At 65.0% G+C, this 107,192-nt stretch carries 105 protein-coding genes and 1 tRNA gene; 52 read left to right on the top strand and 54 right to left on the bottom strand.

Annotated features, from left to right (window positions below):
• Window positions 1–66: 66 nt before the first annotated feature.
• The 6 genes from QCM77_RS21155 to QCM77_RS21130 all read left to right on the top strand — a co-directional run bounded on the left by QCM77_RS21155 (window position 67) and on the right by QCM77_RS21130 (window position 5,093).
• A complete protein-coding gene (locus tag QCM77_RS21155; RefSeq protein ID WP_279684745.1) occupies window positions 67–1,038 on the top strand; it encodes an ABC transporter permease in 972 nt (323 codons plus the stop codon).
• On the top strand, window positions 1,035–1,874 hold the full coding sequence (locus tag QCM77_RS21150; protein WP_279684736.1) for an ABC transporter permease: 840 nt from the start codon (window positions 1,035–1,037) through the stop codon (window positions 1,872–1,874). Before QCM77_RS21155 ends, QCM77_RS21150 begins: the two co-directional genes overlap by 4 nt.
• Before the next feature lie 2 nt (window positions 1,875–1,876).
• Complete coding sequence (locus QCM77_RS21145) at window positions 1,877–3,496, top strand: ABC transporter ATP-binding protein (RefSeq protein WP_279684734.1); 1,620 nt, start codon at window positions 1,877–1,879, stop codon at window positions 3,494–3,496.
• Between the two features lie 188 nt (window positions 3,497–3,684).
• Window positions 3,685–3,849, top strand: coding sequence for a hypothetical protein (locus QCM77_RS21140; protein WP_279684732.1), 165 nt, complete (start codon window positions 3,685–3,687; stop codon window positions 3,847–3,849).
• A complete protein-coding gene (locus QCM77_RS21135) occupies window positions 3,846–4,055 on the top strand; it encodes a hypothetical protein (protein ID WP_279661140.1) in 210 nt (69 codons plus the stop codon). Before QCM77_RS21140 ends, QCM77_RS21135 begins: the two co-directional genes overlap by 4 nt.
• A gap of 102 nt (window positions 4,056–4,157) precedes the next feature.
• The gene (locus tag QCM77_RS21130) at window positions 4,158–5,093 is read left to right on the top strand and encodes an AEC family transporter (RefSeq protein WP_279684730.1); all 936 of its coding nucleotides are present in this window, start codon (window positions 4,158–4,160) and stop codon (window positions 5,091–5,093) included.
• Between the two features lie 34 nt (window positions 5,094–5,127).
• Here the strand turns inward: QCM77_RS21130 and QCM77_RS21125 are convergent, their stop codons facing one another.
• The gene (locus QCM77_RS21125) at window positions 5,128–5,421 is read right to left on the bottom strand and encodes a hypothetical protein (protein ID WP_279661138.1); all 294 of its coding nucleotides are present in this window, start codon (window positions 5,419–5,421) and stop codon (window positions 5,128–5,130) included.
• Between the two features lie 125 nt (window positions 5,422–5,546).
• Entirely contained in the window at window positions 5,547–5,894 is a 348-nt protein-coding gene (locus QCM77_RS21120) for a hypothetical protein (RefSeq protein WP_279661137.1), read from the bottom strand.
• A 136-nt stretch (window positions 5,895–6,030) separates the two neighbouring features.
• Between QCM77_RS21120 and QCM77_RS21115 the strand changes: the two genes are divergently transcribed.
• From QCM77_RS21115 to QCM77_RS21085, 7 genes are all read left to right on the top strand, one after another.
• Window positions 6,031–6,351: a hypothetical protein gene (locus QCM77_RS21115; RefSeq protein ID WP_279684728.1), complete on the top strand. Its 321-nt coding sequence runs from the start codon at window positions 6,031–6,033 to the stop codon at window positions 6,349–6,351.
• Between the two features lie 223 nt (window positions 6,352–6,574).
• Entirely contained in the window at window positions 6,575–7,300 is a 726-nt protein-coding gene (locus tag QCM77_RS21110) for an outer membrane protein (RefSeq protein ID WP_279661135.1), read from the top strand.
• A gap of 164 nt (window positions 7,301–7,464) precedes the next feature.
• Window positions 7,465–9,618 (top strand): methyl-accepting chemotaxis protein, encoded by a 2,154-nt coding sequence (locus QCM77_RS21105; RefSeq protein WP_279684726.1) that lies wholly within the window; start codon window positions 7,465–7,467, stop codon window positions 9,616–9,618.
• A gap of 95 nt (window positions 9,619–9,713) precedes the next feature.
• Window positions 9,714–10,775: an MBL fold metallo-hydrolase gene (locus QCM77_RS21100; RefSeq protein ID WP_279684725.1), complete on the top strand. Its 1,062-nt coding sequence runs from the start codon at window positions 9,714–9,716 to the stop codon at window positions 10,773–10,775.
• A gap of 16 nt (window positions 10,776–10,791) precedes the next feature.
• Window positions 10,792–11,409, top strand: coding sequence for a HEAT repeat domain-containing protein (locus QCM77_RS21095; RefSeq protein ID WP_279684723.1), 618 nt, complete (start codon window positions 10,792–10,794; stop codon window positions 11,407–11,409).
• Window positions 11,410–11,639: 230 nt separating this feature from the next.
• Window positions 11,640–12,869, top strand: a complete 1,230-nt coding sequence (hemA, locus tag QCM77_RS21090) for a 5-aminolevulinate synthase (protein ID WP_279661132.1) — start codon at window positions 11,640–11,642, stop codon at window positions 12,867–12,869.
• 263 nt (window positions 12,870–13,132) lie between these two features.
• Complete coding sequence (locus tag QCM77_RS21085) at window positions 13,133–16,642, top strand: PAS domain-containing hybrid sensor histidine kinase/response regulator (RefSeq protein WP_279684722.1); 3,510 nt, start codon at window positions 13,133–13,135, stop codon at window positions 16,640–16,642.
• A 14-nt stretch (window positions 16,643–16,656) separates the two neighbouring features.
• On the opposite strand, the gene QCM77_RS21080 is transcribed toward QCM77_RS21085, so the two are convergent.
• The 3 genes from QCM77_RS21080 to QCM77_RS21070 form a co-directional block, all read right to left on the bottom strand.
• Window positions 16,657–17,160 (bottom strand): cytochrome P460 family protein, encoded by a 504-nt coding sequence (locus QCM77_RS21080; RefSeq protein WP_279684744.1) that lies wholly within the window; start codon window positions 17,158–17,160, stop codon window positions 16,657–16,659.
• Window positions 17,161–17,281: 121 nt separating this feature from the next.
• Complete coding sequence (locus tag QCM77_RS21075; RefSeq protein ID WP_279684720.1) at window positions 17,282–18,313, bottom strand: alpha/beta fold hydrolase; 1,032 nt, start codon at window positions 18,311–18,313, stop codon at window positions 17,282–17,284.
• Between the two features lie 38 nt (window positions 18,314–18,351).
• Window positions 18,352–18,771: an organic hydroperoxide resistance protein gene (locus tag QCM77_RS21070; RefSeq protein ID WP_279684743.1), complete on the bottom strand. Its 420-nt coding sequence runs from the start codon at window positions 18,769–18,771 to the stop codon at window positions 18,352–18,354.
• A 191-nt stretch (window positions 18,772–18,962) separates the two neighbouring features.
• Here QCM77_RS21070 and QCM77_RS21065 point away from each other — a divergent pair, with 191 nt between their 5' ends.
• Window positions 18,963–21,803 (top strand): ATP-binding protein, encoded by a 2,841-nt coding sequence (locus QCM77_RS21065; protein WP_279684718.1) that lies wholly within the window; start codon window positions 18,963–18,965, stop codon window positions 21,801–21,803.
• 830 nt (window positions 21,804–22,633) lie between these two features.
• Here QCM77_RS21065 and QCM77_RS21060 read toward each other — a convergent pair.
• Window positions 22,634–23,305: a response regulator gene (locus tag QCM77_RS21060; protein ID WP_279684716.1), complete on the bottom strand. Its 672-nt coding sequence runs from the start codon at window positions 23,303–23,305 to the stop codon at window positions 22,634–22,636.
• Window positions 23,306–23,646: 341 nt separating this feature from the next.
• On the opposite strand from QCM77_RS21060, the gene QCM77_RS21055 reads away from it, so the two are divergent.
• Window positions 23,647–25,272 carry an MFS transporter gene (locus QCM77_RS21055; RefSeq protein ID WP_279684714.1) on the top strand — a complete coding sequence of 542 codons (1,626 nt, stop codon included), beginning with the start codon at window positions 23,647–23,649 and terminating at the stop codon, window positions 25,270–25,272.
• Window positions 25,273–25,334: 62 nt separating this feature from the next.
• Here the strand turns inward: QCM77_RS21055 and QCM77_RS21050 are convergent, their stop codons facing one another.
• Together QCM77_RS21050 and QCM77_RS21045 are read right to left on the bottom strand one after the other, a co-directional pair.
• Window positions 25,335–25,808: a secondary thiamine-phosphate synthase enzyme YjbQ gene (locus QCM77_RS21050; RefSeq protein ID WP_279661125.1), complete on the bottom strand. Its 474-nt coding sequence runs from the start codon at window positions 25,806–25,808 to the stop codon at window positions 25,335–25,337.
• A gap of 39 nt (window positions 25,809–25,847) precedes the next feature.
• Window positions 25,848–26,369: a hypothetical protein gene (locus tag QCM77_RS21045; RefSeq protein ID WP_279684712.1), complete on the bottom strand. Its 522-nt coding sequence runs from the start codon at window positions 26,367–26,369 to the stop codon at window positions 25,848–25,850.
• A gap of 375 nt (window positions 26,370–26,744) precedes the next feature.
• Between QCM77_RS21045 and QCM77_RS21040 the strand changes: the two genes are divergently transcribed.
• From QCM77_RS21040 to QCM77_RS21020, 5 genes are all read left to right on the top strand, one after another.
• Window positions 26,745–27,119, top strand: coding sequence for an AtpZ/AtpI family protein (locus QCM77_RS21040; RefSeq protein ID WP_018459992.1), 375 nt, complete (start codon window positions 26,745–26,747; stop codon window positions 27,117–27,119).
• Between the two features lie 111 nt (window positions 27,120–27,230).
• Entirely contained in the window at window positions 27,231–27,980 is a 750-nt protein-coding gene (locus tag QCM77_RS21035) for a F0F1 ATP synthase subunit A (RefSeq protein WP_279661123.1), read from the top strand.
• A gap of 53 nt (window positions 27,981–28,033) precedes the next feature.
• On the top strand, window positions 28,034–28,264 hold the full coding sequence (locus tag QCM77_RS21030; protein WP_007599451.1) for a F0F1 ATP synthase subunit C: 231 nt from the start codon (window positions 28,034–28,036) through the stop codon (window positions 28,262–28,264).
• 59 nt (window positions 28,265–28,323) lie between these two features.
• Window positions 28,324–28,890, top strand: a complete 567-nt coding sequence (locus tag QCM77_RS21025; protein ID WP_279661122.1) for a F0F1 ATP synthase subunit B — start codon at window positions 28,324–28,326, stop codon at window positions 28,888–28,890.
• A gap of 5 nt (window positions 28,891–28,895) precedes the next feature.
• A complete protein-coding gene (locus QCM77_RS21020; RefSeq protein ID WP_279661121.1) occupies window positions 28,896–29,381 on the top strand; it encodes a F0F1 ATP synthase subunit B family protein in 486 nt (161 codons plus the stop codon).
• A gap of 180 nt (window positions 29,382–29,561) precedes the next feature.
• On the opposite strand, the gene QCM77_RS21015 is transcribed toward QCM77_RS21020, so the two are convergent.
• The 5 genes from QCM77_RS21015 to QCM77_RS20995 form a co-directional block, all read right to left on the bottom strand.
• Window positions 29,562–30,215 (bottom strand): hypothetical protein, encoded by a 654-nt coding sequence (locus QCM77_RS21015; protein WP_279661120.1) that lies wholly within the window; start codon window positions 30,213–30,215, stop codon window positions 29,562–29,564.
• 122 nt (window positions 30,216–30,337) lie between these two features.
• Window positions 30,338–30,925, bottom strand: coding sequence for a GNAT family N-acetyltransferase (locus QCM77_RS21010; protein ID WP_211395570.1), 588 nt, complete (start codon window positions 30,923–30,925; stop codon window positions 30,338–30,340).
• A 39-nt stretch (window positions 30,926–30,964) separates the two neighbouring features.
• Window positions 30,965–32,254 (bottom strand): M16 family metallopeptidase, encoded by a 1,290-nt coding sequence (locus tag QCM77_RS21005; RefSeq protein ID WP_279684709.1) that lies wholly within the window; start codon window positions 32,252–32,254, stop codon window positions 30,965–30,967.
• Window positions 32,251–33,669 carry a threonine synthase gene (gene thrC, locus QCM77_RS21000; protein ID WP_279684707.1) on the bottom strand — a complete coding sequence of 473 codons (1,419 nt, stop codon included), beginning with the start codon at window positions 33,667–33,669 and terminating at the stop codon, window positions 32,251–32,253. Before thrC ends, QCM77_RS21005 begins: the two co-directional genes overlap by 4 nt.
• Before the next feature lie 589 nt (window positions 33,670–34,258).
• On the bottom strand, window positions 34,259–34,903 hold the full coding sequence (locus QCM77_RS20995; RefSeq protein WP_279661116.1) for a response regulator transcription factor: 645 nt from the start codon (window positions 34,901–34,903) through the stop codon (window positions 34,259–34,261).
• Between the two features lie 85 nt (window positions 34,904–34,988).
• Between QCM77_RS20995 and QCM77_RS20990 the strand changes: the two genes are divergently transcribed.
• Window positions 34,989–36,329 carry a histidine kinase gene (locus QCM77_RS20990; RefSeq protein WP_279684705.1) on the top strand — a complete coding sequence of 447 codons (1,341 nt, stop codon included), beginning with the start codon at window positions 34,989–34,991 and terminating at the stop codon, window positions 36,327–36,329.
• On the opposite strand, the gene QCM77_RS20985 is transcribed toward QCM77_RS20990, so the two are convergent.
• From QCM77_RS20985 to coxB, 9 genes are all read right to left on the bottom strand, one after another.
• Window positions 36,326–36,691: a nuclear transport factor 2 family protein gene (locus QCM77_RS20985; RefSeq protein ID WP_279684703.1), complete on the bottom strand. Its 366-nt coding sequence runs from the start codon at window positions 36,689–36,691 to the stop codon at window positions 36,326–36,328. The genes QCM77_RS20990 and QCM77_RS20985 overlap by 4 nt on opposite strands.
• Window positions 36,692–36,796: 105 nt before the next feature.
• Window positions 36,797–37,558, bottom strand: a complete 762-nt coding sequence (locus QCM77_RS20980; protein ID WP_279661113.1) for an SURF1 family protein — start codon at window positions 37,556–37,558, stop codon at window positions 36,797–36,799.
• Window positions 37,555–37,956: a DUF983 domain-containing protein gene (locus tag QCM77_RS20975; RefSeq protein ID WP_279661112.1), complete on the bottom strand. Its 402-nt coding sequence runs from the start codon at window positions 37,954–37,956 to the stop codon at window positions 37,555–37,557. Before QCM77_RS20975 ends, QCM77_RS20980 begins: the two co-directional genes overlap by 4 nt.
• 197 nt (window positions 37,957–38,153) lie before the next feature.
• Window positions 38,154–39,050 carry a cytochrome c oxidase subunit 3 gene (locus QCM77_RS20970; protein WP_279684701.1) on the bottom strand — a complete coding sequence of 299 codons (897 nt, stop codon included), beginning with the start codon at window positions 39,048–39,050 and terminating at the stop codon, window positions 38,154–38,156.
• 76 nt (window positions 39,051–39,126) lie between these two features.
• Entirely contained in the window at window positions 39,127–39,777 is a 651-nt protein-coding gene (locus tag QCM77_RS20965; protein WP_279661110.1) for a cytochrome c oxidase assembly protein, read from the bottom strand.
• A 5-nt stretch (window positions 39,778–39,782) separates the two neighbouring features.
• Complete coding sequence (locus QCM77_RS20960) at window positions 39,783–39,959, bottom strand: cytochrome c oxidase system small membrane protein (protein ID WP_279661109.1); 177 nt, start codon at window positions 39,957–39,959, stop codon at window positions 39,783–39,785.
• Window positions 39,956–40,900: a heme o synthase gene (locus QCM77_RS20955; RefSeq protein ID WP_279684699.1), complete on the bottom strand. Its 945-nt coding sequence runs from the start codon at window positions 40,898–40,900 to the stop codon at window positions 39,956–39,958. Before QCM77_RS20955 ends, QCM77_RS20960 begins: the two co-directional genes overlap by 4 nt.
• A gap of 60 nt (window positions 40,901–40,960) precedes the next feature.
• Complete coding sequence (ctaD, locus tag QCM77_RS20950) at window positions 40,961–42,586, bottom strand: cytochrome c oxidase subunit I (protein ID WP_279661107.1); 1,626 nt, start codon at window positions 42,584–42,586, stop codon at window positions 40,961–40,963.
• 88 nt (window positions 42,587–42,674) lie between these two features.
• Window positions 42,675–43,514: a cytochrome c oxidase subunit II gene (gene coxB / locus QCM77_RS20945; protein ID WP_279661106.1), complete on the bottom strand. Its 840-nt coding sequence runs from the start codon at window positions 43,512–43,514 to the stop codon at window positions 42,675–42,677.
• Between the two features lie 444 nt (window positions 43,515–43,958).
• Between coxB and QCM77_RS20940 the strand changes: the two genes are divergently transcribed.
• From QCM77_RS20940 to QCM77_RS20910, 7 genes are all read left to right on the top strand, one after another.
• Window positions 43,959–44,516 carry an invasion associated locus B family protein gene (locus QCM77_RS20940; protein WP_279661105.1) on the top strand — a complete coding sequence of 186 codons (558 nt, stop codon included), beginning with the start codon at window positions 43,959–43,961 and terminating at the stop codon, window positions 44,514–44,516.
• 98 nt (window positions 44,517–44,614) lie between these two features.
• Window positions 44,615–45,001, top strand: coding sequence for a type II toxin-antitoxin system RelE/ParE family toxin (locus QCM77_RS20935; RefSeq protein ID WP_279661104.1), 387 nt, complete (start codon window positions 44,615–44,617; stop codon window positions 44,999–45,001).
• Window positions 44,976–45,326, top strand: coding sequence for a type II toxin-antitoxin system RelB family anti-toxin transcriptional regulator (gene relB, locus QCM77_RS20930; protein WP_279684697.1), 351 nt, complete (start codon window positions 44,976–44,978; stop codon window positions 45,324–45,326). Before QCM77_RS20935 ends, relB begins: the two co-directional genes overlap by 26 nt.
• Before the next feature lie 150 nt (window positions 45,327–45,476).
• Entirely contained in the window at window positions 45,477–46,904 is a 1,428-nt protein-coding gene (tldD, locus tag QCM77_RS20925) for a metalloprotease TldD (protein ID WP_279661102.1), read from the top strand.
• Entirely contained in the window at window positions 46,901–47,677 is a 777-nt protein-coding gene (lepB, locus tag QCM77_RS20920) for a signal peptidase I (RefSeq protein ID WP_279684696.1), read from the top strand. The genes tldD and lepB overlap by 4 nt, the downstream gene beginning before the upstream one ends.
• A 128-nt stretch (window positions 47,678–47,805) precedes the next feature.
• Window positions 47,806–48,147: an MmcQ/YjbR family DNA-binding protein gene (locus QCM77_RS20915; RefSeq protein WP_279684694.1), complete on the top strand. Its 342-nt coding sequence runs from the start codon at window positions 47,806–47,808 to the stop codon at window positions 48,145–48,147.
• A gap of 13 nt (window positions 48,148–48,160) precedes the next feature.
• Entirely contained in the window at window positions 48,161–48,763 is a 603-nt protein-coding gene (locus tag QCM77_RS20910; protein WP_279684692.1) for a nucleotidyltransferase family protein, read from the top strand.
• Window positions 48,764–48,835: 72 nt separating this feature from the next.
• Here the strand turns inward: QCM77_RS20910 and QCM77_RS20905 are convergent, their stop codons facing one another.
• The 3 genes from QCM77_RS20905 to QCM77_RS20895 all read right to left on the bottom strand — a co-directional run bounded on the left by QCM77_RS20905 (window position 48,836) and on the right by QCM77_RS20895 (window position 51,483).
• Window positions 48,836–49,408, bottom strand: a complete 573-nt coding sequence (locus QCM77_RS20905) for a PAN domain-containing protein (RefSeq protein WP_279661098.1) — start codon at window positions 49,406–49,408, stop codon at window positions 48,836–48,838.
• Between the two features lie 110 nt (window positions 49,409–49,518).
• Window positions 49,519–50,889: a glutamate--cysteine ligase gene (locus QCM77_RS20900; protein WP_279684690.1), complete on the bottom strand. Its 1,371-nt coding sequence runs from the start codon at window positions 50,887–50,889 to the stop codon at window positions 49,519–49,521.
• Between the two features lie 99 nt (window positions 50,890–50,988).
• The gene (locus QCM77_RS20895; RefSeq protein ID WP_279684688.1) at window positions 50,989–51,483 is read right to left on the bottom strand and encodes a MarR family winged helix-turn-helix transcriptional regulator; all 495 of its coding nucleotides are present in this window, start codon (window positions 51,481–51,483) and stop codon (window positions 50,989–50,991) included.
• A 126-nt stretch (window positions 51,484–51,609) separates the two neighbouring features.
• Between QCM77_RS20895 and gstA the strand changes: the two genes are divergently transcribed.
• Both gstA and QCM77_RS20885 read left to right on the top strand, forming a co-directional pair.
• Window positions 51,610–52,224 (top strand): glutathione transferase GstA, encoded by a 615-nt coding sequence (gstA, locus tag QCM77_RS20890; RefSeq protein ID WP_279684687.1) that lies wholly within the window; start codon window positions 51,610–51,612, stop codon window positions 52,222–52,224.
• 223 nt (window positions 52,225–52,447) lie between these two features.
• A complete protein-coding gene (locus QCM77_RS20885) occupies window positions 52,448–52,756 on the top strand; it encodes a hypothetical protein (protein WP_279684685.1) in 309 nt (102 codons plus the stop codon).
• Window positions 52,757–53,390: 634 nt separating this feature from the next.
• On the opposite strand, the gene QCM77_RS20880 is transcribed toward QCM77_RS20885, so the two are convergent.
• The 4 genes from QCM77_RS20880 to QCM77_RS20865 all read right to left on the bottom strand — a co-directional run bounded on the left by QCM77_RS20880 (window position 53,391) and on the right by QCM77_RS20865 (window position 59,118).
• Complete coding sequence (locus QCM77_RS20880; RefSeq protein WP_279684683.1) at window positions 53,391–55,604, bottom strand: FAD-dependent oxidoreductase; 2,214 nt, start codon at window positions 55,602–55,604, stop codon at window positions 53,391–53,393.
• An 18-nt stretch (window positions 55,605–55,622) separates the two neighbouring features.
• Window positions 55,623–56,831, bottom strand: a complete 1,209-nt coding sequence (locus QCM77_RS20875; RefSeq protein ID WP_279684682.1) for an acetyl-CoA C-acetyltransferase — start codon at window positions 56,829–56,831, stop codon at window positions 55,623–55,625.
• A gap of 69 nt (window positions 56,832–56,900) precedes the next feature.
• Complete coding sequence (locus QCM77_RS20870) at window positions 56,901–58,691, bottom strand: acyl-CoA dehydrogenase C-terminal domain-containing protein (RefSeq protein ID WP_279684681.1); 1,791 nt, start codon at window positions 58,689–58,691, stop codon at window positions 56,901–56,903.
• A gap of 43 nt (window positions 58,692–58,734) precedes the next feature.
• On the bottom strand, window positions 58,735–59,118 hold the full coding sequence (locus tag QCM77_RS20865; protein ID WP_279684680.1) for a nuclear transport factor 2 family protein: 384 nt from the start codon (window positions 59,116–59,118) through the stop codon (window positions 58,735–58,737).
• Window positions 59,119–59,325: 207 nt separating this feature from the next.
• On the opposite strand from QCM77_RS20865, the gene QCM77_RS20860 reads away from it, so the two are divergent.
• The 4 genes from QCM77_RS20860 (at window position 59,326) to QCM77_RS20845 (ending at window position 65,696) form a co-directional block, all read left to right on the top strand.
• A complete protein-coding gene (locus QCM77_RS20860) occupies window positions 59,326–59,916 on the top strand; it encodes a PadR family transcriptional regulator (protein WP_279684679.1) in 591 nt (196 codons plus the stop codon).
• 375 nt (window positions 59,917–60,291) lie between these two features.
• Window positions 60,292–63,732, top strand: coding sequence for a hypothetical protein (locus QCM77_RS20855; RefSeq protein WP_279684678.1), 3,441 nt, complete (start codon window positions 60,292–60,294; stop codon window positions 63,730–63,732).
• Window positions 63,733–64,011: 279 nt separating this feature from the next.
• Window positions 64,012–64,929 carry a sulfite exporter TauE/SafE family protein gene (locus QCM77_RS20850; protein ID WP_279668542.1) on the top strand — a complete coding sequence of 306 codons (918 nt, stop codon included), beginning with the start codon at window positions 64,012–64,014 and terminating at the stop codon, window positions 64,927–64,929.
• Window positions 64,926–65,696, top strand: coding sequence for a TIGR02186 family protein (locus QCM77_RS20845; protein ID WP_279684676.1), 771 nt, complete (start codon window positions 64,926–64,928; stop codon window positions 65,694–65,696). Before QCM77_RS20850 ends, QCM77_RS20845 begins: the two co-directional genes overlap by 4 nt.
• A 168-nt stretch (window positions 65,697–65,864) precedes the next feature.
• On the opposite strand, the gene QCM77_RS20840 is transcribed toward QCM77_RS20845, so the two are convergent.
• Both QCM77_RS20840 and QCM77_RS20835 read right to left on the bottom strand, forming a co-directional pair.
• Window positions 65,865–66,638 (bottom strand): MBL fold metallo-hydrolase, encoded by a 774-nt coding sequence (locus QCM77_RS20840; protein WP_279684674.1) that lies wholly within the window; start codon window positions 66,636–66,638, stop codon window positions 65,865–65,867.
• Between the two features lie 11 nt (window positions 66,639–66,649).
• Window positions 66,650–67,564, bottom strand: a complete 915-nt coding sequence (locus QCM77_RS20835; protein ID WP_279684672.1) for a DMT family transporter — start codon at window positions 67,562–67,564, stop codon at window positions 66,650–66,652.
• 95 nt (window positions 67,565–67,659) lie between these two features.
• Here QCM77_RS20835 and QCM77_RS20830 point away from each other — a divergent pair, with 95 nt between their 5' ends.
• Complete coding sequence (locus QCM77_RS20830) at window positions 67,660–68,523, top strand: LysR family transcriptional regulator (RefSeq protein ID WP_279684670.1); 864 nt, start codon at window positions 67,660–67,662, stop codon at window positions 68,521–68,523.
• Here QCM77_RS20830 and pdeM read toward each other — a convergent pair.
• The 4 genes from pdeM to QCM77_RS20810 all read right to left on the bottom strand — a co-directional run bounded on the left by pdeM (window position 68,520) and on the right by QCM77_RS20810 (window position 74,297).
• A complete protein-coding gene (gene pdeM / locus QCM77_RS20825; RefSeq protein WP_279684668.1) occupies window positions 68,520–69,191 on the bottom strand; it encodes a ligase-associated DNA damage response endonuclease PdeM in 672 nt (223 codons plus the stop codon). The two genes, QCM77_RS20830 and pdeM, sit on opposite strands and share 4 nt — an antisense overlap.
• A gap of 53 nt (window positions 69,192–69,244) precedes the next feature.
• Window positions 69,245–71,824 (bottom strand): ligase-associated DNA damage response DEXH box helicase, encoded by a 2,580-nt coding sequence (locus QCM77_RS20820; RefSeq protein ID WP_279684666.1) that lies wholly within the window; start codon window positions 71,822–71,824, stop codon window positions 69,245–69,247.
• Window positions 71,825–72,026: 202 nt separating this feature from the next.
• Entirely contained in the window at window positions 72,027–73,256 is a 1,230-nt protein-coding gene (locus tag QCM77_RS20815; protein WP_279668535.1) for an ABC transporter substrate-binding protein, read from the bottom strand.
• Between the two features lie 114 nt (window positions 73,257–73,370).
• A complete protein-coding gene (locus QCM77_RS20810; RefSeq protein ID WP_279684664.1) occupies window positions 73,371–74,297 on the bottom strand; it encodes a methyltransferase domain-containing protein in 927 nt (308 codons plus the stop codon).
• A 67-nt stretch (window positions 74,298–74,364) separates the two neighbouring features.
• Between QCM77_RS20810 and QCM77_RS20805 the strand changes: the two genes are divergently transcribed.
• The 5 genes from QCM77_RS20805 to QCM77_RS20785 all read left to right on the top strand — a co-directional run bounded on the left by QCM77_RS20805 (window position 74,365) and on the right by QCM77_RS20785 (window position 79,740).
• The gene (locus QCM77_RS20805; RefSeq protein WP_279684741.1) at window positions 74,365–75,402 is read left to right on the top strand and encodes a ligase-associated DNA damage response exonuclease; all 1,038 of its coding nucleotides are present in this window, start codon (window positions 74,365–74,367) and stop codon (window positions 75,400–75,402) included.
• The gene (locus QCM77_RS20800) at window positions 75,399–77,060 is read left to right on the top strand and encodes an ATP-dependent DNA ligase (protein ID WP_279684663.1); all 1,662 of its coding nucleotides are present in this window, start codon (window positions 75,399–75,401) and stop codon (window positions 77,058–77,060) included. The genes QCM77_RS20805 and QCM77_RS20800 overlap by 4 nt, the downstream gene beginning before the upstream one ends.
• A gap of 288 nt (window positions 77,061–77,348) precedes the next feature.
• The gene (locus QCM77_RS20795) at window positions 77,349–77,651 is read left to right on the top strand and encodes a DUF6460 domain-containing protein (protein WP_279684662.1); all 303 of its coding nucleotides are present in this window, start codon (window positions 77,349–77,351) and stop codon (window positions 77,649–77,651) included.
• Between the two features lie 21 nt (window positions 77,652–77,672).
• Window positions 77,673–78,407: an MBL fold metallo-hydrolase gene (locus QCM77_RS20790; RefSeq protein ID WP_279668531.1), complete on the top strand. Its 735-nt coding sequence runs from the start codon at window positions 77,673–77,675 to the stop codon at window positions 78,405–78,407.
• A 1-nt stretch (window position 78,408) separates the two neighbouring features.
• Window positions 78,409–79,740: an MATE family efflux transporter gene (locus QCM77_RS20785; RefSeq protein WP_279668530.1), complete on the top strand. Its 1,332-nt coding sequence runs from the start codon at window positions 78,409–78,411 to the stop codon at window positions 79,738–79,740.
• Between the two features lie 98 nt (window positions 79,741–79,838).
• On the opposite strand, the gene QCM77_RS20780 is transcribed toward QCM77_RS20785, so the two are convergent.
• On the bottom strand, window positions 79,839–80,936 hold the full coding sequence (locus QCM77_RS20780; RefSeq protein ID WP_279668529.1) for a quinone-dependent dihydroorotate dehydrogenase: 1,098 nt from the start codon (window positions 80,934–80,936) through the stop codon (window positions 79,839–79,841).
• Window positions 80,933–81,277: a DUF952 domain-containing protein gene (locus tag QCM77_RS20775; RefSeq protein WP_279684661.1), complete on the bottom strand. Its 345-nt coding sequence runs from the start codon at window positions 81,275–81,277 to the stop codon at window positions 80,933–80,935. Before QCM77_RS20775 ends, QCM77_RS20780 begins: the two co-directional genes overlap by 4 nt.
• A 291-nt stretch (window positions 81,278–81,568) precedes the next feature.
• On the opposite strand from QCM77_RS20775, the gene QCM77_RS20770 reads away from it, so the two are divergent.
• The gene (locus QCM77_RS20770; protein WP_279668527.1) at window positions 81,569–82,222 is read left to right on the top strand and encodes a S24 family peptidase; all 654 of its coding nucleotides are present in this window, start codon (window positions 81,569–81,571) and stop codon (window positions 82,220–82,222) included.
• Window positions 82,223–82,349: 127 nt separating this feature from the next.
• Here QCM77_RS20770 and QCM77_RS20765 read toward each other — a convergent pair whose 3' ends face one another.
• The 5 genes from QCM77_RS20765 to QCM77_RS20745 form a co-directional block, all read right to left on the bottom strand.
• The gene (locus tag QCM77_RS20765) at window positions 82,350–83,993 is read right to left on the bottom strand and encodes a lysine--tRNA ligase (protein WP_279684660.1); all 1,644 of its coding nucleotides are present in this window, start codon (window positions 83,991–83,993) and stop codon (window positions 82,350–82,352) included.
• A 231-nt stretch (window positions 83,994–84,224) separates the two neighbouring features.
• Window positions 84,225–85,160, bottom strand: a complete 936-nt coding sequence (locus tag QCM77_RS20760) for an ABC transporter substrate-binding protein (RefSeq protein ID WP_279684659.1) — start codon at window positions 85,158–85,160, stop codon at window positions 84,225–84,227.
• 253 nt (window positions 85,161–85,413) lie between these two features.
• Window positions 85,414–86,004, bottom strand: coding sequence for an SCO family protein (locus tag QCM77_RS20755; protein WP_279668524.1), 591 nt, complete (start codon window positions 86,002–86,004; stop codon window positions 85,414–85,416).
• Window positions 86,005–86,028: 24 nt separating this feature from the next.
• A complete protein-coding gene (locus QCM77_RS20750) occupies window positions 86,029–86,223 on the bottom strand; it encodes a hypothetical protein (protein ID WP_279684658.1) in 195 nt (64 codons plus the stop codon).
• A gap of 107 nt (window positions 86,224–86,330) precedes the next feature.
• A complete protein-coding gene (locus QCM77_RS20745) occupies window positions 86,331–86,852 on the bottom strand; it encodes a Clp protease/crotonase-like domain-containing protein (RefSeq protein WP_279668522.1) in 522 nt (173 codons plus the stop codon).
• 266 nt (window positions 86,853–87,118) lie between these two features.
• Between QCM77_RS20745 and QCM77_RS20740 the strand changes: the two genes are divergently transcribed.
• The 6 genes from QCM77_RS20740 to QCM77_RS20715 all read left to right on the top strand — a co-directional run bounded on the left by QCM77_RS20740 (window position 87,119) and on the right by QCM77_RS20715 (window position 92,548).
• A complete protein-coding gene (locus tag QCM77_RS20740) occupies window positions 87,119–88,777 on the top strand; it encodes an FAD-binding dehydrogenase (RefSeq protein ID WP_279684657.1) in 1,659 nt (552 codons plus the stop codon).
• A gap of 3 nt (window positions 88,778–88,780) precedes the next feature.
• Window positions 88,781–89,698: a CE1 family esterase gene (locus tag QCM77_RS20735; RefSeq protein ID WP_279684656.1), complete on the top strand. Its 918-nt coding sequence runs from the start codon at window positions 88,781–88,783 to the stop codon at window positions 89,696–89,698.
• A gap of 133 nt (window positions 89,699–89,831) precedes the next feature.
• Window positions 89,832–90,182, top strand: coding sequence for a RidA family protein (locus QCM77_RS20730; protein WP_279668519.1), 351 nt, complete (start codon window positions 89,832–89,834; stop codon window positions 90,180–90,182).
• Between the two features lie 110 nt (window positions 90,183–90,292).
• The gene (locus QCM77_RS20725; protein ID WP_279684655.1) at window positions 90,293–90,658 is read left to right on the top strand and encodes a nuclear transport factor 2 family protein; all 366 of its coding nucleotides are present in this window, start codon (window positions 90,293–90,295) and stop codon (window positions 90,656–90,658) included.
• Between the two features lie 143 nt (window positions 90,659–90,801).
• Window positions 90,802–91,680, top strand: coding sequence for a hypothetical protein (locus QCM77_RS20720; protein ID WP_279684654.1), 879 nt, complete (start codon window positions 90,802–90,804; stop codon window positions 91,678–91,680).
• Between the two features lie 16 nt (window positions 91,681–91,696).
• Complete coding sequence (locus QCM77_RS20715; RefSeq protein ID WP_279684653.1) at window positions 91,697–92,548, top strand: HEPN domain-containing protein; 852 nt, start codon at window positions 91,697–91,699, stop codon at window positions 92,546–92,548.
• 139 nt (window positions 92,549–92,687) lie between these two features.
• Here the strand turns inward: QCM77_RS20715 and QCM77_RS20710 are convergent, their stop codons facing one another.
• The 11 genes from QCM77_RS20710 to QCM77_RS20660 all read right to left on the bottom strand — a co-directional run bounded on the left by QCM77_RS20710 (window position 92,688) and on the right by QCM77_RS20660 (window position 102,951).
• Window positions 92,688–93,536: an amidohydrolase family protein gene (locus QCM77_RS20710; protein ID WP_279684652.1), complete on the bottom strand. Its 849-nt coding sequence runs from the start codon at window positions 93,534–93,536 to the stop codon at window positions 92,688–92,690.
• 3 nt (window positions 93,537–93,539) lie between these two features.
• Complete coding sequence (locus QCM77_RS20705) at window positions 93,540–94,517, bottom strand: aldo/keto reductase (protein WP_279684651.1); 978 nt, start codon at window positions 94,515–94,517, stop codon at window positions 93,540–93,542.
• Between the two features lie 150 nt (window positions 94,518–94,667).
• Window positions 94,668–95,600 carry a sugar-binding protein gene (locus tag QCM77_RS20700; RefSeq protein WP_279684650.1) on the bottom strand — a complete coding sequence of 311 codons (933 nt, stop codon included), beginning with the start codon at window positions 95,598–95,600 and terminating at the stop codon, window positions 94,668–94,670.
• 94 nt (window positions 95,601–95,694) lie between these two features.
• The gene (locus QCM77_RS20695) at window positions 95,695–96,777 is read right to left on the bottom strand and encodes an ABC transporter permease (RefSeq protein WP_279684649.1); all 1,083 of its coding nucleotides are present in this window, start codon (window positions 96,775–96,777) and stop codon (window positions 95,695–95,697) included.
• A complete protein-coding gene (locus QCM77_RS20690; RefSeq protein ID WP_279684648.1) occupies window positions 96,777–97,535 on the bottom strand; it encodes an ATP-binding cassette domain-containing protein in 759 nt (252 codons plus the stop codon). The genes QCM77_RS20695 and QCM77_RS20690 overlap by 1 nt, the downstream gene beginning before the upstream one ends.
• A 12-nt stretch (window positions 97,536–97,547) precedes the next feature.
• A complete protein-coding gene (xylA, locus tag QCM77_RS20685; protein ID WP_279684647.1) occupies window positions 97,548–98,870 on the bottom strand; it encodes a xylose isomerase in 1,323 nt (440 codons plus the stop codon).
• The gene (gene xylB / locus QCM77_RS20680) at window positions 98,871–100,325 is read right to left on the bottom strand and encodes a xylulokinase (protein ID WP_279684646.1); all 1,455 of its coding nucleotides are present in this window, start codon (window positions 100,323–100,325) and stop codon (window positions 98,871–98,873) included.
• Window positions 100,326–100,408: 83 nt separating this feature from the next.
• A complete protein-coding gene (locus tag QCM77_RS20675) occupies window positions 100,409–101,452 on the bottom strand; it encodes a LacI family DNA-binding transcriptional regulator (protein ID WP_279684645.1) in 1,044 nt (347 codons plus the stop codon).
• A gap of 89 nt (window positions 101,453–101,541) precedes the next feature.
• Complete coding sequence (locus tag QCM77_RS20670) at window positions 101,542–102,006, bottom strand: GNAT family N-acetyltransferase (RefSeq protein ID WP_279684739.1); 465 nt, start codon at window positions 102,004–102,006, stop codon at window positions 101,542–101,544.
• Window positions 102,007–102,058: 52 nt separating this feature from the next.
• The gene (locus tag QCM77_RS20665; RefSeq protein WP_279667068.1) at window positions 102,059–102,640 is read right to left on the bottom strand and encodes a helix-turn-helix domain-containing protein; all 582 of its coding nucleotides are present in this window, start codon (window positions 102,638–102,640) and stop codon (window positions 102,059–102,061) included.
• 237 nt (window positions 102,641–102,877) lie between these two features.
• A tRNA-Gly gene (locus QCM77_RS20660) sits at window positions 102,878–102,951 on the bottom strand.
• 172 nt (window positions 102,952–103,123) lie between these two features.
• On the opposite strand from QCM77_RS20660, the gene QCM77_RS20655 reads away from it, so the two are divergent.
• From QCM77_RS20655 to QCM77_RS20635, 5 genes are all read left to right on the top strand, one after another.
• Window positions 103,124–103,702 (top strand): methylated-DNA--[protein]-cysteine S-methyltransferase, encoded by a 579-nt coding sequence (locus QCM77_RS20655; protein WP_279684643.1) that lies wholly within the window; start codon window positions 103,124–103,126, stop codon window positions 103,700–103,702.
• Between the two features lie 94 nt (window positions 103,703–103,796).
• Window positions 103,797–104,636 (top strand): helix-turn-helix transcriptional regulator, encoded by an 840-nt coding sequence (locus QCM77_RS20650; protein WP_279684642.1) that lies wholly within the window; start codon window positions 103,797–103,799, stop codon window positions 104,634–104,636.
• 56 nt (window positions 104,637–104,692) lie between these two features.
• Window positions 104,693–105,052: a VOC family protein gene (locus tag QCM77_RS20645; RefSeq protein WP_279684641.1), complete on the top strand. Its 360-nt coding sequence runs from the start codon at window positions 104,693–104,695 to the stop codon at window positions 105,050–105,052.
• A 193-nt stretch (window positions 105,053–105,245) separates the two neighbouring features.
• Window positions 105,246–105,632 carry an SRPBCC family protein gene (locus QCM77_RS20640; RefSeq protein WP_279684738.1) on the top strand — a complete coding sequence of 129 codons (387 nt, stop codon included), beginning with the start codon at window positions 105,246–105,248 and terminating at the stop codon, window positions 105,630–105,632.
• 170 nt (window positions 105,633–105,802) lie between these two features.
• Window positions 105,803–106,276: a hypothetical protein gene (locus tag QCM77_RS20635; RefSeq protein ID WP_279684640.1), complete on the top strand. Its 474-nt coding sequence runs from the start codon at window positions 105,803–105,805 to the stop codon at window positions 106,274–106,276.
• An 84-nt stretch (window positions 106,277–106,360) separates the two neighbouring features.
• Here the strand turns inward: QCM77_RS20635 and QCM77_RS20630 are convergent, their stop codons facing one another.
• On the bottom strand, window positions 106,361–106,921 hold the full coding sequence (locus QCM77_RS20630; protein WP_279667057.1) for a hypothetical protein: 561 nt from the start codon (window positions 106,919–106,921) through the stop codon (window positions 106,361–106,363).
• Between the last annotated feature and the right edge of the window lie 271 nt (window positions 106,922–107,192).

Below are 107,192 nucleotides of genomic sequence, written 5' to 3'. Positions count from 1 at the left end.
GCCAGCGGGAGAGGGAGCGCACCGCCGCTGCGGCTACGACCACCCCGATCTCATCGCTATTTGACAATGCTCTCCTTCATCGCTCAACGTGTCCTAAAGGGCGTGATCGTCCTGCTCGCGATCGTCGTCCTCAATTTCTTCCTGATCCGGCTTGCGCCCGGTGATCCCGCGGTCGTGATGGCGGGCGAGGCCGGGGCCAGCGACCAGATCTTCGTCCAGCAGCTCAGGGAGAAGTTCGGCCTCGACAAGCCGCTGCCCGAGCAGCTCTTCGTCTACGTCAAGGGCGTCGTGACGCTCGACCTCGGCTTCTCCTTCCGCCAGCAGGCACCGGTGTCGAAGCTGATCCTGGAACGGCTGCCGGCGACGCTGTTGCTGACGCTGACGGCGTTCGCGATCTCGCTGATGCTCGGCATCCTGTTCGGCACCTTCGCGGCCCGCTTCGCGGGGACCTGGCTCGACACCGCAATCACGATCTTCGCGCTGATCTTCTACGCCATGCCGATTTTCTGGGTGGCGCTGATGGGTATCCTGTTGTTCTCGGTCGCGGTCGATTGGCTGCCGAGCTTCGGCTACGAGACGGTCGGCGCCAACCTCACCGGCCTTGCCCATGTGGTCGACGTCGCAAGGCACCTGATCATGCCGGCGATGACGCTCGGCCTGTTCTTCATGGCGACCTACACCCGCATGACGCGCGCCTCGATGCTGGAGGTGAAGCGGCTCGACTTCGTCAAGACCGCGCGCGCGAAGGGCCTTTCCGACGCCGTGATCCAGCGCCGCCACGTGCTCCGCAACGCGCTGCTGCCCGTCGTGACGCTCGCCGGCGTCCACTCCGGCACGCTGATCGGCGGCGCCGTCATCACCGAGACCGTATTCGCCTGGCCAGGCATCGGACGCCTGATGTACGACGCCCTGCTGCAGCGCGACTACAATCTGCTGCTCGGTGTCTTCGTGATCTGCTCCGCCATGGTCCTGACCTTCAACCTCATCACCGACCTGGTCTATCGCCTGGTCGACCCGCGCATCGAATTCACCTCATGAAACAGTTCTGGAAATCGATGCTGAGGAGCCCGAGCGGCGTCATCGGGCTCATCATCCTGCTGCTTGCCATCTCGGTCGCGGTGTTCGGTCCGCTGCTGTTCCCGAACTCGCCCTGGCGCATGGTGCAGCGGCCGTTCCTGCCGCCGTTCACGCTCGCGACCGTGCCGCTCGGCACCGACGCGCTCGGCCGCGACGTGTTCGCCGGCATGATCTTTGGCGCACGCGTCTCGCTGCTCGTCGGCTTGGTCTCCACACTGGTGGCGCTGGTCGTCGGCGTGCCGATCGGCGCCATGGCCGGCTATTTCGGCGGCAAGGTCGACGACGCCTTGATGCGCTTCACCGAGTTTTTCCAGACCATCCCGAGCTTTGCGCTCGCGATCGTGCTGGTCGCGATCCTGCAGCCCTCGATCTATTCGATCGTCGCCTCGATCGCAGTGGTGAGCTGGCCGCCGGTGGCCCGTCTCGTCCGCGGCGAGGTGCTGTCGCTGCGCACGCGGGAGTACGTCCAGGCCGCCGTTGTCACCGGCCAGAGCAACACCTGGATCATCCTGCGCGAGATTTTGCCGAACGCGCTGTCGCCGGTGATCGTGCTGGCCTCGCTGATGGTGGCGACCGCGATCCTGCTGGAGTCCTCGCTGGCCTTCCTCGGCCTCGGCGATCCCAATCTGATCTCGTGGGGCTATATGGTCGGCGCCGGCCGCACCGTGATCCGCCAGGCCTGGTGGATCACCGTGTTCCCCGGTGTCGCCATCCTGATCTCGGTGCTCGGCTTGAACCTGATCGGCGAAGGCCTCAACGACGCGCTCAATCCGCGCCTGTCGCGCGAGGGGCGCTGACCATGACCGCCCCCGCCACCGTCTCCGTCAAGAACCTGCGGATCGCGCTGCCCAAGAGCGCCGAGCGTCCGTACGCTGTCGACGGCATCTCGCTGGACCTGAGGGCCGGCAAGATCGTCTGCGTCGTCGGCGAATCCGGTTCCGGCAAATCGATGTGCGCGCACGCGCTGATGGGCCTGCTGCCTGATACGGTCGACGTCACGTCCGGCGAGATCATGTTCGAGGGCCGCGACCTGCTCAAGCTCGACGATGATGGCTGGCGCGATTTGCGCGGCCGCCGGCTCGCGATGATCTTTCAGGAGCCGATGACCGCGCTCAATCCGCTGATGCGGATCGGCGACCAGATGGCGGAGATGTTCGAGGCGCACGGCCTGCTCACGCCGAGGGCGCGGCGCGCCAAGGCGCTGTCGCTGGCGCGCGAGGTCGGCCTGCCCGACCCCGAGCGCATCGTGCGGGCCTATCCGCACCAGCTCTCCGGCGGCCAGCGCCAGCGCGCCATGATCGCGATGGCGCTGGCGCTCGAGCCGGCGGTGCTGGTCGCCGACGAGCCGACCACCGCGCTCGACGTCACCACGCAGGCGCAGATCCTCAAGCTGATCCGCAACCTCCAGCGCAACCGCAACATGGCGGTGATGTTCATCACCCATGATTTCGGCGTGGTCGCCGACATCGCCGACCAGGTCGTGGTTCTCCGCCACGGCAAGGTCGTGGAGGAAGGTCCCGTTGCAACCGTCTTCAACGAGCCGCAGCACGACTACACCAAGGCGCTGCTCGCCGCCGTGCCGACCATGGATCCGCCGGCACGCACGCTGCTCGACGATCAGGCCAAGGCGGTCGAGGTGATCGGGCTGGACAAGACTTACGTCACCTCGGGCGGCTGGTTTCGCGAGGACCGCCGCGTCGATGCCGCGCGCGAGGTCAATTTCAACATCCTCAAGGGCGAGACGCTCGGCCTGGTCGGCGAGTCCGGCTCCGGCAAATCGTCGGTGGCACGCCTCGTGATGCGGCTGATCGAAGCCGACCGCGGCACGGTGCGGATCGGGGAGACCGATCTCACCTCGCTCACCGGCAAGGCGCTGCGCGCCGAGCGCCATCGCATCCAGATGATCTTTCAGGATCCGTTCGCTTCGCTCAATCCGCGCCGCAAGGTCGGTCACATCATCGCCGACGGCCCGATCGCGGCGGGCACCGATCCGAAAGTGGCATTCGACCGCGCCCGCGATCTCCTCAAGATGGTCGGCCTCGATACCGGCGCGCTCGAGCGCTATCCGCATGAATTCTCCGGCGGCCAGCGCCAGCGCATCGGCATTGCGCGCGCGCTCGCGCTCGAGCCAGAAATCATCGTCGCGGACGAAGCCGTCTCCGCGCTCGACGTCTCCGTGCAGGCCCAGGTCCTGAGGCTGCTCGAAGACCTCAAGGCGCGCCTTGGCCTGTCGATGCTGTTCATCACCCACGATCTGCGCGTTGCAGCCCAGATCTGCGACCGCATCGCGGTGATGCAGCGCGGCGCCATCGTCGAGCTGAAGCCGACCGCGCAACTCTTCGCCGCGCCCGAGCATGACTATACGCGCGAGCTGCTGGCGGCGGTGCCGGGACGCAAGGAGCGCGCTCCGGCGGCGTGAGACGAGCGGTATTTGGTTCCGACTGGACGCCGATTTTCCGGCCGGCTCGCCCTGGGAACAGGGCAGTCACGCGCTTGTTATTGCTCCCTCACCGTTGCTCCCGCTTCAAAGCGGCAAGCCGCGTCCTACATGCATGACATGACGAACATCATTCAATGGTGACGTACCGACCAATGTTTGGAGCGAATATGGGCGAAGTCATTCAGTTTGTCTCGAAATCCGAGCGCGAGCGTGAGCGCCTCATTCGAGAAGCGCGCGCAATCTATGACAGCATCTTCCCGCCGGCTGATCCGGTCAGCGAACGGGAGGCCGGAGCCAGTGTTCGCCGCGGCGACGGGGGCAATTTCGCGTGATCAAGATCATCGCCGTGCTCTGTAACCTCGCCTCCCCGGCCAGTTGCCACGAGCAGATCGTCACCACGTCGGACTTTGCCGAGGTCTCGATGCAATCGTGCCTGATGGGTGCGCCGCAGCTCGCCCAATGGATGAACCAGCATCCGGCCGAGCGCCTCGCCGGATGGCGCTGCGTGATCGGCCAACAGGGCCGCAGGGGCGCCTGAGATCGCAAGGACCGGATCGAACGTCGCGATCCGGTTGAGCCGTGACGACGGCGCATCTCCAAGCTAGGATGGCATCGCGCTGCCTGGCCAAGGGGAAGCCGGATGGAGGTCGCCAGCCTCATTCTTCCCGTGTTCGCGATCATCGTCACCGGCTGGCTCGCCGGAGCGCTCGGCTATCTCTCCCGCTCGCTTGCCGATGCCCTGGTGCATTTCGCCTACAACGTCGCGATGCCGGCGCTGCTGGTCGTCACGATCGCGCAGGAGCCGGCACGCAATCTGCTGGAATGGCGTTTCCTGCTCGCCTTCGGCGGCGGCTCCCTGATCTGCTTTGCGCTGGTGTTCCTGGCGGTGCGCGCGGGTGGCAGGCACGATCTCGCCAGCAGCACCATCCATGGCATGGCCGCGGCGATGACCAATACCGGCTTCGTGGCGCTGCCGATCCTGCACGCGATCTACGGCCAGCCCGCCGTCTTGCCCGCGGCGGTGGCGACGGTGTTCGTGGCCGGCGTGATGTTTCCGCTCACGGTCATTCTGCTGGAAAGAGATGCGCGCGGGGCTGCGCATTCGGCCGGACTGGTGAAGCAGATCCTGCTCAATCCGATGGTCCTGTCGACGCTCATCGGTCTCGGATGGGCGATCACGGGCTTGCCGTTTCCAGCGCCGGCCGTTGTCTATCTGAACATGATTGCCGCTGCGCTCACGCCCTGCGCACTGTTTGCCATCGGGCTTGGCCTATCGGTCGAGGGCCTGCGATCGAACCTGAAGGCATCGTTCGCGCTCGCGGCCGTGAAGCTGGTGGTGATGCCAGTGATCGTCTACGGACTCTGTGTGGTCCTGAGCCTCAACCCACTCTATACGGTCGCCGCCGTCATCTGCGCGGCGGTGCCGACGGCGAAGACCGTGTATGTGCTGGCGCACGAACACAAGGTCGAGGAAAAGCTGGTCGCTGCCACGGTCTCGGTGACGACGATGCTGTCGGTCGCGACATTGCTGGTCGCGCTCTATCTTCTCTCTGGCCTCGCGACCGGCACACGGTGACCGGTATTGGTTCGCCACCCTGCGCAGTCGCGCACTATCTGACCGGCGGGTTTGTGTTGTTCCAGGTCGGGACCGAGTTGGTCACGCCGACCGAAGGCCAATTGTAGGTTCCGACCGAAGGCGCAGTGACCGTCCCGACGGTCTGTCCAGAGCTGCCGTAAGCGCTCGACTGCGTGGCCATCGACCCTCCAGCGCTGCCATAGCTCGGGGCCACGACGCCGGAGCTGTAGTATCTGGCGGACCTGTGCTTCTTCGCCTCGACAACGGAGGGGGCCGTAGCCAGCCCGATCGTGATAAGTGCGGCAATCGCGAATTTGACGCTTGTCATGGCTGATCCCTTCGTCGCCGTGGACCCCGTTGTGCCAACTGTTCATTCATCGGGAAATTTCCATAGCACTCCCGTTCATAACTCCGTGTGCGCGCAAAGGTGCCGGAGCGCGCTCGAGCGGCTGATCAGCGCCGCCGCGGGCGGCAGGCCTTGCGGTTGTGCCGCTCTTTCACCGTCGCGACCGAATGCATTAGCTCCTTGAAGGCCGCGACCGCCTTGTCATCGCCGAGTGCGCCGTCGCCGAGCGCTTCCAGATGCTCGATCACCACGAGCAGCGCATCCGAGATCTGGCCGATCTGCTTGCCGTAACTGCCGACATCTGACAGCAGGTCCTTCTCGACCTCCGGCGCCGAGGATTGCCCGACTGTGATGTTGATGAGACCAAACTGGCCGCCGGTGGGACTGAAGAATGACGTGATCGGGTTGATGGACTGCACGACGTCACCCGACAGGGGCAGCTTGAACACGGGCATGCGGTTGTCCTTCCTTCACTGAGCCCGGCGAGCGCGAGACTAGCACGCCGCATCGCGCACTGCGCGCATCGCCTTCGGCTGGACCCGAATCAGCGTTAGTGCATTGCCTTCAGTCACCTCCCTGGACGCAAGCAGCATGACCGGTCCCGAACTGAAGCAACTCCGCAACGACCTCTCCGAGGCGCTTGAGCGCAAGCTCACCGCGGCCGACATGGCCCGGCTTTGCGGATTGCCGGAGAAGGGCGGCGCCGACACCATCCGGCGCTGGGAAGTGAGCGGCCCGACACCGTCGGCGACCAAGGTGCTGCGCGTGCTCGCGATGGCGAGCGAGCGCTATCCGATCCTGGAGAAGTTCGACGTCTTCGATCGTCATGACGTGCGCGAGGAAGACCGGCCCGCAAAGCGCGCTGAATTCCGCGAACAGATGCGCGATGAGGCGCGGCGCCGTCTTGGTTAACGCAAAACGTATGCAGATTACTCGCAGCCTGCAAAGTTAAGCCTTCCTTCAGCATTTCTTAAGCTGCCATTAAGCACGAAAATCATTTGCAGCCCAATAAGTTAGGTTCGCTGCCCCTGTGCCATGCATGTGACAGCATTTTCGTCAAAAGCGAGCTATCTGCAAAACCAACGACGGCGCGGAAAGCGCGCCTGCCGGGGACCAAAGTGTTGGAGTTTGGACTATGAAGAAGATTCTGTTTGCGACCGTTGCGCTGCTCGTGGTGGGCGCTGCTGCGCCGGCGGTCGGTGCCGATCTCGGTAACCGCAACTACTACAAGGCGCCCGCGCCCGCCTATGCCGCGCCGATCTACAACTGGACCGGTTTCTACATCGGTGGCCATGTCGGCGGGGCGTTCTCCAGCGACAACAATTTCAGCGGTCTCTCCACCGGCAACAACGGCAACGGCCGTTTCCTCGGCGGCGTACAGGTCGGCGCGGACTGGCAGTTCAACCCGAACTTCGTGGTCGGCGTCGAAGGCCAGTATTCCTGGCTCTCCGGCAGCGTCGGCGCGGTGTTCCCGGGCGGCATCGCCTACACCAACGACCAGCGCGGCCTCGGCTCGATCACCGGCCGCGTCGGCTACACCTGGGGTCCGGGCCTGCTCTATGTGAAGGGCGGCTACGCCTACTCCGACAACAACGAGAAGGTCACGGTTGGCGGCGTGCCGGCTGCCTTCGTCATCACGGGCGATCACCGCAACGGCTACACCGTCGGCGCCGGCCTCGAATACATGTTCGCCCCGAACTGGTCGGCCAAGGCCGAGTACCAGTACTACAATTTCGGCGACGCGCACTTCACCGGGGGGCCGCTGGCGGGCACCGGCAACTTCACCACCGACGACCACACCATCAAGGCGGGCGTCAACTACCGCTTCAACTGGGCCAACTCCGCGGTCGCGCGCTACTGATCGCCTCAAAAATCTCTTTCGCCATCAAGGGCCGGCATCTTTGCCGGCCCTTTCCTTTTCGCTGTGCGGAACTGAGGCAACCGATTGAGCAACTTGCGATTTTTTAACCCGCCCCAAGGATACTCCGCGGCGAAAATATAAAAATCACGCGTGGGGGAATTTCGATGGCGATCCGTCTGGGCCTTGGCCGTTTGCTTGGTCGTATCCGGCCTCGTTTCAAAATGCCGACATGGGGCGTGCGCGGCAGCCTGTTCACGGCCTTCGCAGTGATCGCGGGCATGGGCCTCGTGATCGCAGCCGGCGCCGGCTTCGTCTTCAACCATCTCGGCAGCACCATGATGGACCTGAGCGGCCGCGACATTCCGCGCCTCTCCGCGAGCCTTCAACTCGCATCGCAAAGCGCAACGCTCGCGGCGCAGGGGCCGGGCCTCCTGGCATCGCCGTCCGACGAGGCGCTGAACGAACGCACCAAGAAGGTGCAGGAGATCCAGCAGCTCGCCATGGCCAAGCTTGGCGAGATCATCGAGCTCGGCGCCGACAAGCAGATCGCGACCGCGCTGCGCGACACCGCCAAGAGCATCGACGAGGCGACCCAGAGCCTGGTGTCGGCCGCGCGCGAGCGGCTCGAGACCGGCGCGCTGCATGACAAGCAGTATGAAGCGCTGCGCAAGGTGCAGCTCAGCTTCGTCGGTGCGGCCGGTCCTGCCATGCTGGATGCGCAAACGCGCCTGAACGCGATCCTCGGCGCGGCGGAAGTTTCCGCCGATGATGCCACCGAAGCCGCCCGCACCGTCTCCCAGGTCGCGACCATCTCCGCCAACGGCAATTTGATGGCCGCCGACATGATGGCGGCGCTGTCGGCCAACAACAGCGACACGCTTGAGGCGATCGAGAAGGAGTTCAAGGCGACGCGCGACCGCGTCAAGTCGAACCTCGAGGACCTGCCGAACATGGCCTCGATGCAAGCGGTGCGCGACACCGTGCAAAAACTGTTCGCCTTCGGTGAGGGCAAGACCGGCGTGTTCAAGATCCGCCAGAAAGAGCTCGACGCCATCGACTACGGCCAGACCATTCTGGACGAGACCCGCAAGCTCAATGTCGGCCTCGGCATCAGCGTACAGCAGCTCGTCGAGGGCGTGCAGAAGGAGACCAACGCGTCGACCTTCCAGGCGCGACAGGAGATCTCGCTGGCGACGACTGCGATGCTGGCGCTCGGCGCGCTGATGCTGGTCGGCTCGGCGCTGTTCGTCTGGCTCTATGTCGGCCGCAACATCCTGCGCCGGATCACCGGACTTCAGCGCGCCATGCAGCTGCTCTCGGCCGGCGATCTCGACACCGAGATCACGCGCGCCAAGCACAATGACGAGATCGGCACGATGACCGCGACGCTGACCGTGTTCCGCGACAGCATGATCGAAGCCCGGGTGCTCGCCGGCGAGCAGGATAAGGATCGGCTCGCCAAGGCCGAGCGTGCCGCACGCATGGAGGCGAAGATCGCCGAATTCGAAGACACGGTGCGCTCCGCGCTCGACAACCTCGCGCAGTCGGCCAATTCGATGCAGACGACCGCGCAGAGCATGTCGAACACCGCCGACCAGTCCAACGCGCTGGTGAACGCGGTCGCCTCCGCTGCGGAGGAAACTTCGGTCAACGTACAGACCGTGTCATCAGGCACCGAACAGCTGTCGTCCTCGATCCAGGAGATCAGCAAGCAGGTGATCACCTCCGCCGAGATCGCCAGGAAGGCGGTCGACGAAGCCGGTGCGACGGACGCCACGGTGCAGAGCCTTGCCGACAGCGCGAGCCGCATCAACGTCGTGGTCGATTTGATCCAGACCATCGCCTCGCAGACCAATCTGCTCGCCCTCAACGCCACCATCGAGGCGGCGCGCGCGGGCGAGGCCGGCCGCGGCTTCGCGGTGGTCGCCTCCGAGGTGAAGAGCCTCGCGAGCCAGACCGCGAAGGCGACGGAGGAGATCCGCACCCAGATCGCCAGCATGCAACAGGTCACCACCTCGGCGGTCGGCGCCATCCAGGGCATCGGCCGGATCATCGGCGAGATCAACGACGTCACCACGACGATCGCCGTAGCGGTCGAGGAACAAGGCGCGGCGACCCGCGAGATCGCCCGCAACATCCAGCATGCAGCCGGCGGCACCAGCGAGGTCTCCAGCAACATCGTCGGCGTCTCCACGGCTTCGGCGGAAGCCGGCGCTGCGGCGAACGAAGTGCTCGGCGCCTCCGACGCACTCCGCCGCGAAGCCGACATGCTGCGCGGAGAGATCGACGCGTTCCTCAACAATATGCGGGCGGCGTAGGCCGCCTTTCCGTAGCCCGGAATGACCGCTATGCGGGCCACGCCAGCGTCCTTTTTCGGCTGGCGCGCCGCAGCCAGTGGGTTTAAGCCGGTGGCATGAACGCAAAAACCGACACCGTGCAGTCCTCCGCCGAAGCCCTGCGCTATCCCTGGGAACAGCATCCCGGCCCCGAAGAGGTCGTCGAGGTGAAGCCGGGCGTATTGTGGGCGCGGCTGAAGCTGCCGTTCCGCCTCAACCATGTGAACATCTATCTGCTCGCCGACGGCGACGGCTATGCCATCGTGGACACCGGCTTCGGCAACGAGGAGACGATCGAGGCCTGGACGAAGCTGTTCGACGGACCGCTGAAGGGCGTCAACATCACGCGCCTGATCGTGACCCATTCCCATCCCGATCATGTCGGTCTGGCCGGGTGGATCGTCGAACGTTTCAATTGCCCGCTGGTGATGTCGCAGGTCGAATATCTGCAATCGGTCTATCACCAGAACCGCGGCACGGAGGAGCGCCAGGAAGCGCAACGGCTGTTCTTCCGCCGCCACGGCATGGACGAGTCGCTCACCGAAAAACTGCTCGGCCGCGGCCAGGACTATCTCAAGCGCGTCTCGGTGCTGCCGCCGTCCTACCGCCGCATCTCGCATGGCGAGGACGTCGTGATCGGCACGCGGCGCTTCAAGGTGATTACCGGCGGCGGTCACGCGCTCGACCAGGTGATGCTGTATTGCGCCGACGACAAGCTGTTCCTCTCGGCCGACCAGGTGCTGAGCAAGATCTCGCCGAATGTCAGCGTCTGGGCGGTCGAACCCGACCAGAACTCGCTCGGCGAATATCTGGCCTCGCTCGCCAGCCTCACCACGACGCTGCCCTATGACGTGCTGGTGCTGCCCGGCCATGGCGTGCCGTTCTATGGGCTGAAGACCCGCATCAAGCAGCTCGCCGATCACCACGAGGAGCGCTGCCGCCTGATCGCGGAAGCCTGCCGCGAGGTGCCGCAGACCTCGCGCGCATTAGTGCCTGTCGTGTTCAACAAGCACGTGCTGGACGAACACCAGATGGGTTTTGCCGCCGGCGAGCTGGTCGCCCACGTCAACTACATGATCGTCGAGGGACGGCTGACGGCGGAGATGAAGGACGGCGTGCTGCAGTTCAAGACGACTTGAGCGCCTGGAGCCTCCAGTGACCTATGAGGCCATCCGCCGCCTGATCTCACGTGACGATGACGAAGTCATAAACGAGCTTCGAGCACTGTCGACGGCAAGCGACGCCTTCGTGCGGCGGACCGCGATCGAGGTCATTGGGCAGCACAGGCGAGGGCACGAACTCCGCGCGACCATTGTCGCGGCCCTTTCCGACACGTCGGATTACGTCAGGCGCACCACCTGCGGCATCGTCGAACAATGGAAGCTCGCCGAAGCGCATGATTTGGTGCTGCTGCTCTTGAAGGAGCCGGAAGCACCGACGCGCGAATGCGCACTTCGCACTCTGGCGGCAATCTGGAACAATGCAGATTTCCAAACGGTCTTCGGTCTCTACAAGCGCGACCCGGAGATTGCAGTTCGGAGGGAAGCTGCGTGGACCTTGCGGCAGGGCGCCGCCGCAAACGATTGGCAGCTGCTTTTCGATGCTTTCTGCGAAGACGAACTTCCCCGGCACCGATCCTGGGCCTGCGAACTCGCGGAGACCTTCGGCGGTCCGGATGTCCTGCCCACGCTGGTGTCGCTGACGAAGGACGTCGATGGACACGTTCGCAAATCCGCGGCTTGCGCCTACCAGGCGATCAGAGTTCGCAGCTAGCCGCTCGCCCGCTTCGTATTCGCGATCATGTGCATGGCGACGGCCGGCGGATGTTGCAGAGCAACATTGCATCTCGCGCGAACTTGATCGGGATCAAGTTTCAAATCGCACGATAGGGCATTTTGCCCAGATGTCCCGCAGGTCCAAATGTGGGATAGCGCATAGACATTGGAGCTGGAATAGCTCTAAGAAGATGCGGCCCTTTGGTCAGTTCCGTTGCAGGTTTGACGATGGATTACAGCCAGTTTTTCAATTCCGCCCTTGATCGTCTCCACACCGAGCGACGCTACCGCGTGTTCGCCGATCTCGAGCGCATCGCCGGCCGGTTCCCGCATGCGCTCTGGCACTCGCCCAAGGGCAAGCGCGACGTCGTGATCTGGTGCTCCAACGATTATCTCGGCATGGGCCAGCACCCGAAGGTGGTCGGCGCGATGGTCGAAACCGCGACCCGCGTCGGCACCGGCGCCGGCGGCACCCGCAACATCGCCGGCACGCATCATCCGCTGGTGCAGCTCGAGGCCGAGCTCGCCGATCTCCACGGCAAGGACGCCTCGCTGCTCTTCACGTCCGGCTACGTCTCGAACCAGACCGGCATTGCGACCATCGCAAAGCTCATTCCGAACTGCCTGATCCTGTCGGACGAGCTCAACCACAATTCGATGATCGAGGGCATCCGCCAGTCCGGCTGCGAGCGGGTCGTGTTCCGCCACAACGACCTCGCCGATCTCGAGGAGAAGTTGAAGGCTGCGGGCCCGAGCCGGCCCAAGCTGATCGCCTGCGAGAGCCTTTATTCGATGGACGGCGACATCGCCCCGCTCGCCAAGATCTGCGACCTCGCCGAGAAGTACGGCGCGATGACCTATGTCGACGAGGTCCACGCCGTCGGCATGTACGGTCCGCGCGGCGGCGGCATCGCCGAGCGCGACGGCGTGATGCATCGCATCGACATTCTCGAAGGCACGCTCGCCAAGGCGTTCGGCTGCCTCGGCGGCTACATCGCCGCCAACGGCCAGATCATCGACGCCGTACGCTCCTATGCGCCGGGCTTCATCTTCACCACCGCGCTGCCGCCGGCGATCTGCTCGGCCGCGACCGCTGCGATCAAGCATCTGAAGACTTCGAGCTGGGAGCGCGAGCGCCACCAGGACCGCGCCGCCCGGGTCAAGGCGATCCTCAATTCCGCCGGCCTGCCGGTGATGTCGAACGACACCCACATCGTGCCGCTGTTCATCGGCGATGCCGAGAAGTGCAAGCAGGCCTCCGACCTCTTGCTCGAACAGCACGGCATCTACATCCAGCCGATCAATTATCCCACGGTGGCCAAGGGCACCGAACGCCTGCGCATCACGCCCTCGCCCTATCACGACGACGGCCTGATCGATCAGCTCGCCGAAGCCCTGCTGCAGGTGTGGGACCGCCTGGGTCTGCCGCTCCGCGAGAAGTCGCTGGCGGCGGAGTAACTCCGGTCGTCCTGGCGAAGCCAGGACCCATTACCCCGACTGTGAATTGTTGCGGCTCGCTGGGGCCATTGGGTGCCTATTACCATGCCCTGTGGTTATGGGTCCTGGCTTTCGCCAGGACGACGTTGGGATTCGCACCTTAACGACAAAGCCAGTTCCCGCATCCACAAAGCATTTCGCTGTCGCCTGCCACCGTCCAACGCGCTAGATTTACGGGGAAAATGAGCGGGCGCTGCCAGCGCCCAGGGAGAAGCACGCTCGCCATGCTGCACGACTGGGGCGTGATCGCCGCCGCTTTCGGCTATATCGGCTTTCTGTTCCTGGTGGCGAGCCATGGCGACCGCCGCTCGCCGGCCGGGCGTGGCCGCGCCTCCGGGCTGATCTATCCGCTGTCGCTGGCGATCTACTGCACCTCCTGGACCTTCTTCGGCTCGGTCGGCTTTGCCACCCGAACTTCCACCGACTTCCTCGCGATCTATGTCGGCCCGATCCTGATGATCGGGCTCGGAGCCGGCGTACTCCGCCGCGTGATCCAGCTCGCGAAGGCCCACAACATCACCTCGATCGCCGACTTCATCGGCGCGCGCTACGGCAAGAGCCAGGCGGTGGCGGCGACCGTCGCGCTGATCGCGATCATCGGCTCGGTGCCCTACATCGCGCTCCAGCTCAAGGCGGTCGCCTCCTCGCTCGCAACCATCCTGAGCGAAGACCAGGCCTTCTCCCACATCCCGATCGTCGGCGACATGGCGCTGATGGTGACGCTGGCGATGGCGGCCTTCGCCGTGCTGTTCGGGACGCGGCAGACCGACGCCACCGAGCATCAGCACGGCCTGATGCTGGCGGTCGCGACCGAATCCATCATCAAGCTGGTCGCCTTCCTCACCGCGGGCATCTTCGTCACCTTCTGGATGTTCTCGCCGCACGAACTGATCGAGCGCGCGATGAAGACGCCGGAGGCAGTGCGCGCCATCAACTATTCGCCGTCGATCGGCAACTTCCTGACCATGACGCTGCTGTCGCTGTGCGCGATCATGCTGCTGCCGCGCCAGTTCCACGTCAGCGTGGTGGAGAATTCCTCGGACGCCGAGGTCGGCCGCGCGCGCTGGCTGTTTCCGCTCTACCTCGTCGCCATCAATCTGTTCGTGATCCCGATCGCGCTCGCCGGCCTCGTCAGCTTCCCGTTCGGCACCGCCGAACCGGATATGTACGTGCTGGCGCTGCCGATGGAGGGCGGCGCGGAGTTGCTCAGCGTCGCCATCTTCGTCGGCGGCCTGTCGGCGGCGACCGCGATGGTGATCGTAGAATGCGTCGCGCTTTCCATCATGGTCTCGAACGACCTCGTGGTGCCCCTGGTGCTGCAACGACGGCCCGAGGGGCGCACCGGCGGCGCCGATTTCAGCGACTTTCTGCTGCGCTCGCGCCGGCTCGCGATCTTCGCCATCATGGTGATGGCCTATTTCTACTACCGCGCACTCGGCAATACCCAGCTCGCGGCGATCGGCCTGCTCTCCTTTGCCGCCATCGCCCAGCTTGCACCTAGCTTCTTCGGCGGGCTGCTGTGGCGGCGCGCGACCGCGCGCGGCGCCATCGGCGGCATGCTGGTCGGCTTCGCGGTGTGGCTCTACACGCTGTTCATCCCGAGCTTCATGGATTCCTCGACTTCGGGCATCCTGCTGCTCCAGCACGGACCGTTCGGGATCGAGGCGCTGCGGCCGCAGGCGCTGTTCGGCGCCGACCTGCCGCCGCTGATGCACGGCGTCATCTGGTCGCTGTCGCTCAACATCCTCACCTATGTGCTGCTGTCGCTGGCGCGCCGGCCGTCTTCGATCGAGCTGGTGCAGGCCGACCTGTTCGTCCCCAACACGCTCGCGCCGATCTCGCCGAACTTCCGCCGCTGGCGCACCACCGTCACGGTGCAGGACATCCAGACCACGGTGGCGCAATATCTCGGGCCGGATCGCGCGCGGCATTCGTTCGAGGCATTCACCGCGCGGCGCAATGTACGGCTGGAGTCCGGGGCACCCGCTGATTTCGAGCTGTTGCAGCACGCCGAGCACCTGATCGCCTCCTCGATCGGTGCGGCCTCCTCGCGTCTCGTGATGTCGCTGCTGCTGCGCAAACGGACGGTATCGGCGAAGGCTGCGCTCAAGCTGCTCGACGATTCCCATGCGGCGCTGCATTTCAACCGCGAGATCCTCCAGACCGCGCTCAACCATGTGCGCCAGGGCATCGCGGTGTTCGATGCCGATCTGCAACTGATCTGCTCCAACCGGCAGTTCGGCGATCTCCTCAACGTTCCCCCGCATTTCATCCAGTTCGGCACGCCGTTGCGTGAGATCCTGGAATTCATGGGCGTGAGCGAGCCGGACGATCCGGTCGAGCGCGAGGCCATGCTGGAGCGCCGGCTCGCGGCTTACACCACCGACAGCGAGCCTTATCTCGAGCGCCTGCCCGACCGCCACATGGTGATCGAGATTTTGACAAACCGCATGCCCGGCGGCGGCTTCGTCATCACCTTCACCGACGTCACGCCCACGTTCGAGGCGGCCGAAGCGCTGGAGCGCGCCAATGCGACGCTGGAAAAGCGGGTGCGCGACCGCACCGAGGAGCTGACCCGGCTGAATTCCGAGCTGGCGCAGGCGAAGAGCGCGGCCGAAGACGCCAGCATCTCCAAGACGCGCTTCCTCGCCGCCGCCAGCCACGACATCCTCCAGCCGCTGAACGCAGCGCGGCTCTATGTCACGAGCCTGGTCGAGCGCCAGCACAGCGGCGAGGAGACGCGGCTGGTCGAGAACATCGACGAATCGCTCCAGGCGATCGAGGAGATCCTCGGTGCGCTGCTCGACATCTCCCGGCTCGACGCCGGCGCGATGACGACCTCGATCTCGAGCTTCAAGATGGCCGATCTGATGCGCTCGCTGGAGATCGAGTTTGCGCCGATCGCACGCGCCAAGAACCTGGAGCTCGTCTTCGTGCCCTGCTCGCTGCCGGTCGAATCGGACCGCTTGCTGCTGCGGCGCCTGCTTCAGAACCTGATCTCCAACGCGATCAAATATACCCCGCGCGGCCGCGTGCTGGTCGGCTGCCGCCGCCGCGGCGCCTCGCTCAAGATCTGCGTCTACGACACCGGCGTCGGCATCCCGCCGGTCAAGCGCGGCGAGATCTTCAAGGAATTTCACCGCCTCGAGCAGGGTGCGCGGATCGCCCGCGGCCTCGGCCTTGGCCTGTCGATCGTCGAACGGCTGGCGCGCGTGCTCAACCACGGCATCGCCATCGACTCCAATGTCAGCGGCGGCTCGGTGTTTTCGGTGACGGTGCCGACGGCGAAGGCGATCACCCACACCGCCGCCGTGACCAGCGCGACGCCGCTGGCACGCACGCCGATCTCGGGCGCCCTCATCGTCTGCATCGAGAACGATGCGGCGATCCTCGACGGCATGCGCACGCTGCTCAAGGCGTGGGACGCCGAGGTGATCGCGGTCGCCGATCCCGAAGGCGCGATCGCCGCGATCGAATCTGCCGGCGGACGCGTCACCGGCCTGCTGGTCGACTATCACCTCGACCGCGGCAACGGCATCGCCGCGATCCGCGACATCCGCCGCCGCTTCGGCGACGGCATCCCCGCGATCCTGATCACCGCCGACCGCAGCCCCGCCGTGCAGATGGCTGCGCGCGACGAAAAGGTCGCGGTGCTCAACAAGCCCGTGAAGCCGGCTTCGCTGCGTGCCCTGCTCGGCCAATGGCGCACCCAGCAGATGGTGGCGGCGGAGTGAGACGCTCGCGCGGCTCAAGGTGCGAGCCGCGTGAAGACGTAATCGCGGCTGCTGACGCGGGCTTCGTGGCACGCGAAGCAGGTGCGGTGCTGAGCCTCGTCGACCGGCTTGCCGTCGATGAAGCGGCCAAAGCCCCAGCCGCCGGTCGAGGCATATTTCCTGGAGTCCTTGACCATCACCTGGACGGTGGTGGGCTCACCGGGAATCGTCGCGGACGAAAATTCGGGCAACTGTTTCCGCTTCCAGGCGCGCTTGACCAGAATAGTGCCGTCCGGGAACGGAAGCTTGCCGCCTTGATAAGCATCGATCGCGGTCCTGTTGCCGACGACGGCACGCAGCTCGTCCAAGGGCGCCGCCTCCTCGGCCGGCGCGATCAGCTCCCACTGCTTGTAGCCGGGCGGGACCGTGACGCCGAAGATCGGCGAGGCAGCCGCCGTGTCCTGCGCAAAAGCGATCGTGACCAGATACGGCACGCAGGTCAGGACAACGACGAGGAGGAGCACGGCCAGCACGATCATCGTCGTAGAGGATGGAAGTTTGGAATTTTCAGATTTCATTGTCGTCATGACGCTTCATTGAACTGCGATCGCATGTCAGGCCTCGGCCCGGCCTTGCCGGTCCGAGGTGCTGCCAAAATCCTCAGGCGCCGCCGTCGGCGTCGATGACGGCCTTGGCAAAGGCTTGCGGTGCTTCCTGAGGCAGATTGTGGCCGACGCCGCCGGTGATCAGGCGATAATCGTACCGGCCGGAGAACTTCTTGGCATAGGCGCTTGGATCGGGATGCGGCGCGCCATTGGCGTCGCCTTCCATCGTGATCGTCGGGACGCTGATCATCGGAGCTGCCGCGAGCTTCTTTTCGAGCTCCTCGTATTTCGCTTCGCCCTGGGCGAGCCCGAGCCGCCAGCGGTAATTGTGGATCGTGATCGCGACGTGATCCTTATTGTCCAGCGCCGCCGCGCTGCGGTCGAAGGTGGCATCGTCGAACTTCCACTGCGGCGAAGCGAGCTTCCAGATCAGCTTGGCGAAATCATGCGTGTACTTCTCGTATCCGGCGCGGCCGCGCTCGGTCGCGAAATAGAACTGGTACCACCATTGCAGCTCGGCCGACGGCGGCAGCGGCGCATTGCCCGCGGCCTGGCTGGAGATCAGATAGCCGCTGACCGACACCAGCGCGCGGCAGCGCTCCGGCCACAGCGCGGCGATGATGTCGGCGGTGCGCGCGCCCCAGTCGAAGCCGGCGACGACCGCCTTCTTGATGTCGAGCTTGTCCATCAGCGCGATGATGTCGGTGGCCATGGCTGCCGGCTCGCCGTTGCGCGGCGTCTCGCCGGAGAGGAAGTGCGTCGAGCCGTAGCCCCGGAGATAAGGGATGATGACGCGATAGCCGGCCTTGGCCAGGATCGGCGCGACATCGACGAAGGCGTGAATGTCGTAGGGCCAGCCGTGCAGCAGGATCGCGACGGGACCGTTCGCAGGACCGGCCTCCGCGTAGCCGACGTTGAGGACGCCGGCATCGATCTGCTTGATCGCGCCGAACGACGCATTCGTCGCGGAGGAGCGCGGCGCTTCCGATTCGGCGCGGGCGAGGCCGATCACACCAAGGCCGGCGGCGACGGTTCCCGCGGCGACGCCGAAAAACTGACGCCGGTGCTGGTCGATGATCTGTTTCATGGTGCTGCTACCTTGTTGTTGTTGGTGGTGGTGGTGCGTCAGATCAGCGCGACCGTGACGTCGATGTTGCCGCGGACGGCTTTGGAATAGGGGCAAGTCCGGTGCGCCTCATCGATGAGGCCGCGCGCGATTTCGCGATCAAGGCCGGGCAGGCTGACATCGAGGCGTGCCCTGAGCGAATAAGCGCCCTCGTCGAGGACGAGGTCGATCTCCGCATCGATCGCGCATTTCATGGGAAGCTCGATCTTCCGCTTGCGGGCCGCGATCTCCATCGCGCCTTCGAAGCAGGCCGACCAGCCGGCCGCGAACAATTGCTCGGGATTGGTGCCGATGCCCGTGCCGCCCGGCGGCGACAGCTTGACGTCCAGGCGGCCGTCGGAACTGCGCGACATGCCGTCCTGCCGCCCGCCGCCGGTGTGAGTCCGGGCCGTGTAGAGCAATTTTGCCGCTTGCGTCATGAAGGTCTCCTTGCCGTCGCGCAACTGACTAGCAGCGGCTGCCGCGAGACGCCCGTTTGGACTTGTGAGAAATTGTGAGGTCTCGGCTCGCACGCCCCACAAGGCCTGCATCCGCGGTCTGATCGCGATGCGGCCTTGCCGGATCGCGATCATCTGGCTATCCGGTCCTTCGAAAGGATCAGGATTCCACCATGACCGAGCCGGCCGGCACCGCAACGGGAACCCTGTCGTTTGGGCCATTCACCGTGACGCCGCATGAAAGACTCGTGATGCGGGATGGCGTCACGCTGCCGCTCGGCGCGAAAGCCTTCGACACGCTGATCGCGCTGATGTCGCGGCCGAACGAGGTCGTCGGCAAATGGGATCTGATGGCGCTGGTGTGGCCCGGCCTGACCGTCGAAGAGGCCAATCTGCGCTTTCACGTCGCAGCGCTTCGCAAAGTCCTTGGCGACGGCAAGGACGGTGCCCGCTACATCACCACACTCTCCGGCCGCGGCTATTGCTTCGTCGCGCCGATCTCGCAGATGGAACTCCCGGCACAGCGGCGCCCCGCACCGCGAACGGAATTGCCGCCCGTCAAACTGCCGAACCGGCTGCAACGGATGGTCGGGCGCGACGATGCGATCGCCGCTGTCTCGGACAGGCTCATCGGCTCGCGCTTCGTCACGATCGCCGGCCCGGGCGGTGTCGGCAAGACCGCCGTTGCGATCGCGATCGCTCACGACCTGCTCGAGACATTCTCCGACGCCGCACATTTCGTCGATCTTGCCGCGCTGAGCGATCCCGATCTCGTGATCACCTCGATCCTGCTGATGCTGGGCTTGCCGGCCCAGACCGACGATCCCCTGCCCGCGCTGCTCGCGTATCTCGAGAACAAGCGGATGCTGCTGATCCTCGACAATTGCGAGCACGTCATCGCCGCAGCGGCGCCGCTGGCCACAGAGATTTTCCACGCTGCGCCGCATGTCCATATCCTCGCCACCAGCCGCGAAGCCCTGCGTGTCGAGGGCGAGCAGGTCTATCGGTTGGCGCCGCTTGCCGTTCCGCCTGACAATCCCGGGCTGACGGCGGCCGCGGCCCAGACCTATCCCGCGCTTCAGCTCTTCCTCGAACGTGCCGCGGCCGGCGGCGCGCAGATCGCGCTCGACGATGCCAATGCCGCGATCGTCGCCGGGATCTGCCGCAAGCTCGACGGCATGGCGCTGGCGATCGAACTCGCCGCCGGCCGGGTCGACGCCTATGGCCTGGAGCAGACCGCAACGCTGCTCGACGAGCGTCTCAATTTGCTGTGGCAGGGCCAGCGCACGGCGCCGCCGCGGCAGAAGACCTTGCAGGCGACGCTGGACTGGAGCTACTCGCTCCTGTCCGACATCGAGCGCCTCGTGCTGCGCCGGCTCGCGGTCTTCGCCGGTCACTTCACCATCGACGCCGCACTCGGGATCGTGCCGGACGAACGCGTCGACCGCTCCCGCCTGTTTGACGCCATCGACGGCCTCGTCGCCAAGTCGATGGTCGCGCCGCGGCCGATCGGCGCCATGATGCGCTACCGTCTGCTCGACACGACGCGCAGCTATCTGCTCGATATCGAGCCTGATGACACGGCGCTCGCCGCCCGCCACGCGACCTATTACCGGCGATGGCTGGAGCAGGCCGGCACGACATGGGCCACGGTGCCGAGCGCCGACGAGCGCGCGATCCATTTCTCCGCGCTTCACAACGTACGCGCCGCACTGAACTGGTGCTTCGGGGTGAACGGCGATGCCGGCATCGGCATTGCACTCGTTGCTGCGGCAGCTCCCATCTTTCTCGCCATGTCGCTGCTGATCGAATGCCGGCGCTGGTCCGAACGGGCGCTGCTTGCGATTGATCAATCCTCGCGCGGCAGCGCCGAGGAAATGCACATCCAGGCCGCGCTCGGACTGACCTTGATGTTCACGCGCGGCGGCTCCGAAGCGGCGCGTGCCGCCTTGAGCCGGAGCCTTGCGATCGCCGAGGCGCGCGGCGACGCGCCGAACCAGCTCCAGCTGCTTGGCCGCATGCATATCTTCCACGAGCGGATGGGACAGTTCGACGCCGCGCTCGGCTATGCGCAGCAAAGCCTCAGGGTCGCCGGGACGCTCGGCGATGCCGCCTCCCTCGCCCTCGCCCGTTCGCTCCTCGGTGTCTCCTTGCATCTTGCCGGCGAGCATCGCGACGCCGTGACGATGCTGGAGCCCGCCTGGCAGGGGCCGGGCACCAAACGAATCAGTACCGTCCACGGTTTCGATCATCGCAACCGGGCCGGCATCTCGCTCGCGCGAGAGTTTTGGTTGCAGGGCCGCCCCGCCGATGCGCTGCAACTGGCCCGGCAGACGGTCATCGAGGCCGCGCAGATGGACCATCCGACCACGCTCTGCATTGCATTGATCTGGGCAGTCTCGATCGATCTCTGGAGTGGGGACCTCGATGGCGCGGAAGAGAACATCGACCGCTTCATCGCGCATGCCGAATCGCGCTCGATGGGCCCCTACCTCGCGGTCGGTCGCGGCGTCAAAGGCGAGCTGGCGATCCGGCGAGGCGACGCTGCTGATGGCGTCGAGACGATCGGGGCCTGTCTGCGCGAGCTCCACGATGCCGGCTACGAACTGCTCACCACGACGTTCAACATCGCGCTTGTGAACGGTCTTCTGGCGCTCGAGCAAGTCGAGCAAGGCGCGCGCCTGATCGACGATGCGATCCGCCTCGTCGAGCAGAGCGGCGATCATCTGTACATGCCCGAGCTGCTGCGCATGAAAGGCAGGGTTCTCCTGGCCCGGCCGCAGCCCGAGGCTGATCAAGCAGAAGCCCACTTCGTGCAATCACTGGAATTGAGTCGGCGCAAAGGCGCCAAAGCCTGGGAGCTGCGGGCCGCGATCGATCTCGCCGGGTTCCTTGCCGAACGCGGCCGGCGCGAGGAAGCGAAACGATTGCTGCAATCTGCGCACGAAGGCTTCGCCAAGGGCTCGGAGACAGCGGATATCAGAATAGCCAACGCGTTGTTGCAAACATTATAGGGCGGACTCGGTGCCTCATTGCAAAGAGGCGCTGCACTACGTCCGGGCGAAAGCCGTAGGATGGGTAGAGCGAAAGCGAAACCCATCACGTCTCATCCACGCGGAAGCATGATGGGTTTCGCAAGGGCTCTACCCATCCTACGGCATCGCAGACACACCTTTTCGTCCTCGCGGTCGATTTCGCCCGAGCTTTGCTTGGTCATTCCACCCTCAAATCCAAGAGGGCACAGGGAAGGCCGGGTGCCGGCTGGCACCCGCGGTCCGCTGCGCGAAAGGTAGCGCAAAAGAACCGCACAGCAGCATACAGGTGTAGCCAATCACTCGGCCTTCCCTGCGCAGTGGTTGGACGGCTTATGCCGTGCTCTCCCGGGAGCCGAGTTCGTTCTGGCCTCCCTCGCCTTCGCAGAAGTCACCGACATCGCGCCGGTTGACGCGAATGCCGCATCCGCAAAGGCTTGACCGTAGCAACGACGGCCAGGACCACACGGTTTTGCCGTACGCACGGTTCGCTGTTCACCACCGGTTTCGACGACGTTGTGCACGTTGCCGTCGACCTGATGATGAGACGAACCTGGCAGCGCCGCTCGTCGGCACGAAGCCTCAGGGCTCACGGAGAGCAATCCGCCCTGCCCTTGGCCTCTCGCACCCGAACGCTGCCGCGTCCACCGCAAGCCCGGCTCGCGAACGTGACGACCACAAGATCGCCCCTCAAGGATGAGCCGGGATGGGCGACACATACGCCATTTCCGAATTTCGGTAAAGCGGAATATATTTGCGTGGGCGGATTGACAGGGGGGCGACACAGCAAGGCCCCGCAGCTCGCTGCAGGCTCACCCCGTCGGGGTGCCCTGCCTCCACTGCCCGCCGGCGATCTTCGCGGCGGCGATCACGGCTTGCGTCCGGCTTTCGACGCCGAGCTTTTGCAGGATGGCCGAGACATGCGCCTTGATGGTGGCCTCGGAGACGCCGAGCTCATAGGCGATCTGCTTGTTGAGCAAACCCTCCGACAGCATCATCAGAACCCGGACCTGCTGCGGCGTCAGCGTCACCAGCCGGTCGCGCAGGCGCGTCATGTCCGGGTCGGCGGCGGCCGACAGATCGGTGTCGGCGGGGACCCAGACGTCGCCCTCCATCACCTTGAGGATGGCATCGCGTAGCGTCTCGACGCCGAACCGCTTCGGGATGAAGCCTGAGGCGCCGAAGTCGAGCGAGCGGCGGATCGTGGCGCTGTCGTCGGAAGCCGAGACGATCACCACCGGGATCGCCGGATATTGTGCGCGCAGATAGATCAGGCCAGAAAAGCCGGAGATCCCGGGCATCGAGAGGTCGAGCAGGATCAGGTCGACGTCGGAGGTCTGTTCCAAAAGCTTGGTCAGATCCTCGAACGATCCGGCCTCGTCGATCCTGGCCGAGGTCAGGACTCCCGCCACCGCCTGCCGCAGCGCGTCGCGGAACAACGGATGGTCATCGGCAATGACGAGATGGGTGGAGGGAGCGTTCATCGTTCTCTTGCTGGCAATCGCACCGGGCCAGTAAGCCGGCGAGGGGCCTTGGTCAATTCTTTCCCGACCAGCCGTGGCATGCAAGTGGACATTATCCCTTTGCGGGAACGGGGTTAATCCACAGGCAGGCACTATGTTGCCGGATCGAAGGCCCGGGCGTCAGCTGCGCGTCAGTGCGCAAGGCCGAAAGTCGTATTGGGGCGGGTTTCACGCCGATGTTACCTTGCGGGCAAGACCCGGGTTGATCCGGCATGACCGGACATCCAGGCGCGAGGAAACGATTTTTCGGGGAGCGACTCAACATGTCGACAATGGCTGTGTCTCAAGCAGGCGCGGGAGGGATGACGAAGGACGAACGGTTCGTCATTCTCGCCTCCTCGCTCGGTACCGTCTTCGAGTGGTACGACTTTTACCTCTACGGTTCGCTGGCCAGCATCATCGGCGCGCAGTTCTTCTCGGCCTATCCGCCGGCGACCCGCGATATCTTCGCGCTGCTGGCGTTTGCCGCGGGCTTCCTGGTCCGTCCGTTCGGTGCGATCGTGTTCGGCCGCGTCGGCGACATCGTCGGCCGCAAATACACCTTCCTCGTCACCATCCTGATCATGGGTCTGTCGACCTTCATCGTCGGCCTGCTGCCCAACGCGGCCACGATCGGCATCGCGGCCCCGATCATCCTGATCGCGCTGCGCCTCGCCCAGGGCCTGGCGCTCGGCGGTGAATATGGCGGTGCGGCGACCTACGTCGCGGAGCACGCGCCGAACGGCAAGCGCGGCTACTACACCTCCTTCATCCAGACCACGGCGACGCTCGGCCTGTTCCTGTCGCTGCTGGTGATCCTGTTCACGCGCTCCGCCCTCGGCGAACCCGAGTTCGCTGCCTGGGGCTGGCGCATTCCGTTCCTGGTCTCGGTGCTGCTGCTGGGCGTCTCGGTCTGGATCCGGTTGCGGTTGAATGAATCGCCGATCTTCCAGAAAATGAAGGATGAAGGAAAGAGCTCCAAGGCCCCGCTGACGGAAGCCTTCGGCAACTGGCAGAACGGCAAGCTCGTGCTGCTGGCGCTGCTCGGCGGCGTGATGGGCCAGGGCGTGGTCTGGTACACCGGCCAGTTCTACGCGCTGTTCTTCCTGCAATCGATCCTCAAGGTCGACGGCTACACCGCCAACCTGCTGATCGCCTGGTCGCTGCTGCTCGGCACCGGCTTCTTCATCGTGTTCGGCATGCTTTCCGACAGGATCGGCCGCAAGCCGATCATCCTCGGCGGCTGCCTGATCGCGGCGCTGACCTTCTTCCCGATCTTCAAGATGATCACCACCAACGCCAACCCGGCGCTGGAAAAGGCGATCGAGTCGGTCAAGGTCGACGTGGTGGCGGATCCCGCAGGTTGCGGCGACCTGTTCAACCCGGTCGGCACCCGCGTCTTCACCTCGCCTTGCGACACCGCACGTGCCTACCTGTCGCAGTCGTCAGTCAAGTACTCGACCACATCAGGTGCGGCAGGCTCCGGCGTGAAGGTGACGGTCAACGGCAAGGAAGTTGCCTACGCCAACGCCAAGGACGGCAATCCGGCGGTCCTCGCCGCCGTGCAGGGAGCCGGGTATCCGAAGGCGGGCGACGCCGGCATCGTGAAGATGGCGCATCCGTTCGACATCTTCCGTCCGCAGGTGGCCGCGGTCGTCGGACTGCTGTTCGTCCTGGTGATCTTCGTCACCATGGTCTACGGCCCGATCGCCGCGATGCTGGTTGAACTGTTCCCGACCCGCATCCGCTACACCTCGATGTCGCTGCCCTACCACATCGGCAACGGCTGGTTCGGCGGCCTCCTGCCCGCGACCGCCTTCGCCATCGTGGCCTCCACAGGCGATATCTATGCGGGCCTCTGGTATCCGGTCATCTTCGCATCGATTACCGTGGTGATCGGCTTGTTCTTCCTGCCCGAGACCAAGGACGTCGACATCAAGACGACCTGATCGACAGCATCGATCGACACACGAACCGGCCGCGGTCTTTCGCGGCCGGTTTTGTTTTGTCCCTACTGGTTGCTGCCGATGAATTGCAGCACGATTTCGCGCCGATGCGGGCGCTTGCGGTGCTCGATCAGATAGATCGCCTGCCAGGTGCCGAGCGCGAGCTTGCCGTTCAGGACCGGCACCTGGAGCGACGCCCCCGTCAGCATGGTCTTGACATGCGCCGGCATGTCGTCAGGTCCCTCGGTCTCATGCGTCCATCCGGCATCCTCCGGCGCGAGCCGGGACAACGCGGTGGTGAGATCGACGAGCACCGAGGGATCGGCGTTCTCCTGGATCGTCAGCGACGCCGAGGTGTGACGGACGAACAGTGTCAACGCGCCGTCGCGCGCGCCTGCCTCGGCGACGAACTTCGCAGCTTCGCCGGTGAGATCGGTGAAGCCGGGGCCCGGCGTCTGCACAGTCAGCAGCGACGATGCGATGGTGGTGGCCTGCACCGACGATGGCGCCGAGCGGGTTACGGATTTGCCTGATGTCATCAAATATCTCTCGTAGCGTCGTCCTGGCCTGGTGCGCACTCAAATCTTCCCCGACACGTCCTTCTGCACGCGATGGGCCATGTCGATCAGCCGGCGCCAGGCCTTTTCCAGGAACGACATCACGCGATCGACGTCCTGATCGCTCGGCAGCGGAATCTCGATCCTGCGGTCACCCTCGGCGACCTTCGGCTCCGCCTTCTTCATCGGATCCGATTTCGGCAGCGCCTCGTCGATCTTGCCTGATACGGTCGGCCCGGCCGCGAGCTGCCCCTTCAGCTTCTCGACCTCGGCCTGGAGCCTGCCGATCTCGGAATCGAGCGCGGAGCGCTCGTCGGGCACCGCGTAGCAGGCCCAGCCGGCGCCGTTCTTGGTGCAGGTCGACACCGTGCCGGTGCGGGTGTCGAGCCGCAGCACACCCTCGGGGATGGGCGTCATGCTGTAGCGGCCGTTTTCGCTGTCGGGCGCGGATTGCGCGGCAACGAGGCTGCCGCTGATGGTCATCATTGCGGCGAACGCCGCCGCCGCAAGCCATGATGTTGTGGAAGAATTCGCTGGTCTCATCACGCTCTCCGCCGCGATGCGCAGGTGACACTCTTAACGCTGGCACTCTCGCAAATTCTACACCCCGGCGAGGCGATCCGCCGCCCAAAACGCGCCCCTGACATCAACGACCGCGGCGCCCCCTTTGATCCCGGCCGCTGGGTGAAATGGCGACTGCATCCGCCGATCATGCGGACAGCTGCTGCGGTGCGGCGTCACGCTGTGTGCAGCGCCGCCGCACGCGCCAATATTGTCAAATAAATCAGATACATAATAGGAATGGACACAATCGTGACTTGGCTTGACTTGATTATGGGCCATCAGTATGGTCCGCGCGGCTTTTGAGGGTGGCGGGCGTAATTTCCATTCAACCGCGGCGTTTCGGGTCTTCGTTGCATGACACAGGGCACGGGACACGGCGAGAATGGAGATCGCGATAGATCGCCCGAGGAAGCTGCGCTTTCCGAACGGCTCGGAAATCTTGATCAGCGGTTGTCCGAATTTCGCGGCCGCCACGTCAAGACCGAGCAACCCGCAGGTGACGGTGAAGACAGAGCGGCCAGAGCCTCGGCGATGGCGCTTGGTTTCCGGTTATCCTCCGAGTTGGTCGCCGGGGTCGTCGTCGGAGCGGGGATTGGCTGGGGTTTCGACCGCTTGCTGTCGACGTCGCCTTTCGGATTTATCGTATTCCTGCTGCTGGGCTTCGTGGCCGGCGTGGTGAATGTGGTGAGAACGGCAGGCGCGGGTCAAAACAGGCGCGGTGGTTCTTAAGCGATCCACACAGGAGAGGAATGATCGTGCCGGCTTTGCCGGTACGGGCCGGCCCGACCGGCAGACCGAGACCCGCCGGCATCGCCCGGCAGACCAAGAGATGCCGCGCTGATGAAAATCGACCCGATCCACCAGTTCAACATCGAGCCTCTCTTCACCCTGGGCCATATCGGCAACCACACGATCGCCTTCACCAATTCGTCGCTCTACATGCTGGTGGCGGTCGCGATCATCTCGATCCTGATGCTTGCCAGCGGCACGCAGCTGGTTCCCGGGCGCCTCCAGTCGGTCGCCGAGATCTCCTACGAATTCGTGGCGTCGACCATCCGCTCGACCGCCGGCGCGGAAGGCATGAAGTTCTTCCCGCTGATCTTCTCGCTGTTCATGTTCATCTGCGTCTCGAACCTGGTCGGCATCATCCCCTACACCTTCACGATCTCGAGCCATCTGATCGTCACCGCGGCGCTCGCGCTCTTGGTGTTCTTCACGGTCCTGATCTACGGCATCTACAAGAACGGCCTGAAATTCTTCAAGATTTTCGTTCCCCACGGCGTCCCCATTTACATCCTGCCGCTGGTCATGTTCATCGAGATCCTGTCGTTCTTCCTGCGCCCGGTCTCGCACAGCGTCCGTCTGTTCGCCAACATGCTGGCCGGCCACATCGCGCTGAAGGTATTCGCGGGCTTCGTCGCCATGCTCGGCTTCTCGCTCGGCGCCCTCGGCTGGGTCGGCGGCGTGCTGCCGCTGGCGCTGACGGTCGCGCTGACCTCGCTCGAGCTCCTGGTCGCGTTCCTCCAGGCCTACGTGTTCGCGATCCTGACCTGCATCTACCTCAACGACGCCATTCATCCGGGACACTGAGCGGTCCGGGGAATTTCCACCCACAACCCAATCTTTCTTCCAAGGAGTCTAAAATGGATCCGGCAGCAGCAAAACTTATCGGCGCGGGCATCGCATGCATCGGCATGGGCGGCGCGGGCGTCGGCGTCGGCGTGATCTTCGGCAACTACCTCGCCGCAGCCGTTCGCAACCCCTCGGCTGCTCAGGGCCAGTTCGGCAATTTGATCTTCGGCTTCGCCGTGACCGAAGCGCTCGGCATCTTCTCGCTGCTGATCGCGCTGCTGCTGCTGTTCGTTCCGCTCTGAGGACGTGCTTCGCGCCGCTTCAACCGAAGCGGCGCGCATGACAGCAACAGGAGTACTCCATGGCTGAAAGTCATGGCGGCGCAAAAGGTCCGGCGGCGGGCGCTCATACCGAGGCTGACGGTGGTCACCACGGTGGCGGCTTTCCGCCGTTCGAGAGCAGCAGCTTCGCTTCACAGCTGGTGTCGCTCGCGATCTTCTTCGTCCTGCTTTACGTGATCGTGTCCAAGCTCGCGCTGCCGCGTATCGGCGGTGCGATCGAGGCGCGTCAGAACAAGATCGAGGGCGACCTCGCCGAAGCGCAGAAGCTGAAGGACCAGTCCGACGCTGCGCTGAAGGCCTATGAAGGCGAGCTCGCTTCGGCGCGCGCGCGGGCACAGGCGATCGGCAACGAAACCCGTGACAAGCTGAATGCGCAGGCGGAAGCCGAGCGCAAGACGCTGGAAGAGCAGCTGGCGGCCAAGCTCGCCGGGGCGGAGAAGACCATCGCCTCGACCCGCACCGCCGCCATGAGCAACGTCCGCGGCATCGCGGCCGATGCGGCAGGCCAGATCGTGCAGCAGCTCACCGGCGTCGTTCCCGACGCTGTGTCGGTCAATGCTGCGGTCGATGCGTCCTTGAAGGGTTAGTCGATATGTTCTTCGAACCTGAATTTTGGGTCGCCGTCGCCTTCGTGCTCCTGATGGTCGTGTTTGCCTATCTCGGGATTCACAAGACCGTGCTGACGACGCTCGATCATCGCGCCGCCCGCATCAGGGCCGAGCTCGACGACGCGACGCGCCTCAAGCAGGAGGCGGCCAAGGTGCTCGCCGACTACAAGGCGCGCAGTGCCATGGCCGAGCGCGAGGCTGCCGACATCATCGCCAACGCCAAGTCCGAAGCCGAGCGCATCGCGACCGAGGCCAAGGCCAAGATGGAAGACTTCGTCGCCCGCCGCACCAAGACCGCGGAGGGCAAGATCGCGCTCGCCGAGGCCCAGGCGGTGGCCGATGTCCGCGCAGCAGCCGCGGAAGCCGCCGTCCAGGCCGCCTCCACGATCCTGTCGCAGTCGGTCAGGGGCCAGGTCGCCGACGATCTGCTCGCCAAGGGCATCACCGAGGTTCGGCAGAAGCTGAACTGAGGGATATCGCTTTCACCAATCAAAAGCCGGCGCGATGAGCGCCGGCTTTTTTGTTTCTATGGATGTCATCGCACGCGAAGGCGGGCGATCCAGTATTCCAGAGACAGTCCTGATCAATCGAGAAGCCGCGGCGTACTGGATGCCCCGCCTTCGCGGGGCATGACGACTATCTTTTCGTGGCTACTTCTTCTTCGCCCGTGCCTTCGGCTCGGGCGAGAGCGCCTGCGGATCGAAGCCGACATAGAAGATGTAGGTATCAGCGGCCTTGGCCGAAGGCATCGGATAGGCCAGATCCTCGGCGACGAACGTGAAGGGCACGCTGCCGCCCTCCGACATCTCGACCGTGGTCCGGTAGGCCTTCGAGGCAATCACCTTCTCGCCGACGCCGCCCTGCACCACGGCGACGCGCAAGGGCACCTCGACAGTCGCAGGCGCGCCGGCGGGACCGGCGATGACGCGGCCCTGGATGCCGATCCGGGCCGTGATATCGGCACCGTTCCGGATGCATTCGCGCGCCATCTTGGTGATCGTAGCCTGGAAGCGGATCTCATTGCCGACGGCCGGCTTGCCGGTGGCGCCGACCGCATAGGTCGACGCCCCCGCACGCACCGTAACCTGCGGGCAATCGACGTCGTCATCCGCCGGCTGACCGGGCGCCGGTGCCGGCTTGGGCTGTGCCGGCTCGTCGGACTTGCCGCCGAACAGGCCCTTGAAGCGATCAGTCAGCGACTGCGCCGCGACCGGCGAGACGGAGACGAGCGCAACCGACAACGCCAGCGCGACCGCTGTCCCCCGCCGCAACGCATTCCGCGATGACCGAAGCTCCTGCACCATCAACGCCCATACTCCATGACCACATCCCGGCCGATCGCCGGCCGGCTTGCGCCGTTATATCGTCAAAACCGGCGAACCCAAGGCGGCAAACAAGGAGACTTTGGCCACATCGATGAACGGGCTCAGCCGCGGAAATCCTCGTGCAACAGGCCGAACAGCAAATGGTCCTGCCAGATCCCGTTGATGCAGAGATAGCGGCGCGCCAGCCCTTCGCGGGAGAAACCGCACTTCTCCAGCACCCGGATCGACGGCGCATTGGTCGGGATGCAGGCGGCCTCGACCCGGTGCAGATTGAGCTCGCCGAACAGCGTCGGCAGCAGCACCCGCAGCGCGGCCGTCATGTAGCCGCGCTGGGCGTTGGGCTTGCCGACCCAGTAGCCGATGGTGCCGGCCTGAACGATGCCGCGCCGGACATTGGCGAGCGTGATGCCGCCGACCATGGCGCCGTCGAGCTCGCGGAAGATCAGAAAGGGATAGGAGCGGTCCGCGGCGATGTCCTCGGAATAGCGGCGCAGGCGGCGACGGAAGCCGGAGCGGGTGAGGTCGTCCGACGGCCAGATCGGCTCCCAGGGCGTCAGGTAATCGCGGCTGGACTCGCGCAAGTGCGCCCACTGCAAGAAGTCCGACATCTGCGGCGCGCGTAGCAACAGGCCGTTGCCGCGCGGCGCGAGCGCGGCGGGTCCACTGGATGGCAGGCGAAAGAGGGCCATGGTGATGCTTCCCGGGGCAGATCAGCCCGTGCGCGGCTCCTAATGCAGCCGCGCCTTGGCGCGTGCCCGGGTCAATCCTTCCGCAAAAGACACCGCCGTGTCCAGACCCCTGCCACTGCCTAATGCGACAACCGCAGGGCGGCTCCGCGAAAGCAGCGCACGCGCCGCATTACGGGTCGATTCGACGCTGACGGCGTCGATCCGGGCCACCAGCTCCTCGGCCGTCTGGGGCCGGCCATAGGCCAGCACATGCCGGGCGAGCTGCTCGGCGCGGGACGAGCAGCTCTCCAGCGCCATCAGCAGGCCGGCCTTCATCTGCGCCTTGGCCCGCGCGATCTCGACCTCGGTCAGCGTCTCCACCGAATCATTCATGATGTCGACCACGACCTCCATCATCTCGGGCGCATCGGCCGGATCGGTGCCGGTGTAGAGGCCGAAGAAGCCGGTGTCGGTATAGGGCGCGTGGAATGTGTAGATCGAGTAACAGAGGCCGCGCTTCTCGCGCACCTCCTGGAACAGCCGCGACGACATCCCGCCGCCGAGGATGTTGGTGAAGACCTGGAGCGAGAACAGCGACAAATCGGTCTGCGGCACGCCTTCCAGCGCCAGCGTCAGATGCGCCTGCTCGAGCTCGCGATGCACCACCTTGGTGCCGCCCTTGCCGAACTGCGCGGATTGCGGCTTGGGACCCGGCGTCCCCTCAAAACTGGCAAAGCGCTGCTCGACCTCGGCGACCACCTGCTTGTGATCGACCGCGCCGGCCGCCGCCACCACCATGTCGGGCCCGCGGTAATGCGTCGACAGATAGTCGCGCAGCGAGTCGCGGCTGAAGGCACGCAACGTCTTCGCAGTGCCGAGCAGCGAACGGCCCATCGGCTGGTCGGGATAGCAGAGCTCGTTGAGATGCTCGAACACGACGTCGTCGGGCGTGTCCTGCGCGGCGCCGATCTCCTGCACGATGACGTTCTTCTCGCGCTCGAGCTCGTCGGGCTCGAAAGCGGGATTGGCCAGGATGTCGGCGAGCACGTCGAGCGCGAGTGGCACGTCGGCCTTCAGCACCCGCGCGTAGTAGGACGTGGTTTCGGTCGAGGTGCCGGCATTGAGGTCGCCGCCGACCGCCTCGATCTCCTCCACGATCTCGCGCGAGGAGCGCTTCGTCGTGCCCTTGAACGCCATGTGTTCCAGGAGGTGCGAGATGCCGTGCTCGTTGGGCTTCTCGTCGCGCCCGCCGACGCCGGCCCAGACGCCGAGCGCCGCCGTCTCAAGATGAGGCATCTTGTCGGTGACGACGGTCAGGCCGGACGCAAGCTTGGAAATCTCGACGCTCATCCGGCAACTCCCTGTTTTGCGGCGCGGCTGACCGACAGCACGAACCGCTCGACCTCGGCCTGGTCGTTCTTCATCACCTTCATGTGTTCGGATTTGGTCATCAGGCCGTCGAGCCAGGCCGGCAATTGCGGCCGCTGGCCGCAGGCAGCTTCGACAGCGTCGGGGAATTTCGCCGGATGGGCGGTGGACAACACGATGCTCGGAACCGTCGTGTCGGTGATGTCGCGGTCGGCGACAGCGAGCGCGACCGCGGTGTGGGGATCGACGAGCTCGCCTGCCTCGCGCCAGGCGGCGCGGATCTCGGCCGCGGTCTCGGTCTCGTCGGCGCGGCCTGCATCGAATTCCTCACGGATCGCGGCCAGCGTTGCATCGGGCAGTACGAAGCGCCCCGACTGCGTCAGCGAAGCCATGAGACGGCGCACGCCGGCGGCATCGCGCCGGCCGGCCTCGAACAGCAGCCGCTCGAAGTTCGAGGAGATCTGGATGTCCATCGACGGCGACGCCGTCGCGTGCACCTCGCGCACCTCGTAGATTCCGGTCTTCAGCGTGCGCGCCAGGATGTCGTTGACGTTGGCGGCGATGCTCAGGGTCCGCACCGGAAGACCCATGCGCTTGGCGACATAGCCGGCAAAGATGTCGCCGAAATTGCCGGTCGGCACGACGAAGTCCACCGCGCGCGCCGGCGCGCCGACGGCAACGGCGGAGGTGAAATAGTAGACCACCTGGGCGACGATGCGCGCCCAATTGATGGAATTGACGCCGGACAGCGAGGTCGCATCGCGGAAGCGATGGTTGTTGAACATCCCCTTCACGAGTGCCTGGCAATCGTCGAAATTACCCTCGACGGCGAGCGCATGGACGTTGGCCGCGCCCGTCGTCGTCATCATCCGCCGCTGCACCTCGGAGATGCGGCCGTGCGGAAACAGCACGATGAGATCGACATTTTCGCGCCCGGCGAACGCGTCAACCGCAGCGCCGCCGGTGTCGCCGGAGGTCGCGACCACGATGGTGGTGCGCTGGCCGCGCTTGGCGAGCACATGGTCCATCAGCCGCGAGATCAGCTGCATCGCCACGTCCTTGAAGGCGAGCGTCGGACCGTGGAACAGCTCCAGCACGAACTGGTGCGGCGCCATCTGGCGCAGCGGCACCACCGCCGGATGACGGAAGGTGGCGTAGGCCTCGTTCGCCATGCTGCCGAGTTCAGCGTCCGTGATCTCGCCGCCGGCGAAGGGGCGGATCACCTCGACCGCGACCTCCCAATAGGGACGACCGAAGAAGCCGGCGATGGCGTCAGTCGAGAGTTGCGGCCAAATGGCCGGCACATACAGGCCGCCGTCGCGGGCGAGCCCGGTCAGCATCACGTCGCAGAAGCCGAGTTCAGGGGCCTCGCCCCGGGTCGAGATATAACGAGTCAAACTGCCCTCCAAAGGCCGGCCAAGCCTGAGCTCGATCCGCAAGCCTTTGATTTTATGAAACTACTTGTTAACAGCCAGAGGCTTTGGGCCACCATAAAGTGTTTTGCGGCATCGGGAAACCGCTTCGCGTCTGGGCCGATCCAACGAAAAGGGCCGCCAACGAAAAGGGCTGCCAACGAAAAAGGGCTGCCAACGAAAAAGGGCTGCGGCAATGCCGCAGCCCTCTCTCTTGGAAGGTCTGTCGTTGTGTGCAGACCGGTTTTGCCTCTGGGGTCGCCGACCCGCTAAAACTGTTCGCGCAAGCTTTCGTCGCCTGTCACGAAATCGTCAAGAGCCAATACGGCGCGTGCGAGAAAATGTTCCTATTTTTCCCGACACGTTCCGGCTCTGGCAAACGCTCGCGAGCAGCTTCTCGTCACACATTGCCGTTTTTTCCCAAAACTGCGGACAGTTCAGGAACGAATGCCACCTCGACCCATTGTGTCGGCGGAGGGTGTCGGCGCGATCCATGCATTGCCCCTGAGCGCCGAGACCGGTCCGCCCCGCCGAACCGGCAGCATCCTGAAGCAGCCGGTTCGGCCCCCGGGGGTCAGCTCATCCCGATTTCCACCGCGATCCTGATCAGGTCGGAATGGTTCTTGGCGCCGAGCTTCTGCTTGAGCAGGGACGTGGTGTTGGCGACGGTCTTGTAGGAGATACCGAGCGCCTCGGCGACCTCGACGATCTTGTCGCCTCGACCCAGCAGGCGAAGAATCTCGAGCTCCCGCGGCGTCATCTGCGAGGCCGGATTGGCCTTGATCGCCGCGCCGGAGAACGTCACCGCTTCCGCGAGCTGCGGCGAGATGAAATTGTCGCCCGCGACCACCTTGCGCACCGCCTTGAGCAGGATCCTGGGATCGTCGCCCTTGGAGACATAGCCCTGCGCCCCAAGCTCGACCGCCCGCACCACGAAGGCCGGATCGTCGTTCATGCTGAACATGATGATCTTGGCGTCGGGATCGTCCTTGCGAATGCGTCGCATCAGTTCGAAGCCGGAAACATCGGGCAGGCTGATGTCGATCACGGTGACGTCAGGCCGCTTGCTGAAATAGGCGCGATGCCCGGATCTGGCGTCGGTCGCCTCGTCGATCCGGATCGAATGGTCGGAGGCGAACAGGGTGCGACAACCGGACAGCACCACGGGATGGTCGTCGACAATCAGGACCCTGGTTGCCGGCTTGGCGGAATCTTGCATCGCAGCTCTCTTGTTTTTCGACTCATAAACCGCCGGGAACAAATGGAAAGAGCAAATCCGGCCGATGCGCGTTAGAATTGACCTAATGTGGCAACGCCTCTCATTCCGGACCCAATTGTTTCTGCCGCTCGGCATGAGCTTTCTCGCCGCGCTGATCATGGGCGGCGTGCTGTTCCAAATCTTCGCGACCGACCAACTGGCCGACGAGAACGAGCCGGGGCGGCGTTCGATCCGGACGGTTGCCGCCGCGCTCAACAACACTCTGCACGCCTCGAACAATCCGCGGCAGACGCTCGACGCCTTTGTCCATTCTTTGGACATCTCCTCCGATATCCAATTCCGCGCTGTAGAAGCGGGTCCCGCCTCCTCAGCGAAGGACGGTCTGCGCAAGCCGCATGGCGTGCCGCAATGGTTTGCCGATCTGCTCACCATTCCGGACATGGACGCGGCAGCTCCGGTCACGATCGACGGCCAGCGCGTCGGCGATCTCGTCTTCCTGCCGGACCTGTCGGCCGACCTGTTCGAGAAGTGGATCGGCTTTCTCGCGCTGACCAGCCTCGTCGCCGTGCTGATGGTGCTCACCGGCACGATTGCCTATGTTTTCGCGGGATCGGCCCTGCGCCCGCTGCAATATCTCGGCGAAGGGCTGACGCGGATGCGGCGCGGCGACTACGCAACGCCGATCCCGGTCGGAGGACCGCCGGAAATCCGGCAAAGCTGCGAGGAGGCCAATGCGCTGGCCGCGACGCTGGCGCAATTGAGCCAGGACAATCGCAACCTGCTGCACCGCCTGGTGTCGCTCCAGGATGACGAGCGGCGTGATCTCGCGCGCGAACTGCACGACGAGCTCGGCCCGCTGCTGTTCAGCATCCGCGCCGGCACGATCGCGTTGGTCGAGGCCTCGCCTCCGGCGGGAAATCTCGGCAGTCCGGCACAGGAGGTGTTGCAATCGGTCGAGGCGCTCCAGCAGACCAACCGCCGCATCCTCGACCGCTTGCGACCGCTCTACATCGAGGAATTGGGTCTGGAGACCAGTGTGCAGACGCTGCTTCGGAACTTTCGCAAGCAGGCACCGTATATCGGCCTGACGGACACGCTCGATCCAGATCTCAACGGGATCGACGGGCCGCTGGCTCGGACCGTCTATCGCGTGATTCAGGAGGCGCTGACCAACGTGCTGCGCCATGCCGGGGCCAGCAATACCCATGTGCAGGCGACCTTCGCCGACGAGACGGTCGTCATCGAGATTTCCGACGACGGCGGCGGCATTCCCGAGGGCAACATGTTCGGCCGTGGTCTGACCGGCATGCATGAGCGCGTGCGCGCGCTCAGCGGATCGCTGTCACTGCTGCGCGTGGACGAACGAACCTACGTACTCTGCCGCCTTCCCGCCGGACCGGCACGCGAGGCGCCGGTCACCGGCTAACACGCACAGCCGAGGTGCGTGGTCTGTCGCGCCGGCTCGCACAGCGTGGTGCGGATCTTGCCATCCGGGCTGAAGCAAAACGAGGCGCGGATGCGCAGCGCGCCGGCGACGGAATATTCGAGATCGACGCCATGGGGCGCGGGATGGATCTCCTCCAGCCCGAAACCCGCCGACGAGAAAGCGCTGAGCCGCGGCTGCCAATAGGCTTCGAGCTCGCTCCGGCCGCGATAGTGCTGCGTGCCGTTACACGTGCATTCGACCTGGGCGTCGTCCGCATAGAGGTCGAGTAGCGTCGCGAGGTCGCCCTTCCTGCAGGCATCCACCCAGTCGACGACAATTCCCATCTGGTCGAAATCGCTCACGCCGCAATCCTGTCTGCCGCGAAAAATTACTGGCGGCTTAGGACCACACTCGTGAATGTGCGCTGAATGGTAAACCCCGGGCGATACCGGGTTCCATCAGACGATCTACGGAGCCCAGCTCTGCCGCCGCCCTCTTGCCCACACGGCGAAGGCGATCAGCACGGCGCCTGCAAGCGTGAACCAGGTGATGGCGTATTGCAGGTGATCGTCCTTGAGATGCACGTCGAGCGGCCCCGGCCGCGGGATGCCGTTCTCGGGCACGGGCTGTTCGAGGTCGACATAGAACGGCGCAACCGCGCCCCAGCCCAGCGTGCTCGCGATCGCCACATGATCGCGCACGAACCAGAGCCGCTTGTCGCGGTTCTCCGCCGGGGTCAGCCAGCCCGGTGCCTCGGGGAAACGCAGATAGCCGGTGAACGCGAGTACCTGGCCCGTGACGAGCTTCTTGACCGCGCGATCCTCGACGCGGCGATCCTGCATGGTGTTTTCGACGAAGCCCGCATCGATCACGACCGTCTCACCGCTCGGCAGCCGTGCCGGCAGGAACGCCCAGGTGCCGGGGCCTGAAGCGTCCGTGCGCACGGCGGACCCGGGAGAATAGACCATCGCATCGGGCAAATGCGCATAGGTCGCGGTAAAGCTGACGCGGCGGAATTCATCGCGCGCGGGACTTAGCGCGGCCCATTGCGCCGGCGGCGGCAGCGCGACCGGCGCGTCCGCAAGACGCTCGGTGAGCGCGGCAATCAGCTCGTGCTTGGCGAGGCGGCGCTGCAATTGCCAGAGGCCGAGCGCGATGCAGACCGCGGTCAGGAAAAGCGTGAACAGCGCGAAGCCGGCCACGCGCGGCTTGCGCGCGGTCTCGTTCATTTCGCGCGGTCGACCAGCCGGCCCGGCGCCGCCTTGTGGTGGAATTGCAGCGCGATCAGCAGCGACTTCATCGCGCGCAACGGCAGCAGGGTGGTGGCGAGGATCAGCGGCAGCCACAGCACTGCATGCAGCCAATACGGTGGCTGATACTTGACTTCGACGACGAGCGCGCAGCCGACCACGATCGCGCCGGCCAGCATGATGATGAAGATCGCCGGACCGTCGCCGGAATCGATGAAGGCGTAGTCGAGGCCGCAACGGTTGCAGGAAGGCGCGAGCGTCAGGAAGCCCGCATAGAGCTTGCCCTGGCCGCAACGCGGGCATTTGCAGGCGAGCCCGCGCAGCGCGCTTTGCAGGACGGTCGTCTCGGGCTCGGATGGGCCGGCGGTGTCGTTCATGATGGCGGACTCTAGAGCATTATCGGTTCTGGTTGAATCAGAACCGAGGCTCCAGATTCTTGTTTCGACGGGTTTTCTTCACGCGAACCGGTATCCGCTTCGCTCGAAGACGCTTTACCACAATTTCCGCCAAAACCGGGACGCAAAAGCGAAAGGGCGGCCCTGCGGCCGCCCTTTCTGATCAATCCAACCGCTGCTCAGTGCGCGCCGTGGGCCATGGTCTCGGCGCCATGTCCCCACACATAGATGCAGAGGAACAGGAACAGCCAGACCACGTCGACGAAGTGCCAGTACCAGGCGGCGAACTCGAAGCCGAGATGCTGGGTCGGCGTGAAGTGGCCGGCATAGGCGCGGAACAGGCACACGAGCAGGAAGATGGTGCCGACCAGCACATGAAAACCGTGGAAGCCGGTCGCCATGAAGAAGGTCGCGCCGTAGACGTTGCCGCCGAAGGAGAATGCCGCGTGGCTGTACTCATAGGCCTGCACGCAGGTGAAGAGCGCGCCGAGCACGACGGTGAGGATCAGGCCGTATTTCAGGCCCTGGCGATCGTTCTCGAGCAGCGCATGATGGGCCCAGGTCACGGTGGTGCCGGAGGTGAGCAGGATCAGCGTGTTCAGGAGCGGCAGATGCCAGGGATCGAAGGTCTCGATGCCGTGCGGCGGCCAGGTGCCAGGCACGGCGCAGGCGCCGGCCGCGGTACCAAGACCGCAGCCGAACACCGCATCGCGGGTGGCGTGGACGGCGTCGGCCGGGAATAGCGCCGCGTTGAAATAGGCCCAGAACCAGGCGACGAAAAACATCACCTCCGAGGCGATGAACAGGATCATGCCGTAGCGGTGATGCAGCTGCACGACGCGGGTGTGGTCGCCCTTGTACTGGGCTTCCCTGATCACGTCGGCCCACCAGCTCGCCATGGTGTAGAGCACACCGACGGTGCCGACGCCGAAGATGACCGGCGCAGCCGACAACATGTGGTGCATCCAGGTGATCGCGCCGACCGCCATGATGAAGGCCGAGATGGAGCCGACGACGGGCCACGGGGATGGATCGACCAGGTGGTAGTCGTGATGCTTGGTGTGCGCCGTTGCCATGCGGTCTCTCTCCTCAATCCCGTGCCCGTCCGGCACTTATCCCCTTATTCCGACCCCCCGGGCGCGAGCCCGGCGATCAGAGATTTCCCTTGCGTTTGTCGTCGTCGCCGGATGCGAGCGGCTTCACCACCGGATCGCGCACCGGATAGAAAGTGTAGGACAGCGTGATCGTGTTCAGCCCGTCGTTCTCGTGGTCGTCGGCGATCGACGGATCGACGTAGAACACGACAGGCATCTCGCGCTTCTCGCCGGGCGCCATGGTCTGCTCGGTGAAGCAGAAGCAGTTGATCTTCTGGAAATAGGATCCGACCGTCAGCGGCGCGACATTGTAGGCGGCCTGGCCCGCGGTGGTCCGCGCGGCCTGGTTGGTCACGGTGTAAAAGACAGTCACGACCTGACCGATATTAACCTCGATCTCGCTCTGCTCCGGCTCGAACTTCCAGGGCAGGCCGGGCGCGACATTGGAATCGAACCGCACCGCGATCTTTCGTGCGATCGGGCCGCTAGCCGGCGCCGAGATCGCGACCTGGGTGGTGCCGTTGAAGCCGGTGGCGCGGCAGAACCAGTTGTAGAACGGCACCGCCGCGTAGGAGGCACCGACCATCAGCGCGACCACGCCGCCGCAGATCGAGGCAACCAGCACGTCGCGGCCGACACCCTTGAAAGGCCCACGCCCTTTGCTGGCCGTCCGGCTCTGATCCCGCGATATCGTGGGCTCTCGATCCATCTTCCCTACATCGGCCGGACGAGCACGGCCGGTCCCTTGACCATGGTCACGGCGAAGAACAACACCACGAGCACGCCGAGCGCGAGCGCAATCGCGATCGAGCGCTGACGACGGCTCTTCTTCTGCGCCTCGGTGAGGACGATTCCATCTATCTCAGGTTTGTCGGCCATTGCTGCGATCATGCGCCCCCTGCCATCGGAGCAAGCGCGCGGAACACGACCTCGGCCAGCAAGGTCGCAAACAGCGCGAACAGATAAAGGATGGAGAAAGCAAACAGCTTGCGGGTCGCACGCAGCGATTGGCTGCGCTCGCGGCGGATATAGACGTTGATGGCGAGTACCAGCATGCCGGCGCCGAGGATCAGCGAGACGATGCCGTAGATGGCGTCGAAATAGCCGAGCGCCCAGGGCGCAGCGGCGACCGCGATCAGCACGATGGTGTAGAGCAGGATCTGAAGACGCGTCGCGTCGGGACCGGCGACGTTGGGCAGCATCGGAATGCCGGCGCGCGCGTAATCGTCGGAGCGGAACAGCGCCAGCGCCCAGAAGTGCGGCGGCGTCCAGAAGAAGATGATGGCGAACAGCAGCAGCGGCTCGACGTCGACCGTGCCTGTGACCGCGGCCCAGGCCACCACCGGCGGCAGCGCTCCGGCGGCCCCGCCGATCACGATGTTCTGCGCGGTCCAGCGCTTCAGCAGAAGCGTGTAGATCACGACGTAGAAGAAGATGGTGAAGGCGAGCAGCGCGCCCGCGATCCAGTTGACGAGGATGCCGAGCGTCATCACCGAGAAGAAGGCGAGCGTCATGCCGAACGTCATCGCCTCGGGACGGGTGATGCGGCCGCGCGGAATCGGCCGGTTCGCCGTGCGCGACATCTTGGCGTCGATGTCGCCTTCGAGCGCCATATTGAGCGCTCCGGAGGCGCCGGCGCCGACGGCGATGCAGAGCAGCGCGGTGATGGCCAGCACCGGGTGGAAATGCCCGGGCGCCATCGCCATTCCGACCAGCGCGGTGAAGATCACCAGCGACATCACCCGCGGCTTCAGGAGCGCGATGTAGTCGCCCACCTCCGCTTCGGAGATGCGGGGATTGATGTCGATGGCGTTGTGGTCGAGGACGGACACTGGATTGACTCGCTTCGTTGTAGAGCCGCGGCGCCCGTCACGGGCGCCGCGAGCTTTGGCTTACTGCACGCGGGGCAGCACTTCGAACTGGTGGAAGGGCGGCGGCGAGGGCAGCGTCCACTCCAGCGTGGTCGCACCTGCACCCCACGGATTGTCGCCAGCCGGCACCTTCTTCGCGAAGGCGTCGATCACGCAGTAGAGGAAGATCAGCACGCCGAAGCCGGAGATGTAGGAGCCGAGCGACGAGATCAGGTTCCAGCCCGCGAACGCGTCGGGATAGTCGACATAGCGGCGCGGCATGCCCGACAGGCCGAGGAAGTGCTGCGGGAAGAACACCAGATTGACGCCGATGAAGGTGACCCAGAAGTGCGCCTTCGCCAGCGTCTCGTTGTACATGTAGCCCGACATCTTCGGGAACCAGTAGTACCAGCCGGCAAAGATCCCGAACACGGCACCGAGCGACAGCACGTAGTGGAAGTGCGCGACGACGTAGTAGGTCTCCTGGAGCACGCGGTCGACGCCGGCATTCGCCAGCACGACGCCGGTGACGCCACCGACGGTGAACAGGAAGATGAATCCCACCGCCCAGATCATCGGCGCGCGAAACTCGATCGAGCCGCCCCACATCGTGGCGATCCACGAAAATATCTTCACGCCGGTCGGAACCGCGATGACCATCGTCGCGGCGACGAAATAGGCCTGCGTCGCCGAGGACATGCCGACGGTGTACATATGGTGCGCCCACACCACGAAGCCGATGCCGCCGATCGCGACCATGGCGTAGGCCATGCCGAGATAGCCGAACACGGGCTTGCGCGAGAAGGTCGAGACGATCTGGCTGACCATGCCGAAGGCAGGCAGGATCAGGATGTACACTTCGGGGTGACCGAAGAACCAGAACAGATGCTGGAACAGCACGGGGTCGCCGCCGCCTTCGGGCGCGAAGAAGGCGGTGCCGAAATTGCGGTCGGTGAGCAGCATGGTGATGGCACCGGCGAGCACCGGCAGCGACAGCAGCAGCAGGAACACCGTCACCAGGATCGACCATACGAACAGCGGCATCTTGTGCAGGGTCATGCCCGGCGCGCGCATATTGAAGATGGTGGTGATGAAGTTGATGGCGCCGAGGATCGACGAGGCGCCAGCCAGATGCAGCGACAGGATCGCGAAGTCGACGGCCGGGCCCGGATGACCCGAGCTCGACAGCGGCACATACATGGTCCAGCCGGCGCCGACACCGTTGGCGCCCGGCTCACCCTCGACGAAGGTCGACATCAGCAGCAGCGCGAAGGAGGCCGGCAGCAGCCAGAACGAGATGTTGTTCATGCGCGGGAACGCCATGTCAGGCGCGCCGATCATCAGCGGCACGAACCAGTTGCCGAAGCCGCCGATCATCGCCGGCATGACCATGAAGAAGATCATGATCAGGCCGTGGGAGGTCACGAACACATTGTAGGTGTGCGTCTCGTGGAAGATCTGCACGCCCGGATACATCAGCTCGGCACGGATCGCGATCGACATCGCGGCACCGATGACGCCGGCGATGACCGCGAAGATCAGGTACATCGTGCCGATGTCCTTGTGGTTGGTCGAATAGACGTAGCGCCGCCATCCGGTCGGATGGGCGTGCTCGTCATGTCCGTGGTCTTGCGCGTGATCGCCGTGTGCCGCTGCGCTCGTTGCCATTTTCAAATCCTGCCTTGCGTCCCGATCGGACCTCTGGAGGTCCCGCCCTTATGTCGCTTTCAGTTCCCTCGGACCCTTCGCCCGGCGCTTACTGCGTCGGGCCGGCCGTGGAGGCGTAGGTGCTGGCGCCGCCGCTCGCATATTTCTTCTTCGCCGTCTCAACCCAGGAGGCGAACTCCTGGTCGCTCACCACGCGTATGGCGATCGGCATGAAGGCGTGGTCCTTGCCGCACAATTCCGAGCACTGGCCGTAAAACATGCCGGTCTTGGTGGCCTTGAACCAGGTCTCGTTCAGCCGGCCCGGAATGGCGTCGATCTTGACGCCAAAGGCCGGCAGCGCAAAGGCATGAATCACGTCGGCCCCGGTCACCTGGACCCGGACCACTTTGTTGACGGGGACCACCATCTCGTTGTCGACGCCGAGCAGCCGCGGCTGCTTGTCCTGCGCCATCAGCGAGTCGAACTCGAACTTGCCGTTGTCGGGATAGGCGTAGGACCAGTACCACTGCTTGCCGGTGGCCTTGATGGTCAGGTCCGCTTTCGGCACGTCGAGCTCGAGGAACAGGAGACGGAACGACGGCACCGAGATACCGACCAGGATCAGCACCGGAACGAGCGTCCACGCCACCTCGATCAGCGTGTTGTGCGTGGTCCGCGACGGCACCGGATTGGCCCTCGCGTTGAACTTCACGACCACGATCACGAGCAGCGCCAGAACGAACAGCGTGATCACCGTGATCAGCACGAACAGGAAATTGTGGAACCAGACGATATTGTCCATCACCGGGGAACCGGACTGCTGCAGCGTCCACTCCCATGGCGCCGGTTGCCCGAGCTCGGCGAATGCCGCACCGCCCGTCGCCAGCGTCAGACCCGCCACGGCCAATCCCAGCAAGTGCCGGCCCACCGGGCCCATCGACATCTTCATGCCGTTCGCGCTCCCCTAACGAAATCACCCCAAGTGCATCCCCCTATTTCCGGGAAACGCTTTATTCGATCCGCCCGTCTGACAAACCGCCGCGCAAGAATACCTCTAAGAGGAATTGGGCCAGATCGCTAGAACGCCGAAATCAAGCCTCTCAAACCATAATTCTTGATCTATCGCAATGCAGTCTTGAGCCTTGTCTGTCCGCGATCACCCGCAAGATATTTCCTAGTAACATCAGACAAAAATGCCGTTTCCCGGGGTGCTGCGGCTTGACAGCGGAATTGCCCGCGGTAGGCACTGGCAGACAGCCGCACAGGAACCTGATTCGTGCGGGCGACGGCGGCCGTGGCGGCGTGGAATTTGCTTGCGAATCGCCTTCAAGACGCCGTCATTCCCGTATCAGTCCGCCAGCGAGCGACCCAGGCGAGCAGAGGGACCGACCCGATGGGGTTTTCGAGAGGCATGGCAAGGCGGGCTAAAAGGCAGGCTAGCGGCCTCACGATGTTGGCTGCCCTGCTGGCGGCGGTCGTCCTGGCGCTCCCAGGCTTTTTCTTACCAAGTCTCGCCCATGCGCAGGGCGCGGTACGCTCCGTCCATGGCGACTGGCAGATCCGCTGCGACACTCCGCCGGGCGCCCAGTCCGAGCAGTGCGCCCTGATCCAGAGCGTGGTGGCCGAAGACCGCTCCAACGCCGGTCTGACCGTGATCGTGCTCAAGACCGCCGACCAGAAGAGCCGCCTGATGCGGGTGGTCGCCCCCCTCGGCGTGCTTTTGCCCTCCGGCCTCGGCCTCAAGCTCGACAACCAGGACGTCGGCCGCGCCGGCTTCGTCCGCTGCCTGCCCAATGGCTGCGTCGCCGAGGTCGTCATGGACGACAAGCTGCTCGGCCAGCTCCGCACCGCCAAGACCGCGACCTTCATCATCTTCGAGACCCCGGAAGAAGGCATCGGCTTCCCGCTCAGCCTGAACGGGCTCGGCGAGGGGTATGACAAGCTGCCGTAGGCTTTTGTTCTTCGCAGCCTCGGGTTTCGCCTCCTCGACATCGCCTGCCTTGCATTGCCGTCCTATAAACTATAGTTTATAGACTCGGGGAGGCGCCGGTGCGTATTTTCAAGACTAAGACGCTTGCGCGCTTTGCCCGTCAGAACCGCATCCCGGATGCGAGCCTGATAATGGCAATTGAGCGCGCTACGCGCGGCTTGATTGATGCCGATCTTGGCGGCCGGATCATCAAACAACGCGTTGCACGGCCGGGCGAAGGCAAGCGAGGGGGTTTTCGGCTTCTTATCGGATTTGGATCAGAACGCTCGGTGTTCCTGTTCGGCTTTGCCAAGAGCGAGCGAGAAAATATCGATGACACCGAACTGACGACCTTGCGTGAGATTGCTGCTTCGTTCCTGACCGCCAGCGACGCCAAGATCGGGCAAGCTCTGAGAGATGGAACTTTGATTGAGGTGCAAGATGGCGACGAGACCGCGAAAGGCTAAAGCGAAGCCCAGCCGGCTTGCGAGAGAGCTGCTGGAGACGGCGCAGGACATGCGTGCGAGCGGCCTGCTGACGAAGTCTGCTCACGAGAAGATTACGATGCGCCATAAGGCCGACATTCCGGTAGCGGCCACCACTCCTATGTCCGGACCGGCGATCAAGGCCCTGAGGGAGGAAGCCAATCTCAGCCAGGCCGTCTTTGCCCAGCTCCTCAATCTGACGGTTGGCTATGTCTCCCAGCTCGAGCGCGGTGCGAAGCGCCCGACGGGTGCGACGCTTACCTTGCTAAATGTCATACAACGGAAGGGAATTGAGGTCGTCCTCTGAGAGGTCCCATGCCTCTCGGAAGAGCCTGAGCGGCGTCAGGCGTCGATCACACGCCAACCCTATCGTTTCCGTAATGTGACGGCCAAGCCCCTCGCGGAACCGCCGGGAAACCATTATCTTGCCCCACATCCCCCGATAATGGACGGACGCATGACCAACCCTGCCACAACCTCCCTGCTCGACCGCGCCAATCTCGACCGCGATCAGGTTCGCAATGAGCTCGCGCGCGGGCTTGCCGGTGCCGACGACGGCGAATTGTTCCTGGAGTACAGCCAGACCGAAGCGCTGATGTTCGACAATGGGCGGCTGAAGCAGGCAACCTACGACACTTCGCAGGGTTTTGGCCTGCGCGCCGTCAAGGACGACGCGGTCGGCTACGCCCATTCCTCCGACGTGTCGCTGCCAGCGCTGATTCGCGCTGCGGACGCGGTCGCGGCCGTGCGCGGCGGTTATTCCGGCAGCTTCGCTGCGCCTCCCCCGCGCACCAATGTGCGGCTCTACGCCGACGACAATCCGCTCGATGCCCCCGGCTTCGAGACCAAAGTCAAACTGCTCGCCGAGATCGACGCCTATCTGCGCGACAAGGATCCGCGGGTGCGGCAGGTCAGCGTCAGCCTGGGTGCGACCTGGCAGGTGGTCGAGATCCTGCGGCCCGACGGCGAGAGCTATCGCGACATCCGCCCGCTGGTGCGCGTCAATGTCTCCGTGGTCGCCGGCCAGGGCGACCGCCAGGAGAGCGGCAGCAAGGGTTATGGCGGCCGCGCCGGCTACGCCGAGTTCATCGAAAGCAAGAACTGGCGCGACGCCGCCGACGGCGCACTGCGCGAGGCGCTGGTCAATCTGGAATCGATTCCCGCCCCCGCCGGCGAGATGGACGTCGTGCTCGGGGCCGGCTGGCCCGGCGTGATGCTGCATGAAGCGGTCGGCCATGGGCTGGAAGGCGACTTCAACCGCAAGAAGACGTCTGCGTTTGCAGGCCTGATGGGCCAGCAGGTCGCGGCCAAGGGCGTTACCGTGGTCGACGACGGCACCATTGCCTCGCGCCGCGGCTCGCTGTCGATCGACGACGAGGGCACGCCGACCAACCGCACCGTGCTGATCGAGGACGGCGTCCTGGTCGGCTACATGCAGGACCGCCAGAACGCGCGCCTGATGAACATGAAGCCGACTGGCAACGGCCGCCGCCAGGGCTACGCCCATGTGCCGATGCCGCGCATGACCAACACCTACATGCTCGCGGGCGATCGCGATCCGGCCGAGATCCTCGCCTCGGTGAAGAACGGCGTCTTCGCGGCGAATTTCGGCGGCGGCCAGGTCGACATCACCTCGGGCAAATACGTGTTTCAGTGCACCGAGGCCTACAAGATCGAGAACGGCAAGTTAGGCGCGCCCTTGAAGGGCGCCATGCTGATCGGCAACGGGCCGACCGACCTGCATCGCATTCGCATGATCGGGAACGACCTCGCGCTCGATACCGGCATCGGCACCTGTGGCAAGAACGGCCAGGGCGTGCCGGTCGGCGTCGGCCAGCCGTCGCTATTGATGGAACGCATTACGGTGGGTGGAACGGGCGGATGAGTGTCGAGAAGATAACTGTCACCACCAAGCGGAAGAGCAGCGGCTGGGGCGGCCAACTGGTGCAGCTCGCCGGCATCGTCGCCGCCGTGTTCATCGCCAAGGGTGCGCTGGCCGAGCCGTTCTACGTGCCGTCGGGCTCGATGGAGCCGACGCTGCTGATCGGCGACGCATTGATCGCTTCGAAATTCCCCTACGGCTACGGCACCTCGTCGCTGCCGATCCAGATCAACCTGCCCGAGAGCGGCCGTGTCTTCGCGGAAACGCCGAAGCAAGGCGACGTCGTCGTCTTCCGCTGGCCCGGCGACCGCTCGCAGGCCTGGGTCAAGCGCGTCGTGGGTCTGCCCGGCGACCGCATCCAGCTGCGGCAGGGCCAGCTCTTCATCAACGACCGCCCCGCCGAGTTGAAGCCGGACGGCGTTGGCGCCGCCGAGGACGACAATGGCGGCAGCGAGCCCGCCTATCGCTATGTCGAGACACTGCCGAACGGCGTCTCGCATCTGATCTTCAAGATGCGCGACAACGGTCCGCTCGACAACACGCAGGAAGTGACGGTGCCATCAGGCCATCTCTTCGTGCTCGGCGACAACCGCGACAACTCCGCCGACAGCCGCGTGCCCTTGCGCTCCGGCGGCGTCGGCCTGTTGCCGATCGACAATCTGGTCGGCCGCGCGGATGCCGTGCTCGGATCCTGGGATCTCGGTATCCGCGGCCAGCCGGTGTGGACCTGGCTGTCCGGATTTCGCATGGCGCGGTTTTTCACCGCCGTGCATTGAGCTGATCCCCTCATGGTGAGGAGCGCGTCTTCGCGCGTCTCGAACCATGAGGTCCGCGGCCCATCCTTCGAGACGCCGCGCAAGAGCGCGGCTCCTCAGGATGAGGGTGACGATTGCGGAGACATCCCATGACCTTCGACGACGTCAGAAAATTCGCGCTGACGTGGCCGGAGGTCGAGGACGGCACTTCCTACGGCACGCCGGCGCTGAAAGTGCGCAAGAAGATGCTGGCGCGGCTGAAGGAGGACGGCGACAGTCTGGTGATGCCGGACGTGCCGATCGACGAACGCGCGATGCTGGTCGAGAGCCAGCCCAAGATTTTCTATGTCACCGATCACTACGCCGATTATCCGATCGTGCTGATCCGCCTGTCGAAGGCAAAGCGCGCAATCATCGAGCCGTTGTTGCGGCGGCGCTGGCGCGCTTTGGCATCGAAAGCGGCACGCGCCGCGTTCGATGCCAGCCCGTAAGTGATGGCCGCCGATGGATCGCGACCGCTTCCTCGCACTTGCGCTGCTCAATCCAGTCAACGTCGCGATTATCGACGAGCTCCATCGGTTCGTCCTGCCGGATGCATGGCTGGTCTCGGGATGTCTGGTGCAGACGGCGTGGAACGTCCTCACCGGTCGAACCGTCGATTACGGCATCGCCGATTACGACGTGTTCTATTTCGATCCTGATACCTCATGGGAGGCGGAGGATGCGGTGATCCGCGCGCTGCATGCGCGGCTCGGTCATCTCGGCGTCAAGATCGAGGCCCGCAACCAGGCGCGCGTGCATCTGTGGTACCCCGACAAGCACGGCCTGCCCTATCCGCCCCTGACGCGCGCGACCGATGGCATCGACCGCTTCCTCACGCAGAACACACAAGTGGGCGTGAGGCGCGCAGGTGACCGCTACGAGGTCTACGCGCCGCACGGCTTCGACGACATTGCAGGGCTGATCGCGCGGCCCAACCTAACTCGGAATTTTTCCGCAGCGAATTACGCGGCGAAGACGGAGCGATGGAAGACGCTGTGGCCGGAGATCACGGTAATCGCGACCGAGTGGGATGCCGTAGGGTGGATTTTAGTTAGCGAAGCGTAATCCACCTCTTTCGCGTCCGCGGAGACAAACAGTGGTGGGTTACGCTACGCTAACCCACCCTAGCTTGATCCGCTACCGCACCACTCCCGACGTAAACCCCGCTTTCCGGCGCGGCGGCTTGATTTCCTTTTTCAGGAAGCAGCGCGCTTCGCGTCCGGTGTAGCCGGGGCGCGCATAGGTGAAGGCGCGGCATTTGTTGTCGGCGGTGCAGGCGGCCTTGCAGGCCTCTTCGCCTTCGCCGTCCTTGATCTCGAAATTGCGCAAATCGCCGCCGGGGCGGTCTATCGAGGTCTCCACCCCTTCGACACGAGGCTCGATCACGCCGGCGCCGCGCACACCGGAGATGCAGCAGCTTCCCGGCACGCGCGCAGGCACCGCGTTCTTCAGCCAGCACACCGCCGAGCCGCCTTCGACATCGGGATAGCTGAAGCTCCAGGACCGGCAACGGCGGTCGCGTTCGCACAGCAGCGCGCAATCCTCGGGATCGCCCGACGTGACCGGGGTGCTGAAATAGTCTCCGCCAGGCCGATCGAACGCCGTCTGGGCGCGCGCAGGCCAGCTCGCAAACACGAGCCAAAGCAGCGCGGCGCATGCCACGACGCTTGCCAGGACGCTTGCCATGACGGCCAGGCGGCCCTTCCCCATCGGAACAGCTTTCGAGTTATTGACGACGCTCAGGTTTTCAGCCGGTCATTTGATCGCCGCAAACCTGTATGGGCGATGAACGGCTCGGGTCCCGATCGTTGGCCCTGGGTCTAGAACGCGTATTCCGCGTAGGCCGGTTCCACCGAGCTGTTCCAGGGACCGTTGAACTTGTCGAGCATCTCCTCGGCCGGCGTGCGGCCGGAATCGATGATGCGATCGAGCGGCTCCAGATGCCGGGTTTCGTCGCGGCCGAGCTGGTCGATCCGGCCGCGCCGGCGCAGGCCGGCATGTGCCAGAACGAGGCACTCCTTGGCGATCTCGAACAGATAGCGGTCCTTGATCCGCGACTTGAAGCCGAAGCGCGGCACGTCGTCGCGCAGGGCCTGACGCTCATGCGCGCTCCAGTGCTTCACCAGGTCCCAGGCGGCATCGAGCGACACATCATCGTAGAGCAGCCCGGCCCAGAACGCCGATAGCGCCGGCAGACGGCCCCACGGGCCACCGTCGGAGCCGCGCATCTCGAGATAGCGCTTGAGCCGCACCTCCGGGAAAATCGTCGAAAGATGGTTGGCCCAGTCCGACAGCGTCGGACGTTCACCGGGCAGGTTGTTGTTGCGTCCATCGAAGAAGGCGCTGAACGAGGAGCCCGAGACGTCGATGTAATCCTCGCCGCGCTTGACGAAGTACATGGGCACGTCGAGCGCGTAGTCGACATAGCGCTCGAAGCCCATACCGTCCTCGAATGCCCACGGCATCATGCCGGCGCGCGCATTGTCGGTGTCGCGCCAGATCTCGGACCGGAAGGAGAGGAAGCCGTTCGGCTTGCCCTCGGTAAACGGCGAATTGGCGAACAAAGCGGTTGCGACCGGCTGGAGCGCGAGCGAGACACGCAGCTTCTTGACCATGTCGGCTTCGGAGGAGAAGTCGAGATTGGTCTGCACCGTGCAGGTCCGGTACATCATGTCGAGGCCGTACTGGCCGACCTTCGGCATGTAATTGGTCATGATCTTGTAGCGGCCCTTGGGCATCACCGGGATGTCGGCGCGCGACCAGGACGGCGTCATGCCGAGCCCGAGGAAGCCGATGCCGAGCGGCGTTGCGATCTCGCGCACCTGCGCCAGATGCGCCATCAGCTCGCTCTGGGTCTGGTGCACGTTCTCGACCGGCGCACCGGAGAGCTCGAACTGTCCGCCGGGCTCGAGCGAGATCGCGCCGCCGCCGGTGACGTCGTAGAGGCCGATGATGTTGCCCTTCTCCATGATCGGCTCCCAGCCGAGCAGGAGTTTCATGCCTTCGAGCAGCGCACCGATACCGCGCGCGCCTTCGTAGGGCACCGGACGGTGGCCTTCGAGCGTGAACGGCGTCTTCTCGTGCTCGGTGCCCATGCGGAATTCGGACGGGTCCTTGCAGCCAGCCTCGAACCACGCGACGAGTTCGTCGCGCGATTGCAGAGGCGTCATATCGATCTGGTCTCGCGCCATATCAAACTCTAATCAAAAGCGCTTCGACCGAACGCGCGTGGGTGACAGTGATGGTCCGCGAACCCACCGGTTGCACGGACGAGCTGGTTTGCCGCGCGATCATCGCAACGGCGTGGTTTCGTTGACGTGGGCAGGCGGCAGTTTCATTTCGCCGCATGAGCAGCCCAGGCGGTCGAGCAGACCGCTGAGCTTGATGGCATCCGCATCGGACAGTTTCGAACCGACATATTTCTCGATTGCGGCCGAATAGGCGCCCCACATTCGCTTCTGCAATTCGCGGCCGGCTTCCGTGATCTCCACGAACTGGCCGCGCTTGTCGATCTTGCATTCACGCCGCGAGGCGAGGCCTTCGTCGACCAGGCGGTCGATCAGCCGCGATGTCGAATATTGCGGGATCAGCATTTGCCGTTCGAGTTCGACCGGCCGGAGCTCGCCCGAGGGCGCCCGTGACAGTTCGAGCAGCGCGTCATACCATGCCAGCGGCGGGAAGCCGGCCTTCTTCAGGTCCTGCTCGACGCAATCGAGCACGCGGCTCTGCACCCGCATCAAGCGTATCCAGGCGGAAGTCGCCTCGGTCGATGGTTTGCGTTTCATGGTCCCGCTCAAGCTCGTCGCCCGTCTCTTACCCCATTCGATGCACCTGCATCAATCTTGACTATTTCAAGCAGATGCATGTAGTCGTTCTTTCGCCTGAACCAAGCGTCAAGAGGAGGAAATTCCATGAAACTGTACTATTCGCCCGGTGCCTGCTCGCTGTCCCCCCATATCGCGCTCCTGGAAGCCGGCCTGCCCCATGAGCTGGTCAAGGTCGATATCCGGGCCAAGAAGCTCGAAAATGGTGAGGATTATCTGAAGCTGAACCCCAAGGGCCAGGTCCCTGCGCTGCGCCTCGATAGCGGAGAGATCGTGACCGAAGGCCCGGTGATTGTCCAGATGATCGCCGATCAGGCCTCGGCCAAGGGGCTGGCGCCGGCCCGTGACAGCGCCGAGCGCTACAAGCTCCTGGAGTGGCTGAACTTCCTCACCTCGGAGGTGCACAAGAGCTTTGGTCCACTGTTCGCGCCGGCTCTGAACGACGAGGCCAAGGCCTTCTTCAAGGACCGCGTCATGGGCAAGCTGAAATACATCGACAGCCAGCTCGCCGGCCGCGACTACCTCATGGGCAAGCAGTTCACGGTGGCTGACGGCTATCTCTTCACGATGCTGATCTGGGGCGACCGGATGAAGTTCGACCTCTCGGCGATGCCGAACCTTGCCGCGTACAAGACCCGCGTCGCGGCGCGGCCACAGGTGCAGGAAGCGCTCAAGAAGGAGGGGCTGATCCAGGCCGCCTGAGACGCGACGGCGATCAATCTCCAAAGGGCCGGGTCCATGATCCGGCCCTTTTTGCTGCCGCAGGACCACGCAACGCGAAACCGGTCCGCCGGATCATCGTACCTCGCGTTAAACTTATGAACGACTGTTCGCAAATGTAAGTGGTGCTGTCTTGTTACCACCCGTGAAGCGGGCGATTTTGAGGGAATTGATTGAAGAATTCGGACTCGCATCGGAGTTGAACTTGACGATTGCCTTCGTCCTGATCGTTGCAAGCGCGTTGGTGGGAATAGCGACCGGTTACGTTTTCAGGATCTGGGCGCTGGTCGTGATTTCGCCGTTGATCGCGATTGTCGCGGCGATAGTTCTTCGCGTTTACGAGTTCGGGATGACGGCGGGCGTGATCGTCATTGCCGGCTGCCTCGCCGTCTGCCAGCTCGCCTATCTCGCGACAGCCTATGTGCTGCACACGCGTGACGCCTCATCCCATGACGAAATCGACGGCGAGCCAGGCGAGACAAGCGAGCAGAAAATCCGCCGCCAGCACAAGTAAAGCCACAACGGCCCAAAGCAACGGCCCCTTGCGGCGCAGGCGCGCCGGCTTCTGTTGCGGCAACAGGCGGCCGGTTGCGGATGCAACAGCATATTTCGCGGCGAGATCGCGACCAAGCGCGGTCTTCCGCAGCACCAGAGAGTTCATCAAGGACACTTTCTTATTTCGTCTTCAACTTGCCGATGGATCGGCAAGCGTCCCGACCGGTTTCATGACCCTGACCCGGAGCAAGACTAGTGCCAGGGCCGAGCAAAAGAACGGCGCCGCTTTGACGCGCCTATGACAATTGCGCGACATCGGCAGCGGGACTCTGGCACGGTTCCTACGCGAATTCTGTGACCGGTTCCACAAGCTGGGAACAGTTTGACGCAACCGTGATGAGGCTGGGCCCTGAATCGGAAAGGCCTGATCGATGATCCGGCCCTTGTTGTTTCACGATTTCGATGCCTAAAGCGCGATGAGATCAGGATGAATCATCATCGCGCTTTAGGTTGTTGTTTGAGCATGATCTTTTCGGAAAACCGCTTCGCACTTTTCCGGATCATGCTTTGGCCCGGATGGAGCGCAGCATAGTCCGGGGTCTCTACGCGGGTGGGTCGGATTTCGCCTCGCTCCTGCAGGCTACGGTGGCGACTCAGGCCGCGGCCTTCTTCGGGGCGAAGCGGCCGTAGAAGGTTTCTCCCTTCGCGGCCATCTCCTCGAGAAGTTTCGGCGGGGTGAAGCGCGAGCCGTATTTCGCCTCCAGCTTGTGGCAAAGCTCGACGAACTTCTTCGTGCCCATGAAGTCGATGTAGGACAGCGTGCCACCGGTGAACGGCGCGAAGCCGAAGCCGAGGATCGAGCCGACATCCGCCTCGCGCGGATCGGTGATGACGTGGTCCTCCACCGTGCGCGCGGCTTCCACCGCCTGCACCACCAGGAAGCGCTGCTTCAGCTCCTCGACGTCGAGGGTATCGGGATCGAGCTGCTTGGGCTGCAGCGCGGACAGGCCTGGCCACAGGCTCTTCTGACCCTTGCCCTTCTCAGGGTAATCGTAGAAGCCCTTGCTGTTCTTGCGGCCCAGACGGCCCTGCTTCTCGACCATCTCCACCATCAGCTTCTTCTGATCGGGATTGATGGCGTTGGGGCCGAGGTCGGCTTCCGTCGCCTTCATGATCTTGAGGCCGAGGTCGAGCGCGACTTCATCGGACAGCGAGAGCGGGCCGACCGGCATACCGGCCATCTTGGCGCAGTTCTCGATCATCGCCGGAGGTACGCCTTCCAAAAACATCTCGTTGCCTTCGGCGACGTAGCGGCCGACGCAGCGGTTGGCGAAGAAGCCGCGGCTGTCATTGACGACGATCGGCGTCTTGCCGATCTGCCGGACGTAGTCGAGTGCGGTCGCGAGCGCGAGATCGCCGGTGTTCTTGCCCTGGATGATCTCGACCAGCATCATCTTCTCGACCGGCGAGAAGAAGTGGATGCCGACGAACCTGCCCTGGTCCTTGAAGGATTCGGCCAGCGAGGTGATCGGAAGCGTCGAAGTATTGGACGCGAAGATCACGTCCGGCTTCATATGCTCCTGCGCCTTGGCAAAGGTCTCAGCCTTGACCTTGCGGTCCTCGAACACGGCTTCGATGACGAGATCGACGTCCTTCAGTGCGGAATAGTCCGCGGTCGGCGTGATGCGGGCGAGCAGGGCTTCTGCGTCGCCGGGCTTGGCACGGCCCTTCTTGATCTGCTCCTCGATCACCTTCTGCGCATGCGCCTTGCCCTTGTCGGCGCTCTCCTGATCGCGATCGATCAGGACGACGTCGAGGCCGGCACGGGCCGAGACATAGCCGACGCTCGCGCCCATGAAGCCGGCGCCGATCACGGCGATCTTCCTCACCTTGGTCGGCGGCACATCCTTCGGACGGCGCGCGCCCTTGTTGAGCTCCTGCATCGACAGGAACAGGCTGCGGATCATCGCAGCCGCTTCCTTCGAACGCAGCACCGAGGTGAAGTAGCGTGACTCGACGCGCAGTGCGGCGTCGATCGGCAGCTGCAGGCCCTCATAGACGCAGCTCATGATCGCGCGCGCGGCCGGATAATTGTCGTAGGTCTCGCGGCGATAGATCGCGTTGCCGGCCGGGAACATCATCATGCCGGCCTTGGAGAACACCGGACCGCCGGGGAGCTTGAAGCCCTTCTCGTCCCAGGGCGCGACGGCCTTGCCGCCGCCCTTGATCCAGTCCTTTGCCGCCTTGACGAGATCGGCGGCGGGAACGATGGCGTGGATCAGATTCAGCGCCTTGGCTTTCTCGACCGTGACCGGATCGCCCTTGAGCAGGATCGTCATCGCGTCCTGCGGCGGCACCAGGCGCGGCACGCGCTGCGTGCCGCCGGCGCCCGGGAACAGGCCGACCTTGACCTCGGGCAGGCCGAGGCGCGTCTTGGGATTTTCCGCCGCCACGCGATAGTGGCAGCACAGCGTGATCTCGAAACCGCCGCCGAGCGCAAGGCCGTTGATCGCCGCCGCCCACGGCTTGCCGGAGGTCTCGATGGAGCGCAGCACCAGCGAGAAACGCCGGCTCTGCTCGAACAGCATCTGGTTCGCGGCGGTCTCGCCCTGCTCCCCAAACACTTTTGCGTAGGCCTGGTTCATGCCCTCGAGCATGGACAGGTCGGCGCCGGCGCAGAACGCCTCCTTGGCAGAGGTGATGACGACACCCTTCACGGCGGCGTCGGCCGTGGTTTCCTTGACGATCGCGTCGAGCTCGCTGGTCGAGGTCTCGTCGAGCACGTTCATCGAACGGCCCGGGATGTCCCAGGTCACGAGCGCGATGCCGTCGGAATCGGTCTCAACCTTGAAATTCTTGTAAGCCATGTCGGTTGCTCCCTACCCTTAGACGCGTTCGATGATGGTCGCGGTGCCCATGCCGCCGCCGATGCACAACGTCACCAGGGCGGTCGACTTGTCGGTGCGCTCGAGCTCGTCGAGCACGGTACCGAGGATCATCGCACCGGTCGCGCCGAGCGGATGGCCGAGCGCGATCGCACCGCCATTGACGTTGATCTTGGCGTTGTCGATGTCGAAGGCCTGGATGTAGCGCAGCACGACGGAGGCAAAGGCCTCGTTGAGCTCGAACAGGTCGATGTCCGACTTCTTCATGCCGGAGCGCGCAAACAGCTTTTCGGTGACGTCGACCGGGCCGGTCAGCATCATCGCGGGTTCGGAGCCGACATTGGCGAAGGCGCGGATTCTTGCACGCGGCTTCAGGCCGTACTTGCTGCCGGCGTCCTTGCTGCCGAGCAGAACCGCGCCGGCACCATCGACGATGCCCGACGAATTGCCGGCGTGGTGCACGTAGTTGACGCGCTCGATCTCGGGATGCGACTGCACCGCGACGCCGTCGAAGCCGCCCATCTGCGCCATCATCGTGAACGCCGGCTGCAGCTGCGCCAGCGACTGCATCGTCGTCGAGGGACGCATGTGCTCGTCCTTGGCCAGAATGGTGAGGCCGTTGATGTCCTTCACCGCGACGATCGACTTGTTGAAGCGGCCTTCATCCCAGGACTTCGCCGCGCGCTGCTGGCTCTGCACCGCATAGGCATCGACGTCGTCGCGCGAGAAGCCGTATTTGGTCGCGATCAGATCGGCCGAGACGCCCTGCGGCATGAAATAGGCCGGCACCGCCATCGACGGATCCATCGGCCAGGCGCCGCCGGAGGCACCGATGCCGACGCGGCTCATCGATTCCGCGCCGCCGCCGATCACCAGTTCATGCTGCTCGCTCATCACCTGGGCTGCGGCAAAATTCACGGCATCGAGACCGGAGGCGCAGAAGCGGCTGATCTGCACGCCGGGGACGGCCTCGCCGAGGCCCGCCTTCAGCGCGGCAAAGCGCGCGATGTCGGAGCCGGCTTCGCCGACCGGATCGACCACGCCGAGAATGACGTCATCGACGGAATCTTCCGGCAGGTTGTTGCGATCCTTCAGCGCCTTCAGCGGCACGGTCGCGAGCGCAAGCGCGGTGACTTCGTGCAGCGCGCCATCAGGTTTGCCGCGGCCGCGGGGAGTGCGGACGTGATCGTAGATATAGGCATCTGCCATGGGAGCCTCCTGATTGCAGTTATTGGTTACGACCGCGACGCGATCGGGATTATTGGTGAAGCGAAATCCTCAGAAAGCTTCCGCCGGCAGCTCCATGATGGTGGCGCAGCCGGCCTGGATGCGTGCGAGATTGGCGGCGGTCTCCGGCAGCATCCGCTCCATGAAGAAACGGCCGGTGACGAGCTTGGTCGAGAGATAGGACGTCGTCCCGCTCTCGGCAATCTTCCCCTGCGTCACCTTGGCCATCTTCGCCCACATGTAGCCGAGCGCGACGAAACCGAAGAGATTGAGGTAATCGGTCGCGGCGGCACCGGCATTGTCGGGCTTCGCCATCGCGTTCTGCATCAGCCAGGTGGTGGCCTGCTGGAGATGGCCGAGCGAAGCCGAGAGCGGGGTGATGTAGGGCTTCATCGCCTCGTCGCCGCCGTTCTCCTTGGCGAAGGCCATGACCTCGCCGAAGAACGCCATGATGGCGCGGCCGCCGTCGCGCGGCAGCTTGCGGCCGACGAGGTCGAGCGCCTGGATGCCGTTGGCGCCTTCATAGATCATCGCAATACGTGCATCGCGCACGAACTGCTCCATGCCCTGCTCGGCGATGTAGCCGTGGCCGCCATACATCTGCTGCGCCTGCACCGCATTGGCGAAGCCGTAGTCGGTGAGGAAGCCCTTCAGCACCGGGGTCATCAAGCCCATGTGATCGTCGGCGGCCTGGCGGTCCTTGGGATCCTCGGAGCGATGGGCGACGTCGCTCTTCAGCGCCGTCCACATCACGAAGGCGCGCGCGGCCTCGTTGAAGGCGCGGATCGACAGCAGCGTACGGCGCACGTCGGGATGCACGATGATCGGATCGGCCTGCTTGTCCGGCGCCTTGACGCCGGTGAGCGAACGGCCCTGGATGCGATCCCGGGCATAGGCGACGGCGTTCTGATAGGCGACCTCGGACTGCGCGAGACCCTGCACGGCGACGCCGAGGCGGGCCTCGTTCATCATCACGAACATGCCCTGCATGCCCTTGTTCTCCTCGCCGATCAGCCAGCCGGTGGCGTTGTCGTAGTTCATCACGCAGGTCGAATTGCCGTGGATGCCCATCTTGTGCTCGATCGAGCCGCAGACCACGCCGTTGCGCCGCCCGACCGAACCATCGGCATTGACCAGGAATTTCGGTACCACGAACAGCGACACGCCCTTGATGCCGGCGGGCGCGCCCTCGATGCGGGCAAGCACGAGGTGAATGATGTTGGGGGCGAGGTCATGCTCGCCGGCCGAGATGAAGATCTTGGTGCCCGTGATCTCAAAGCTGCCGTCGGCTTGCCGCACCGCCTTGGTGCGGAGCATGCCGAGGTCGGTGCCGCAATGCGGCTCGGTCAGGTTCATGGTGCCGGTCCACTCGCCCGCCACCATCTTCGGCACGTAGATCTGCTTCTGCTCCGGAGTGCCGTGGACGATCAGCGCCGCTGTCGCGCCCATGGTGAGGCCGCCATACATCGAGAACGCCATGTTGGCGGAGATCTGGAATTCGTTGACCGCCTGGCTCAGCGTCACCGGCAGGCCCTGGCCGCCGAACTCGGTCGGAGCCGACAGACCGAGCCAGCCGCCCTCGGCGACCTGCTTGAACGCGTCCTTGAAGCCCTTCGGCGTGGTGACGCTGCCGTCATCGGCGCGCTTGCAGCCTTCGAGATCGCCCACCCGATTCAGCGGCTGCAGCACCTCTTCGGCGAGCTTTGCGGCTTCGCCCAAAATCGCCTCGCGCACGTCGCTCGACGCGTCGGAGAAGCCGGCCAGATTGTCGTAGCGGTCGATCTGGAAGACGTCGTTGAGCAGGAAGTTCACGTCTTCGACGGGGGCTTTGTAGATCGGCATGGCGTTCTCCCGGCATAGCTTTGAAGTGAAGTGGTGGAACTCTTTATGATTGGGCGGCAAGCTGCTCCGCCATCAGGCGATGCAGCATGTTGATCGCCTTGAGCGGCCGCACCATCACCTTGAAATGCGTGATGCGTCCCTCGCTGTCGAAGGTGATGATGTCGACGCCGTTGATCTCGATGCCGTCGATCAGGGTCTTGAATTCGAGCACGGCGCCGCTCTCACTCTTCCACTCGCCGACATAGCTGAAGCCGGGACCGCCGAGCACCTTCTCGGCGCTGGCGAGATATTTGAAGGTGATGTCGCGGCCGCGCTGCGGCGAGTGCACCACGGGGCTTTCGAAGACGGCGTCCGGATGAAGGAGGTCCCAGAGCGCGGCGCGGTCATGCGACGTCATGTAGCCGTACCAGGAATCGAGGCCGGTCATGGTCAGGGTGCCTCCCTTGATAAAGGCCTGAGCAAAAAAACGCGAAAACAACCCCATGCACAGTAGCGCGAAGGCTGATTCCGCTGGGGTTTTCGGGGCGGGTGTTTGCCCTCGTTTTTAGGTCGCCTCATATGCACATTGACGCATATGCGCCGATGCGCATAAAGTCAAGCAAATTGGTCAAGGTTGAGAACAGGAGGGCCGGTCATGGCACTGGGCGACGCAATCCTCGCATGCCTGACGGAACGTCCGATGACGGGCTACGAGCTCGCCAAGACATTCGACTCCTCGATCGGCTTCTTCTGGAAGGCCGACCACCAGCAAATCTACCGCGAACTCTCCAAGCTGCGCGACCGCGGCTACATCCAGGGCCGCGAGGTCGTGCAATCAGGCAAACCCAATAAACTGATCTATACGCTTACTCCGGAGGGCCGAACAGCGCTGCGGCACTGGGCCGCGCGGCCAAGCACGCCGCCCTCGATCAAGGACGACCTCCTGGTGCGGCTGCATGCGCTCGACAGCATCGACATCGAGCCCATGCGCACCGACCTGATGGCCCGGCTCGAGCACCACCGCGATCGCCACGAGAACTACGAGCGCATCCTGAAGAAGCGCTTTCCGGAAGGAACGGCGTCGGGCGTGCTCGACCTCGGCAATTTGCTGCTGCTGCGCCTCGGCGCGCGACACGAGCAGATGGTGGCCGATTTCTGCGAAGAGGCGCTCGAGGCGCTGTCGGCGACAAGCGCCAAAGGCACCGTGGTGCCGCTGGAGGAAGGCAAGCGCGAGGGCAAGGGCTGAGGAGGTCGAGCCCGACGGTTATGCGTGCTGTTGCGTCTTACTCCGCTGTCATCGCCCGCGCAGGCGGGCGATCCAGTACGCCGCGGCGCCTGGCTCCTAGCCGCGCTGCCTCGGAGTACTGGATGCCCCGCCTTCGCGGGGCACGACACCGTTATTTTGGCGAGCGGACGAGCGCCACAACGACCATACCCCGGTTCCCGCCGCCCAACTTTAAGACACCGTCAACGGGTTCCTTAACCCGTTATTTACCGTAACAGACAAAAGTCGGTTTTCGAGGCAGACGACCCGCGCCAAATCCGATTGTCTTTGCAACCGGCACGCGAGGGGAGGCTGGAGGCGCCGGGTGGGGCGCCGGAGTCGGAACCGGACAGAGTCATGAATTCGCGCGTATCGTGGAGTGTTGACGGCATCGATCCATCCGTCCGGGAGCGGGCCGAAGCTGCTGCGCGTCGCGCCGGCATGTCACTCAACGATTGGCTGAACTCCACGCTCGGCGAGACTGCCCCGCCGAATTTTCGCGGACCTTACGACCAGCGTCCGCAGCAAATGCCGAGCCAAGCACATAGCCAAGCACCTGGCCAAGCACCTGGCCAGGTCCCGAGTCAGGAAAGCCGCGAAGTCGCCGACATCCACCAGCGGCTCGACGCCATCACCCAGCAGATCGAACGGATTTCAAAGCCCGCCCCGCGCCAGGACCCCTCCCGTGAAAGGGACCCGCGCGAGCAGGGCGTAGCGCGCCAGCTCAACGACGCGATCTCGCGGCTCGATGCCCGGCTGTCGCAAATTTCGAAGCCGCAGCAGGCTCCGGCACCGCGGCAGGCACCCGTTGAAACGCGCCAGCGCCAGGCCGATGCGGTCGAGCGCGCGGCAGCGCAGGTCTATCGCAATTCACCGCCCCTGAGCCCCGCTTCGTTCGACGTCGCCGTCGCCGAGATCACGGCGCGGCAGAGCGAGCTCGACGGCTTTGCGCCGCGGCAGATGCCGCCGCGCGCCGCGCCGTCGATCGCGCCTGCGGCAACTCCTTTCGCGCCCCCGATGGCGCCGCCCGCGCCTGCCTACGCTCCGCCGCCACCGCAGCCGGGGCCGGATTTCTCCGCGCTCGAGCGCCATCTGCTCAAGATCACGAGCCAGATCGAATCGCTCCAGCGCCCGGACAATACCGAGCAGGCGATCAACACTTTCCGCAGCGAGCTTGCGGCGATCCGCAACGCCATCACCGAGGCGATGCCGCGCCGCGCGATCGAATCGATCGAGAACGAGATCCGCTCGCTGCATCGGCGCATCGACGAGACACGCTCCAACGGCACCGACGGTCAGGTCCTGTCCGGCATCGAGCATGCGCTGTCCGACATCAAGCAGGTGCTGCGCACGCTGACGCCGGCCGAGCAGCTCACCGGCTATGACGAGGCGATCCGCAATCTCGGCGCCAAGCTCGATCTGATCCTGCGCGCCAATGACGATCCCTCGACGGTCCGCCAGCTCGAAGGCGCGATCTCGGCGCTGCGCGGCATCGTCTCCAACGTCGCCTCCAACGAAGCGCTGGCGCGGCTCTCGGACGACGTGCAGCTGCTGTCGTCCAAGGTCGACCAGGTCACCCGCTCGTCCGGCTCCGGCGACAGCTTTGCGGTGCTGGAGCAGCGCATCGCGGCGCTCACCGCCGCGCTGGAAACGCGCGAGCGGCCTCAGCCATCCGAAAGCACCGAGCATCTCGAAAGCGCGATCCGCGCGCTGTCCGACCGTTTCGACCGCATGCAGGTCGGCAACGACTCGGCTTCGACCTTTGCGCATCTCGAACAGCGGGTCTCGTATCTGCTGGAGCGGATCGAGGCCACCTCCGATCCGCGCAACGGCAATTTCAGCCGCGTCGAGGACGGGCTGCACGACATCCTGCGCCACCTGGAGCGGCAGCAGGCGACCTATTCCGCGCTGGCCGAGAGCCGCAACTCCGCGCCGCCTGCCGATTCCGGAATGGTCGATCTCGTCAAGCGCGAGCTCTCCGACATCCGCTTCAGCCAGGCCGAGACCACCCGGAGCACCCAGGATTCGCTGGAGGCCGTCCACAACGCACTTGGCCACGTCGTCGATCGTCTCTCGATGATCGAGGGCGATCTGCGCACGGTGCGCACGGCACCGCCGGCCGCTGCGCCGCAGCCGATGCCGATGCCGATGGCCGCTCCCATGGAGCCCGCGCCGATGGCGCGCGAGCCGCGGCCCCAGCAACAGCCGCCGAAATACGATCCGAAGCCGGAACTGCCAAATCCGGCCGCCGCGCAAGCGGCGCAAGCCGCCTTCGTCGCCGCGCCGCGCGAATTCCATGCCGCCGCGCCGGCAGCGCCACCGCCGATGCCGATGGCACCGCCGGTTCCGCCGCGCGCGATCAGCGAAATCCTGGAGCCGCATACGGCGCCCACGCGCGCCGCGCTTGCGCCCGAACTGCCGCCGGATCATCCGCTCGAGCCGGGCACCCGGCCGGGTGCACGGCTCGCCACGCCGTCGGAGCGCATTGCTGCGTCCGAAAGCGCAATCAGCGAAATCCCGGCCGCGCCGAAGGAGCCGGTGTCGTCGTCGAGCTTCATCGCGGCCGCGCGCCGCGCGGCCCAGGCCGCCGCCGCACAGCCGGAAACGCCGGCCCGCGGCGCCAAGGCGGGGGCCGATCGGTCCAAGGACAAGGGCAAGGACGGCGGTTCGACCATCACCTCGAAGATCCGCTCGCTGCTGGTCGGCGCGAGTGTGGTCGTGATCGTGCTCGGCACCTTCAAGATGGCGATGAATTTGCTCGACGGCGGCAGCAGCCCGTCGCCGTCGCCGCAGGCGATGGAGAATTCCTCGCCCGCACCCGCGCCGCAGACCCCGCCGCCGCCAGTCGAGAACAAGCCCGCCACGCCCGAGCAGGTCACGCCGTCGATGACCTCGCCGACCCCGATCGGGCGTCAATCCCAGAACAATGCCGCGCCGGCTCCCACCGCCAGTTCGGGCAACTCGGCCTCGGTTGAAATTCCGCCGGGGCCTGCCGCAGCCCCGCCGCCGGCCTCCAGCGACGTCACCGGCGCGCTGTCGGGCACCAGCCGCGCGAAACTCGCGATGATCCAGGTGCCGCCGAGCGAAAAATTGCCTGACGGCATCGGCGGCCCCGGCTTGCGCACCGCCGCGATGAAGGGCGATGCGACCGCAGCCTACGAGATCGGCGTGCGCTTTGCCGAGGGCAAGGGCGTGGCCGCGAATTACGACGAAGCCGCCAAATGGTACGACCGCGCGGCGCAGGCCGGCGTGGTGCCCGCGACCTTCCGCCTCGGCACCCTCTACGAAAAGGGTCTTGGCGTGAAGAAGGACGCCGACATCGCCCGCCGCTACTACACGCAGGCGGCCGAGCGAGGCAACGCCAAGGCGATGCACAATCTCGCGGTGCTCGACGCCGATGGCGGCGGACGCGGCGCCAACTACAAGAGCGCGGCGCAGTGGTTCCGCAAAGCCGCCGACCGCGGCGTCGCCGACAGCCAGTTCAACCTCGGCATCCTCTATGCCCGAGGCATCGGGGTGGAGCAGAACCTCGCCGAATCCTACAAATGGTTCACCCTCGCGGCGGCCCAGGGTGACGCGGATGCGGCGGGCAAGCGCGACGACGTCGCCAAGCGGCTCGACCCGCAATCGCTCGCCGCCGCCAAGCTCGCGATCCAGACGTTCAGCGCCGAGCCGCAGCCCGACGATGCCGTCAATGTCATGGCCCCCGCCGGCGGCTGGGACAGCGCGCCGCAGGCCAACGCAAAGCCGTCGCCGAAGCCGGTCGCGGCCAAGCGCGCGGCCTCGGCGGTGCATTAAGACTCTCTCCCCTCATGGTGAGGAGCGCGCTCTTGCGCGCGTCTCGAATCATGCAGGCCCGACTGTGAATCCGGGCCTCGCCCTTCGAGACGCCTGCTGCGCAGGCTCCTCAGGGTGAGGAGCAAAAGCGTCGATGCCGCCGACGCCCCCCTTCACCACGCCCTAAATTCCTGATCCCGCCCTGCTCCAAATTCGGCTATTGAGGGGCGCGGCAATCGTTCCGACCGTCCGGCGAGCATTCCGCGCAATCGATCCGTCTCGCCGGAGCATGGTCCTTCGATGCAGCTTTATCTCCCGATCGCCGATCTTCCGGTCAACGTCTTCCTGGTGCTGGCGATGGGTGCGGCTGTCGGTTTCGTCTCCGGCATGTTCGGAATCGGCGGCGGCTTCCTGATGACGCCGCTTTTGATCTTCATCGGCATCACACCGGCGGTCGCGGTCGCCTCCGTCGCGAGCCACATCGCGGCCTCGTCCTTCTCCGGCGCCCTCACCTATTGGCGGCGGCGCGCGATCGACCCGGCGCTGGCGAGCGTCCTGTTGTGCGGCGGCGTGACCGGGACCGCGCTCGGAGTGTGGACCTTCACGCAGCTGCGCGCGCTCGGCCAGCTCGATCTGATGATCGCACTGTCTTACGTCGTGCTGCTCACCACCGTCGGCAGCCTGATGTTCTCCGAAGGCCTGCGCGCGCTGATGCGAACCCGGCGCGGCGCGGTGCCGCCACGACGAACGCATAACTGGATCCATGGCCTGCCGCTGAAGATGCGGTTCAAGCGCTCGAAGATCTACCTCTCGGTGATCCCGGTCGTGATCGTCGGCATCGTGATCGGCTTCATCGGCGCCATCATGGGCATCGGCGGCGGCTTCATCCTGGTGCCGATCATGATCTATCTGCTGCGGGTGCCGACCTCGACGGTGATCGGCACCTCGATGGTGCTGACGCTGGTCACGATGCTGTTTGCGACCTTGCTGCATGCGGTGACCAATCACCTGGTCGACGCCGTGCTGGCGCTGATCCTGATGGTCGGCGGCGTCACCGGTGCGCAGTTCGGCGCCCGCGCCGGCCAGAAGATCCGCGGCGAGCAGTTGCGGCTGCTGCTCGGCCTCTTGATCCTTTCGGTCGGCGTCCGCTTCGCGATCGAGCTGGTGATCCGGCCCGAGGACCTCTTCACCATTCGCGAGCTGGGGGTGAACGGATGATGCGCGCAGCTCTCGCAATTCTGCTCGTTCTGCTGCTCGGCTCCGCCGCACGCGCCGAGCGGCTGATCGTGTCGGTCTCCAACCATCGCGTCACGGTGACGCCGAACTATTCCGGCGAGGAGCTGGTGCTGTTCGGCTCGGTCGAGAAGGACGCCTCCACGCCCGCCGACCGCAAGACCTACGATCTCGTCGTCACCGTGATGGGCCCGCGCGCCGACATGGTGACGCGGCGCAAGGAGCGCACCTTCGGGATCTGGATCAACACCGACTACCGCCAGTTCCTCGAGGTGCCGAGCTATCTCGCGCTGTTCGCCAACCGCTCCTTCGAGGCGATCACCTCGCCCGAAATCGCGCGGCGGCAGCAGGTCGGGCTCAACAACGTGCTGCTGACCCAACGCGTCAGCGGCGACTATGCCGACGTGGTGCCGAACGACGCGTTCCGCTCCGGCTTCATCCGCCTGCGCACCCAGCGCGGTCTCTATCGCGAGGATCCGAGCGCGGTGACGTTCCTGACACCGACGTTGTTCCGCACCGGCATTCCACTGCCGGCGGAGGTGCCGATCGGCACCTACGAGGTCGAGATCAAGCTGTTTGCCGACGGCGCCTTCGTCGGCAAGACTGAGACCGCGTTCGAGATCGTCAAGGTCGGCTTCGAGCAGTTCGTCGCCACCACCGCGCGGCAGAACGGGCTCATCTACGGCCTCATCACCGCTGCGATGGCGCTGATGACGGGCTGGATGGCATCGATCGTGTTTCGGAAGGATTAGCCGCCGTCATTGCGAGCGAAGGCAATCGACAATCTCTCCGAGTCGTCCTGGCGAAAGCCAGGACCCATAACCACAGGCAGTCGTGACTACGGGGATTCGGAGTTGCCACTAAGCGTCAAACTGCTCCCTGGGGTAATGGGTCCTGGCTTTCGCCAGGACGACGTTGGGCTACGGCGCCTGCACCACCGTCGGCACGCCCGGCTCCAGCAATCGCAACCGCGTCCCGAAGCCGAGCACGTCAAAGGTCTTGCGCAGATCCTCGCTGTTCTGGCGGAAATGGGCCCAACCCTCCGTGTGCACCGGCACGATCATCGCATCGGGGAAGGCGCGTGCGGTCTCGATGGTGTCGTTGGTGTCCATGGTGAGATGGAACGGCCCGCGCGTTTGCGCGGCGCCCGCGAAGGGCAGCACCACGCCGCATTTGAAGCGGCGCGCGACCTCGGCGACGCCGTCGAACCAGGTGGTGTCGCCGCTGATATAGACCGAGGTGGTGTCCTTCCGGCTCGAGGACAGCACGAAGCCGATGACGTCGCCCGACAATGGCTCGATGCCGGCCGGGCCGTGACGCGCGGGCGTCGCCGTGATCGTCAGCGTGTTGCCGTCGCCGTCTTTCAGATGCGCCGTGCTCCAGGGCGCGAGCCCCTCGACATAGCCGCCCAGGCGCTTGGCGCCGGCCTCTGTCGTCAGCGCGCGCTTCGCCTTGAGCAGATATTCGCGGCCGGAATTGTCGAGATTGTCCGAATGCTGGTCGTGGCTGAGCAGCACGGCATCGATCGGGCCGATCGCGTCGGCCTGGAGCGCAGGGCCGATCGTCTTCTCCAGCTTCACGTGCGGCAGTTGATACGCACCCGGCGCATCGAAGGTCGGGTCGGTGAGCAGGCGAAAGCCATCGATCTCGATCAGCGCAGTGGGACCGCCGATCAGGGTGATGGAAATGGGCATGAAAACTCCTCCTATGAGACAGGCTTCGCGGCAGGGCGCGTCACCAGATAGATGCCGAGTGCGACAGGGATGACGCCGAGCAGATCGCGCGCCTCGACGTGCTCGCCAAGGACGATGAAGGCGAACAGCATGCCGAGCGGCGGCATCAGGAAATGATAAGCGCTGGCGGCGGTGGCGCCACACACTTTCAGGAGATGAAACCAGAGCCAGTAGCCGAGGATCGAGCCGCCGAGCACGAGGAAGGCGAAGGCGCCGATCAGGCCTGGCGTGAAGTCGATGGCATGAACGCCGGCGACGGTCAGCGCGACCGGCGTCAGCACGATGCCGGCGGCGAGATTCTGCACGCCATTGCCGATCCACAGGCTGCCCTTCGGCGCGAGCAGCTTGAACAAAATGGTGCCGGCGACGAGGGAGGCGAGCGAGGCCAGCGTGAACACGATGCCGTGCAGCGAGTCGGTTCCAACCGACAGACGGTGCCAGACGATCAAGGTCACGCCGATGATGCCGAGCAGGAGGCCGCTCGCCTTGCGCCACGTCATGCCTTCGCCGAGCAGAAGCGCGGCGAGGCCCGCCGTGAACACCGGATTGGCCGACACGATCAGGCCGCCGAGGCCGGCCGAGACCGATTGCAGGCCGGTGTAGCCGAGCCCGAGATAGAGCGCGTTGTTGGCAATGCCGAGCACGGCGAAGATCGCGGCATCGCGCCAGGACAGCGACCAGTCGTCGCCGCGGATCAGCGTTGCGCCAAGGATCAAGATGCCGGCGAGCGAGAAGCGCGCGGCGAGCAGGATCAGTGGCGGGCAATGCGTCACCCCGATCTTGCCGGCGACGAAGGCGTAGCTCCAGAGCAGACAGAACAGGCCGATAGCGAAGGGCAGCGTGTTGAAACGGCTGCGGGGGACGGCAATCGAGGGGGCGAGCGACATGACAATCTCCTGAGCCCTCGATCTAGGGACCCGGCTTGTCATTTGGAAATTAAATGATTAACTGCCTATCAGTTGATTTTCGAATGGAGATGCCCATGCTCGATCTGGAGCTCCTGCGCAGCTTCGTCTCGGTGGTCGATGCCGGCGGCTTCACCCGGGCCGGCGAGCGCGTCCACCGCACGCAATCGACCGTCAGCCAGCAGATCAAGCGGCTGGAGGAGGACGTCGGCCAGGTGCTGCTGCACCGCGACGGCAAGGATTTGCGTCCGACCGAAGCCGGCGAGCGGCTGCTGTCCTATGCGCGACGGCTGCTCTCGCTCGCCGAGGAGGCGCGCGACGTGCTGCGCCAGCCGGACAGCGAAGGCGCGATCCGGCTCGGCATCCCCGAGGATTTTGCGGCCTATCGGCTGGCGAAACTGCTTGGCGCATTCTCGCGCTCGCATCCGGGCCTGCGGCTCGATGTGCGCGCCGACCAGAGCAAGAACCTGTCGCGCGATCTCGAACGCGGCGAACTGGATCTGGCGCTGTTCAAGCGCGCGGCCGGCGAGAAGGGCGCGATCGCGGTGTGGCCGGAGCAGGTACACTGGGTCACCAGCAAAAGCCATCCGATCGATGCCGGCGCGCCGTCGGTGCCGCTGATCGGCTTTCCGCTCGGCTGCCTCTACCGCGCCGGCGCCATCCATGCGCTGGAAAGTGCGGGCCGCATCTGGCACATGTCCTACACCTCATCGAGCCTCGCCGGCATCCAGGCCGCCGTTGCCGCCGGCATGGGGTTGAGCATCTTGTCGGAGATGGCGATCCAGTCCGACCACCGCGTGCTGACCGCGAAGGACGGCTTTGCGCCGATCAACCGGACCGAGGTGGCATTGATGGCGGCGCCGGGCGCGAGCCCGGCGACGCTGCGGCTCGCGGATCGGCTGGCGGAGTTTTGCGATGACGTGCAGGCGAAGGCTGCTTAGCTGCACCGCGACGCCGCGATCGCGTGGACGCGGCGGTCGCCGAGGAGATGCGCGACAAAACCGTTCTTTGGAAAGATTTTGGCGAACGCGGCATCGCGGATGCTGAGGCCGCCAGCATAAGCGCCGAAGGCGGGCATCACGGCGCGCATCCCGTCGGACACGAAGCAGCGGCGCTCCATCGAGCGGCCGCGCGCGGAGACGCGGGCCTTGGGATGCAGATGGCCGGCGATCTCGCCGCTCGCGCCGGTCGGCTCGTGGCGGAAGGTGATCGGACCGATCGCGACTTCGTCGGCGACGGTGCCGCCGAGATCGCGCGGCAGCGCCGGATCGTGATTGCCTGAGATCCAGATCCAATCGCGGCCCATCCGGAGTGCGGCCATGGCGTCACGGTCGTCCGCGGCAAGCCGCTCATGCGCTGTGCGGTCGTGAAAGCTGTCGCCGAGGGCAATGACGATTCGCGGATTATGGCGGGAGATGACAGCAGCGAGCCGGCCGAGGGTTGCGATGGTGTCGTAGGGCGGCAGCAGCACGCCGCGGGTGGCGAAGCTGGAACCCTTTTCGAGATGCAGGTCGGAGACGACGAGCAGGCGTTGTTCTTCCCAGAACAGGGCGCCGGAGAGATCGGCCGCGAACGTCACGCCGCTGATGGTGACTTTCGAAACGCGCATGTCCTCGATGTCCCCTGAAACCAGCGCCCCTGCCGTCACGTCAAAACCTGCTCTTATCCCATCGCCTCTTTGACGAGCTCGTCGGCGGCCTCCGCCAACAATTCGTCTCCAGCTTCGCCATAGACTGACTCGCGGCCGATTTCCAGCATCACGGGGACGGCGAGCGGGGAGACGTGGTCGAGTTCCCGATGCGTGATGCGGCCCTGGATGCGGGTGAGCATGTCGCTGAGACGGCGCAGATCGAGCAGGCCGGTGGCGGCATCGGCGCGGGCGGCGCGCAACAGCACGTGATCGGCCTGGTGTTTGCGCAGGACGTCGTAGACGAGATCGGTCGAGAACAGCACCTGGCGCCGGCTCTTCTCCTCGCCGGTGTGCCGGCGCGCGATCAGGCCGGAGATGATCGCGCAATTGCGAAAGGTGCGTTTCATAAGAGCGGATTCAGCGAGCCATGCTTCGAGATCGTCGCCGAGCATGTCAGGGTCGAACAGCGCGTCCAGGTCGATCCTGCCGTCCCGGATCATGAAGGACATGTCGCCGAGCGCCCAGACCGCGATCGCATATTCGTTGGCGACGAAACCAAGCGGCCGGGCGCGGGTGCGCTCCAGCCGGCGCGTCAAGAGCATGCCGAGCGTCTGGTGGGCGAGACGGCCTTCGAAGGGATAGCAGACAATGTAATGCTTGTTGGCGCGCGGAAAACTCTCGACCAAAAGCTCGCGCACCGCCGGCACGCGCGAGACGTCCTTTTGCAGCGACAGCCAGTCGCGCACCTGCTCCGGCAAGGCGCTCCACGCGTGCCCGTCGTCGAGCAGACGGCGAACCCGTTCGGCAAGATAGGTCGAGAGCGGAAACTTGCCGCCCATATAGGACGGCACTTTCGGGTCCTTGTCGTTGGCGCGCGAGACGTAGACCTGGTCCTCGACCAGGGTTTCGTAGCGCACCACCTCGCCGCTGAACACGAACGTGTCGCCCGGGCTGAGGCCCTCGATGAAGGCTTCCTCGATCTCGCCGAGCAACCTGCCGCCGCGCGCGATCACGCCCGTTGACCCCGCGCCGCCGCCGCGCGATCGCACCAGCCGGACCTTCAGCATGTCGTCCTCGACGATGGTGCCGACATTCATCCGGTAGCTCTGCCGCACCTTTGGATTGGCGACGCGCCAGCGCCCCTGCTTGTCCTGCTTGATGCGCGCGAAGCGCTCATAGGTCTTTAGCGCGTAGCCGCCGGAGGCGACGAAATCCACGACGTCGTCGAAATCCTGCCGCGTCAGATCGGCGTAGGGCGCCGCGGTACGCACCTCGTCGTAAAGCTCGTCAGAGAGAAACGGCTCGCCGCAGGCGCAGCCGAGCACGTGCTGGGCCAGCACGTCGAGTGCACCGATTCGCAGCGGCGGCGTGTCCTGCGCATTCTCCGCGATGGCGTCGATCGCGACACGGCACTCCAGCACTTCGAAGCGGTTGGCCGGCACTAGCACGGCACGCGAGGCTTCGTCGAGGCGGTGGTTGGCGCGGCCGATGCGCTGCATCAGGCGCGAGGCCCCCTTGGGCGCGCCGATATTGACGACGAGATCGACGTCGCCCCAGTCGACGCCGAGGTCGAGCGAGGAGGTGCAGACCACGCCGCGCAAGCGTCCCGCCGACATGGCGTCCTCCACCTTGCGGCGTTGCGCGACGTCGAGCGAGCCGTGATGCAGCGCGATGGCGAGGTTGTCGTCGTTCATGCTCCAGAGATTCTGGAACAGCATCTCAGCCTGGCTGCGGGTGTTGACGAAAACCAGCGTGGTCTTGTTCGCCTTGATCAGCTCGTAGATCTCGGGAAGCGCGTGGCGCGCACTGTGGCCAGCCCAGGGCAGGCGTTCGCGCGTATCCATCATCTCGACCAGTGGCGGTGCCGCGCCGCCGGCAATGACGATGTCGGCCGCCGCTTCCTTGCCGCCGGGCTGCGGCACCAGGAAGCGCGCCAGCGATTCCGGCTCGGCCACGGTCGCCGACAGGCCGATGGCGCGCATCTGCGGCGCCAGCCGCCACAGCCGTGCGAGCCCAAGGGAGAGAAGATCGCCGCGCTTGGACGTCACCAGCGCATGCAGCTCGTCGAGCACGATGCGCTTTAAGGAGGAGAACAGGAACGGCGCGTCGTCGGAGGACAGCAGCAGCGCGAGCTGCTCCGGTGTCGTAAGCAGGATATCAGGCGGATAGCGCCGCTGCCGCTGCCGCCGCGACGTCGGCGTATCGCCGGTGCGGGTCTCGATCTTGACCGGCAGCGCCATCTCGGCGACGGGACGCTCCAGGTTGCGCGCGATATCGACCGCGAGCGCCTTGAGCGGCGAGATGTAGAGGGTGTGCAGGCCGCCGGTGCGTTGCAGGGTGCGCCCGGTGGAGACCACCGATTTCGCAGCAGCCATTTTCGCCGAAGCTTTGGGCGCAGAACTCAGCTCCACCAGCGTCGGCAAAAATCCCGCCAGCGTCTTGCCGGCGCCGGTCGGCGCGATCAGCAGTGCGGACCGGTCCTCGCGCGCTTTCTCCAGCAGCGCCAATTGATGCGCGCGCGCCGACCAGCCGCGGGCGGTGAACCACGCCTCGAAGCGGTCGGGCAACAGCGCGGCGGGCCTGGCCGGAGATTTGAGGATACGGGGCGGCACGGCATCACAGGTAAGCCGTGGGCGTGGGTTCGTCGAGGGGGTGGGTTCTTCGCCTCTCCCGCTTGCGGGGAGGGGCCGGAATTCGCGCGCGGCGCGGATTCCGGGTGAGGGGGAGTCTCCGCGAGTCCAACTGCTACCGAAGTCGCGGTGAGAGCCCCTCAGCCCGACCCTCTCCCCGTAAGAACGGGGAGAGGGAGAAGAGCTACTCCGTCACGGGCTTGTCGGAGACCTGCCAGTCCTTGCCGTTGAAGGTCGAGATGAACAGCGTTTTCATGGGCGTGTAGTCGTCGGGCGTGTAGTTGTAATTGACGCCGTCGAGGAAGAACGGCGAATGGAAGCCGTTGAGGTTCGACGCCTGCTTCAGCACGTTCGCGCGCGTCAGATCGTCGCCGCAGCGGCGCAGGATCTCGGCCATGGTTGCGGCCTGGCCATAGCCCGCGAAGGCGATGGTGTTGTCCGGATCGATGCTCGGCAAATAGGCCTTGCGCAGCGCGTCGAACGCCATCACGTCCTTATCCGCCTCCCAGGGGCCGGGCCCGGCATCCTTGGAGTAGCGGATCGCGACGATGCCGGTGGCGTTCTCGAGTCCGGCGGCACTGAGGATCGAGCGGCCGGTCGAGCCGGCCGACAACAGCTGCAGCGGCTTCCAGCCGAGTTCGGCGACCTTGCGGATCGACTGCGACGACGCCTTGCCGGTGGAGATATTGTAGAAGACGTCCGCGCCCGACTTCGACAGATTGATGAGCTGGGAGTCGACGGTCGGATCGGTCAGATCGTAGGTCTGCTCCATGATCACCTTTGCGGTGCCGCCGGCGTCTTCCAAAACCTTCTTGAAGGGCCCGAGGAAGTCACGGCCGAAATCGTCATTCTGATAGAGAATGCCGACCTTGGCATTCGGCTTCACGCTGAGGACGTGCCGCGCCAGGATGCGCGCTTCGGTCGGATAGAGCGGCAGCCCCGCCATGGTCCATTTGAACTCTTTCGGATTGTTCCACTTCGACGCGCCGGTGTTGAGCAAAAGCTGCGGCACCCCCTTGGAGTTCAGGTATTTGTGCACGGCGGTCTGCGGCGCGGTGCCGAGCGAGCCGTAGAGCGCGAGCACCTCCTCCTGCTCGACCAGGCGCCGCGTCGCCTCGACGCATTTCGGCGCGCTGTAGGCATCGTCCATGGTCAGGAACTTGACCTTGCGTCCGTTGATGCCGCCCTTCTCGTTCAGCATCTGGAAATAGGCTTCCCCGACGCGCCCGAGCACGCCGTAGAGCGAGCCGGGGCCGGAATGCGGCACGGTCTGCCCGATCTTGATCTCGGTGTCGCTGGCACCGGCATCGTATTTCTTCTCCGCGGCCCAGACGTAGGGCGCGGGCAAGGCGGATGCCGCGATGGTGGCGAGCGCGGCGGCGCTGAAATCGCGCCGTGATGGATTCCTGGTCATTATTTGTTTCTCCCTGGCAAGGACATTGTGCTGGCATCGCGGCACGTGTCGCAAGTGGGAAGTCGCCGCTTTGCGACGCAATGACGCTCAAAGCGTCGCGTATAGCGCCTAGACTCAAGTTTTCTCGGCGACCACGACGAGGCCGCGCACCGGCTCGTTGTTCTCGATGCGTGGCGAGGCGGACTCCAATGTGAGGAGCTGGAGGCCGGCCTTCGCCATCGCATCGCGCACATATTCCGTCGAATGGGCATAGCGCAGGCCTTCGCCGAGAACGATGCCGCTGCCGTCATGCGTCTCCAGCGTGAAGGCAAGCACGCCATCGGGCGCGAGCACGCGCCTGGCTTCGCTGAGCACCGGCCCGAGATCGGGGAGATAGACGAACGCATCGGCAGCGACGACGAGGTTTGCACTCGCATCACTCCTGGCGCGCAGGCCTTCGATCATGTCGGCGACTTCGAGCTCGGCATAGAGGGCGGTTGCTCGCGCCTCCTTGACCATGCCGGGCGACAGATCAATGCCGATGAATTGGTCGACCTGTTTTGCGAAGGCGGCGGCCGCCAGCCCGGTACCGCATCCGAGATCGATGGCGCGCTTGAATAGGGCGGGCTTCTTCGCGGCGACGCGGGCAGCCACCACCGCCTTGAAGATCAGCGACGGCGCGCGATAGTCGAGATCGTTGATCAGGACGTGCTCGAAGCGCGGCGCGTATTGATCGAACAAGGCCTGCACATAGGCCTTGGGCATCTCGGACAATTGCGCGGCGCCGAGGCGTATCAGATGCAAATGGGCGCCATGCCGATCGCTCGCGTCTGATTCGCGCGATTTTCGAAAGGCCGCAATGGCCTTGTCGCGCTCGCCGAGTTGCGCGCGAATTTCGCCGAGCGTGAACCAGGCCGAGGTGAAATTCGGCGCGAGCTCGATGGTCTGCTCCAGCAGATCGGCGGCGGCCGGCAGATCGCCCTTGAGCTGGAGGTCGCGCGCGAACTCGAAGCGGCGGTCGGCCATGAGATCGCCGGAGGTCAGGAACAGGCGCAGGGGCATTGGGGGAACCAGAAAGCGAAGCGGGCGGGTGACTCGAACACGCGGTGGCGCAACCTATATAGCAGGCATGCGTCCGCAAGACATCCTGCTGCCAGTCGCGAGCGGCCTGTGCTGCAAGCCCGGCGGCTTCCACATCGACCCCGTCCGCCCGGTCGAGCGCGCCGTGATCACCCACGGCCATTCGGACCACGCCCGCGCCGGCCATGGCGCGGTGCTGGCGACGCAGGAAACGCTGGACATGATGCGGCTGCGCTATGGCGATAACTTTGCCGGATCGACGCAAGCGATCCGCTATGGCGAGGAGATCCGGCTCGGCGATATCAGCGTGAAGTTTCATCCGGCCGGCCATGTGCTCGGTTCGGCGCAGGTCGCGGTCACCTGCAAAGATACCTGCATCGTCGCCTCCGGCGACTACAAGGACGCCTCCGACCCGACCTGCACCCCGTTCGAACTCGTGCCCTGCGACGTCTTCATCACCGAGGCGACGTTCGGGCTGCCGGTGTTTCGCCATGGCGATGCCGCCGACGAGGTCAAGAAGCTGCTGGCGTCGGTGGCGCTGTTTCCCGAGCGCGCGCATCTCGTCGGCGCCTATTCGCTCGGCAAGGCACAGCGCGTGATCGCGCTGCTGCGCCGGGCGGGCTACGACGCGCCGATCTATCTGCATGGCGCGATGGAGAAGATCACGCACTACTACCAGAGCCGCGGGATCGAGCTCGGCGAGTTGCGGCCGGTGAAGGGCGTGAAGAAGGCGGCTCTCGCCGGCACCATCACGCTGGCGCCGCCCTCGGCGACCTCCGATCTCTGGACCCGGCGATTTCCCGATCCCGTCACCGCATTCGCCTCCGGCTGGATGCGGGTGCGCGCCCGCGCGCGTCAACGCGGCATCGAGCTGCCGCTGGTGATCTCGGATCATGCCGATTGGGACGGTCTCACCGCCACTATCGCGGCGACCGGCGCCGGCGAGATCTGGGTCACCCACGGCCAGGAAGACGCGCTGGTGCATTGGTGCCAGAGCAAAGGTTTGCGGGCACAGCCGCTCGATCTCGTCGGCTATGGCGACGAGGAGGAGACCGAGACGCCGCTCGCTGACGAGGCCGAAGCATGAACCGCTTCGCCGAACTTCTCGACCGCCTCGCCTACGAGCCCGGCCGCAACAACAAGCTGCGGCTGATCACCGGTTATTTTCGCGAGGTCGCCGATCCCGACCGCGGCTATGCCCTGGCCGCGCTGACCGGCGCGCTGAGCTTCAAACACGCCAAGCCCGCGCTGATCCGCGACCTCATCGCGTCGCGCACCGATCCGGTGCTGTTCGGATTGTCCTATGATTATGTCGGCGATCTCTCGGAGACGGTGGCGCTGATGTGGCCGCAAACGGCGATGGCCGCCCACAACAATCCACCGCCGCCAACCCTGACCGAGGTCGTCACCACCCTGCGCACGCTCGGCAAGACCGAGCTGCCAAAGCAGCTCGAACGCTGGCTCGACGAGCTGGATGAAACCGGCCGCTGGGCGCTCTTGAAGCTCGTCACCGGCGCTCTGCGCATCGGCATTTCCGCGCGGCTTGCCAAGACCGCGGCCGCCGCGCTCGGCGACAAGGACCCGCATGAGGTCGAGCTGATCTGGCCCGGTCTCGCGCCGCCCTATCTCGAGCTGTTCGCCTGGCTGGAAGGCCGCGGCGACAAGCCGGTCAATCGCGATCCCGCGCCGTTCCGCCCGGTGATGCTGGCGCATGCGATCGAGGACACCGATTTCGCTGCGCTCGATCCCGCCGACTACATCGCCGAATGGAAATGGGACGGCATCCGCGTGCAGGCGGTGGCGGGCCGCGACGAACGCGGCCACATCACGGCGCGGCTCTATTCGCGCAGCGGCGAGGACATCACCGGCAGCTTTCCGGACCTGGTGCCGGCGCTGCGCCTGCCGGGCGCCATCGACGGCGAGCTTTTGATCCTGCGCGAAGGGCGCGTGCAGAGCTTTAACGTTCTGCAACAGCGGCTCAACCGCAAGGTCGTGTCTCCGAAGCTGATCAAGGAGTTTCCGATTCATCTGCGCGCCTACGATCTGCTCGGCGACGACGAGAACGATCTGCGCGAGTTGCCGTTCGCGGAGCGGCGCGAGCGGCTTGAGACCTTCATCGGGAAGCTCGACGATCCCCGCATCGATCTCTCGCCCACCGTTCCGTTCGCAAGCTGGGAGGCGCTCACCGCCGCACGCGCCGATCCCGCGAGCGCCGGTGCGGGCGACGACGCGGACGCCGTCGAAGGCGTGATGCTGAAGCGGCGCGATGCGCCCTATCTGCCGGGACGGCCGAAGGGACAGTGGTGGAAGTGGAAGCGCGATCCACACATCATCGACGCCGTGCTGATGTATGCGCAGCGGGGACACGGCAAGCGTTCGTCCTATTATTCCGACTACACTTTCGGCGTCTGGACCGAAGGCGCGACCGGCGACGAACTGGTGCCGGTCGGCAAGGCCTATTTCGGCTTCACCGACGAGGAGCTGCTCCAGATCGACCGCTTCGTCCGCCGCAATACCACGGAAAAGTTCGGCCCCGTCCGCCACGTCGTGCACGAGCCGGACAAGGGGCTGGTGCTGGAGGTCGCCTTCGAGGGGCTGCAGCGCTCGCCGCGGCACAAATCCGGCGTCGCGATGCGCTTTCCCCGCATCAGCCGGTTGCGCTGGGACAAGCCGCCGCGAGAGGCCGACCGGTTGGAAACGCTGGAAAAGATGCTGAAAACGGAGGCGGCCGAGGTTGAAGCGTGAGGGGAGACGGAGATCGGCCCGAGTGCCACCACGAAGGCAGTGCGCCCCCTCGCCCGCTTGCGGGAGAGGGCTGGGGAGAGGGTATCTCCGCAGTGGGATTCCCCAAGAGGCGAAAGCCCTCACCCGCGCCTTCGGCGCGACCTCTCCCGCGAGCGGGAGAGGTTGCAGCCAGCCCGCGGCCGCGCTTGCCCGGATTAAAATGCCGTAAGCCGATTGACGCGCCGTTGCGGGTTCCCCATGTCCCCCGCCGTGCCCTATAATAGGGTCGAATCCCCTGAGGAGTTTGAGATGGCCCACGACGTCAGAGATTTGCCGGCCGGCCGCAGTGACGGCCTGAACCGCTTTCTCGGCGGCTCGCCGCTGGCGGTCGCGTTTCGCCTGGTCCTGCTCTCGATCCTCGTCGGCGTTGTGCTGGCGGCGATCGGCTTCGATCCCTGGAATATCATCAACAGCATTCGTCTCTTGTTCCAGCGGTTGTGGGATCTCGGCTTCGATACCGTGAACTGGCTGTGGCGCTACTTCCTACTCGGCGCTGTCATCGTGATCCCGATCTGGCTGCTGATGCGCGTTTTCGGCGCGCCGCGCCGGTAAGGATTTGGGAGCTAGCGGCCGATGCAATTGCGCTTTGTCGGCTGCGGCGACGCCTTCGGATCCGGCGGCAGGCTCAACACCTGCTTCCACGTCTCGGGGCGCGAGGCCAACTTCCTGATCGATTGCGGCGCGTCGGCTCTGCCGGCGCTGAAGCGACTCGAGATCGACCGCAATGATATCGATCTCATCCTGATCACGCATTTCCACGGCGACCATTTTGCCGGACTGCCGTTCTTGCTGCTCGACGCGCAATTCTCGCGGCGGACGCGGCCGCTCACGATTGCCGGCCCCAAAGGCATCGAGACGCGGCTGCATGCGGTGATGGAGGCTCTGTTCGAGCATTCCTCGAAGACGAAACAGCGCTTCGAGCTGTCCGTCGTCGAACTCGCGCCCGAGCAACGCCGAAGCTTCGGCGCGGTGACGGTGACGCCCTATCCCGTCGTGCACGGCGAATCCGGCGGGCCGTTCCTCGCCTATCGCGTTGAAGCCGAGGGCCGCACGCTGGCCTACAGCGCCGATACCGAATGGACGGAGACGCTCATTCCGCTGGCGCATGGCGCGGACCTTTTCATCGCCGAAGCCTATATGTACGAGAAGGTGGTCAAGAATCACCTCAGCCTGAAGACCTTGGAACAGCATCTTCCCGAAATCGGCACAAAACGCCTCATTCTCACCCATATGAGCGACGACGTGCTGTCGCGCCTCGACGACATCGCCCATCTCGCCGCCGAAGACGGCATGGTGCTCGTGTTCTGACATGCACGCACCCGTTCACTTAGGGATCGGTTCCCGTCAGGTCTTCGCCATCGCAGGTCCCGCGATGGTCGCGAACCTCACCACGCCGCTGATCGGCGTGGTCTCGACCACCGCGATCGGACGGCTGGACGACGCCGCGCTGCTCGGCGGCGTCGCCATGGCGTCCGTCATCTTCGACTGCCTGTTCTGGCTGTTCGGGTTTCTGCGCATGAGCACGCTCGCCTTCACGGCGCAGGCGCTCGGCGCCGGCGAAACGCGCGAGCTGACCGCGATCCTGGTACGCGGCTTCATCGTCGCCGGCCTGATCGGCGTGGCGCTGATCGTGCTGCAACTGCCGCTGGCCGCCGCACTGTTCGACCTGATGGGCGGCAGCGAAGGCGTCACGCGCGCGGCGAAAACCTACTTCGTGATCCGGATCTGGTCGGCGCCGCTGGCGCTCGCCAATTACGTCATACTCGGCTGGCTGGTCGGCCAGGCCCGCGCCAATCCAGCGCTCGCGCTCCAGGTCGTCATCAATCTCGTCAACGCGGCGGCGACGATCCTGCTGGTGCTGGTCTATGACACCGGCATCGCGGGTGCAGCGATCGCAGCGCTGCTGTCGGAAGCGGCCGGATTCGGGCTCGGCGTGATCGTCTGCCGCCGCTATGCGGACGGCGGGTTCGCGGTGCCATACGCAGCCCTGTTCGACCGGGCCAAGCTGATGCGGCTGCTGGCGGTGAACTCCGACATCCTGATCCGCACCGCGGCGCTGATCGCCGTGTTCCTGTTTTTCACCGCCAAGGGCGCGCGGGCCGGCGACGTCACGCTGGCCGCCAATTCCGTGCTCAACAACTTTCTGCTGGTCAGCGCCTTCTTTCTCGATGGACTTGCAAACGCAGCCCAGCAGCTTTGCGGCCGTACTCTCGGCGCACGCGACGCCAAGGGATTTGCGGATTCGACCCGGCTGGTGCTGCTATGGGGGCTCGGCTTCGCGCTGGTCGTATCAGTGCTGTTCGCTTGGTTCGGGCCGCACCTGATCGATTTCATGACGGCGAGCGAGGCCGTCCGCCGCGGCGCACGCGAATTCCTGCCATTCGTCGTGCTCGCGCCCATTCCCGGCGTGTTCGCCTTCGGCTTCGACGGCATCTATATCGGCGCGACCTGGGCGCGCGAGATGCGCAATCTGATGCTGGCCTCGCTCGCGATCTTCCTCGCCGCATGGTGGGCGCTGCAATCGTTCGGCAATGCCGGACTGTGGAGCGCGCTGATTGCCTCCTACGTCTCGCGCGGCGGCTTGCAGGCCGCGCGCTATCCGGCGCTGTACAGGAAGACGTTCTCGAAGCAGTCGCTGTAACGCGTAGCCCGGATGGAGCGCAGCGTAATCCGGGATCGTGCCACAAGTGAGACTTTCCCGGATTGCGCTGCGCTCCATCCGGGCTACGCGGCGAAGAACTACATCCCCGGCCAGTCCTCCGCCGTCAGCGTCGCGGCATCGGCGCCGACGATCTCGGACAGCGTATCCCGTCCCGTGCGCAATAGCGTGGACGCGAGGTCGCGCTTGATCTCGTCGACGAGGCCGAGGCCCTTGTAGACCAGCGACGAATAGAGCTGGATCAGGCTCGCGCCGGCGCGGATCTTCGTCAGCGCGGCGCCGCCCGAGTCCACGCCGCCGACGCCGATCAGGGGGAATGCGCCCTCGACGCGCACATAGGTCTCCGCGACCATCCGCGTCGACAGCCGGAACAGCGGCCGGCCGGACAGGCCGCCCTGCTCCTTTGCGCGCATCTCCTCGCGCAACGTGCTCGGCCGCGCGATCGTGGTGTTCGACACGATCATGCCGTCGACCCGACGCGAGCGCGCGACCTGCACGACGTCGTCGAGCTGGGCGAGGCTGAGGTCCGGCGCGATCTTGAGCAGCACCGGCGTGTCGCCGGCCTTCTGGCGCACCCGCTCGCGCGCGTCGATCACCTTGGCGAGGAGATCGTCGAGCAGCGCGCCTTCCTGCAGATTGCGCAGGCCCGGCGTGTTCGGCGAGGAGACGTTGACGGTGAAATAGCTCGCCACCGGCGCAAAGGTCTCGATCAGCTTGACGTAATCGTCGACGCGATCCGGCGAATCCTTGTTGGCGCCGACATTGACGCCGACGATGCCGCCGTGCTGCGCGCGCGCTGCGAGCCGGCGCAGCGCGACCTCCGCGCCGTCATTGTTGAAGCCCATGCGGTTGATGACGGCCTCGTCGCGCTCCAGACGAAACAGCCGCGGCCGCGGATTGCCGCTTTGCGGCTTCGGCGTCACCGAGCCGATCTCGACGAAGCCGAAACCGAGCCGCAGCAGCGCATCCGGCACCTCGGCGCTTTTGTCGAAGCCCGCGGCCATGCCGATCGGATTGGGGAAGTTGAGTCCGAAGGCGCGCACCGCGAGCTTGGGATCGTCGGGCCGCGGCTTGACCGGCGGCAGAAAACGCAGGCCCTGGATCGCGAGGCGATGCGCATCCTCCGGATCGAGCCAGCGCAACACCGGCAGCGAGAAAGCGTCGAAAGCGCGGATCACGGGGCAAGCTCCGGAACATCGTGGCCGCCGTCGGAGCGCGTGTTGAGGCTCATCACCGCAATCACCGCGCCGAGATCGAGCTCGCCATAAAGATGCGGAAACAGCTCCTCATTGCGCGAGCGCTCCCAGCGCAAGCCGGCTCCGAGCGCCTCATCGTCGAGCTCGACCAGGAACAGTGCCCGCTGGCCGAAGAAATGCTTGCGCAAGGTCTCGGGAACCTGGGCAGCGGTCGACAGATGAATGAAACCGTCGCGCGAATCGTCCGCACTGCCGCGGTAGACGCCCTCTCGTTCCGCCTCGCGCCAGGCCGAGGCCGGACAGATTTTGTAGATCTTGACCACCGCTTACGCAGCCCTGTTTGCTCGTTGAGTCTTTTGGGTTTTTTCGTCTCGTGCGGGTCGCTGAAACCCCGGCGCGACCGTAATGGCCGCCCCCTCTGAACTCAAGACTTAGAGCCATTTCCGCTCCGATGAAATCGGAACGGGCTCCAAATTCTCGTTTTGACGCGTTTTACTGCCGCGAAGCGGTATCCACTTCGCTTGAAAACACGCCCGCCGCCCCCTTGCGCGAAAAACGGAAAACCGGTTGATTTGAGGATAGTTTTCCTGAGTTGCGACGGGCTGGACCCTTCCATGGTCAGACAGGCCAAAGCGCAGAGGATGCTGACTCATGACCAGATCTGGGTCGCACTGGATCGGCTGGCGGCGCGCGCCGGCTTGTCGCCGTCCGGCCTCGCCAAGCGCGCCGGGCTCGATCCCACCACCTTCAACAAGTCCAAGCGCGTCACCTCCGACGGCCGCGAGCGCTGGCCCTCGACCGAATCGATCGCGAAAGCGCTGGCGGCGGCAGATTCGTCGATCGACACCTTTGCCAGGCTGGTCGGCGACGAGGCAGGCGACGGCCGCTCGGTGCCGCTGCTCGGCTTCGCGCTGGCGGGGGCGAGCGGCGCCTTCGACGAGTCCGGCTTTCCCATCGGCAAGGGCTGGACCGAATTTGCGCTTCCCACCGCCGAGGACAACCACAGCTTTGCGCTGCAGATTTCCGGCGGAGCGCTACAGCCCGCCTATCGCGACGGCGACGTCATCCTGGTCTCACCCGGCGCGCCGATCCGTAAAGGGGATCGCGTGGTGGTGAAGACCAAAGCGGGCGAGGTGACGGTCGCGACGCTGAAGCGCCGCACGGCGAAGGCGCTGGACTTGCAGCCGCTCGATGCGGCGCAGGCGGAGCGGACGATAGCGGTGAGCGACGTTGCGTGGATGGCACGGATCGTTTGGACGAGCCAGTGAGGGTGCTCCGCTGTCATTCCCCGCGAAAGCGGGGAATCCAGTACGCCGCGGCGTCTCGGTTCAGTCACGGCGGTCTCTGGAATACTGGATCGTCCGCTTTCGCGGACGATGACAGTGAGTGTTGGACTTACGCACTCCTTGCCAGCGCGCCGTCGATCATGTTCACGGCGTTCTGCACGCCATACACCGCGACAAAGGAGCCGAAGCGCGGGCCCTTTTCCTGGCCGAGCAACACCTGGTAGAGCATGTTGAACCAGTCGAGCGTCACGCCGGGACGGCCGTCCTTGCCCTTCTTGACCTGGTCGAGGAACGGCTCGCGGCGGCCGATCTCGTAGACGACGTTCTGGATGTCCTCGGCCGATGCGTCCTGCGCGAGTTGCGATAGCGCGTCGCGCAGATCCTGGAGCGCGGCGCGCTCGGTCTCGGTCGGTTCGCGAAACTGCTTCGTCGGCGCGACGAAGTCGCGATAATAGTTGATGGCATAGCCGACCATCGCATCGAGCTTCGGGTGCGTCTGCGGCGACACGCCGGGACGGTAGCGGCCGATAAAACCCCACAGCGTCGCGGCATTTTCCGCGTTCGACGACGACACCAGCGTCAGCAAGAGCTGGAACGTGACGGGCATATCGAACTTCGGCGGATGGCCGTTGTGGACATGCCAGACCGGATTGCCGAGCTGCTGCTTGGCGTCCTGCTTCGCAAAGCCGTCGATGAACTGCTGGTAGTCGTCGACATTGCGCGGGATGACGTCGAAATACAGCCGCTTGGCCGCCTTCGGCTCGCGATACATGAACAGCGACAGCGATTCCGGCGAGGCATAGCGCAGCCATTCGTCGATGGTGAGGCCGTTGCCCTTCGACTTCGAGATCTTCTGGCCCTTGTCGTCGAGGAAGAGCTCGTAGTTGAAGCCTTCCGGCGGCGTGGCGCCGAGCGCCCTGGCGATCGCGCCGGAGAGTTTTACCGAATCGATCAGGTCCTTGCCGGCCATCTCGTAATCGACGCCGAGCGCGACCCAGCGCATCGCCCAGTCGGCCTTCCACTGGCACTTCACGTTGCCGCCGGTCACCGGCGTCTCGACTTCCTGGTTGGTATCGGGATCGACATAGGTCACCGTACCGGCCGCAACGTCGCGGCGTATCATCGGCACCTGGAGCACGACACCGGTGGTCTTGCTGATCGGCAGGAACGGCGAATAGGTCGCGCGGCGGTCGGGTCCGAGCGTCGGCAGGATGATCGCCATCACCTTGTCGTAGGCCGCGAGCATCTTGAGCAGCGTCGCGTCGAAACGGCCGGACGTATAGTAGTCGGTCGAGCTCGCGAATTCGTAGTCGAAGCCGAAATGATCGAGGAAGGCGCGCAGCCGCGCATTGTTGTGGTGCCCGAACGACGGGTACTCGTTGGAGAACGGATCCGGCACGCGCGTCAGCGGCTTGCCGAGATGCGCGGCCAGCATCTCCTTGTTGGGGACGTTGTCGGGCACTTTCCGAAAGCCATCCATGTCGTCGGAGAACGCGAGCAGGCGCGTCCTGATCTTGTTTTCGGTCAGCACATGGAAGGCATGCCGCACCATCGAGGTGCGCGCGACCTCGCCGAAGGTGCCGATATGCGGCAGGCCGGACGGGCCGTAGCCGGTCTCGAACAGCACTTCGTCCTTCGGACTTTTCTTCAGCCGCGCGACAATGGCCTTCGCCTGCTCGAACGGCCAGGCGTTGGATTGTTCGGCGAGCGAACGCAGATCGCTCGGGTTCGCGGCAAGATCGACAACGGACATCTAAGAGGCCTCCGGGGCCGCGGAAAATAGCGATTTCCGGGCAGAATGCAAAAGTTCGTGCGGCTGTCGCCGCGCTTGCTCCCTCGCCCCGTTCTTACGGGGAGAGGGTTGGGTGAGGGGCTGCTTCCACAATCACGGTGAGAGTTGGACTCGCGGAGAGTCCCCCTCACCCGGATCGCATCGTTAGATGCGATCCGGCCTCTCCCCGCACGCGGGGAGAGGCGAAGAAAGCTAAAACGGGCTCACCGAAAAATACCGCAGCCACAGATCGGTATAGCGGCCCTTTTCCCAGACACGGAACATCGCCCAGTTCAGGGCCTGGCGCAGCACGTCGTTGCCCTTGCGGACGGCGATGCCGATGCCTTCGCCGAAGAAGCGGCTCTCGACGAAGGGGCCGCCGGAGAAGGCGCAGCAATCACCGGAATCGGTGCCGTTGATCCAGAACGCCAGCGCGATGGCGTCACCGAAGATGAAGTCGACCTCGCCCTTGCGCAAGGCGGTGCGCAGGGCATCGTCGTTGGGATAGGGGTGCAGCTCGGCGTCGGTGAACATCGCCTTGAGATAGGCTTCATGCGCAGAGCCGGCGATGACGCCGACCTTCTTGCCCTCGAGATATTCGGGCCGGATCTCCGGCATCACCGCGTCCTTGCGCGAGGCGAAGCGCGCCGGCACGCGGTAATAGGGATCGGTGAAGTCGACGCGGGCGCGGAGCTGCGGGCTCACCGCCATCGAGGCGATGATGGCATCGCCCCGGTTGGAGGCGAGCGCGTCCACCAGCGTCTCGAAGCGGCGCATCTGCACCGTGCAGGTGACCTTGATCTCCTCGCACAGCGCGCGGGCGAGGTCGACGTTGAAGCCGGCCGGATTGCCGTCGGCGCCGGTATAGTTGAACGGCGGATAGTCAGTCTCGGTCAGGAAGCGGATCACGGTCAGGCGCGACAGGTCCGGACGCTCCGGACGCCGCCGCGGGTCCCAGAAGCCCGGCACGGCCTGGGGGGCGGCTTGCGGCGCGACCTGCGGCGCCGCTTGGGGGGCCGCTGGAGGCTGCTTGGCCGGGGCCTGCGCCTGCGCGCCGGGCAGGCCTGCGAACAGGCAAACGCCGACGGCCAGCCCGGTCAGCAAGCCACGGGCGGGTTTGGACGATTTCGCCTGTTGCGATGGAGCCATCGGCTGAAAATGAACGAATTTCGTTGGGATCGGAGGGCCTTATAGACCATCCGGCCGGGAACGCGAGCAGGGATTGTGGCCAGGGTGCGCTCCCTCCCCCGCTTGCGGGGGAGGGTCGGGGAGAGGGTGTCTCCGCAGGCGAGAGCCCCTGCGTGGAGAGAGCCCTCACCCGGCGCGTTGCGCCGACCTCTCCCGCAAGGCAAGCGGGAGAGGTTACACCGAGCCTCGTCGCCCGACTTCCCAGAAAACGAGCCTACAGATACCGCTTCAACTCCACCGCGGCCTCTTCCGGCGTGCGCTTCAGGTTGAACGGCGAGACGAACCGGCCGTCGCGGTCCATCAGATAGATCAGCGCGGTGTGGTCCATGGTGTAGTCGCCGTCCTTGGTCGGGACCTTCTTGGCGTAGACCCGGTAGGAGGTGATCACCTTGGCGGTCTCGGCGGGATCGCCGGAGAGGCCCTCGAGGTGCGGGTCGAAGCTCGACAGATAATCCTTCATCGCCGCCGGCGTATCGCGCTCGGGATCGACCGAGATGAAGACGGCATTGACCTTGTCGGCGTCCTTGCCCATCGCGCGCAGCACTTCCGAGAGCTCGAACAGGGAGGTCGGGCAGACGTCGGGACAATGGGTGTAGCCGAAGAAGATCAGGGTCGGCTTGCCCTTCAGGTTCTTGTCGGTGACGGCCTTGCCGTTCTGGTCGGTGAGCTGGAACGGGCCGCCGATCGCGGCCGGCTGCGCCACCTTGCTGACCCCGCCCATGGCCCAGAATACGATCAGAAGCCCAACGACGAGGCTTGCAGCGAAGGCGGTCGCGATCACCAGCGGACGGGCGATGGAGCTCATGAGCGAAAAACTTCCTGTCGCGGGTCAGAAGCAGGCGGCAAAGCCGGTCCTGATCATTTCGAAGAACACCTGGCTGCCGTAGGGGAACCAGAGCGCGAGCGCGCCGAGCACGACCAGACCGCCGGTGCCTGCACCCGCCAACAGCAGCACGAACGGCATCCGGCCGGCAGTGGGCGGATTGTCCGATACAGGATGGGCGGAGTGCAGTGGTTGAGCCATGACACGATCGGGGCGAAGGCCGGGGTTCCCGAGCGTTCAGATAAGCTTTGACCCGCCTGCGGGCAAGGCGCCGCTGGCTGGCAAACAATCCCGTCAGGCCGAGGATGTCAGTGCAGGAGCTGGCCCCGGGCGGATTCGAGCTGGTCCGCTTGCGGGAGTGGCACGCGCGACGGCTTGTTGGCCGAGGCCTGCGCGTCGAGGTAACAGGGCTTGTACATGGCCTGGAGCTGCCTGCCCTTCAGGAACAGCATATGCGGAGTGAGGCCGCCGCGCTGGTTGATCCAGCGTTTCACCTGCGACGGATACATCGCGTAGAGCATCTGAGTCGCTTCGGAATTGGTGACCGCGCGGCCGTTGGTGCCGAAATCCCAGGCAGCGTGGAAGCCCAGCGTCGCGTGCGAAGTCACACAGATGCGGTCATGCGGGATGGCGCCGAGGACGATGGTGCAGGCAGAGGCGCAGAGACCGTCGATGATGACGGTATCGCCCGATTGTCGCAGATCCTGGTATCTGTCGACGTAGGTTCCGATCCGGCCGCCGCGGTCATCCGCGATCCGGACCACCGCCTGAGAAGCCCCCATGCTCGCGATCAGGAGAACCGCCGCAAGCAACCCCGTCAGAAACTTCATTGGCCCCCGCCCCAGTCGAATTCGAATCTGCGTGTCAGGTGGTGATGCCCCGTTAGGGTCTGTCGTAACCGCGGCTTTGTCTAGGCATGCCGGCTCGCTCAAAACAAATTCAAATCCAGTGTTGCGTCCGCGCTGCACTCAGGCCCGCTTCGATCCCAAAGTGGAACAAGTTAACGAACTCTTACGCGCCAGGCCCTTGATCTCAGTTGCAACCGCTGGCTTCAATCCGGGTAACTACAGGGGGGAACCTGTGGAGGGGGAAACACATGGCCGAAGAGACAGACGTCATCGTCGTCGGTGCAGGACTATCGGGACTGGTGGCTGCAACCGAGATCGCGGATGCGGGCAAGCGCGTGATCGTGGTCGACCAGGAGGGCGAGCAGTCGCTGGGCGGCCAGGCGTTCTGGTCGTTCGGCGGATTGTTCCTGGTGGATTCGCCGGAGCAGCGTCGGCTCGGCATCAAGGACTCCTTCGAGCTTGCGATGCAGGACTGGCTCGGCACCGCCGGCTTCGACCGCGACGAGGATTTCTGGCCGCGCCAATGGGCCGAGGCCTATGTGGCATTCGCCGCCGGCGAGAAGCGCGACTGGCTGCGCGCGATGGGCCATCGCATCTTCCCCGTGGTCGGATGGGCCGAGCGCGGCGGCTATGACGCGATGGGCCACGGCAATTCGGTGCCGCGCTTTCATGTCACCTGGGGCACCGGGCCCGGCATCGTCGAGCCGTTCGAGCGCCGTGCGCGCGAGGCCGTCGGAAGCGGCCGGCTGAGCTTCAGGTTCCGCCACCGCGTCGATGCGCTCTCCATCACCAACGGCACGGTGGGTGGCGTCAGCGGCGCGATTCTCGCCCCCGACAATGTCGAGCGCGGCAAGAGCTCGTCGCGCAACGTCGTCGGCGAGTTTGCGTTGAAGGCGCAGGCCGTGATCGTCGCCTCTGGCGGCATCGGCGGCAATCACGAGCTGGTGCGGCAGAACTGGCCGAAGCGGCTCGGTGCGCCGCCGAAATTCATGATCTCCGGCGTGCCCGAGCATGTCGACGGCCGCATGATCGGCATCACCGAGAAATCAGGCGCGCGGCTGATCAACCGCGACCGCATGTGGCATTATGTCGAAGGCATCCAGAACTGGAATCCAATCTGGCCGCGCCATGGCATCCGCATCCTGCCCGGCCCCTCCTCGATGTGGTTCGATGCCACGGGCACGCGATTGCCGGCGCCGCTCTTTCCCGGCTCCGACACGCTCGGCCAGCTCCAATACATCATGTCCACCGGCTACGATTATTCCTGGTTCATCCTGACCCAGAGCATCATCAAGAAGGAGTTTGCGCTATCGGGATCGGAGCAGAACCCCGACCTCACAGGCAAGAGCTGGCGGATGACCTTGCGCCGCGCCACCAACAAGGGCGCGCCGGCGCCGGTGGAAGCGTTCAAAAGCCATGGTGTCGACTTCATCGTGCGCGACAAGATCGAGGATCTCGTTGCGGCCATGAACAAGCTCACCGGCAGCGAGCTGCTCAAGCTCGAGCACATCAAGATGCAGATCGAGGCGCGCGACCGCGAGATCGCCAACCCTTACGTCAAGGATGCGCAGGTGATGAACATCCACAATGCGCGGCGCTATATCGGCGACAGACTGATCCGCACCGCATCGCCGCACCGCATCCTCGATCCCGCGCAAGGACCGCTGATCGCGGTCAAGCTCAACATCCTCACCCGCAAGACGCTGGGCGGCTTCGAGACCGACCTCTCTTCGCGCGTGTTCGGCGAGGAGGGCAGCGTCATTCCGGGCCTCTATTCAGCGGGCGAAGCCGCCGGCTTCGGCGGCGGCGGCGTGCACGGCTATCGTTCGCTGGAAGGCACGTTCCTCGGCGGCTGCCTGTTCTCGGGCCGCAATGCGGGCCGCGCCGCGGCGAAGGCGGTCGGCTAGATCATGCGGCGGTGGATGCGCATCGCGGCGTTTGTTGCGGCATCGGCCGCCGCCTCGGCTGCGTCCGCCGATACGATCGACATCGACGGCGTGAAGCGATCCTACACTGTGCAACTGCCGGCGAAGCGGCTTGTGCCGCTCGTGGTCGTGCTGCACGGCAACACCCAGCGCGGCGCCGACATGATGACGCGAACGGCGTGGCCGCAGGTCGCAAAGCGCGAAGGGTTTGCCGTGGTCTTTCCCGATGGCCTCAACCACGCATGGGCCGACGCGAGGACCAAGGCAGGGCCCGCGCTCCGTGGTCCGCCCGCGGGCACCGACGACGTCGCCTTCATCGCAAAGCTCGTCGAGAAGCTGGTTGCGAACGGCACCGCGGACCCTCACCGCGTCTATGTCACCGGCATCTCCAATGGCGGCGCCATGGTGATGACGCTCGTCTGTGCCCGCGCCGATCTGTTTGCTGCCGGCGCGAGCGTGATCATGAATCTCACTGATGAGGCCGCAGTCACCTGCCATCCGTCGCGGCCGCTGCCGATGCTGCTGATGAACGGCACGGCCGACCCGCTGGTCCCCTACGAGGGCGGCCGCGGATCGAGCTATTATGCCGCGGACGGGTTCTGGTCCACCGACGAGACGCTGGCGTTCTGGCGCAAGCTCAACGGCTGCGAGACCGATAACGCCGACATGACCGATCTGCCCGACAGGGCGCCCGCAGACCAGTCCACGGTCACGCGGATCTCCTCGCGCTGCCCCAGCGGGCACGACGTCGTGCTTTATCGCATCAATCAAGGCGGTCACCGCATGCCCGGATTTTCTCCGGATGCCCGCTTCCCCAAGGTCGCAGCCGGCTTGCTCGGGGGGCAGAACGGCGACATCGACGGCGCCGAGACGATCTGGACATTCTTCAGCCGGTTTCCTTAAGCGCGGCGCATGCATTGCCGGCGACGCATGCGCCGCGGGCAACGCATGCGTGCCCGGCAACGCATGCGCGCCCGGGGTGGCATAGCGCAAGGCGCTGCGCTAGACAGGGCCGCCATTCAAAGGAGACACCCCAATGAGCATTCAGCGTCTTGAAACCGGCCCGCGCATGAGCCAGGTCGTCGTGCACGGCAACACCGTCTATCTCGCCGGTGTCGTCGCCAACAATGCGGCCGGCGAAAGCGTGACGAAGCAGACCCAGGCCATCCTGGCGACCATCGACGGCCATCTCGCCAAGGCCGGCACCGACAAGTCGAAGCTGCTGTCGGCCACGATCTACATCACCGACATGAAGACGTTTGGCGAGATGAACGCGGTGTGGGACGCCTGGGTCTCGCCCGGCAACACCCCGGCGCGCGCCACCGTCGAAGCCAAGCTCGCGGCGGCGCAATACACCGTCGAGATCATGGTCACCGCGGCGAAGTAACTCCGGAAAATTCACGCGCGCTGATGACCTCCGAGGTAATCGATCAGCGCGCGTGAACCTTCGATAGTCAGGGTCGGCCGAACAACACGGCGCCATCGAAGGAGAAGACCATGACCGACCCCATCGCCATCGCCCGCCGCTACATCGATCTCTGGAACGAGCGCGCCGCCAGCCGCCGTCGCGAACTGCTCAGCGAGAACTGGACGGCGGATGCGAGCTATGTCGATCCCCTGATGAAGGGCGACGGCCATGACGGCGTCGACGCCCTGATCGCAGGCGTGCAGCAGCGCTTTCCGGACTTCAAGTTCAAGCTGATCGGCGAGCCCAACGGCTACGGCGACCATGTCCGCTTCAGCTGGGGCCTCGGCCCCGACGGCGTCGACAGCCCGATCAAGGGGACAGATTTTGCCGTGCTGAAGGACGGCCGCATCAGGAGCATCACGGGATTTCTGGACCAGGTGCCCGCGGGCGCGTGAGGACACGCTGCTCGTTGCTGCGCCCTCTCCCCTTGTGGGAGAGGGCATCTACCGCGCTCCCTTGCACTCAGGTCCTATCCGCGCCACCTTGCTTGGCCGCTTATTTTGAGTTGTGCCATGTTTTGCACCCTCTGGACCGCCTCATGTTCACAATATACGAAGAAATCGAGGGAGCTTGGGCAGCAGCCTACAGGGACATCCAACTGAGTCAGGACGAACGAGGGACGTTCACCGAATTTCTCGTGGATGAGGAAGAGCAAGCCCGAACGAAGGCTGTTGTTGATCTGCAGCCGTGGCTAGCCATCCTTGAACTAGGTATCGAATGGCTTTCCTATGTGCATGTCGCACTAACAAACGGTCTAAAAGACGAGTCTGGCCACAGCCGATACCGGGCGACTTGGGCACTCGTTGGCTCCGCCGTTTCTTTTGGTCTTTCTATCCGGCTGTTGTGTATATCCGGGTTCGACACGCCTGCTCGCGCGCTATCGCGCAGTTATACGGAAGCACTTTTGCTGTGCTTGGCCGTGCTCGACGATCCAAAGATGGCCGACGCTTTTGTGACTTCCGAGACCGACGACCAAGTCAAAACCTTTTGGCATTCGATAGCGTCGCCCAAGAACCTTCACAAAAAGATCATCGAAATCGAAAGGAAGTCGGGATTGTCTCCGGCGGAGATTGACTCGATGACCTCGTGGCGTCGTGAAGAATACGAAGTGCTGTCGCAATCGTCGCACCTCTCTTACACGGCATCCGTCCTGACTAGCAGGACGCAGCCGCTGGGCGAAGCCGAAGAGAAACTGGCCATTGGTATTTGGGGTATGGCGTCCGAGTGGTCGCACAGAACCGTCTTTTACGCTGCTGCGACGACGTGGTATTTCTCTCGGTACAGCTATCCCCATTTGATCGGCCAACAACCTTCCGAGGGACTGCTTACCTTCGACCGGGGCGATGAATGGCAGCGCAAGATCGTGTTGGGACGCGACGTTCTCGACGGTTTGGTATCGAGGCACTGGAAGCAGTAACGGTTGAGGGGTGGCAATGGTCAGCGTTGTGACGAGCGATGAAGCACATTCTCTGTTCATCGCTGGACACGGCATTAGCGTCGATTGTACTTTCGAACTGGCGTCAGGGGTGTTCGTTGAACCGATAATGCACAGTTTCGAGATGCAAGACGCGGCGGATGGCTGCGCGCATTTCGCCGACTACTCTGCTGTTATCACCGGGCGTGAGCTGGCGGACTTCTCCCTCAGGATCGAAAGCGAGCAATCGGGCAAAGCGCTGGCAGCAAAAGGATGGAACGCTCTCTGGAATTTTCACCTGTTCTCGCTAGCCGCTCAGTCACCAGTCTGCTCGATCTTTTCCGTGACGCCCGGTACTCGCCCCACCTTCGCTGCAGCAAATCGCAACATCTTGATGCGGCGTTTAGCCGACGCGAAGAAGATCAGTGCGGAACGTTTGGTGTGGGCACGCGACAATAAGAAGGCTTTCGAAAGCCTGATAGGAGTGCCCGCGTTCAGTCAGGCGATGCGCTGTTACGGGAATTCGCACTACCTCTTCGACGCCGATATGCGGATCATGCTGTTGTGGTCTGGGATCGAGGGACTTCTGTCGGTTGATGGCGAACTCACGCGGAGAATTGCGCTTTACGCCGCCCTGATGATCGAAGGCGACCACGAGGAAAAGGCGAATTGGTTTGCAGAGGTAAAGAAGGCCTACGGAGTCCGGTCCAAAGCCGTTCATGGAGGAGCGGTCAACGAACCAATGCTCCAAGACGGCTACCAGCAGGCAAGCCGTATTCTAGTGAGGCTGCTAGCGCGATGTGTCGAGATCGGCCGAGTGCCAAAAGCCGCAGAGTTGGACGCACTCGCCCATCGTTCGACGTGGTCATGAAACCGGCAATGAGGGTTGCCGCCGGGAACCGCATGCAAGGGACGCTGGACGGACGCAAGCTCACATTTCCGCCGTGATCTCAGTTGGTTAGGTAGAACCTCATTGTCCCACAAGGGGAGAAGGGCAACGCGTTCGCGGCTCAGACGATCGCCAACCGATACGCAGCCTTCGCATTCACGCCGAACGCCTTCTCCCGCACCTGCGGACCGAGCTTCATCAGGCACGCATCCAGCGCTCCCTTGATCTCGCCGTAGCTGCCCGCAAGCAGGCACACCGGCCAGTCCGAGCCGAAGATCAGGCGATCCTCGCCAAAGCATTTCGCGGCGTGCGCGACGAACGGGAACAGCCGCTCCGCATTCCAGTCGCTCCACACCGCTTCCGTCGCCAGCCCCGAGACCTTGCACCAGACATTGCCGCACGCCGCGAGTGCCGCGATGCGATCGGACCATTCGTTGCTTCCGCCGTCGGCGATCGGCGGCTTGGCCGCGTGGTCGAGCACGAAGCGCGCCTGCGGGAAGGCCTGTGCGGTTGCGATCGCCGCCGGCAGCTCGCGGGTGCGGACGAGAAAATCGTAGGCGAGATCGTGCGCGAACACGGCCGTGAGGCCGCGCTGAACATCCTCGCGCAGCAGCCAGTCGGGATCGGCCTCGTCATGGACCTGGTGGCGGATGCCGACCAGCTTGTCGCCACCGGACAAAGCGCGCAGCCGGGCCAGCGTTTCGCCAAGCACAGCGTCGGTCAGATCTGCCCAGCCGACGACGCCGATCACCGAGGGCGTCGCATGCGCGATCCGCAAGAATTCCTCGGTCTCCTCCAGCGCCGAGCGGCATTGCACCACGATGCTCGCGTCGATACCGTTCGCTCTCAAGAGCGGCGCGAGATCGGCCGGCCCGAAGGCGCGCCGGATCGGCGTGAGCTCGGGCGCGTCCATCCAGGGATAGTCGGCGCGCGCGGGATCCCAAAAATGCTGATGTCCGTCGATGATCATGCCTTACGCTCCGCCCGGCAATGGCGCCCGGATATCGACGAGTTTTCGCGCACGAAGTTCCTGCCAGAACGCCGCCGGCACCGCCATCTCCGACATCGCGATGTTGTCGGCAACTTCCGCGGCGTTGCGCGCGCCCATCACGGCGACCGTGACGGCCGGATGGGCCATGCAGAACTGGAGCGCAGCGGCTTTCAGCTCCGTGCCGTGCTTGCGGCAGAGCTCGTCGAGCGCGAGCGCACGGGCGACGAGCGCCGCATCGGCGTCCTGATAGTTGAATTTCGCGCCCGTGTGCGGATTGGCCAGAATGCCGCTGTTGTAGATGCCCCCGAGCAGGATGCCGATGTGCTTCGCGGCGCAGGCTGGGAACAGCGCATCCAGCGCGCCCTGGTCGAGCAGCGTGTAGCGGCCGGCGAGCAGGAAGCAGTCGACCGGAACGGCCTCTGCAAAACGCACCGGCATCTCCGACTGATTCATGCCGGCGCCGATTGCCTTGACCGTGCCCTCGGTGCGCAGACGCTGGAGCGCGCGGAAGGCGCCGGCCACAGCGTCATCATAATGATCGTCGGGATCATGCACGAGCAGGACATCGACGCGGTCGAGCCCGAGGCGCGCCAGGCTCTCCTCCACCGAACGCATCACGCCGTCATAGGAGAAGTCGAACACCGGCCGCTCGCGCGGCGCGCCCTTGTAGTGCTCGTCCTCAGCGACAGCGCCATCGGGCGCGCGCAGCAGGCGGCCGACCTTGGTCGAGATGGCGTAGGAGTCACGCGGCTGTTGCCGCAGGAATGCGCCAAGCCGCCGTTCCGCGAGGCCAAAGCCGTAGAGCGGCGCGGTGTCGAAGAAGCGGATTCCGAGCGACCAGGCGCGGGCGACCGTCGCTTCCGCATCGGCATCGCTGACGGGAGTGAACAATCCGCCGAGCGGGGCGGAACCGAGGCCGAGTGAGGTGACGTCGAGAGAGCCGAGCCGCGACCTTTTCATTTCCATTGCCTTCCAACAGGCCTTTTCCGAAAGCCTTTTCTCCGAAAGCCTTGCTTCCGGAAGTCTCGCTTCCAACAGCCAAATCATCTCTCCCGCTTGCGGAAACCGCAAGCGGGAGAGGCACGCAGGAGCGCGGGGCTGGTGACGCTCCTACTTCAACATCTGCGCAACGTTGTCCTTGGTCACGAGATCGAGGCCGGTATAGACGATCTCCGGCACCTTCTCGCCCTTCTTGATGGCGAGCAGCGTGTCCATCGCCTTCTCGCCCATCTCGAACGGACGCTGGCCGACCAGCGCATTGGCGTAGCCGTCACGCAGCAGCTCGAGCTGCATCTTCAGCGTATCGGCGACGACAAGCGTGAACTTGCCGGAATCGATGTCCTTCTTGGACCTCGACGCAAAGGCCTTGAAGCCCTCGGGCGCGAACATCGGCCAGCCGCCGATGGGAACGATCGCGGCAAGGTCGGGCGTCGACGTGCGCAGATCGGTCATCTGCTGGACCGCGAGCGCGGGATCGTCGTTGCAGAACGTCGGCGAGCCCGCGACCTCGGCCCATTTCGAGCCCTTCAGCGCCTCGCGGACGCCGTCGACGCGCTCGGCCAGGTTCTTGGCGCCCGGGCCGCCCGAGATCATGGCGTATTTGCCGCCGTCGGGGCGCATCTTCACGAGCTGCTTGCCGAGTGCGAGGCCGAACTCCTTGTTGTTGGTGCCGATATAGGCGACCCGCTTGGAGCCGGGTGCATCGGCATCGAAGGTGATGACGGGGATGCCGGCCGCGGTCGCCGCCTCGATCGTCTTGGTCATGGCCGCGACGTCGGCGACCGAGATCGCGAGGCCGTCGACCTTCTGGGTGACGAAGTCCTGAATGATCTGGGCCTGCGTCGCCGGCTCGTGCTCGACCGGCCCCTTGTAGATGCACTCGATATTGCCGAGCTCCTTGGCACGCTTCAGGCAGCCGTCGCGCGCGAAGTCGAAGAACGGATTGTTCATCGCCTTGGGCACGATCACGAAACGGTAGTTTGCGGCAAACGCCGGCGTTGCCATCATCGCGACGGCGATGCCGGCAAGAAGAAATTTCCTCATCGTCTCCTCCACCCTTCTCTGGCGCCCATCCTCTTAAGATCGTCCGGGAAGCGGACAGGCGGCATTTTCGTTGCTCTCCCGGAATTACGTCATTTCAGATCATCCGCGAGCGGATGCGGTCGACCAGCACGGCCAGGATGATGATCACGCCCACCAGCGTCTGCTGCCAGTAGGAGCTGACCTGGGCGAGCACGAGGCCGTTGCGGATCACCTCGAGCAGCACGCAGCCGACGATGGCGCCGAGTGGTCCGCCGATGCCGCCGGCGAGATTGGCACCGCCGATGACGGCCGCAGCGATCACGTTGAGCTCGTAGGACGTCGCCATGTTGGCCGGCGCCGATCCGAGCCAGCCGGAGATGATGATGCCCTGGAGGCCTGCTGCGAGCGCGCAGGTCACATAGACCTCGATTTTCACCCGCACGACCGGGATGCCGGTGAGTTCGGCCGCCTTCTCGTTGCCGCCGAGCGCGAACACGTGGCGGCCGAACGAGCTGTGGTGCAGCACCACGGCCATCGCCAGCGCGAGCGCCACCAGATAAATGAAGGGCACGGGCACGCCGAGCACGTCGCCCGAGGTGAGCGCATAGAAATAATCGGCATCCGGCCCGCCCGGAAAGCTGCCGCGGCCGTTGGAGACGACATAGCCGAGCCCGCGCACGATCGAGAGCATGCCGAGCGTGGTGACGAAGGGCGACAGGCCGAGCACGGCGATACAGAAGCCGTTGACGAGGCCGGCGAGCAGCGCGACGCCGAGGCCCGCGAGGATCGAGACCAGCAGGATCAGGCCGGGGACATTGGCGAGCACGGTCTTGCCGTCGGCCGCCATGTGCACGAACAGGGAGCCTGCGGGCGAGCCGGGCGCCGACAGTTCGGTTATCACCATCGAGGTGATCATGGCGGAGAAGCACATCATCGAGCCGACCGACAGATCGATGCCGCCGGTGATGATCACGAAGGTGACGCCGAGCGTCGCAATGGCGATGAAGGAGAAATTCTTCGCCACGTTCTGGATGTTGCCTTCGGTGAAGAAATACGGGCTGGCGAAATGCATGACGACCAGCAGCACCGCCAGCGCGAGCAGGACATAGCCGGTCTGGGAGGCGAAGATGCCGCGCTGCCACCATCTGATCCGGCCGACATTGGTGAAGCTGATCGGAGATTCCATGGGCATGGCCATCACGCGGCCTCCTTCGCGCCGGTAATCAGGGCGGTAACTTCCTCGGGCGAGGTCTGGTGGATCGGCTTGTCGGCCCGCTTCTCGCCGCGGCGCATGACGATGACGCGATCGCACACCGCGAACACGTCGGGCATGCGGTGCGAGATCAGCATCACGGCAACGCCCTGCTCCTTCAGCCGGTGGATCAGGCCGAGCACCTGCTCGACCTGGCGCACCGAGATCGCGGCCGTCGGCTCGTCCATCATCACCAGCCTGGCGTTGGAGAGCCGCGTCCGCGCGATCGCAACCGCCTGGCGCTGGCCGCCCGACATCTGCTTGACGAGATCGTCGGGGCGCGTTTCCGAGCGCAGCTCGCCGAACAGCTCGAGCGCACGCGCAGCCATCGCCTTGTGGTCGAGCAACGCGAACGGGCCGAACCTGCGTTTCAGCTCGCGGCCGAGGAAGACATTGGCCGCTGCGGTGAGATTGTCGGCGAGCGCAAGGTCCTGATAGACCACCTCGATGCCGACGCCGCGGGCATCGATCGGCCGGTTGAAATGAACCGCGCTGCCGGCGAAGCGGATTTCGCCGTGGCTGGGGCGGAAATTGCCGGCGATGATCTTGACCAGCGTCGACTTGCCCGCGCCGTTGTCGCCCATCAGGCCGACGACCTCGCCCGGGAGCACCTGCAGATCGACGTCGTGCAGCGCGCGGATCGCGCCGAACTCCTTGCCGATGCCGGTCAGCTCGAGGACCGGTGTCGCTTCAGTAATTGTCATCAGCGGCCTTCCTCAGACGTAACGGTTGACCAGGGATTCCAGATATTCCTGCCGGCCCGAGCGCGGCTGCGGGTCAAAGCCCGGGCCGAGCGCACGGTCGGCAAGTTCGGCGAGCGAGCGCTGCCCGCCGAGAATGGCGCGGCCCTCGGGCCCGGCCCATCCCTCGTAGCGCTCCGCAAGCGGCGAATTGAGGACGCCGGTATCGACCATGTCCGCGGCGGCGAGAAACGCCCGCGCGCAGGCGTCCATCGAGCCGACATGGGCATGGATCAAATCATCGGGGTCGATCGACTGGCGGCGGATCTTGGCGTCGAAATTCAGCCCGCCCGAGGTGAAGCCGCCGCGGTTCAGGATCTCGTGGAACACCACAGCGAGCTCCGGCACGTTCATCGCGAACTGGTCGGTGTCCCAGCCGAGCAGATCGTCGCCGCGGTTGATGTCGAGCGAGCCGAAGACACCCAGCGCCTCGGCGAGCGCGACCTCGTGATGGAAGGAGTGGCCGGCGAGGATCGCGTGGTTCTGCTCGATGTTGAGCTTGACGTCCTTCAGCAGGTCGTAGCGCGCGAGGAAGCCGTAGCAGGTGGCGACGTCGAAATCGTATTGATGCTTGGTCGGCTCCTTCGGCTTCGGCTCGATCAGGATCGGCCCCTTGAAGCCGATCTTGTGCTTGTGCTCGACGACGAGCGAGACGAAGCGGCCGAGCTGGTCGAGCTCGCGCTTGAGATCGGTGTTGAGCAGCGTCTCATAGCCCTCGCGCCCGCCCCACAGCACATAGTTCTGGCCGCCGAGACGGTGCGTCACCTCCAGCGCGGCGCGGACCTGGCCGGCGGCATAAGTGAAGATTTCAGGGTCCGGGTTGGTGGCCGCGCCCGCCATGTAGCGGCGATGCGTGAACAAATTGGCGGTGCCCCAGAGCAGGCGCACTTTGCTTGAGGCCATCTTCGCTTCGAACAGATCGGCGATCGCGTTGAGGTTGGCGACGGATTCGCTGAGCGAAGCGCCTTCCGGCGCCGCATCGACGTCGTGGAAGGTGAAGAAGGGCACGTCGAGCAGGCGGAACAGCTCGAAGGCGATATCGGCCTTGGCGCGCGCCTGCGCCATCGCATCGGTGCCGTGGTGCCAGGGCCGCAGGAACGTCTCGCCGCCAAAGGGATCGCCGCCCGGCCAGCACAAGGAATGCCAGTAGCAGACCGCGAAGCGCAGATGATCCTCGAGCCTGCGGCCATGGACGAGGCGGTCCTTGTCGTACCAGCGAAAGGCGGGCGTGTTTCCCGCATTCCCGCCGGCGAAGGCGACGGGTACGCTTGCATCGAAGAATTTCGCTGACGCATTCACTTAAGCACACTCCTTCAACGCAGGATAAAGCTCGCGCCAGCGGCGATAGGCCTCGTCATAGGCTGCACTGACGGATGCGCGAGGCGTAAAGCTCGCGAGCCGCCGCGGACGGGTGCAAACCGCAGCCGCGTCTTCGCCGGTGGCGGCGAGACGGCCGAGCCTGGAGGCACCGAGCGCCGCCCCGACCTCGCCTTCCTCGACGCGGTGGACGGGCACGCCGAGCACATCGGCGCAGATCTGCGCCCACAGCGGCGAGCGCGAGCCGCCGCCGACGAGATCGACCTCGGGAAGCGGCCCGCTCGCCGCGCTCAGCGCCGCCAGATTGTCGCGCGCGGCGAAGGCAACGCCTTCGAGCACGGCCTGAACGATCTGTCCGCGCCCGGTCGCACCGCGCAGGCCGACGAAGGCGCCGCTGGCGGCGGCATCGTTGTGCGGCGTGCGCTCGCCGTCGAGATAAGGCAGGAACTTGACCGGGCTTGGTCCATCGACGCGCTCGCCGAGCGGCGCCAGCAGCGCGGCGGCGGGCGTCTCCATCACGCCGGCAAGCCAGGCCAGCGACGCCGCCGCCGACAGCATCACGCCCATCTGGTGCCAGCGGCCGGGCAGCGCATGGCAGAACGCGTGCACGGCCGAGGCCGGCGCCGGTGCGAACCGATCGGTGACGCGGAACACCACACCTGAGGTTCCCAGAGACAGAAACGCATCGCCCGGCGCGATGGCGCCGAGCCCGATCGCGCTCGCGGCGTTGTCGCCGGCCCCCCCGGCGATCACGACATCCCGCCCCATGCCCCAGCGTTGCGCGTAGTCCGGCGCAAGCACCGCGCTGACCTCGCTGCCTTCGACCAGGCGCGGCATGTGGTGCAGATCGAGCCCGGTGGCATGCAGCAGCAGGGCCGACCAGCGGCGCAGACCGACGTCGAGCCACAGCGTGCCGGCCGCGTCCGACATGTCCTCGATCATCTCGCCGGTCAGGCGATAGCGCACATAGGCCTTGGGCAGCAGCACCTTTGCGACGCGCGCGAAGATTTTTGGCTCGTGCCTGGCGACCCAGAGCAGCTTTGGCGCGGTGAAGCCGGGCATTGCCAGATTGCCGGCGATCGTGTGCAGCGATGGGCAGCGCCGCTCCAGCGCGCCGCATTCGGCGTGCGAGCGGCCATCGTTCCAGAGGATCGCGGGACGCAGCGGCCGTCCGTCCTCATCCAGCAGCGTCGCGCCGTGCATCTGGCCGGATAGCCCGATGCCGCGCACCTGCGCGACCTCGCGCGGATGGCGGGTGGCAAGATCGTCGACCGCGCCGACCGCCGCATCGACCCACGCATCCGGATCCTGCTCGGACCACAGCGGCGCAGGATGCGACAGCGCAAGCTCGCGCGCCGCCGTCGCGACAACCGCGCCGGTTTCGCTCACGAGCACCGCTTTCACACCTGATGTGCCGATGTCGATTCCGAGATACACGCCATCCTCCCTTTCGCCTGTTGCGGTGCGCGAGCTCAAAGTCGCCTTGGGCCGCAACGGGTCATTTTGAAATCCACCTGCCGCTAAGGCAGATTGTCCCGCATCACGATGTCGATCCTGATCTTCTCCTGTTCGCGCAAGATCGGCTCGCCACGGGCGAGCGCGAGCAGCACGCGCACGGCTGCGCGCGCTTCGTGTCCGGGGTTCTGCGAGATCGCGGCATCCATCACGCCCTGCAACAGCAGTCGGCGCGTCAGCGCGGTGACGTCGTGTCCGACGAACACCACCTGCCTGTCGCGGCCGGCATCGCTCAGCGCCCTGGCCACGCCTTGCGTGCCGGCGCCGACGTTATAGAGGCCGACAATGTCCGCATGCCTGCCCAGCAGCTGCGCCAATACCTGTTCTGAACGGCCGTCCTCGTCGCGACCTTCCAGCACCGGCAGCACGCTGAGGCCGGGGAATTCCGACGCCATCACCTGGTTGAAGCCAAAAATCCGCTCGGCATGGTCGCGCAGGCCCTGCGAGCCCGCGACGATCGCGACCTTGCCGGACTGTTGTCCGACCAGCCGCCCGACCAGCGCGCCGGCAGCGCGCCCCGCAGCAATGTTGTCGATGCCGACATAATGGTGCCGCCGCGACGACGGCACATCCGAGACCAGCGTCACGACCTTGGCGCCGGCATCGACGAGATCGTCGATGGCGGCGCGGACGCCGGGATGGTCCAGCGCCACCACGGCGATGCCGTCGTAATCGTCAGAGAGCCCCTCCAGCGAAGCGGCGAGCACGGACGGATCGAACACGTCGGTTGCGACCGTCTCGACGCCGAGCCGGCGGGCCGACAGCCAGGCCGACATCTCGCCGAGATAGTCCTGGATCTGCTGCATGAACGGGTTCGGCCCCGACGGCATCACGAAGGCGAAACGGCGGGCGCGGCCGCGGGCGAGCTCGGCGGCGGCCACATGCGGCTGGAACGAATTGCGCTCGATCGCCTCCCTGACGCGCCGGACCGTATCCGGCCGCACGCCCGGACGATTGTGCAGGACGCGGTCGACCGTCGCGAGGCTGACGCCGGCCTGGCGGGCGATGTCCTTCAGCGTCAGTGCGGCCGCGGTGAGAGTGTCTGCCATGACACGAGGCTAGCAGAGGCGTTTTGAGGTACGCAACTCATTTTGAGGGGTGCGCCGCTGTTTTTGAGCCCGGGTTGTAGGACGGCCTCTTAGCCGCCCGTCAGGTCGAGCGTCAGGAACAGGCTGTTGCGATCCTCGACATAGCCCTCGAGCGGACCGCACGGAACGAAGCCATGCGCCCGGTAGAGCGCGTGCGCCGGCTTGAAATAATCCCACGAGCCGGTTTCGAGGCTGAGCCGCGTCATGTCGCGGGCGCGGGCTTCCGTGATGATGTGGCGGAGCATCACGCCGCCAAAGCCGCGCCGCCGCGTGGTCTGGAGCGTGTGCATCGACTTCACCTCGCCATGCGCAGCCGAAAGCGATTTCAGCGCGCCGACGGCGACCAGCGTCTCGCCGTCCCAGCCGGTCCAGAACGCGATCTCCGCCGCGCGCAGCCCGGAGAGATCGAGCGCATGGGCGCTGCCCGGCGCGGTCTGCGCCCGCGCGGCCGTGACGTGATGATCGAGCAGCGCGATGACGCGCGGATCAAAGGTGTCGCCGGTGCGGATCTGCATCGCCAGGTTCACTCCAGGATTCTCGCCAGGATTTCATATCGCATCAGAACCATCACATTTTCCCGTAGGAGGCGCCGCGGCGCGTGATGATGACGTAGCGCGCGTCCTGTCTGGTCTCGTTCTCGAAGATCACCGCGCGCATCACGTCGAAATCCAGACAGTCGCCCTCGCGAAGGCGAACCGCCTTGGCGTCGATGTGCACGGCGATCGCGCCCTCCAGCATCAGGAGCTGCTGGGTGAAGGCGTTGCGCCCCCACGGGCTGTACGGCACCCGCGCACCGGCCGGCAGGTCGACGACGATGATCTCGAGGCCGCTCGCCGCATCCGTCGGCGAAGCGTGCCGGCGGCGATAGCCACTGTCGGGATCGCGCCAATGCGGCTGGTCGGCGAGCCGCACCAGCCGCTCCGGCGGCTTCTCGGCCAGCGCGACGACATCGCTGAGCGACACGTCGAGTGCGGCGCAAAGCTTTCCCAGCAGCGCAGCCGTCGCACTGCTCTGCGCCCGCTCCACCCGCCCGATCATGGCCCGGCTGACGCCGGACCTCGCCGCCAGTTCATTCAGCGTCATGCCGGCCTGCGTCCGCAGCGTCTTCAGGCGGCGACCGATCGCGCGATCGAGTTTCTGCTGGTCCATTTTGTAGGTCCTGGCTTTCATCCGAACATGGCCCGGCGCAAGGACCGCAAGCCACCAGGCAAGAGGAGCTTAGCCGAGAGAGCAGCGGGTGCCGGTAGCGAAGAGCTAATATATTGGAATCTTCGTCTGGCGCACGGCGGAGAACATCGGCCCTTCTTCGCTAAAGCTTCGAAGGGCATCCTGCTTCGCGCTGCCGAAATATCAAAGTCCTGCGAAGCGCCCTGGCGCGAAGCAGGATGGAGCGGGCGAAGGGAATCGAACCCTCGTATGCAGCTTGGGAAGCTGCCGTTCTGCCATTGAACTACGCCCGCGGATGCGCAGCCTGCGCGCTCCTGATTAGCCGAGACGGCGCCTCGCGCCAAGCGCTTTGGCGCGACCGGCCGGACGGTTGTTAACGTCTCGGTAAGATTCCAGGTGCGCCGGATTGTGGCGGTGTTATGGTCGCCGGTCTGGGGAGAGCGTACATTGCGTGGGGGCGTGTGTATGGTGGGGCGTAGCTACACGATATTCGACACGACCATAGGCCGCTGCGGCATCATCTGGAGCAGCACCGGAATCGTCGCCGTGCAATTGCCGGAGGCGCGGGAGATCGACACCCGCCGCCGGATTTTCCAGGTCCATCCCGAGGCGCGCGAGGAGCGGCCATCCGAGAACGCCGAGTTCGCGATCGAGGGCATCGTGGGCTTGCTGCAAGGCAGCGATCCTGATTTTTCCGAGGTCAGCCTGGACGCAGGCGCGGTGCCCGGCTTCAACCGGCGCGTCTACGAGTTCGCCTGCACGATCCCGCGCGGGGAGACGCGCACCTATCACGAGATCGCCAAGGCGCTGGGCGCCTCCGGCGCTGCGCATTCGGTGGCGCAGGCGATCGTAAAAAATCCCTACATGCTGATCGTGCCCTGCCACCGGGTGCTGGAGGCCGGCAATTACACCGACCGGCTCTCGCCTTATGCCGGGGTGATCTCCAAGCGGCGGCTGCTGTCGCTGGAGGGCGCCCATCCGATCGCCAGCAAGACGCTGTTCGACGTGCTGCTGCCAGTTGCCCCGCCCCGCGCGCCCACCTAAGGCGCGATCTTGATCGCACCTTAGCTTTGTTTTTTGGGCATGATCCTGTCGGAAAACCGCTAACACTTTTCCGGATCATGCCTAGATAGGCGGGATGGATGCAACGACACTGCTGACGACCCCCTCGATGACGGTCTCCGAGTTTCGCTGCGATGCGGGGCCGGATGATACGCCGTTTGCGGAGTGCCGCACCGGCCATTCCATCGCCTATGTCCGCGCGGGCAGCTTTGGCTGCCATTGCCGCGCCGGCTTCTTCGAGCTGGTGGCGGGCTCGATGCTGGTCGGCGCACCGGGCGAGGAATACACCTGCACGCATGAGCATGTCTCTGGCGACGTCTGCCTGTCCTTTTTCCTCAGCGAGGATCTGGTCGACGCCCTCGGCGGCCGGCGCGACATCTGGCAGGTCGGCGCGACGCCGCCGCTGCCCGAGCTGATGGTGCTGGGCGAGCTCGCCCAGACGGCGGCAGGTGGCAACAGCGATCTCGGTCTCGACGAGGTCGGACAGATCCTCGCCGGCCGTTTCGTCGATGTCGTCTCGGGCAAGCCGCGCAAGCAGACAACGCCCACCACGCGCGATCGCCGCCGCGCCGTGGAAGCCGCGCTGTGGATCGACGCCAATTCGCATGCCGAGGTCGACCTCGAACAGGCGGCGCGGCAGGCGGGCCTCAGCCCGTTCCACTTCCTGCGGCTGTTCTCGGCCGTGCTCGGCGTCACCCCGCATCAATATCTGGTGCGCTCACGGCTGCGGCACGCGGCGCGGCTGCTCACCGACGACGACATCGCGGTCACCGACATCGCCTATGACGTCGGCTTCGGCGACCTCTCCAACTTCGTCCGCACCTTCCACCGCGCCGCCGGTGTGTCGCCGACCAAGTTCCGGCAGGCCTCGAAGGGGAAGCGCAAGATTCTCCAAGAGCAGCTCGCCCTCAGCTGACTAGGGTCGTCTCCGGCGCGCGCCAGTTACGGCGCGCTTTGGAAATGGAGACGACCATGTACGATCATATCGGGCTGCGCGTTGCCGACCTCGACGCCGCTACGCGCTTCTACACCGCGGTGCTGGCGCCGCTCGGTTATGTCCTGTGCTCGAGCGGCGATGGTTATGCCGGCTTCGGGCCGAAGGGCGAGCCGGCGCTGTGGCTGCACCTGAACAAGGGACGGAAGGCCGACGGCGCGCATATCGCGTTTCGCGCCGGGAATCATGACGCGGTCAAAGCGTTCCACGGCGAGGGCCTCAAGAGCGGCGGCCGCGACAATGGCGGCGCCGGGCCGCGCAAGGATTACAGCCCGACTTACTACGCGGCATTTTTGATCGATCCCGATGGCAACAATGTCGAGGCGGTTTGCAGCTGAGCGCGGCAGCCCTCACCACACACGCGTTGTCATGCCCCGGCTTGACCGGGGCATCCAGTACGCCGCGGCTTCTCGATTCAATCACAGCGGCCTCTGGAATACTGGATCGCCCGATCAAGTCGGGCGATGACAGCTGAGATGACGGCGCTATCGCTCGCCTCTCTGCATCAAAGGACTCAACCAGGATTCAACCATCATCCACAACGACATTCCCCTCCCCGCCTCGGCGCACGACGTCTGGGACGCGGTGCGCGATTTCGGCGCGCTGCATCGGCGGCTGGCGCCGCGCTTCGTCACTGCATGTCAGCTCGACGGCGACGCGCGCATCGTCACCTTCGCCAATGGCTCCGTGGCGCGCGAGGTGCTGGTCGATTGCGACGATGCGCGGCAGCGACTGGTCTACGCGATCAACAACGAGCGTCTGAAGCATTACAGCGCCTCGGTGCAGGTGATCGCCGAGGGCGAGGCGAGATGTCGCCTCGTCTGGATCATCGACATGCTGCCGAACGAGCTTGCAGCTTACGTCCAGGCGCAAACCAGGGATGCCGTGATCGCCATACACAAGGCGTTTCCGGCCTAGTTTATTATTTGAGCATGATCCTTCGGAAAACCGCTGCACACTTTTCCGGATCATGCCCGCAGCTGCGTGATCTTTCTCACAGTGCCCAGCCCTCGTGCGCCGTAACCATGGCGGCGTGCGTCCGGTTGGCTCCGCTCTCCCGGCGGCGCCACGCACGCGAGGAGCAGGCCATGAGAGGTGCGGACAAGGTGATCTGCCAAGCGGCCGCCGTGCTGCTGATGTTTTCGATTTCGGGCGCGCCGGCAAAGGCGCAGTTCCTCGGCGGCGGAGGTGCCGGCAGCGAGGACATGATGACCCAGATGGCGCCGATGCTGGAGATGATGAAGGCCAAGATGGGCAAGCGCCGCTTCGCCATGATGATGCAGACCATGGGCCCGATGATGAGCCGCATGATGGAGAATGGCGGCGGCGGGCTTGGCGGCCTCAACGCCGGTAATTTCGGCGGCGGTTTCGGTGCGCCCAATTACGGCGGCTACGCGCCGATGGGCGGAGGCGGCACCATGCCGACCGGCATGGGCGGCGGCGATATCATGGGCATGCTCGGTGGCTCCGGCGGCGGCGACATGATGGCGATGATCCCGCAATTGATGCGGCTCGCCAATGTCGGCGGCGGTGGCGGCCATCGCCGCCACAGGCACCGCTAAGTCGCGACCTGCGGATCGCCGCCGCGCCTCGGCTTTCTTGTTTGAGCATGATCCGGTCGAAAGGCGTGTGATGCGCCGCCGATATCAGATCCGTTCGTTGATGAGGACGCCGGAGAGCGAAGAGTCGCTTGGATTCGACGTACCGCTTGACCCGGTCCCGCTGTAGGTCGAATCCGCGAGCGAGCTTTTCAGCGACCGAAGAAATTGTTCAAGCAGGTCCGTCGCCGAATTGCCGCTCGATGAACTATCCGTGCCGTTGGCGGGAGGAGGCCCGTCGGGCGGCGGCGGTCCACCTGCTCCCTCCGGTCCACCTGCCCCGCCTGGTCCCTGAGAGAACGCAGCCTTGAAGACACCTTGCAGCTCGGTGGCCTGCTGGTCGGTCAGCTTGCCGGCCGAAACTTCCTGCTGGATGAGATCGTCGATCTTCGACTTGAAAGCCTCGGGCGATGATTTGCTACCGCTGGAGTGATCGCTCGCCCCGGCTGGCTGCAAGGCGGAGTCGATGTCGCTGAGCGCGGACGCCAGCGTCGACTGATCGGACGAACTGATCGCACCGGAACTGACTTCCGTTTGCAGTTCATCTTGCAGTCGCTGCAACGGCGATGCGTGGTGATGGTGGGAGGAGAGCGCCGAAATCGAGGTCATGGTGGCTTTCCGTGCTTTTGGTGGGCTCGGGAGACGTTGTCTCCAGGAGCTGGCGCGGAGCCTTCGGCAAGGAGCCGTTCAGATTGCTCGATATTACTGCCGAATGGATAGCAACATTCAGACACAAAAATCCGGCAAGCGCCTTAGGGTCTGTTGGGATTCAGGATTCTCATTTGAGCTCGGCTGTGATTCAAGCTCGGGATGGACCGATTCGTTTTGAATGACGCCCAATGGGCGAAGATGGAACCGCTTTGTCTAGGCAAGCCGAGCG

It is taken from the genome of Bradyrhizobium nivariense (assembly GCF_029846695.2).
Lineage (GTDB): Bacteria > Pseudomonadota > Alphaproteobacteria > Rhizobiales > Xanthobacteraceae > Bradyrhizobium.
This window is presented reverse-complemented; position numbering and strand designations above follow the sequence as displayed.

Excerpts from the sequence above, each read along its gene's own strand:
- QCM77_RS20800 (WP_279684663.1), top strand. The coding sequence starts at position 75,399 with ATGAACCGCTTCGCCGAACTTCTCGACCGCCTCGCCTACGAGCCCGGC.
- QCM77_RS21040 (WP_018459992.1), top strand. The coding sequence starts at position 26,745 with ATGACACAGGGCACGGGACACGGCGAGAATGGAGATCGCGATAGATCG.
- QCM77_RS20900 (WP_279684690.1), bottom strand. The coding sequence starts at position 50,889 with ATGGCGCGAGACCAGATCGATATGACGCCTCTGCAATCGCGCGACGAA.
- gstA (WP_279684687.1), top strand. The coding sequence starts at position 51,610 with ATGAAACTGTACTATTCGCCCGGTGCCTGCTCGCTGTCCCCCCATATC.
- coxB (WP_279661106.1), bottom strand. The coding sequence starts at position 43,514 with ATGAAGATGTCGATGGGCCCGGTGGGCCGGCACTTGCTGGGATTGGCC.
- pdeM (WP_279684668.1), bottom strand. The coding sequence starts at position 69,191 with ATGCGCGTTTCGAAAGTCACCATCAGCGGCGTGACGTTCGCGGCCGAT.
- QCM77_RS20805 (WP_279684741.1), top strand. The coding sequence starts at position 74,365 with ATGCGTCCGCAAGACATCCTGCTGCCAGTCGCGAGCGGCCTGTGCTGC.
- QCM77_RS20765 (WP_279684660.1), bottom strand. The coding sequence starts at position 83,993 with ATGTCCGTTGTCGATCTTGCCGCGAACCCGAGCGATCTGCGTTCGCTC.
- QCM77_RS20845 (WP_279684676.1), top strand. The coding sequence starts at position 64,926 with ATGATGCGCGCAGCTCTCGCAATTCTGCTCGTTCTGCTGCTCGGCTCC.
- QCM77_RS20760 (WP_279684659.1), bottom strand. The coding sequence starts at position 85,160 with ATGGCTCCATCGCAACAGGCGAAATCGTCCAAACCCGCCCGTGGCTTG.
- QCM77_RS21055 (WP_279684714.1), top strand. The coding sequence starts at position 23,647 with ATGACGAAGGACGAACGGTTCGTCATTCTCGCCTCCTCGCTCGGTACC.
- QCM77_RS21015 (WP_279661120.1), bottom strand. The coding sequence starts at position 30,215 with ATGGTGCAGGAGCTTCGGTCATCGCGGAATGCGTTGCGGCGGGGGACA.
- QCM77_RS21065 (WP_279684718.1), top strand. The coding sequence starts at position 18,963 with ATGACCGAGCCGGCCGGCACCGCAACGGGAACCCTGTCGTTTGGGCCA.
- QCM77_RS21060 (WP_279684716.1), bottom strand. The coding sequence starts at position 23,305 with ATGAACGCTCCCTCCACCCATCTCGTCATTGCCGATGACCATCCGTTG.
- lepB (WP_279684696.1), top strand. The coding sequence starts at position 46,901 with ATGAGTGTCGAGAAGATAACTGTCACCACCAAGCGGAAGAGCAGCGGC.
- QCM77_RS21145 (WP_279684734.1), top strand. The coding sequence starts at position 1,877 with ATGACCGCCCCCGCCACCGTCTCCGTCAAGAACCTGCGGATCGCGCTG.
- QCM77_RS21070 (WP_279684743.1), bottom strand. The coding sequence starts at position 18,771 with ATGACGCAAGCGGCAAAATTGCTCTACACGGCCCGGACTCACACCGGC.
- QCM77_RS20755 (WP_279668524.1), bottom strand. The coding sequence starts at position 86,004 with ATGAGCTCCATCGCCCGTCCGCTGGTGATCGCGACCGCCTTCGCTGCA.
- QCM77_RS20860 (WP_279684679.1), top strand. The coding sequence starts at position 59,326 with ATGGCACTGGGCGACGCAATCCTCGCATGCCTGACGGAACGTCCGATG.
- QCM77_RS20670 (WP_279684739.1), bottom strand. The coding sequence starts at position 102,006 with ATGCAGATCCGCACCGGCGACACCTTTGATCCGCGCGTCATCGCGCTG.
- QCM77_RS20990 (WP_279684705.1), top strand. The coding sequence starts at position 34,989 with ATGTGGCAACGCCTCTCATTCCGGACCCAATTGTTTCTGCCGCTCGGC.
- tldD (WP_279661102.1), top strand. The coding sequence starts at position 45,477 with ATGACCAACCCTGCCACAACCTCCCTGCTCGACCGCGCCAATCTCGAC.
- QCM77_RS20690 (WP_279684648.1), bottom strand. The coding sequence starts at position 97,535 with ATGACAATTACTGAAGCGACACCGGTCCTCGAGCTGACCGGCATCGGC.
- QCM77_RS20700 (WP_279684650.1), bottom strand. The coding sequence starts at position 95,600 with ATGAGGAAATTTCTTCTTGCCGGCATCGCCGTCGCGATGATGGCAACG.
- ctaD (WP_279661107.1), bottom strand. The coding sequence starts at position 42,586 with ATGGCAACGAGCGCAGCGGCACACGGCGATCACGCGCAAGACCACGGA.
- QCM77_RS20865 (WP_279684680.1), bottom strand. The coding sequence starts at position 59,118 with ATGACCGGCCTCGATTCCTGGTACGGCTACATGACGTCGCATGACCGC.
- QCM77_RS20720 (WP_279684654.1), top strand. The coding sequence starts at position 90,802 with ATGTTCACAATATACGAAGAAATCGAGGGAGCTTGGGCAGCAGCCTAC.
- QCM77_RS20750 (WP_279684658.1), bottom strand. The coding sequence starts at position 86,223 with ATGGCTCAACCACTGCACTCCGCCCATCCTGTATCGGACAATCCGCCC.
- QCM77_RS20745 (WP_279668522.1), bottom strand. The coding sequence starts at position 86,852 with ATGAAGTTTCTGACGGGGTTGCTTGCGGCGGTTCTCCTGATCGCGAGC.
- QCM77_RS21155 (WP_279684745.1), top strand. The coding sequence starts at position 67 with ATGCTCTCCTTCATCGCTCAACGTGTCCTAAAGGGCGTGATCGTCCTG.
- QCM77_RS21035 (WP_279661123.1), top strand. The coding sequence starts at position 27,231 with ATGAAAATCGACCCGATCCACCAGTTCAACATCGAGCCTCTCTTCACC.
- QCM77_RS20840 (WP_279684674.1), bottom strand. The coding sequence starts at position 66,638 with ATGCCCATTTCCATCACCCTGATCGGCGGTCCCACTGCGCTGATCGAG.
- QCM77_RS20675 (WP_279684645.1), bottom strand. The coding sequence starts at position 101,452 with ATGGCAGACACTCTCACCGCGGCCGCACTGACGCTGAAGGACATCGCC.
- QCM77_RS20905 (WP_279661098.1), bottom strand. The coding sequence starts at position 49,408 with ATGGGGAAGGGCCGCCTGGCCGTCATGGCAAGCGTCCTGGCAAGCGTC.
- QCM77_RS20650 (WP_279684642.1), top strand. The coding sequence starts at position 103,797 with ATGGATGCAACGACACTGCTGACGACCCCCTCGATGACGGTCTCCGAG.
- QCM77_RS20715 (WP_279684653.1), top strand. The coding sequence starts at position 91,697 with ATGGTCAGCGTTGTGACGAGCGATGAAGCACATTCTCTGTTCATCGCT.
- QCM77_RS20995 (WP_279661116.1), bottom strand. The coding sequence starts at position 34,903 with ATGCAAGATTCCGCCAAGCCGGCAACCAGGGTCCTGATTGTCGACGAC.
- QCM77_RS20965 (WP_279661110.1), bottom strand. The coding sequence starts at position 39,777 with ATGGATCGAGAGCCCACGATATCGCGGGATCAGAGCCGGACGGCCAGC.
- QCM77_RS21100 (WP_279684725.1), top strand. The coding sequence starts at position 9,714 with ATGAACGCAAAAACCGACACCGTGCAGTCCTCCGCCGAAGCCCTGCGC.
- relB (WP_279684697.1), top strand. The coding sequence starts at position 44,976 with ATGGCGACGAGACCGCGAAAGGCTAAAGCGAAGCCCAGCCGGCTTGCG.
- QCM77_RS20980 (WP_279661113.1), bottom strand. The coding sequence starts at position 37,558 with ATGAACGAGACCGCGCGCAAGCCGCGCGTGGCCGGCTTCGCGCTGTTC.
- QCM77_RS21150 (WP_279684736.1), top strand. The coding sequence starts at position 1,035 with ATGAAACAGTTCTGGAAATCGATGCTGAGGAGCCCGAGCGGCGTCATC.
- QCM77_RS20910 (WP_279684692.1), top strand. The coding sequence starts at position 48,161 with ATGGATCGCGACCGCTTCCTCGCACTTGCGCTGCTCAATCCAGTCAAC.
- QCM77_RS20740 (WP_279684657.1), top strand. The coding sequence starts at position 87,119 with ATGGCCGAAGAGACAGACGTCATCGTCGTCGGTGCAGGACTATCGGGA.
- QCM77_RS20870 (WP_279684681.1), bottom strand. The coding sequence starts at position 58,691 with ATGCCGATCTACAAAGCCCCCGTCGAAGACGTGAACTTCCTGCTCAAC.
- QCM77_RS21110 (WP_279661135.1), top strand. The coding sequence starts at position 6,575 with ATGAAGAAGATTCTGTTTGCGACCGTTGCGCTGCTCGTGGTGGGCGCT.
- QCM77_RS20895 (WP_279684688.1), bottom strand. The coding sequence starts at position 51,483 with ATGAAACGCAAACCATCGACCGAGGCGACTTCCGCCTGGATACGCTTG.
- QCM77_RS20665 (WP_279667068.1), bottom strand. The coding sequence starts at position 102,640 with ATGGACCAGCAGAAACTCGATCGCGCGATCGGTCGCCGCCTGAAGACG.
- QCM77_RS20635 (WP_279684640.1), top strand. The coding sequence starts at position 105,803 with ATGAGAGGTGCGGACAAGGTGATCTGCCAAGCGGCCGCCGTGCTGCTG.
- QCM77_RS21005 (WP_279684709.1), bottom strand. The coding sequence starts at position 32,254 with ATGAGCGTCGAGATTTCCAAGCTTGCGTCCGGCCTGACCGTCGTCACC.
- QCM77_RS20970 (WP_279684701.1), bottom strand. The coding sequence starts at position 39,050 with ATGGCAACGGCGCACACCAAGCATCACGACTACCACCTGGTCGATCCA.
- QCM77_RS20645 (WP_279684641.1), top strand. The coding sequence starts at position 104,693 with ATGTACGATCATATCGGGCTGCGCGTTGCCGACCTCGACGCCGCTACG.
- QCM77_RS21080 (WP_279684744.1), bottom strand. The coding sequence starts at position 17,160 with ATGATCGTGCTGGCCGTGCTCCTCCTCGTCGTTGTCCTGACCTGCGTG.
- QCM77_RS20880 (WP_279684683.1), bottom strand. The coding sequence starts at position 55,604 with ATGGCTTACAAGAATTTCAAGGTTGAGACCGATTCCGACGGCATCGCG.
- QCM77_RS21120 (WP_279661137.1), bottom strand. The coding sequence starts at position 5,894 with ATGCCCGTGTTCAAGCTGCCCCTGTCGGGTGACGTCGTGCAGTCCATC.
- QCM77_RS20790 (WP_279668531.1), top strand. The coding sequence starts at position 77,673 with ATGCAATTGCGCTTTGTCGGCTGCGGCGACGCCTTCGGATCCGGCGGC.
- QCM77_RS21025 (WP_279661122.1), top strand. The coding sequence starts at position 28,324 with ATGGCTGAAAGTCATGGCGGCGCAAAAGGTCCGGCGGCGGGCGCTCAT.
- QCM77_RS20795 (WP_279684662.1), top strand. The coding sequence starts at position 77,349 with ATGGCCCACGACGTCAGAGATTTGCCGGCCGGCCGCAGTGACGGCCTG.
- QCM77_RS21010 (WP_211395570.1), bottom strand. The coding sequence starts at position 30,925 with ATGGCCCTCTTTCGCCTGCCATCCAGTGGACCCGCCGCGCTCGCGCCG.
- QCM77_RS20770 (WP_279668527.1), top strand. The coding sequence starts at position 81,569 with ATGGTCAGACAGGCCAAAGCGCAGAGGATGCTGACTCATGACCAGATC.
- QCM77_RS21050 (WP_279661125.1), bottom strand. The coding sequence starts at position 25,808 with ATGACATCAGGCAAATCCGTAACCCGCTCGGCGCCATCGTCGGTGCAG.
- QCM77_RS21140 (WP_279684732.1), top strand. The coding sequence starts at position 3,685 with ATGGGCGAAGTCATTCAGTTTGTCTCGAAATCCGAGCGCGAGCGTGAG.
- QCM77_RS20655 (WP_279684643.1), top strand. The coding sequence starts at position 103,124 with ATGGTGGGGCGTAGCTACACGATATTCGACACGACCATAGGCCGCTGC.
- QCM77_RS20855 (WP_279684678.1), top strand. The coding sequence starts at position 60,292 with ATGAATTCGCGCGTATCGTGGAGTGTTGACGGCATCGATCCATCCGTC.
- QCM77_RS20835 (WP_279684672.1), bottom strand. The coding sequence starts at position 67,564 with ATGTCGCTCGCCCCCTCGATTGCCGTCCCCCGCAGCCGTTTCAACACG.
- QCM77_RS21130 (WP_279684730.1), top strand. The coding sequence starts at position 4,158 with ATGGAGGTCGCCAGCCTCATTCTTCCCGTGTTCGCGATCATCGTCACC.
- hemA (WP_279661132.1), top strand. The coding sequence starts at position 11,640 with ATGGATTACAGCCAGTTTTTCAATTCCGCCCTTGATCGTCTCCACACC.
- QCM77_RS21115 (WP_279684728.1), top strand. The coding sequence starts at position 6,031 with ATGACCGGTCCCGAACTGAAGCAACTCCGCAACGACCTCTCCGAGGCG.
- QCM77_RS20875 (WP_279684682.1), bottom strand. The coding sequence starts at position 56,831 with ATGGCAGATGCCTATATCTACGATCACGTCCGCACTCCCCGCGGCCGC.
- QCM77_RS20730 (WP_279668519.1), top strand. The coding sequence starts at position 89,832 with ATGAGCATTCAGCGTCTTGAAACCGGCCCGCGCATGAGCCAGGTCGTC.
- QCM77_RS20695 (WP_279684649.1), bottom strand. The coding sequence starts at position 96,777 with ATGGCCATGCCCATGGAATCTCCGATCAGCTTCACCAATGTCGGCCGG.
- QCM77_RS20915 (WP_279684694.1), top strand. The coding sequence starts at position 47,806 with ATGACCTTCGACGACGTCAGAAAATTCGCGCTGACGTGGCCGGAGGTC.
- QCM77_RS20975 (WP_279661112.1), bottom strand. The coding sequence starts at position 37,956 with ATGAACGACACCGCCGGCCCATCCGAGCCCGAGACGACCGTCCTGCAA.
- QCM77_RS20815 (WP_279668535.1), bottom strand. The coding sequence starts at position 73,256 with ATGACCAGGAATCCATCACGGCGCGATTTCAGCGCCGCCGCGCTCGCC.
- QCM77_RS20830 (WP_279684670.1), top strand. The coding sequence starts at position 67,660 with ATGCTCGATCTGGAGCTCCTGCGCAGCTTCGTCTCGGTGGTCGATGCC.
- QCM77_RS21085 (WP_279684722.1), top strand. The coding sequence starts at position 13,133 with ATGCTGCACGACTGGGGCGTGATCGCCGCCGCTTTCGGCTATATCGGC.
- QCM77_RS20785 (WP_279668530.1), top strand. The coding sequence starts at position 78,409 with ATGCACGCACCCGTTCACTTAGGGATCGGTTCCCGTCAGGTCTTCGCC.
- QCM77_RS20940 (WP_279661105.1), top strand. The coding sequence starts at position 43,959 with ATGGGGTTTTCGAGAGGCATGGCAAGGCGGGCTAAAAGGCAGGCTAGC.
- QCM77_RS21075 (WP_279684720.1), bottom strand. The coding sequence starts at position 18,313 with ATGAAACAGATCATCGACCAGCACCGGCGTCAGTTTTTCGGCGTCGCC.
- QCM77_RS20630 (WP_279667057.1), bottom strand. The coding sequence starts at position 106,921 with ATGACCTCGATTTCGGCGCTCTCCTCCCACCATCACCACGCATCGCCG.
- QCM77_RS21030 (WP_007599451.1), top strand. The coding sequence starts at position 28,034 with ATGGATCCGGCAGCAGCAAAACTTATCGGCGCGGGCATCGCATGCATC.
- QCM77_RS20850 (WP_279668542.1), top strand. The coding sequence starts at position 64,012 with ATGCAGCTTTATCTCCCGATCGCCGATCTTCCGGTCAACGTCTTCCTG.
- QCM77_RS21105 (WP_279684726.1), top strand. The coding sequence starts at position 7,465 with ATGGCGATCCGTCTGGGCCTTGGCCGTTTGCTTGGTCGTATCCGGCCT.
- QCM77_RS20725 (WP_279684655.1), top strand. The coding sequence starts at position 90,293 with ATGACCGACCCCATCGCCATCGCCCGCCGCTACATCGATCTCTGGAAC.
- QCM77_RS20735 (WP_279684656.1), top strand. The coding sequence starts at position 88,781 with ATGCGGCGGTGGATGCGCATCGCGGCGTTTGTTGCGGCATCGGCCGCC.
- QCM77_RS20705 (WP_279684651.1), bottom strand. The coding sequence starts at position 94,517 with ATGAAAAGGTCGCGGCTCGGCTCTCTCGACGTCACCTCACTCGGCCTC.
- QCM77_RS20960 (WP_279661109.1), bottom strand. The coding sequence starts at position 39,959 with ATGATCGCAGCAATGGCCGACAAACCTGAGATAGATGGAATCGTCCTC.
- QCM77_RS20710 (WP_279684652.1), bottom strand. The coding sequence starts at position 93,536 with ATGATCATCGACGGACATCAGCATTTTTGGGATCCCGCGCGCGCCGAC.
- QCM77_RS20810 (WP_279684664.1), bottom strand. The coding sequence starts at position 74,297 with ATGCCCCTGCGCCTGTTCCTGACCTCCGGCGATCTCATGGCCGACCGC.
- QCM77_RS21125 (WP_279661138.1), bottom strand. The coding sequence starts at position 5,421 with ATGACAAGCGTCAAATTCGCGATTGCCGCACTTATCACGATCGGGCTG.
- QCM77_RS21020 (WP_279661121.1), top strand. The coding sequence starts at position 28,896 with ATGTTCTTCGAACCTGAATTTTGGGTCGCCGTCGCCTTCGTGCTCCTG.
- QCM77_RS21045 (WP_279684712.1), bottom strand. The coding sequence starts at position 26,369 with ATGAGACCAGCGAATTCTTCCACAACATCATGGCTTGCGGCGGCGGCG.